General features: G+C 71.7%; 87 protein-coding genes and 3 pseudogenes (1 of these 90 running past the window's edge). 54 read left to right on the top strand and 36 right to left on the bottom strand.

The genetic code is table 11. The features are described 5' to 3' along the window. Positions 1–365: 365 nt before the first annotated feature. A complete protein-coding gene (locus tag ACTWQC_RS06975; RefSeq protein WP_443314652.1) occupies positions 366–1,145 on the top strand; it encodes a VOC family protein in 780 nt (259 codons plus the stop codon). 55 nt (positions 1,146–1,200) lie between these two features. On the opposite strand, the gene ACTWQC_RS06970 is transcribed toward ACTWQC_RS06975, so the two are convergent. The 4 genes and pseudogenes from ACTWQC_RS06970 to ACTWQC_RS06955 form a co-directional block, all read right to left on the bottom strand. Next, on the bottom strand, positions 1,201–2,340 hold the full coding sequence (locus tag ACTWQC_RS06970) for a winged helix DNA-binding domain-containing protein (RefSeq protein WP_443314651.1): 1,140 nt from the start codon (positions 2,338–2,340) through the stop codon (positions 1,201–1,203). Positions 2,341–2,391: 51 nt separating this feature from the next. Continuing rightward, on the bottom strand, positions 2,392–3,204 hold the full coding sequence (locus ACTWQC_RS06965) for a PP2C family protein-serine/threonine phosphatase (RefSeq protein ID WP_443314650.1): 813 nt from the start codon (positions 3,202–3,204) through the stop codon (positions 2,392–2,394). Continuing rightward, positions 3,186–3,590: pseudogene (locus ACTWQC_RS06960) on the bottom strand (hypothetical protein); the annotation flags it as partial. The gene ACTWQC_RS06965 and the pseudogene ACTWQC_RS06960, both read right to left, overlap by 19 nt. A gap of 201 nt (positions 3,591–3,791) precedes the next feature. Next, positions 3,792–4,799, bottom strand: a complete 1,008-nt coding sequence (locus ACTWQC_RS06955) for an SDR family NAD(P)-dependent oxidoreductase (protein ID WP_443314649.1) — start codon at positions 4,797–4,799, stop codon at positions 3,792–3,794. Positions 4,800–4,885: 86 nt separating this feature from the next. On the opposite strand from ACTWQC_RS06955, the gene ACTWQC_RS06950 reads away from it, so the two are divergent. From ACTWQC_RS06950 to ACTWQC_RS06940, 3 genes are all read left to right on the top strand, one after another. Next, a complete protein-coding gene (locus tag ACTWQC_RS06950; protein WP_443314648.1) occupies positions 4,886–6,085 on the top strand; it encodes a sensor histidine kinase in 1,200 nt (399 codons plus the stop codon). Further along, the gene (locus ACTWQC_RS06945) at positions 6,082–6,735 is read left to right on the top strand and encodes a response regulator (protein WP_443314647.1); all 654 of its coding nucleotides are present in this window, start codon (positions 6,082–6,084) and stop codon (positions 6,733–6,735) included. Before ACTWQC_RS06950 ends, ACTWQC_RS06945 begins: the two co-directional genes overlap by 4 nt. 318 nt (positions 6,736–7,053) lie before the next feature. Further along, the gene (locus ACTWQC_RS06940; RefSeq protein WP_443314646.1) at positions 7,054–8,955 is read left to right on the top strand and encodes an ATP-binding cassette domain-containing protein; all 1,902 of its coding nucleotides are present in this window, start codon (positions 7,054–7,056) and stop codon (positions 8,953–8,955) included. A gap of 205 nt (positions 8,956–9,160) precedes the next feature. Here ACTWQC_RS06940 and ACTWQC_RS06935 read toward each other — a convergent pair whose 3' ends face one another. Together ACTWQC_RS06935 and ACTWQC_RS06930 are read right to left on the bottom strand one after the other, a co-directional pair. Then, positions 9,161–9,868, bottom strand: a complete 708-nt coding sequence (locus ACTWQC_RS06935) for a hypothetical protein (protein WP_443314664.1) — start codon at positions 9,866–9,868, stop codon at positions 9,161–9,163. A 422-nt stretch (positions 9,869–10,290) separates the two neighbouring features. After that, the gene (locus ACTWQC_RS06930; RefSeq protein WP_443314645.1) at positions 10,291–12,024 is read right to left on the bottom strand and encodes a PucR family transcriptional regulator; all 1,734 of its coding nucleotides are present in this window, start codon (positions 12,022–12,024) and stop codon (positions 10,291–10,293) included. A 303-nt stretch (positions 12,025–12,327) separates the two neighbouring features. Here ACTWQC_RS06930 and ACTWQC_RS06925 point away from each other — a divergent pair, with 303 nt between their 5' ends. The 6 genes and pseudogenes from ACTWQC_RS06925 to ACTWQC_RS06900 form a co-directional block, all read left to right on the top strand. Continuing rightward, positions 12,328–13,215, top strand: coding sequence for an FAD binding domain-containing protein (locus ACTWQC_RS06925; RefSeq protein WP_443314644.1), 888 nt, complete (start codon positions 12,328–12,330; stop codon positions 13,213–13,215). Next, positions 13,206–13,814 (top strand): (2Fe-2S)-binding protein, encoded by a 609-nt coding sequence (locus tag ACTWQC_RS06920; protein ID WP_443314643.1) that lies wholly within the window; start codon positions 13,206–13,208, stop codon positions 13,812–13,814. The genes ACTWQC_RS06925 and ACTWQC_RS06920 overlap by 10 nt, the downstream gene beginning before the upstream one ends. A gap of 5 nt (positions 13,815–13,819) precedes the next feature. Next, positions 13,820–16,204 (top strand): xanthine dehydrogenase family protein molybdopterin-binding subunit, encoded by a 2,385-nt coding sequence (locus ACTWQC_RS06915; protein ID WP_443314642.1) that lies wholly within the window; start codon positions 13,820–13,822, stop codon positions 16,202–16,204. Between the two features lie 214 nt (positions 16,205–16,418). Further along, positions 16,419–17,879, top strand: coding sequence for an NCS2 family permease (locus tag ACTWQC_RS06910; protein WP_443314641.1), 1,461 nt, complete (start codon positions 16,419–16,421; stop codon positions 17,877–17,879). A gap of 43 nt (positions 17,880–17,922) precedes the next feature. Beyond that, a complete protein-coding gene (locus tag ACTWQC_RS06905) occupies positions 17,923–19,101 on the top strand; it encodes an XdhC family protein (RefSeq protein WP_443314663.1) in 1,179 nt (392 codons plus the stop codon). A gap of 136 nt (positions 19,102–19,237) precedes the next feature. Further along, positions 19,238–19,759, top strand: a pseudogene (locus ACTWQC_RS06900) (AraC family transcriptional regulator); the annotation flags it as partial. 177 nt (positions 19,760–19,936) lie between these two features. Here ACTWQC_RS06900 and ACTWQC_RS06895 read toward each other — a convergent pair. Beyond that, entirely contained in the window at positions 19,937–20,746 is an 810-nt protein-coding gene (locus ACTWQC_RS06895) for a GntR family transcriptional regulator (protein WP_443314662.1), read from the bottom strand. 715 nt (positions 20,747–21,461) lie between these two features. Here ACTWQC_RS06895 and ACTWQC_RS06890 point away from each other — a divergent pair. After that, the gene (locus ACTWQC_RS06890; protein ID WP_443314640.1) at positions 21,462–22,295 is read left to right on the top strand and encodes a (2Fe-2S)-binding protein; all 834 of its coding nucleotides are present in this window, start codon (positions 21,462–21,464) and stop codon (positions 22,293–22,295) included. A 222-nt stretch (positions 22,296–22,517) separates the two neighbouring features. Then, the gene (locus ACTWQC_RS06885) at positions 22,518–23,606 is read left to right on the top strand and encodes a DUF2637 domain-containing protein (protein WP_443314639.1); all 1,089 of its coding nucleotides are present in this window, start codon (positions 22,518–22,520) and stop codon (positions 23,604–23,606) included. Between the two features lie 40 nt (positions 23,607–23,646). Here the strand turns inward: ACTWQC_RS06885 and ACTWQC_RS06880 are convergent, their stop codons facing one another. The 3 genes from ACTWQC_RS06880 to ACTWQC_RS06870 all read right to left on the bottom strand — a co-directional run bounded on the left by ACTWQC_RS06880 (position 23,647) and on the right by ACTWQC_RS06870 (position 27,869). Continuing rightward, positions 23,647–24,111 (bottom strand): ATP-binding protein, encoded by a 465-nt coding sequence (locus ACTWQC_RS06880; protein WP_443314638.1) that lies wholly within the window; start codon positions 24,109–24,111, stop codon positions 23,647–23,649. 259 nt (positions 24,112–24,370) lie between these two features. Next, a complete protein-coding gene (locus tag ACTWQC_RS06875) occupies positions 24,371–26,113 on the bottom strand; it encodes a pyruvate dehydrogenase (RefSeq protein ID WP_443314637.1) in 1,743 nt (580 codons plus the stop codon). 100 nt (positions 26,114–26,213) lie between these two features. Continuing rightward, positions 26,214–27,869 (bottom strand): protein phosphatase 2C domain-containing protein, encoded by a 1,656-nt coding sequence (locus tag ACTWQC_RS06870; RefSeq protein ID WP_443314636.1) that lies wholly within the window; start codon positions 27,867–27,869, stop codon positions 26,214–26,216. A 335-nt stretch (positions 27,870–28,204) separates the two neighbouring features. Here ACTWQC_RS06870 and ACTWQC_RS06865 point away from each other — a divergent pair, with 335 nt between their 5' ends. The 3 genes from ACTWQC_RS06865 (at position 28,205) to ACTWQC_RS06855 (ending at position 30,303) form a co-directional block, all read left to right on the top strand. Next, a complete protein-coding gene (locus tag ACTWQC_RS06865; RefSeq protein WP_443314635.1) occupies positions 28,205–29,209 on the top strand; it encodes a helix-turn-helix domain-containing protein in 1,005 nt (334 codons plus the stop codon). Positions 29,210–29,299: 90 nt separating this feature from the next. After that, positions 29,300–29,782: a DUF456 domain-containing protein gene (locus ACTWQC_RS06860; protein WP_443314634.1), complete on the top strand. Its 483-nt coding sequence runs from the start codon at positions 29,300–29,302 to the stop codon at positions 29,780–29,782. 152 nt (positions 29,783–29,934) lie between these two features. Then, positions 29,935–30,303 (top strand): PPOX class F420-dependent oxidoreductase, encoded by a 369-nt coding sequence (locus ACTWQC_RS06855; RefSeq protein ID WP_443314633.1) that lies wholly within the window; start codon positions 29,935–29,937, stop codon positions 30,301–30,303. A gap of 64 nt (positions 30,304–30,367) precedes the next feature. Here the strand turns inward: ACTWQC_RS06855 and rsgA are convergent, their stop codons facing one another. Next, the gene (rsgA, locus tag ACTWQC_RS06850) at positions 30,368–31,495 is read right to left on the bottom strand and encodes a ribosome small subunit-dependent GTPase A (protein ID WP_443314632.1); all 1,128 of its coding nucleotides are present in this window, start codon (positions 31,493–31,495) and stop codon (positions 30,368–30,370) included. A gap of 678 nt (positions 31,496–32,173) precedes the next feature. Here rsgA and ACTWQC_RS06845 point away from each other — a divergent pair. The 3 genes from ACTWQC_RS06845 to ACTWQC_RS06835 all read left to right on the top strand — a co-directional run bounded on the left by ACTWQC_RS06845 (position 32,174) and on the right by ACTWQC_RS06835 (position 35,635). Further along, on the top strand, positions 32,174–33,769 hold the full coding sequence (locus ACTWQC_RS06845; RefSeq protein ID WP_443314631.1) for an ABC transporter substrate-binding protein: 1,596 nt from the start codon (positions 32,174–32,176) through the stop codon (positions 33,767–33,769). A gap of 124 nt (positions 33,770–33,893) precedes the next feature. Beyond that, a complete protein-coding gene (locus ACTWQC_RS06840; protein WP_443314630.1) occupies positions 33,894–34,667 on the top strand; it encodes an MBL fold metallo-hydrolase in 774 nt (257 codons plus the stop codon). A gap of 107 nt (positions 34,668–34,774) precedes the next feature. Then, positions 34,775–35,635 carry a YhjD/YihY/BrkB family envelope integrity protein gene (locus ACTWQC_RS06835; protein WP_443314629.1) on the top strand — a complete coding sequence of 287 codons (861 nt, stop codon included), beginning with the start codon at positions 34,775–34,777 and terminating at the stop codon, positions 35,633–35,635. Between the two features lie 3 nt (positions 35,636–35,638). Here ACTWQC_RS06835 and ACTWQC_RS06830 read toward each other — a convergent pair whose 3' ends face one another. Further along, positions 35,639–36,790 carry a YihY/virulence factor BrkB family protein gene (locus tag ACTWQC_RS06830; protein WP_443314628.1) on the bottom strand — a complete coding sequence of 384 codons (1,152 nt, stop codon included), beginning with the start codon at positions 36,788–36,790 and terminating at the stop codon, positions 35,639–35,641. 18 nt (positions 36,791–36,808) lie between these two features. Between ACTWQC_RS06830 and ACTWQC_RS06825 the strand changes: the two genes are divergently transcribed. Next, positions 36,809–38,461: an acyl-CoA dehydrogenase family protein gene (locus ACTWQC_RS06825; protein WP_443314627.1), complete on the top strand. Its 1,653-nt coding sequence runs from the start codon at positions 36,809–36,811 to the stop codon at positions 38,459–38,461. A 292-nt stretch (positions 38,462–38,753) separates the two neighbouring features. Continuing rightward, complete coding sequence (locus ACTWQC_RS06820) at positions 38,754–40,052, top strand: GAF domain-containing protein (protein ID WP_443314626.1); 1,299 nt, start codon at positions 38,754–38,756, stop codon at positions 40,050–40,052. Between the two features lie 19 nt (positions 40,053–40,071). Here ACTWQC_RS06820 and ACTWQC_RS06815 read toward each other — a convergent pair whose 3' ends face one another. Then, entirely contained in the window at positions 40,072–40,848 is a 777-nt protein-coding gene (locus tag ACTWQC_RS06815) for a hypothetical protein (protein WP_443314625.1), read from the bottom strand. Between the two features lie 189 nt (positions 40,849–41,037). On the opposite strand from ACTWQC_RS06815, the gene ACTWQC_RS06810 reads away from it, so the two are divergent. From ACTWQC_RS06810 to ACTWQC_RS06750, 13 genes are all read left to right on the top strand, one after another. Further along, complete coding sequence (locus tag ACTWQC_RS06810; protein WP_443314624.1) at positions 41,038–41,721, top strand: class F sortase; 684 nt, start codon at positions 41,038–41,040, stop codon at positions 41,719–41,721. Between the two features lie 84 nt (positions 41,722–41,805). Further along, a complete protein-coding gene (locus tag ACTWQC_RS06805; protein WP_443314623.1) occupies positions 41,806–42,372 on the top strand; it encodes a GNAT family N-acetyltransferase in 567 nt (188 codons plus the stop codon). Between the two features lie 92 nt (positions 42,373–42,464). Next, a complete protein-coding gene (locus ACTWQC_RS06800; RefSeq protein WP_309471194.1) occupies positions 42,465–42,548 on the top strand; it encodes a putative leader peptide in 84 nt (27 codons plus the stop codon). 180 nt (positions 42,549–42,728) lie between these two features. Then, on the top strand, positions 42,729–44,426 hold the full coding sequence (locus ACTWQC_RS06795) for a nitrite/sulfite reductase (RefSeq protein WP_443314622.1): 1,698 nt from the start codon (positions 42,729–42,731) through the stop codon (positions 44,424–44,426). Between the two features lie 112 nt (positions 44,427–44,538). Then, positions 44,539–44,721, top strand: coding sequence for a hypothetical protein (locus ACTWQC_RS06790; protein ID WP_443314621.1), 183 nt, complete (start codon positions 44,539–44,541; stop codon positions 44,719–44,721). Beyond that, positions 44,718–45,425, top strand: a complete 708-nt coding sequence (locus ACTWQC_RS06785) for a phosphoadenylyl-sulfate reductase (protein WP_443314620.1) — start codon at positions 44,718–44,720, stop codon at positions 45,423–45,425. The genes ACTWQC_RS06790 and ACTWQC_RS06785 overlap by 4 nt, the downstream gene beginning before the upstream one ends. Before the next feature lie 92 nt (positions 45,426–45,517). Continuing rightward, a complete protein-coding gene (gene cysC / locus ACTWQC_RS06780) occupies positions 45,518–46,051 on the top strand; it encodes an adenylyl-sulfate kinase (RefSeq protein ID WP_443314661.1) in 534 nt (177 codons plus the stop codon). A 139-nt stretch (positions 46,052–46,190) separates the two neighbouring features. Beyond that, positions 46,191–47,126, top strand: coding sequence for a sulfate adenylyltransferase subunit CysD (gene cysD, locus ACTWQC_RS06775; protein ID WP_443314619.1), 936 nt, complete (start codon positions 46,191–46,193; stop codon positions 47,124–47,126). Between the two features lie 2 nt (positions 47,127–47,128). Continuing rightward, positions 47,129–48,484 carry a sulfate adenylyltransferase subunit 1 gene (locus ACTWQC_RS06770; protein ID WP_443314618.1) on the top strand — a complete coding sequence of 452 codons (1,356 nt, stop codon included), beginning with the start codon at positions 47,129–47,131 and terminating at the stop codon, positions 48,482–48,484. Between the two features lie 203 nt (positions 48,485–48,687). Beyond that, complete coding sequence (locus ACTWQC_RS06765) at positions 48,688–49,818, top strand: ABC transporter substrate-binding protein (RefSeq protein ID WP_443314617.1); 1,131 nt, start codon at positions 48,688–48,690, stop codon at positions 49,816–49,818. A 33-nt stretch (positions 49,819–49,851) separates the two neighbouring features. Continuing rightward, positions 49,852–50,643, top strand: coding sequence for an ABC transporter ATP-binding protein (locus ACTWQC_RS06760; protein WP_443314616.1), 792 nt, complete (start codon positions 49,852–49,854; stop codon positions 50,641–50,643). Beyond that, a complete protein-coding gene (locus ACTWQC_RS06755; protein ID WP_443314615.1) occupies positions 50,630–51,538 on the top strand; it encodes an ABC transporter permease in 909 nt (302 codons plus the stop codon). The genes ACTWQC_RS06760 and ACTWQC_RS06755 overlap by 14 nt, the downstream gene beginning before the upstream one ends. A gap of 14 nt (positions 51,539–51,552) precedes the next feature. Then, entirely contained in the window at positions 51,553–52,332 is a 780-nt protein-coding gene (locus tag ACTWQC_RS06750; RefSeq protein WP_443314614.1) for a sirohydrochlorin chelatase, read from the top strand. A 182-nt stretch (positions 52,333–52,514) separates the two neighbouring features. Here ACTWQC_RS06750 and ACTWQC_RS06745 read toward each other — a convergent pair whose 3' ends face one another. Then, positions 52,515–53,438 (bottom strand): arginase family protein, encoded by a 924-nt coding sequence (locus ACTWQC_RS06745; protein ID WP_443314613.1) that lies wholly within the window; start codon positions 53,436–53,438, stop codon positions 52,515–52,517. Between the two features lie 180 nt (positions 53,439–53,618). On the opposite strand from ACTWQC_RS06745, the gene ACTWQC_RS06740 reads away from it, so the two are divergent. Next, on the top strand, positions 53,619–53,825 hold the full coding sequence (locus tag ACTWQC_RS06740; RefSeq protein ID WP_443314612.1) for a DUF4236 domain-containing protein: 207 nt from the start codon (positions 53,619–53,621) through the stop codon (positions 53,823–53,825). A 7-nt stretch (positions 53,826–53,832) separates the two neighbouring features. Here ACTWQC_RS06740 and ACTWQC_RS06735 read toward each other — a convergent pair whose 3' ends face one another. From ACTWQC_RS06735 to ACTWQC_RS06725, 3 genes are all read right to left on the bottom strand, one after another. Further along, the gene (locus tag ACTWQC_RS06735; RefSeq protein ID WP_443314611.1) at positions 53,833–54,372 is read right to left on the bottom strand and encodes a DUF1697 domain-containing protein; all 540 of its coding nucleotides are present in this window, start codon (positions 54,370–54,372) and stop codon (positions 53,833–53,835) included. 27 nt (positions 54,373–54,399) lie between these two features. Next, positions 54,400–55,473: a glycosyltransferase family 2 protein gene (locus ACTWQC_RS06730; RefSeq protein ID WP_443314610.1), complete on the bottom strand. Its 1,074-nt coding sequence runs from the start codon at positions 55,471–55,473 to the stop codon at positions 54,400–54,402. 378 nt (positions 55,474–55,851) lie between these two features. After that, positions 55,852–57,048 carry a S8 family serine peptidase gene (locus ACTWQC_RS06725; RefSeq protein WP_443314609.1) on the bottom strand — a complete coding sequence of 399 codons (1,197 nt, stop codon included), beginning with the start codon at positions 57,046–57,048 and terminating at the stop codon, positions 55,852–55,854. 385 nt (positions 57,049–57,433) lie between these two features. On the opposite strand from ACTWQC_RS06725, the gene ACTWQC_RS06720 reads away from it, so the two are divergent. Then, the gene (locus ACTWQC_RS06720; protein ID WP_443314608.1) at positions 57,434–59,746 is read left to right on the top strand and encodes an MMPL family transporter; all 2,313 of its coding nucleotides are present in this window, start codon (positions 57,434–57,436) and stop codon (positions 59,744–59,746) included. Positions 59,747–59,897: 151 nt separating this feature from the next. On the opposite strand, the gene ACTWQC_RS06715 is transcribed toward ACTWQC_RS06720, so the two are convergent. Next, positions 59,898–60,845 (bottom strand): CDP-alcohol phosphatidyltransferase family protein, encoded by a 948-nt coding sequence (locus ACTWQC_RS06715; RefSeq protein WP_443314607.1) that lies wholly within the window; start codon positions 60,843–60,845, stop codon positions 59,898–59,900. A gap of 256 nt (positions 60,846–61,101) precedes the next feature. Here ACTWQC_RS06715 and ACTWQC_RS06710 point away from each other — a divergent pair, with 256 nt between their 5' ends. Further along, positions 61,102–61,989, top strand: coding sequence for a phosphotransferase enzyme family protein (locus ACTWQC_RS06710; RefSeq protein WP_443314660.1), 888 nt, complete (start codon positions 61,102–61,104; stop codon positions 61,987–61,989). 138 nt (positions 61,990–62,127) lie between these two features. Here ACTWQC_RS06710 and ACTWQC_RS06705 read toward each other — a convergent pair. After that, positions 62,128–62,388, bottom strand: a pseudogene (locus tag ACTWQC_RS06705) (GNAT family N-acetyltransferase); the annotation flags it as partial. On the opposite strand from ACTWQC_RS06705, the gene ACTWQC_RS06700 reads away from it, so the two are divergent. Next, the gene (locus tag ACTWQC_RS06700; protein ID WP_443314606.1) at positions 62,387–62,698 is read left to right on the top strand and encodes a hypothetical protein; all 312 of its coding nucleotides are present in this window, start codon (positions 62,387–62,389) and stop codon (positions 62,696–62,698) included. The pseudogene ACTWQC_RS06705 and the gene ACTWQC_RS06700 sit on opposite strands and share 2 nt — an antisense overlap. Positions 62,699–62,747: 49 nt before the next feature. Here the strand turns inward: ACTWQC_RS06700 and ACTWQC_RS06695 are convergent, their stop codons facing one another. The 5 genes from ACTWQC_RS06695 to ACTWQC_RS06675 all read right to left on the bottom strand — a co-directional run bounded on the left by ACTWQC_RS06695 (position 62,748) and on the right by ACTWQC_RS06675 (position 68,837). Then, complete coding sequence (locus ACTWQC_RS06695; RefSeq protein ID WP_443314605.1) at positions 62,748–63,512, bottom strand: hypothetical protein; 765 nt, start codon at positions 63,510–63,512, stop codon at positions 62,748–62,750. Positions 63,513–64,342: 830 nt separating this feature from the next. Beyond that, positions 64,343–65,053 carry a 3'-5' exonuclease gene (locus tag ACTWQC_RS06690; RefSeq protein WP_443314604.1) on the bottom strand — a complete coding sequence of 237 codons (711 nt, stop codon included), beginning with the start codon at positions 65,051–65,053 and terminating at the stop codon, positions 64,343–64,345. A gap of 199 nt (positions 65,054–65,252) precedes the next feature. Further along, complete coding sequence (locus ACTWQC_RS06685) at positions 65,253–66,491, bottom strand: SAV2148 family HEPN domain-containing protein (protein ID WP_443314603.1); 1,239 nt, start codon at positions 66,489–66,491, stop codon at positions 65,253–65,255. 99 nt (positions 66,492–66,590) lie between these two features. Further along, a complete protein-coding gene (locus ACTWQC_RS06680) occupies positions 66,591–67,895 on the bottom strand; it encodes a copper amine oxidase (RefSeq protein ID WP_443314602.1) in 1,305 nt (434 codons plus the stop codon). A 120-nt stretch (positions 67,896–68,015) separates the two neighbouring features. Continuing rightward, positions 68,016–68,837: a Tat pathway signal sequence domain protein gene (locus ACTWQC_RS06675; RefSeq protein ID WP_443314601.1), complete on the bottom strand. Its 822-nt coding sequence runs from the start codon at positions 68,835–68,837 to the stop codon at positions 68,016–68,018. A 222-nt stretch (positions 68,838–69,059) separates the two neighbouring features. Here ACTWQC_RS06675 and glgX point away from each other — a divergent pair, with 222 nt between their 5' ends. The 3 genes from glgX (at position 69,060) to ACTWQC_RS06660 (ending at position 74,528) form a co-directional block, all read left to right on the top strand. Further along, positions 69,060–71,174, top strand: coding sequence for a glycogen debranching protein GlgX (glgX, locus tag ACTWQC_RS06670; protein WP_443314600.1), 2,115 nt, complete (start codon positions 69,060–69,062; stop codon positions 71,172–71,174). Positions 71,175–71,190: 16 nt separating this feature from the next. After that, complete coding sequence (gene treY / locus ACTWQC_RS06665; RefSeq protein ID WP_443314599.1) at positions 71,191–73,674, top strand: malto-oligosyltrehalose synthase; 2,484 nt, start codon at positions 71,191–71,193, stop codon at positions 73,672–73,674. Positions 73,675–73,832: 158 nt separating this feature from the next. Continuing rightward, positions 73,833–74,528: a helix-turn-helix domain-containing protein gene (locus ACTWQC_RS06660; RefSeq protein WP_443314598.1), complete on the top strand. Its 696-nt coding sequence runs from the start codon at positions 73,833–73,835 to the stop codon at positions 74,526–74,528. A 122-nt stretch (positions 74,529–74,650) separates the two neighbouring features. On the opposite strand, the gene ACTWQC_RS06655 is transcribed toward ACTWQC_RS06660, so the two are convergent. Both ACTWQC_RS06655 and ACTWQC_RS06650 read right to left on the bottom strand, forming a co-directional pair. Further along, positions 74,651–75,019, bottom strand: a complete 369-nt coding sequence (locus tag ACTWQC_RS06655; protein WP_443314597.1) for a hypothetical protein — start codon at positions 75,017–75,019, stop codon at positions 74,651–74,653. 125 nt (positions 75,020–75,144) lie between these two features. Continuing rightward, a complete protein-coding gene (locus ACTWQC_RS06650; protein ID WP_443314596.1) occupies positions 75,145–75,717 on the bottom strand; it encodes an FHA domain-containing protein in 573 nt (190 codons plus the stop codon). A 253-nt stretch (positions 75,718–75,970) separates the two neighbouring features. Here ACTWQC_RS06650 and ACTWQC_RS06645 point away from each other — a divergent pair, with 253 nt between their 5' ends. The 3 genes from ACTWQC_RS06645 (at position 75,971) to treZ (ending at position 81,625) form a co-directional block, all read left to right on the top strand. Beyond that, positions 75,971–78,169 (top strand): hypothetical protein, encoded by a 2,199-nt coding sequence (locus ACTWQC_RS06645; protein WP_443314595.1) that lies wholly within the window; start codon positions 75,971–75,973, stop codon positions 78,167–78,169. Between the two features lie 62 nt (positions 78,170–78,231). Beyond that, positions 78,232–79,794, top strand: a complete 1,563-nt coding sequence (locus tag ACTWQC_RS06640; protein WP_443314594.1) for an ABC transporter substrate-binding protein — start codon at positions 78,232–78,234, stop codon at positions 79,792–79,794. 85 nt (positions 79,795–79,879) lie between these two features. Then, on the top strand, positions 79,880–81,625 hold the full coding sequence (gene treZ, locus ACTWQC_RS06635; protein WP_443314593.1) for a malto-oligosyltrehalose trehalohydrolase: 1,746 nt from the start codon (positions 79,880–79,882) through the stop codon (positions 81,623–81,625). A 68-nt stretch (positions 81,626–81,693) separates the two neighbouring features. Here the strand turns inward: treZ and ACTWQC_RS06630 are convergent, their stop codons facing one another. Continuing rightward, positions 81,694–82,818, bottom strand: a complete 1,125-nt coding sequence (locus tag ACTWQC_RS06630) for a M24 family metallopeptidase (protein ID WP_443314592.1) — start codon at positions 82,816–82,818, stop codon at positions 81,694–81,696. Between the two features lie 104 nt (positions 82,819–82,922). Between ACTWQC_RS06630 and ACTWQC_RS06625 the strand changes: the two genes are divergently transcribed. Continuing rightward, positions 82,923–83,216, top strand: a complete 294-nt coding sequence (locus ACTWQC_RS06625) for a DUF3303 family protein (protein WP_443314591.1) — start codon at positions 82,923–82,925, stop codon at positions 83,214–83,216. A 69-nt stretch (positions 83,217–83,285) separates the two neighbouring features. On the opposite strand, the gene ACTWQC_RS06620 is transcribed toward ACTWQC_RS06625, so the two are convergent. Next, the gene (locus ACTWQC_RS06620; protein WP_443314590.1) at positions 83,286–83,912 is read right to left on the bottom strand and encodes a LysE family translocator; all 627 of its coding nucleotides are present in this window, start codon (positions 83,910–83,912) and stop codon (positions 83,286–83,288) included. A gap of 250 nt (positions 83,913–84,162) precedes the next feature. Here ACTWQC_RS06620 and ACTWQC_RS06615 point away from each other — a divergent pair, with 250 nt between their 5' ends. Beyond that, positions 84,163–84,999: an alpha/beta fold hydrolase gene (locus ACTWQC_RS06615; protein ID WP_443314589.1), complete on the top strand. Its 837-nt coding sequence runs from the start codon at positions 84,163–84,165 to the stop codon at positions 84,997–84,999. Between the two features lie 6 nt (positions 85,000–85,005). Here the strand turns inward: ACTWQC_RS06615 and ACTWQC_RS06610 are convergent, their stop codons facing one another. After that, a complete protein-coding gene (locus tag ACTWQC_RS06610; RefSeq protein ID WP_443314588.1) occupies positions 85,006–85,449 on the bottom strand; it encodes an ATP-binding protein in 444 nt (147 codons plus the stop codon). A gap of 148 nt (positions 85,450–85,597) precedes the next feature. On the opposite strand from ACTWQC_RS06610, the gene ACTWQC_RS06605 reads away from it, so the two are divergent. Beyond that, positions 85,598–86,419, top strand: a complete 822-nt coding sequence (locus ACTWQC_RS06605) for a helix-turn-helix domain-containing protein (RefSeq protein WP_443314587.1) — start codon at positions 85,598–85,600, stop codon at positions 86,417–86,419. Continuing rightward, positions 86,416–86,667 carry a DUF397 domain-containing protein gene (locus ACTWQC_RS06600; RefSeq protein WP_443314586.1) on the top strand — a complete coding sequence of 84 codons (252 nt, stop codon included), beginning with the start codon at positions 86,416–86,418 and terminating at the stop codon, positions 86,665–86,667. The genes ACTWQC_RS06605 and ACTWQC_RS06600 overlap by 4 nt, the downstream gene beginning before the upstream one ends. Before the next feature lie 10 nt (positions 86,668–86,677). Here the strand turns inward: ACTWQC_RS06600 and ACTWQC_RS06595 are convergent, their stop codons facing one another. Both ACTWQC_RS06595 and ACTWQC_RS06590 read right to left on the bottom strand, forming a co-directional pair. Continuing rightward, a complete protein-coding gene (locus ACTWQC_RS06595; protein WP_443314585.1) occupies positions 86,678–87,124 on the bottom strand; it encodes a DUF6224 family protein in 447 nt (148 codons plus the stop codon). Between the two features lie 143 nt (positions 87,125–87,267). Further along, positions 87,268–87,729, bottom strand: a complete 462-nt coding sequence (locus tag ACTWQC_RS06590) for a MarR family winged helix-turn-helix transcriptional regulator (RefSeq protein WP_443314584.1) — start codon at positions 87,727–87,729, stop codon at positions 87,268–87,270. An 81-nt stretch (positions 87,730–87,810) separates the two neighbouring features. On the opposite strand from ACTWQC_RS06590, the gene ACTWQC_RS06585 reads away from it, so the two are divergent. From ACTWQC_RS06585 to ACTWQC_RS06575, 3 genes are all read left to right on the top strand, one after another. Then, positions 87,811–88,182 carry a VOC family protein gene (locus ACTWQC_RS06585; RefSeq protein WP_443314583.1) on the top strand — a complete coding sequence of 124 codons (372 nt, stop codon included), beginning with the start codon at positions 87,811–87,813 and terminating at the stop codon, positions 88,180–88,182. Positions 88,183–88,184: 2 nt separating this feature from the next. Next, a complete protein-coding gene (locus ACTWQC_RS06580) occupies positions 88,185–89,165 on the top strand; it encodes a DNA-3-methyladenine glycosylase family protein (protein WP_443314582.1) in 981 nt (326 codons plus the stop codon). Positions 89,166–89,344: 179 nt separating this feature from the next. Next, positions 89,345–90,544, top strand: a complete 1,200-nt coding sequence (locus ACTWQC_RS06575; protein WP_443314581.1) for a low temperature requirement protein A — start codon at positions 89,345–89,347, stop codon at positions 90,542–90,544. Between the two features lie 54 nt (positions 90,545–90,598). On the opposite strand, the gene ACTWQC_RS06570 is transcribed toward ACTWQC_RS06575, so the two are convergent. Further along, a complete protein-coding gene (locus ACTWQC_RS06570; RefSeq protein ID WP_443314580.1) occupies positions 90,599–90,958 on the bottom strand; it encodes a UBP-type zinc finger domain-containing protein in 360 nt (119 codons plus the stop codon). Positions 90,959–91,184: 226 nt separating this feature from the next. Between ACTWQC_RS06570 and ACTWQC_RS06565 the strand changes: the two genes are divergently transcribed. From ACTWQC_RS06565 to ACTWQC_RS06550, 4 genes are all read left to right on the top strand, one after another. Next, positions 91,185–92,273 carry an NAD-dependent epimerase/dehydratase family protein gene (locus tag ACTWQC_RS06565; protein WP_443314579.1) on the top strand — a complete coding sequence of 363 codons (1,089 nt, stop codon included), beginning with the start codon at positions 91,185–91,187 and terminating at the stop codon, positions 92,271–92,273. Positions 92,274–92,373: 100 nt separating this feature from the next. Continuing rightward, entirely contained in the window at positions 92,374–93,537 is a 1,164-nt protein-coding gene (locus ACTWQC_RS06560) for a M24 family metallopeptidase (protein WP_443314578.1), read from the top strand. A gap of 206 nt (positions 93,538–93,743) precedes the next feature. Beyond that, positions 93,744–94,280: a hypothetical protein gene (locus tag ACTWQC_RS06555; protein WP_443314577.1), complete on the top strand. Its 537-nt coding sequence runs from the start codon at positions 93,744–93,746 to the stop codon at positions 94,278–94,280. 165 nt (positions 94,281–94,445) lie between these two features. Next, positions 94,446–94,967: a hypothetical protein gene (locus tag ACTWQC_RS06550; RefSeq protein ID WP_443314576.1), complete on the top strand. Its 522-nt coding sequence runs from the start codon at positions 94,446–94,448 to the stop codon at positions 94,965–94,967. 37 nt (positions 94,968–95,004) lie between these two features. Here the strand turns inward: ACTWQC_RS06550 and ACTWQC_RS06545 are convergent, their stop codons facing one another. The 4 genes from ACTWQC_RS06545 to ACTWQC_RS06530 form a co-directional block, all read right to left on the bottom strand. After that, positions 95,005–95,568 carry a hemerythrin domain-containing protein gene (locus tag ACTWQC_RS06545; RefSeq protein ID WP_443314575.1) on the bottom strand — a complete coding sequence of 188 codons (564 nt, stop codon included), beginning with the start codon at positions 95,566–95,568 and terminating at the stop codon, positions 95,005–95,007. A gap of 117 nt (positions 95,569–95,685) precedes the next feature. After that, a complete protein-coding gene (locus ACTWQC_RS06540) occupies positions 95,686–96,870 on the bottom strand; it encodes a zinc-dependent alcohol dehydrogenase (protein ID WP_443314574.1) in 1,185 nt (394 codons plus the stop codon). Positions 96,871–97,098: 228 nt separating this feature from the next. Beyond that, positions 97,099–98,082 carry a streptomycin biosynthesis protein gene (locus ACTWQC_RS06535; protein WP_443314573.1) on the bottom strand — a complete coding sequence of 328 codons (984 nt, stop codon included), beginning with the start codon at positions 98,080–98,082 and terminating at the stop codon, positions 97,099–97,101. 561 nt (positions 98,083–98,643) lie between these two features. Then, positions 98,644–100,610 carry the 3' portion of an AAA family ATPase gene (locus ACTWQC_RS06530; RefSeq protein ID WP_443314572.1) on the bottom strand. 913 nt of this gene lie beyond the right edge of the window, so only the last 1,967 of its 2,880 coding nucleotides appear in the window; its start codon lies off the right edge, out of view; it ends in the stop codon at positions 98,644–98,646.

The raw sequence follows: 100,610 nt of genomic DNA, 5'->3' as shown, positions 1-100,610 counted from the left end.
AGGCCCTCCTCCGCCTCGCCCGCCACCGCATCAGCGTGCTGTTCGCCATGCTCCGCGACGGCACCTTCTACGAACCCAGAACCCCACGCCTCGCTTGACCACAGACATAGAGGCACCCCCCCCGGCCGGGGCGGGGCCAGTCCGCCCGCGCCCGCCTCCCGCTCCGCCTCCGCGCGCTGTGCGCCCGCCGTCCGCGCTGGATGGGCCGACCGTCTGCGAGTACTTCGACGCGGCCTGTAACCATGGCGCGCGGATGGCGGGCGCGCAGCCCGGGACACAGGGCGTGCGGTGCCGCCGGGCCGGGGCCAGGCTGGAGGTGAAGGGCAGTCCACCCGTAACGGGCCACGTCGACGTAAGGATCCACCATGCTCAGCACGCAGTTCGTGCCCGGCGCGCCCAACTGGATCGATCTCGGCACCCCCGACTTGGAGGCCGTCTCCGCCTTCTACGGTGGCCTCTTCGGCTGGCGCGCCGAGTCGTACGGGCCGGAGGCGGGCGGTTACGGGGCCTTCCGGCTCGACGGGAAGTCCGTCGCCGGGGTCGGCCCGCTCACCGAGGAGGGTGCCGAGACCGCCTGGACGGTGTACTTCCACACCCCCGACGCCGACGCCACCGCGAAGTCCGTCGAGCAGGCGGGCGGCACAGTGCGCTTCCCGCCGATGGACGTCTTCAGCGAGGGCCGGATGGCCGGGTTCACCGACCCCGGCGGGGCCCAGTTCGCCGCCTGGCAGCCGCGCGAGCACCCCGGGCTGCAGCTGGTCAACGACCCCGGGAGCCTGTGCTGGACCGAGCTGCACACCCCGGAGCCGGACAGCTCGCGGGACTTCTACAGGACGGTGTTCGGCTGGCAGGCCGAGGACATGCCGTTCGCCGGGACCACGTACACCGTGCTGCGCCTGGCGGGTGGCGGGCAGGAGGCGTCGTTCGGCGGGATCATGCCGCTCGCGCCCCCGGCCGGGGTACGGGCGCACTGGCTGCCGTACTTCGAGGTGGAGGACTGCGACACGACGGCCACCAGGAGCGAGGCGCTGGGCGGCTCGATCGCGCTGCATCCGGTGGAGGCGGAGGGCGTGGGCCGCTTCGCCCGGCTCACCGACCCGTGCGGCGCGGACTTCGCGGTGATCACGAGCGCACCACGCTCCTGACCGGACGTCCTGACCCTCATCCTCCTGACCGGACGTCCCGGCCAGGGCGCCTGGCTCAGCTCTCCGCGATGCGCAGATCGTGCGGGGCGGCCGGGGCGGCGAAGTCCAGCAGGCGGGCGCCCTCCGTCTCGATCTCCGAGCACTCCGCGCGCGACAGCCGCTCGAAGGGCTCGACGACGAGCGTGGCCGCCGCACCGGCCCGCGCCTGCTCAACGCGCCAGATGCCCCGGATGAACCCGTCGGCGAGGAAGACGCTGAAGGCCTGGTTGCCCTTCCAGGTACGGTCGCGGAACCTGTTCTCGATCACCCGGGACCGGTCCTGGTGCGAGAGGAAGAGATTGTCGAACTCCGGCAGGAAGCGGACCGGGGCGGGCGTCTCCGGGTCCGGCAGCGGACCGTCCGGCACGTCGTACAGCTCCACCCCGTGCTCGTCGCGGAAGGTGCGCAGCCGCGGCCGTATCCGGTCCACGACCTCCCGCAGCCGCGTCAGCCCCGACCACACCTGAATGTCCCGCACGGACGCCGGGCCGAAGGCCGCCAAGTAGCGCAGCAGCATCCGCTCCAGGCCCTCCGCCGTCGGCTCCTCCGGCTCCTGCCCGAGCCACTGCTGGACGGTGGTGTGCCTGGCCAAGCCGCTCTGCCCCCACAGAGCCCTCGGGGTCACCTGCACCAGGGGCAGTACGGTCCGCGCGGCCATCGACAGCGCCAGCGGGTCCCGGTCCGGCCAGAGCTCGGCGAGCGCCTTGCCGAGGTCGTTGAACATCAGCGGCCGCTCCTCCACGAGCGTCCGGGACACCTCCCCGAGCCGCGCCATGTCCACGCCCTCTATCCGCTTGCCGAAGGTCCCGCGGAAGCGCCGCTCCTGCATCTCCTGGAGCAGCGGCCGCAGGCTGAGGCAGTCGCGGGCAGTGACCAGGTGGAGGGTCGACCGCTGGAGCGCCATCCGTACGGTCCGGCGGGAGGTGAGGAGATCGGAGAGCTCCTCGGGGCGGAAGTCGGCGAGGCGCGCCCAGAGCGCGTAGTACGGGACCTTGGGGACCTGAGCGTGGATGCCGACGAGGTACTCGACGGCGTCGGCGGCCGGCATCCGGGAGCGGCGGAGCAGCAGCTGACGGTCGAGGAAAGCCCGGTTCAGCGCCTGGGTGGTCAGCGTGGTGGGTGCGGGGGCCGTGGCGGTGCCGGTGCGCTTTGTCATGACGACCACGCTAGGCCGGGTAGCGGACAGCTTCTGTCCTCATCGCGCGGGCTACTCGCCGATCCGGACGACGGCGAGCGTGATGTTGTCGGGACCGCCCGCGTCCATGGCGGCCTTCCACATCTCGAACGCGGCCCTGCCGTCCGCGTGCTCCCGCAGCACGCGGTCGAGATCGTCGTCCGGAACCGGGTCGGTCAGGCCGTCCGTGCAGACCAGGTGGCGGACGCCGGCGGACAGCGCCGAGCTGGACACATGCGGGTCGACGGGGCTGAAGTCCGGGGTGCCGCCGAGGGTCTGCGTGACGACGGGCGTCGTGCGCTGCCCGGGGGCGAGCGGCGGGTTGTCGTCCACGCTCAGCTCCCGCAGGCGCAGCCCGCCCTCGCCTTCGCCTTTCTCGACGCCTTCACCGCCCTCACCGCCCTCACCGCCCTCACCGCCCTCACCGCCGTCCAGGGCGTAGACCCGGCTGTCCCCGACGTTGAAGGTGAACACCGTCTCCTCGGTCACGACGACGCCCGCGACCGTCGTGCCCATCATGATCAGGTCGGGGTCGTCGTCCGCGGCCGCGTACACCGCCCGGTTGCAGCCCTCCAGGGCGTCGCGTACGGCCTCCTCGCTGTCCAGGTCGGGCCCGATCCGCGACAGCCGGCGTACGACCATGGCGCTGGCCACCTCGCCCGCCGGATGCCCGCCGAGCCCGTCGGCGACGGCGACGACCAGCGGTGTGCCGAGCGGGAACAGCAGCGTCTGGGGACTCTCGGTGACGGTGCTGCACAGCGTCCACGGCCCGACGACGAGGCTGTCCTCGTTGCGGTCGCGCAGCAGCCCGGTGTGACTCAGGGCGCTCACGACGATGTAGGCCATGGCAAGTCATCGCCTTCCGAACGGGCCAGGCACCCCCTTCCCCTCCATTGTGCGGCGCGAACGAGCGAGCTGCTGCCACGAGCGGCAGATCGCGTGCGTGCGAACGCGGGCGGACAAACCCGGCTCTCTCGTCGCTCGTCGCCGTCCGGAGCGCTCAGAGGGCTCCGCACGCCCTTGCCGTGGTCGGCGCGGGTGTGCAGCGGACCGCGGTACGTCCACGCCGCCAGGTCCTCGGACTCGTACAGCAGCGCCGCGCCGCGCCCGTCGCGCAGCCCGGCGCCGACGAGCATCCGCCAGCGCTCGCCACGGCGCCAGACGTACGGATCCCGGTAGGTGGTCACCCTCTCCGGAGGCTCGGGTACGAGCAGGGAAGGACGCTTGGTGAAGACCGTTCCCGAGGGGTCGGAGTCGGCGGCCGCGACCGGCTGGAATCAGCGGTCGGCGCGGTGCGCGGAGTAGAAGGCGGTGATCCGAGAGTCGCCCCGGCCGGGACGAGCGCCCGTCAGCCGCCGCCGTCGGCGAGGACGTCCGGCCCATCCGCACCCCCGTGGCGGATGAGCCGGGGCTCTCCCTCGCCCCGGAGAGGCTTATGTTCCGGGAGGTCTGGTCATCTTTCGTCCAGCCGTGGCACCGCCGTCGACGACGACCGACGAGCCCGTCATATACGGGAAATCGTCGGACGCGAGTCCCAGCACCGCACTTGCTATCTCCTCCGGTTCTGCCATCCGTTCGAGACCGTCGATGTTCAGGGGCCCGAATGCCTTCTTGAACCGCTCCCAGTCCGCATCCGGAATTCCAGGTGGACGGACGAAGGGAGTATCAGTTGTGCCGGGCAGAATGGCGTTGAGACGTATGCCCTTCGGGCCGTACGCGATCGCCGCGGCCTTTACGATGCCCTGCACCGCCCGCTTGCTCGCGGTGTACGCGGCGCCATCGGGTCGCGCCTGCTCCGCCGCCGACGACGAGGTGCAGATGATCACGCCGCGACCGGCCTTGAGCATGTACGGGATCTCGTACTTGATTGCCAGGAAGACGCCACGCGCATTGGTGTTGTTGACGTCGTCCCACTCCTCGACGCTCATCTCGTGGGGGAGCTTGTTCCCTCCGATACCAGCGTTGTTGAACGCCACATCGATGGCGCCGTAGCGTGAGGCCACCCGGTCCACGAACCGCTCGACCTGGTCCGGGATGCGCACATCGGCCTGAATGTACGCGGCCTCGCCCCCCGCCTCACGTATTTCCCGCTCGACTTGGCGCCCCAATGTGGCACGCCGGCCGCAGAAACCGACGTTGGCGCCTTCCGCCGCGAATGCCTTCGCCGCCGCCCGACCGATGCCGGACGTCGCTCCCGTGATGAGCACGGCCCGGCCCTCGAAGCGACGCCTTCCGCCCTCCTGCGCCCGGGACGACGCCGCGGCCCGAGCCGAGGGTCCCAGAGCCGAGGCCGCCACGCCGGCCAGGCCGACCGTCGCCGCGCCGCGGATGATCGAGCGACGCGGACTGAGCGGGACATCGTGGGCGCCCGTTGACACACCATCGTTTGTGTTCATGGCTGTCAGACTCGCGGCGGCAACGCCCCGGCCGTCACCGTCCATCGGCCGGATACAGCGGCCGAGGGGATGAGTGCGCCTCCTCCCACGGCAGGACCCCCAGGCGATGCAGGCGGCCTATCGTGGGCGGAGTGAACCCGCCTTGGATTGAGCTCGCGTTCGACCGGAGGTTCGCCGTCATCCGGGCGTGGGCGGTCTCAGCCATCCTGGTCGGTGATCTCCTTCTGGTCCAACACCCTTCCGGCCCCAAGGACTGGGCCCTCGCCCTCGCGGGGTTCGTGTTGTGCCTGGCGGTGAGTCGGTGGACGTTCACCGCGGCCCTGGCGCTGGCCGGCCTGCTCGTCGTCGCCCACTGGCTCCGCTCGGACGTCGTCCTCGCGTTGAAGGTCCTCGCAAGCGTCTCCGTGTTCGAACTGGCCGTTCAGCGTTCCGGTCGGCGCCTTGCCGTCGGATCCGCCGCAGTCGCCATCGCGGTAGCCGTGAACCGGCTCGGCGACCTGCCCGGCGAGTTCCTCTCGGTCCTGTACAAGATGGGGATCGTGGCGGGTCTGCCGCTGCTGATGGGGGCTTACGTCCGGGAGATCCGCGAGGCCGCGCGGCAGGCCCGCGAGCACGCCGCTCAAGAGGCGCGCCGCGCCGAGCAGAAGCTGGCGGCCGCTCGCGCCACCGAACGCACCGCCATCGCCCGCGAGTTGCACGACCTGGTGGCCCACCACGTCTCCTCCATGGTGCTGCGCGTCGGCGTCGCCCGTCATGTTCTCCGGGCCACCGACCCGCGCGTGAGTGAGATATTCGACGATCTCCACGCGAGCGGCAGCGCCGCCCTGACCGACCTGCGGCGTCTGGTGGCCGTGCTGCGCGATCCGGACAACGACGATCCGGGCACCTCGCTGGTCGATCCCGCGACTCTGCCGACTGCTCTGCGGGCCGTGGTCGAACGGAGTCAGGACGCGGGCCTGGTCGTGGAGGCGTCCGTCGATCCCGGCGTCTCCCGTCTCGACGCCGTACGCGGCCTCGCCGTGCTCCGCCTGGCGCAGGAGGGACTCGCCAACGCCGCCAAGCACGCCGGAGCAGGGGCACAGGTCCGGATGACCGTGCAACTGGCCGACGACGCCGTACGCCTGTCGATTCGCGACGACGGCGGTACCCACCACAACTCCGCTGCCGCGCGATCGACTGCCGGGCAGCCGCCTGCCGGGCACGGACTGATCGGCATGCACGAGCGCGTGGAGCTGCTCGGAGGACGCCTGGACGTCGGACCGGACGGGCATGGCTGGCAGCTTTCCGCGGAGTTGCCGGCCGCCGCACAGCGACTGGAGCTACAGCCGTGATCCGTCTCCTCCTCGTCGACGACCAGCATCTCGTCCGCATGGGCTTGCGCATGCTCTTCGAACCCGCAGCGGACATCGAGGTCCTCGGGGAGGCGGATAGCGGGGCCGAGGCCATCCGGCTGGCCGACCGGCTCGTCCCGGACGTCGTGCTGATGGACCTGCGCATGCCCGGAGTCGACGGCATCACCGCCGCCCAGAGGATCCTCGCGTCACGGCCCTCAGCCCGTGTCATCGCCTTGACCACGTTCGACGACGATGACCACCTCTATCCCGCCCTGGAGGCCGGGGCCTGCGGGTTCCTCGTCAAGGACACCCCGCCGGGCGAACTGGTCGCCGCCGTCCGCAGGGCTGCTGAAGGAGAGTCGCCCTTCAGCCGGGACGTACTGCGCCGCCTCGTCGAGCAGGCGGTCCAGACCCGCCCCCCGAACGGCGACCGACCGAACGGCCCGGCGCTCAACGTCACGCCACGGGAACGCGAGGTGCTCAGCCTCATCGGCTGCGGACTCAGCAACAAGGAGATCGCCGACCGATTGCACCTCGGCGTCACCACGGTCAAAACCCATGTGGCGAGCCTCATGACGAAGACCGGTGAGCCGAACCGCATACGGCTGGCCGTCCTCGCCGTCCAGTCCGGCATCACTCCCCGCTGACCTCCAAGCCTCGCCGACCGTCCCGCCATCCGGGCGAGCGGACGGGCGGACGGACGGACGGACGGACGGGCGGACGGACGGACGGGCGATTGAGCGGAGTTACCGCCGGGGCCTCCGATGACCGGTCCTGCATGAGCGATGCCATCAGAGCGGCCGAAGAGGGCCGTTTCCTCCTCCCAGCCGGGCCGTTGGCCCTATTGCTGGCCGACCGGTACCACACGCACACCGCGGAGCATCACGTCGCGCCTTCATAGCCGCCCTGGGTGCTCTCGCCGAACACGTCGAGTTCGCGACCACGAGCATCCAGGAGGTCTTCAGTTGACCATCACCGACTCGAGCGACGAGAGCGACGCGAGCACCGGCACTCCCCCACCTCCCCCGCCCCCTGTCCAGATCACGTTCCACGGGCACTTCGGGAGGAACCCACTGGGTGAGGCCTCCTTCCGGCACATGTGCTCCCGCCTGCCCTCCGTGCTGCGGCAGACGGGCCGGATGGCGTGGGACATCGACCGCCCGGCCGTCATCCTGCTCATCGCCTGCCAAGTGCTCGCCGGCCTGGCCTCCGCGCTGCTGCTCACCGCCACCGCCCGCGCGATGAGCCCGATCCTGAGCGCCGCTCCCGTGTCCGACCGGCTCCACGCCGCATTACCCGCTTTCCTGGTCGTCGCCGGTGCCGCCGCTGTCACCCGGATCTCCACTGCGCTCGTCTCCTACGCCGACGGGCGGATCACCCCCCGCCTGCTCACCGCCGCCGACACGGCGATGGTCGAAGCGGTATGCCGCGTGGAGGCGGCCGCGTACGGGGAGGCGGGGTTCGCCGACCGGCAGGAAGCCGCGGAAGTGGGCGTGACCCGCACCAACATGATGGTGAAGGACGCGCAGCGGTTCATGTCGGCCCTGGTCCGCATGATCGCGGCAGCGGGCGTGCTCACCGTCCTTCATCCGCTGATGCTCCTGCTACTCTTCCTCGCCGTGCTCCCGGCCGGAGTCGGCGCGGTCATGTCGGCCAAGGTCGACTACGAGACCCACTACGCCAATGTCGGTGACCGCAACGTCCGCGGAATGATGCGCTGGTGGGCCACCACCCCGAAGCTGGGCGACGAGGTGCGGGCGAACGGCATGACCGACTACCTGGTGTTCTGGTACCGCTCGCTGTCCGAGCGCATCGACCAACGCACGCTCACGATGGCACCGCGGATGCTGCGCATCGCCCTGGCCACCTCGGCGATCGGCGGCATGTTCCTCATCGGCACCTGGGGGACGCTGGCCTGGCTGGCCGTCACCGGCCGCGTCAACCTGGCCGTCGCCGCGACCGCCGTCGTCGCTGTGCAGACCTCGCTGGCCGCACTGTCGCAGGTGGTCATCAACGGCGCGGCGTTGTTCCACACCAGCCTCTACCTCGCCGACATGCGGTCCTTCCTCGACCTCGCCGCCGAACGCGCACCCAAGCGCGGCCCGCTGACCGTACCGGAACAGCCGGAGGAGATCCGGCTGGACGAGGTGGTCTACCGGTATCCCAACAAGGAGACGCCGGCCGTGGACCGCGTATCGCTGACGCTGCGCCGGGGCGAGGTCATCGCGATCGTCGGCGAGAACGGCTCGGGCAAATCCACCCTGACCCGCCTGATCACCGGACTCTTCCTCGCTGACAAGGGGCGCGTGACATGGGACGGCGTCGACCTCGCTGCCGCCGATCCGAACACGGTGTGGGCACGCACCGGGCTCGTGCCCCAGTTCTTCGGCCAGTGGCCGCTGGCGGTGAGGGAGAACGTCACGCTCGGCCAGCCCCGCACCCGCCACGACGGTCCCGTGTGGGACGCCATCGACGCCGTCGGCATGCGCGAGACGGTCGAGGAACTGCCCAAGGGCCTGGATACGCTGCTGGCCCGCGAGCTGTGGGGAGGACGCGAACTGTCCGGCGGGCAATGGCAGCGCCTCGCCTGCTCCCGGGCGCTCTACCGGCAGCCACCGGTGCTGATCCTGGACGAACCGACCTCCGAGATGGACGCCCGCGGCGAACACCACATGTTCGCGGCCCTCAAGACCATCGCCCCTTCCAGGATCACGATCGTCGTCACCCACCGGATCGAGAACACGAAGATGGCGGACCGGATCATCGTCATGGAGCACGGCCGGATCACCGAGCAGGGCCGATACCAGGACCTGATCAACGCGGGAGGCGTCTTCAGCGAACTCCACGCCCTCTCTCAAGACCGATGAGGTGTCGAGGGCAAGCGAGTCTCAGCGTGCCCAGGCGATGTGCCGACGTCGATCGCGCCGCGGCCCCACCGCCTCAGCCGTGGCTCAGTGACGTGTGCCGTGGGGTCGGAGGGGAGGCAAGGGTCATGACCCATCCCTGGTTCCCTTTTCGAGGGCCTCTGCGTTCCGTTGACCTGTGCGTCCTGTCCCGGGCGACCCTGCGGCCCTACGCCGCCGCCTCCGGGCTCAACTGGTCCGCCAGCCACGTCGGTACGCCCCCCAGCAAGCGGAAGAGGCGGCCCGCCTCCGCTCGTAGCCGGGAGGCATCCGGCTCCGGCTCGGCCTCCGCGAGGGCCGCGAGGGCCGGGGCCGTGCCGATCAGATAGCCCAGCTCCTCACGGATGCGGAGGGATTCCGCGAAACCGTGCCGCGCCTCGGCGAGTTCGCCGTCGCGCAGGGCGAGACCCCCCAGGTGCCGCCAGGTGAAGGAGCACAGCAGCTGGTCGTCCTGCGCGGTGGCGCCTTCGTGGGCGCGGCGGTAGGCGGCACGGGCGGACTGCGGGCTGTCCGCGAGGTGTTCGGCGACCAGGCCGCGCCGGAAGTCGAGCAGCGGGCGGCCCGCGGCCGAAGGGGCGAGCAGCGCGGCGGCCCGCCCGAGCGCCGCCCGGGCCTCGTCGGCGCGGTCCCGTACGCCGAGGACCGTCGCCGCGTACGCCAGGTGCCCGCGCTCGCAGGCCGCCGCGCCCCGCTCGTCGTCCGAGCTCGCCAGGGCTTCCGCGGCGCGCAGCGCGTCCTCCGCCTCGGACCACCCGACCGCCGTGAACAGGCAGCGCTCGCCGAGCAGGGCGGCGCGCTGCAGCGCCACCGCGGCGTCGTCGGCGGCGTGCGGGGCGAGCAGCGCCGCCGCGTCGTCCCAGCAGCCGCGCGAGCGCAGCCGCCATACGGCGACGCTGCGCGGGTGCTGCGGGTCGTTCCGCCCGGCTGGCTCTGGCTTCCCCGCAGATCCCGGTCCCGCTGATCCCGTAGATCCCGGTCCCGCAGGCCCCGCAGATCCCGCAGATCCCGCAGGCCCCCCATACCCCCCAGGTCCCGCAGATCCTGAAGACCCCGAACGTGACATGGCGGTATCCGCCACATTCCCTCCCCAAGCGCGCCGTCGAGCCGGAAGCCGTGGGCGCATCTCAGCACGGAATCCGCAGCCGAGGCTAGGGGGTGGGTGAATCCGTTCACAATCAGCCGGGACAGTGCGGTTGTTCAGCCTCTTCGCGGCGCACGGTCCTCGTCCCGCCCGCAGGGCACGCCATCACCGCAGACCATCACCGCACGCCATCACCCGCGCACCATCACCGCACGCCGTCAGCTCATCCGCAGCGCAAGGAAGAAGTCCAGCTTGTCCTCGAGCCGCGACAGGTCACGCCCCGTCAGCTGCTCGATCCTCCCCACCCGGTACCGCAGCGTGTTCACGTGCAGATGCAGCCGCGACGCGCACCGCGTCCACGACCCGTCGCTGTCCAGGAAGGCCTCCAGCGTCGGGACCAGCTCCGCCCGGTGCCGCCGGTCGTAGTCCCGCAGCGGGTCGAGCAGCCGCGCGGTGAAGGCGCGGCGCACGTCGTCCGGTACGAACGGCAGCAGCAGAACATGCGAGGCCAGCTCCTGGTGGCCCGCCGCGCACACCCGGCCCGGGCGCGCCGCCGCGACCCGGCGCGCGTGCCTGGCCTCCTCCAGCGCGCCGCGCAGCCCCTCCGCCGACTGCACCACCGCGCTGACCCCGATCGTCAGCCGTCCGTCCCCGTCCAGGCCGCGGGCCAGCGGCTCGCCGACCGCGGCCAGCAGTTCCTCGGCCTCCAGGCCCCGCCCCGGGCTCCGGTGCGGCCCCTCTTCGTCGGCGGGCAGCGACGGCAGCGGCACCAGCGCGATGGCCTCCTTGCCGTTGTGCGCCACGGCGATACGGTCCGGCGGCTCGGAGTCGTCCGTCCCCTGGCCGACGAGGATCTCCTCCAGCAGCGACTGGGTGATCGGACCGCCGTCGAGGTCGCCGCCCTCCCACTCGACGCGGGCCACCACCACCTGCCAGTGCGGCGCGGCGCCGAGGCCCGGCAGCAGCACCGGCGCGGCCACCCGCAGGCGGGCCGCGACCTCGGCGGGCGGCGCCCCGGCCTGGACCAGCTCCAGCACCTCCTGCGCCAGCCGCCGCCGTACCGTACGGGCCGCGTCACGGCGGTCCCGCTCCACCGCGATCAGCTGCGTGACGCCCTGGAGCAGGTCGAGCCGCTCGGCGGACCACTCCCCGGCGTCCGCCTCGACGGCCAGCAGCCAGTCCGAGAGCACGGTCTCGCGTACGTCACGCGAAGCGGGCGCATGCGCCTCGGGCGCCGCCCGCCCTCCCCCGGCTGCCGCTGGATGATGCCCCCAGCTGCGGATCGGGAACAGCGAGTACGTGCCGGCCTGGGTGGCGAGCCGGTACGGGCCGCGGCGCCCGCTGCGCGTCGCCGCGAGGTGCTCGCCGGCCAGGGTCGAGCACACCGGCGCGGGCAGCTCGGGACCCGCGCCCGCCAGGCTCGATCCGGCGATCCGGCGGCCGGTCGGCGAGAGCACCCAGGCCCGCAGGTCGAGGTCGCTGCCGAGCAGGTCGAGGACGACCTCGGGGCCGCCGCCCGCGGGCCCGGACGTCATCAGCCGACGGTGCCGGTCCACCACCGCCGCCAGGTCCCCGGCGCGCTCGCTGGACACCTGGCGTACGACGTGCTCGGTGATCGCGGCGAAGGCGACGTCCTCGTCCACCGCGAACAGCGGCAGCCGGTTGCGGGAGCAGGCCGCCACCAGGTCGTCCGGGATGGCGCCGAGCTCGGCCTCGCCCGCCGCGAGCCCCGCTACCCCGGCCTGGGTCAGGATCCGTACGAACCGCTCGGAGTCCTCCGGCTTACGGCGCCACGCCAGGCCGGTCAGCACCAGCTCGCCGCCCGACAGATAGCGGCTCGGATCGCGCAGGTCGGTGGTCATCACGCCGCGCACGGTACGGTCCAGCTCGTCCTCGCCGCCGAGCAGCCGCAGGCCGAGGGTGTCCGTCTCCAGCAGTGCGCGCAGCCTCATCTCTCGTCGCCGCCGATCGCTTCGTGTCGCGTCTTGTCGTGTCTTGTGTTGCCAGGCTTATGCCGTGAGGTTTCCCGCCCCCGTCTTTCGTTCGAATCTACAAGACCGGACCTATGGCCAGCCAAGTGCTTCATGGTTTCGGTGACTGCACCCGGGGGGTCGTGGCTCGGTGTACTGACCCCACGCCGCGTGAACAGGACATGAATAAACCAGCGAGGGCCCGTCGTGAGGATCCTCCCTCAGGTCCTCCGCAGGACCTCCCCGCCGGTTTCCGAACGACCGATCCCCAGAAGAGAGCCACTGATGGACTTCCTTCGCCCCGCCAGCTGGGAGGAGGCGCTCGCCGCGAAGGCCGAGCACCCAACGGCTGTGCCCATCGCGGGTGGCACCGACGTCATGGTCGAGATCAACTTCGACCACCGCAGGCCGGAGTACCTGCTCGACCTGAACCGGATCCCGGAGCTGCGCGAGTGGGAGGTCGGCGAGGAGAACGTACGGCTCGGCGCCTCCGTGCCGTACACCCGGATCATGGAGAACCTGCGTGGCGAGCTCCCGGGCCTCGCGCTCGCGTCGCACACCGTGGCCTCCCCGCAGATCCGCAACCGCGGCGGCGTCGGCGGCAACCTCGGCACCGCATCCCCGGCCGGTGACGCCCACCCCGCCCTGCTCGCCGCGGGCGCCGAGGTCGAGGTCGCGTCCGTGCGCGGCACCCGCTTCATCCCGATCGACGACTTCTTCACCGGCGTGAAGCGCAACGCCCTCGAGTCGGACGAGCTGATCAGGTGCGTCCACATCAAGAAGGCCGAGGGCCCGCAGCAGTTCTCGAAGGTCGGCACGCGGAACGCGATGGTCATCGCGGTATGCGCCTTCGGTCTGGCGCTGCACCCCGGGACCCGGACCGTCCGCACCGGCATCGGCTCCGCCGCCCCCACCCCCGTCCGCGCCCGCGAGGCCGAGGAGTTCCTGGCCGCGGCGCTGGAGGAGGGCGGCTTCTGGGAGAGCGGCCAGGCGATCACCCCGTCGGTCGCCAGGCAGTTCGCGGAGCTGTGCTCCGGCGCCTGCAGCCCCATCGACGACGTGCGCGGCAGCGCGAAGTACCGGCGCCACGCGGTCGCCGTCATGGCCCGCCGCACCCTCGGCTGGACCTGGGACGAGTACCGCGGCAAGGAGAGGATCGAACGATGCGCGTGAACTTCCGCGTCAACGGCCGCCCTTATGAGGCGGACGACGTGTGGGAGGGCGAGAGCCTGCTGTACGTCCTGCGCGAGCGCATGGGGCTTCCCGGCTCGAAGAACGCCTGTGAGCAGGGCGAGTGCGGCTCCTGCACGGTCCGCCTCGACGGGGTGCCGGTCTGCTCCTGCCTGGTCGCCGCGGGCCAGGTCGAGGGCCGCGAGGTCGTCACGGTCGAGGGCCTGGCGGACTACGCAAAGCAGCGCGCGGAGGGCGGCTGCGCCTCCGGCGCCTGCGGCACGAGCACCGACGCCGCTCAGCGCTGGGAGGCCAGGCCCTCGGACTCGCATACCGGTGAGGCCGCCGATCTCTCCCCCATCCAGCAGGCGTTCATCGACGCCGGCGCGGTCCAGTGCGGCTTCTGCACCCCGGGCCTCCTCGTCGCCGCAGACGAGCTGCTGGAGCGCAACGCCCAGCCGACCGACGCCGACATCCGCGAGGCCCTGTCCGGCAATCTGTGCCGCTGCACGGGCTACGAGAAGATCCTCGACGCGGTCCGCCTCGCGGCCGCCCGCGGCGAGGGCGAGAGCGCGGAGACGACCGCGGGAACGGGGGCCTGACCACCATGGGCGTCACGCGCACACCCACCCATCTCACCCAGGGAAGCCGGACCAGGGGGGTCATCGGCGAGTCCACGCTCCGCCCCGACGGCACCCTGAAGGTCACCGGCGAGTTCGCGTACTCCTCCGACCTCTGGCACGAGGACATGCTGTGGGGCTTCACCCTCCGCAGCCCGCACGCGCACGCCGAGATCGTCTCCATCGACATCTCCGAGGCGCTCGCCCAGGCCGGTGTCCACACGGTCCTCAGCTACGACGACCTGCCGGCCGCGACGAAGAACTACGGCCTGGAGATCCAGGACACCCCGGTGCTGGCCCACGGCCGGGTGCGCCACCACGGCGAGCCGGTGGCCATCGTCGCCGCCGACCACCCGGAGACCGCCCGCCGCGCCGCCGCGAAGATCAAGGTCGAGTACGCCGAACTGCCCGTCGTCACGGACGAGGCCTCCGCGACCGCCCCCGACGCCCCGCTGCTGCACCCGGGCCGCAACGACCACCACGCACGTCACGTCCCCCATCCGAACATCGTCCACCGCCAGCCGATCGTCCGCGGCAACGCCGCCGAAGCGGCCGAGCGCGCCGACGTGATCGTGCGCGGCGAGTACGAGGTCGGCATGCAGGACCAGGCCTTCCTCGGCCCGGAGTCCGGCCTCGCCGTACCCGCCGAGGACGGCGGCGTCGACCTCTACGTCGCCACCCAGTGGCTGCACTCCGACCTCCGCCAGATCGCCCCGGTCCTCGGCCTGCCCGAAGAGAAGGTGCGGATGACGCTGTCCGGCGTCGGCGGCGCCTTCGGCGGCCGCGAGGACCTGTCGATGCAGATCCACGCCTGCCTTCTGGCGCTGCGCACCGGCAAGCCGGTCAAAATCGTCTACAACCGGTTCGAGTCCTTCTTCGGCCACGTCCACCGGCACCCGGCCAAGCTCTGGTACGAGCACGGCGCCACCAGGGACGGCAAGATCACGCACATGAGGTGCCGGATCGTGCTGGACGGCGGCGCGTACGCCTCCGCCTCCCCGGCCGTCGTCGGCAACGCCTCCTCCCTTTCCGTCGGCCCATACGTGATCGACGACGTCGACATCGAGGCGATCGCGCTCTACACCAACAACCCGCCCTGTGGCGCCATGCGCGGCTTCGGCGCGGTCCAGGCCTGCTTCGCGTACGAGGCGCAGATGGACCGGCTCGCGGCGGAACTGGGCATGGACCCGGTCGAGTTCCGGCAGCTCAACGCCATGTCACAGGGGACGATCATGCCGACAGGGCAGCCCGTCGACTCCCCGGCCCCGGTCGCCGAACTGCTGCGCCGCGTCAAGGCCATGCCGATGCCGCCCGAGAAGCAGTGGGAGAGCGCGGGCGAGACCGCCGACGTCCGCGCCCTGCCCGGCGGTCTGTCCAACACCACGCACGGCGAAGGCGTCGTACGGGGCGTGGGCTACGCGGTCGGCATCAAGAACGTCGGATTCTCCGAGGGCTTCGACGACTACTCCACCGCGCGCGTGCGCCTGGAGGTCGCCGGCGGCGAGCCGGTCGCCGTCGTGCACACCGCGATGGCCGAGGTCGGCCAGGGCGGTGTCACCGTGCACGCCCAGATCGCCCGCACCGAACTCGGCGTCACCCAGGTCACCATCCACCCCGCCGACACCCGGGTCGGCTCCGCGGGCTCCACCTCCGCCTCCCGCCAGACGTACGTCACCGGCGGCGCGGTGAGGAACACCTGCGAGGCCGTACGGGGGAAGGTCCTGGAGATCGGCCGCCGCAAGTTCGGCACGTACCACCCGGCGTGGGCCACCGCGGAACTGCTGCTGGAGGGCGGCAAGGTCGTCACCGACGGCGGTGAGGTCCTCGCGAACCTGGTGGACGTGCTGGAGGGCGAGGCGGTCGACATCGAGCTCGAGTGGCGGCACCGCCCCACCGAGGCGTTCGACCTGCACACCGGGCAGGGCCGGGGCCACGTCCAGTACTCCTTCGCCGCGCACCGCGCGGTCGTCGAGGTCGACACCGAACTGGGCCTGGTCAAGGTGATCGAACTGGCCTGCGCCCAGGACGTCGGCAAGGCGCTCAACCCGCTGTCCGTGGTCGGCCAGATCCAGGGCGGTACGACCCAGGGCCTCGGCCTCGCGGTCATGGAGGAGATCCTCGTGGACCCGAAGACCTCGAAGGTCCGCAACCCGTCCTTTACGGACTACCTGATTCCCACGATCCTCGACACGCCGGTCATCCCGGTCGACGTGCTCGAACTGGCCGACGAGCACGCGCCGTACGGCCTGCGCGGCGTCGGCGAGGCGCCGACGCTGTCCTCCACCCCGGCTGTCGTCGCCGCCATCCGCGCGGCGACGGGGCTGGCTCTCCACCGCGTACCGGTGCGCCCGGAGCACATCACCGGCACGTAAGTCCTCCGGGCGGCGCGGCCGGGAAAACCCTCCTCCGGCCTTCGGTATGGAGAACCCCACTCGCGGCGCCGCCCGGAGCCTCCACACGTACCGCACCGCTCGCGGTACCCCGTTCGTCTCGGGCCGTTCCCCCGGGTCGTGCAGCCAACTCAACATCCCAAACCCCGCGGACAGCCCCCCGCGGGTGCCCCTATGAACCTTGGGAGCAGGCATCATGACCCAGTCGTCAGTACAGCCGAGGACATCGGCGGAGGAGGCGGGCCCAGGCTCGCGTCCGCCCGCCGGCCGGTCCTGGCTCGACCGGTACTTCCACATCTCCGACAGAGGAACCACGGTCGCGCGTGAGGTGCGCGGCGGCATCACCACCTTCATGGCGATGGCGTACATCCTTCTGCTCAACCCGCTGCTGCTGGGCGGTGAGGACGTCGCGGGCAACACCCTCAGCCGCACCGGTCTGATCACGGCCACCGCGCTCGCCGCCGCTTTCACTACGCTGCTCATGGGCTTCGTCGGCAAGGTGCCGCTCGCCCTCGCCGCCGGGCTCAGCGTTTCCGGCGTGATCTCCTCGCAGGTCGCGCCCAACATGACGTGGCCGCAGGCCATGGGCATGTGCGTGATCTACGGCGTCGTCATCATGCTCCTGGTGGTGACCGGGCTCCGCGAGCTCATCATGAACGCGATCCCGCTGGCGCTGAAGCACGCGATCACCATCGGCATCGGCATGTTCATCGCGCTGATCGGCCTGGTGAAGGCCGGCTTTGTGCAGATGAACAACGAGTCGGCGCCCGTGATCCTCGGAGCGGGCGGCGAGCTGGCGGGCTGGCCCGTGCTGATCTTCTGCGTCACGCTGCTGCTGATCTTCGTGATGCAGGCCCGCAACATCCCCGGCGCGATCCTCATCGGCATCGCCATCGGCACGGTCATCGCGGTCGTGGTCAACGCGGTCGGCGGTCTCGGCGCGAAGGCGTGGGGCGGCGCGCCGCCGGAGCTCGACGGCGGTGCCGTGTCCAGCCCCGACTTCTCCCTCTTCGGGCAGGTCGAGTTCGGCGGCTGGGGCTCGATCGGCGCGATGACCGTCGGCATGATCGTCTTCACGCTCGTGCTGGCCGGGTTCTTCGACGCGATGGCCACCATCATCGGCGTCGGCACCGAGGCCGAACTGGCGGACTCCCAGGGGCGGATGCCCGGCCTCAGCAAGGCGCTGTTCATCGACGGCGCGGGCGGTGCGGTCGGCGGCCTCTCGGGCGCCTCGGGCCAGACCGTGTTCATCGAGTCGGCGACCGGCGTCGGCGAGGGCGCCCGTACGGGTCTGTCGAGCGTGGTCACCGGGCTGTTCTTCGCGGCCTGCCTGTTCTTCACCCCGCTCACCCAGATCGTGCCAGGTCAGGTCGCGGCCGCCGCGCTGGTCGTCATCGGCGCGATGATGATGCAGAACGCCAAGCACGTGGACTGGAGCGACCGCTCCGTGGCCATCCCGGTCTTCCTGACCGTGGCCCTGATGCCGTTCACGTACTCCATCACCGCCGGGGTCGGCGCGGGCGTCATCGCCTACACCGCCATCAAGGCGGCCCAGGGCAGGTGGCGCGAGCCCGGCGCCTTCATGTGGGTGCTGACCGGCGTCTTCCTCGTCTACTTCGCCCTCAACCCGATCGAGCACCTGCTGGGCGTCAAGTAGCGCCCCCGTGCTCTCCACGCACACTGAAGGAGAGGTGATCGCCGTGCTGGACATCGCGGATGAGCTGCACCGGTGGTGCGAGCAGGGACGTGACTTCGCCGTGGCCACCGTGGTGGCGACGAGCGGCAGCGCGCCCCGGCAGCCCGGTGCCGCCCTGGCGGTCGACAGCGACGGCACGGCGATCGGCTCCGTCTCCGGCGGGTGCGTGGAGGGCGCGGTCTACGAGCTGTGCCGGAGCGCCCTCGAGACCGGCGACCGCGTCCTCGAACGCTTCGGCTACAGCGACGAGGACGCCTTCGCCGTCGGTCTGACCTGCGGCGGCGTCATCGACATCCTCGTCACCCCGGTACGGAACGGGGAACGGGCGGACGGCTCCCCGGTGGACGGCACCGACCGGGAGACGCTCGCCGCCGCCGCGGCAGCCGCCGCCCGCGGGGAACCGGCGGCGGTCGCGCGCATCGTCGAGGGCCCGGCCGAACTGCTGGGCCGCGCCCTGCTCGTACGGCCCGACGGGTCGTACGCGGGTTCGCTGGGCGGCCACCCCGAGCTGGACCGTACGGCGGCAGGCGAGGCACGCGCGCTGCTGGACGCCGGTCGCACGGAGACCGTCGGGATCGGCGCCGAGGGCAGCCGCTGCGGGCAGCCGGTCGTGCTGCTCGTCGAATCGTCCGTTCCGCCACCCCGCATGATCGTCTTCGGGGCGATCGACTTCGCCTCGGCCCTGGTCCGGGTCGGCAAGTTCCTGGGCCACCACGTCACGGTCTGCGACGCCCGCCCCGTCTTCGCCACCGCGCGCCGCTTCCCCGAGGCCGACGAGATCGTCGTCGACTGGCCCCACCGCTACCTCGAATCCCAGGAGCTGGACGGCCGTACGGTGCTGTGCGTCCTCACGCACGACGCGAAGTTCGACGTCCCGCTGCTGGAACGCGCCCTGAAGCTCCCGGTCGCCTACGTCGGAGCCATGGGCTCCCGCCGCACCCACCTCGACCGGCTCCAGCGCCTCCGCGACGCCGGCGTCACCGAGCTCGAACTGGCCCGGCTGCGCTCCCCGATCGGCCTCGACCTCGGCGCGCGTACGCCCGAGGAGACGGCTCTGTCGATCGCCGCCGAGATCGTCGCCGACCGCCGCGGCGGCACCGGCGTGCCCCTGACGGGCGCCCACACCCCGATCCACCACGACACGGCGGGGACGCCTGCGGGGCGGATCGGGTCGGTGGCGTGACGGGGGCACGGGACTGTCGCGGGCCTGCCGACGCCTGACAACGAGAGCGATCCCGGTGGCATGAACCACTGCGTGGCCTGGCCCTTGGTCTTGGCGACCGTGTCAAAGTCACGGTCGCAGTGGAGGAGTATGAGCTCGGCTGCTGGATGCGCTGCCCGCGCTGCTCGTCCTCCCTGGTGACGTCTGGGACTGCCCGCTCATCCCGCTGCGCGGCGACGAAATCGCCAAGGACGAGCCGGGCCAAGAGACCGTACGCGACCGGCTGCTCGACCTGCTGCTGATCTCCGTACCGCGGGCCTGGTTCGCCCGCCCGGAGGCCGAGGCGCCCGGCTGGTACGCGGCGCGCGGCGACGCCGTCGTGGGGCGGGCTCCGCGGCTGCTGGAGAGCAACCCGGCCCACCCCTGGACGGTCGCCTCGCTGGCCGCAAGACCGGCGTCTCCCGCGCGGCACTGGCCCCCGCTTCACCGAACTGATCGGCGAGCCGCCCATGGCCTACCTCGCGGGCCGGCGGCCGGCCCTGGCCGCCGATCTGCTGCGCGAACGGACGCGACGATCGGCGCGGTGGCCCGGCAGGTGGGATACGGGAGCTCCTTCGCGCTCAGCACCGCGTTCAAGCGGGTACGCGGCGTCAGCCCGCAGCAGTACCGGGCCGCTGCAGGCCGATCACTCCCGGCACCGGCACCCCGGCGACGCTCATCCCCTGCCGCCATCCGGGACGGGAATGGCCCGACCGGCCCACGGCTGCGGGCAGTTGTGGACCGTGCTGGTGCCACGGCGCACACGTTTCCCGCCATCGGCAGGTTGCAGACGTCGCGGTGATCCGCCGGTCGCGCCCTAGCCGGTGCGGCCGACGCCGGCGAAGTGCTCGCGTACGAGCTGCTCGACGACCACCAGGTCCTGCGCGGCAAGGGCGTCGAGCAGGGCGTTGTGCTCGGCGGCGTCGGCGAGCAGGTCGGCGGCTCGCACGATCGTCCCGTCGCCGACGGGACCTTGCGCGCGCCGGTGCAAGTCGTCGCCGAGGAGTGAGAGTTGGCGGTTGCCCGCGAGTGCGAGGAGGGCGTGGTGGAAGGCTCGGTCGACCTCCGCGTACGCGGCGCGGTCGCCGTGGGCGGCGGCCGCGACGGTGTCCGCGGCGAGCGGGCGGAGCTCGTCCCAGCGCTCACGCGGCACGGTGCAGGCCAGTCCGACCATCACGGGCACCTCGATCAGCGCCCGGATCTCGGCCAGTTCGGCGAGGTCGCGCGCGGTGCGGCGGGCGACCCGGAAGCCGCGGTTGGGTACGACCTCGACGGCGCCCTCGCAGGCGAGTTGCTGCATCGCCTCGCGCACGGGGGTCGGGGAGACGCCGAACCGCTGGGCGAGCGCGGGCGCGGAGTACACCTCGCCCGCAGCCAGCTCCCCGCTGACGAGCGAGCAGCGCAGCGCGTCGAGTACCTGGCCGCGTACGGAGTGCCGCCGCGGAAGCCGGCGCGCAGCGGGCGGCTCCCCATCGGTCGCCGCGGCGGCCCGCCGCGGCCGCGCCGTGGGATCACTCCCAGCGGCCCCCTCCGGCGCACTGTGACCATGCTCACTCCGCACGGCGTCACGCGGCCGGACGCCATCGGGCGCGGCAGAACTCCGCCGCGAGCCGTCGGCCCCGTCCAGGCGAGCGCTGCCCGGCGCCCCGGCGCTCGCCCGCAGGCGCTCGGCTCCGGCCGCGGACCGGGAAGCGGTCCCTCCGGGCCCGTCCGCCCCGGCGTCGTCCCGCCGACGCCCCTCGGACGCGGCCGTGGCCTGCCGGGAGACTTCCGGCACGGAGGCCCCCCGCGCAGCCTCCGGCCGAAGGCCGGGGGACGCGAAAGAGATCCGTCGAGACCCCGCAGCCGCGGAGGCGCCGGGGCCGGACTCGGCAGCCGCCCCCTCCGCCACCGCACCCGACCCGGCTGGGGAGCGCACCGCGGGAGCGGTGACACCAGGACCCGACTCGGCAGCCACCGCCTCCGCCCCTGCCTTCGACCCGGCCGGGGGCCGCACCGCCGGAGCGGTGGCACCAGGACGCGACTGGCCAGCCGCCGCCCGCGTCGATGCCTCGGGTGCCTCGTACGGGCGCGCGGGTGCCTCGTACGGGCGCGCGGGCCCACCCTGTGCGGGGGCGGGCGTGCCGCGCGTTCGTGCGGGCGTGGAGGGCGGCGGCTGTGCGGGCACGCGCGTTGGCGGACGCGGCGCAGCCGCGTCCGCCTCCGCTCCGGCCTGCTCCATGCGTGCCCTCCCTGAAGGTTCCCCAGAACGATAGGGGCCCCCTGCCGCAGATCAAACCTCGATCGCATTCGGGTAAGGTAAGGCTTACCTGCAAACGATCGCGTGATTCGGTGGTCCCTGCATGTCCCTCGCACCGGCCGTACCGGCCCTTGCCTCCTCGCCCGTCGCCGCGGCCTACGCCCGGCTGGCCGAGGTGTTCCCCGGACTGCGCGTGACCGAGGAGCCCCCGCGCTTCGGCGGCGGCTGGGTCGCGGCGACCGAACTCGCCGCCGGGGGCCCGGCCCTCGACACGTTCCTGGCCTGGGACAACGCGCAGGTGCTGCGGGACTACGGGCAGCAGGCCCGCCCCGATGTCATCGCCAGCTTCGGACTGCACCGCTACGCCTGGCCCGCCTGCCTGCTGATCACCGTCCCGTGGTTCCTGCTGCGCCGTGTGCCTCGGATCCCGGTCGGCCAGGTGTCCTTCCAGCGCACCCTGGGCCGCATGACCGTGCGGATACGGGAGTTCGCATGTCTGCCGGACGATCCGGCGGCCGCGCTCCCGTACGCCCGTGCCGTACCGGACGAACGGGCCCTGCGGGCCGAGGTGCGCGAGGCCGTGGCCGAGCACCTCGGCCCCGTTCTCGAGGGCTTCCGGCCGCGGATGCGGCGCGGCCCGCGCGCCCTGTGGGGCATGGCGACGGACGAGATCGTCGAAGGCCTGTGGTACGTCGGCCATCTGCTCGGCGAGGAGCGGCGCGCGGTGGCCGAACTGCAGCGCCTGCTGCCGGGCTCCACCACGCCGTACGTCGGCGGTTCGGCGTTCCGCGAACTGACGGGCCCTGACGGCGAGGCGCTGCCGACCCGCGACCGGGCGAGCTGCTGCCTCTTCTACACGCTGCGTCCCGAGGACACCTGCGTGACCTGCCCGCGCACCTGCGACGCGGACCGCATCACACGGCTCACCGCAAGCTGATTCCACCCGAACCACCCGGCCGAGTGGTGCGATCCGAACACAACTCCCTTTGCCGACACGGGAGTTCGACTTCTTTCACCCTATTCGAATGCCCCTCGCCGGTGTTGGGCCGAAACCCCTTGGGGCAAGGCTGGTTTCCGCCAAGATGACGGCCGTCGAGTGGCGCGCGGCGTCCGCACTCGACACCGCAAGAGCGTGACGGAAGCGAGGCAAGGGGCCCAGATGAGACTTACCGAGATATCGCTGAACTGGCTGCTTCCGGGCATGGTGCTGCTCGTCGGCATGCTGGTGGCGGTGGTGGTCCTCACCCGCGGCCGCCGCGCCGGGGAGGACGCCGCTGCCGCGGACTCCTGGGAGCGCAGCGAGGAGCGCAGACGGCGCAAGGAAGCCGTCTACGGCTCCGCCTCCTACGTGCTGCTGTTCTGCTGCGCGGCCGTCGCCGCCGCCCTCTCCTTCCACGGACTCGTCGGCTTCGGACAGCAGAACCTCAACCTCTCCGGGGGCTGGGAGTACCTGGTCCCCTTCGGCCTCGACGGTGCGGCGATGTTCTGCTCCGTGCTGGCGGTCCGCGAGGCGAGCCACGGTGACGCCGCGCTCGGCTCGCGCCTGCTGGTATGGACGTTCGCGGGCGCGGCGGCCTGGTTCAACTGGGTGCACGCGCCGCGCGGCCTCGACCACGCGGGCGCCCCGCACTTCTTCGCCGGCATGTCCCTCTCCGCCGCGGTGCTGTTCGACCGGGCGCTGAAGCAGACCCGCAGGGCGGCGCTGCGCGAGCAGGGGCTCGTACCCCGGCCGCTGCCGCAGATCCGCGTCGTCCGCTGGCTGCGGGCGCCCCGCGAGACCTTCGCGGCGTGGTCGCTGATGCTGCTCGAGGGCGTACGGAGTCTGGACGAGGCGGTGGACGAGGTGCGCGAGGACCGGCGGCAGAAGGAGCAGAGCCGGATGCGCAGGCGCGACCAGGAGAGGCTGGAGCGGGCGCAGATCAGGGCGCTCAACCGGCAGCACCGGATGTGGGGCCGCCGGTTCGGCCGCCAGGTGGACGCCGCGGGCCTTCCGGTGGCCTCCGCGACGCAGGTCGGCGGGGAACCCGCCGCAGCGGAGCAGGGAGGACCGCTGCCCGTACGCTCCCGCCCGGCGCTGGAGGCCGCGGGCGCGAACAGCGGTGACCCCGACTCGGGCGGTGGCAGACGGGACCGGTCGCAGGAGCGGCCGCTGACCGTCGACCTCACCGCCGAGGACGACACCCTGACGATCCCCCGGCTCGACTCGCTCGAGCGGAAGCTCAAGGACCTGGAGCAGCAGTTCGGCTGAGCGCGGGGACGGCGGACCGGCCCCGTCGTACCGGCGCAGGTCAGGCCGGTCCGCCGCCCAGCTCGAACCACACGACTTTCCCCGCCCCCAGCGGCCGTACGCCCCAGGCGTCGGCCAGCGACTGAACGAGCATCAGGCCCCTGCCACCGGTCCCCTCTCCGTCCGGCCTCCGCAACACCGGCCGGCGGGCGACGGAGTCCCTGACCTCCACCCGGAGCCGGTACGCGGACGGCACGCGCGAAGGGGCCTGGGCGACCGCGCCCCGGCCGCCGGACCCGCGCCCACCGACCAGGGTCGCCGTCACCTCCGCGTCCCGGTCGGTGTGGATCAGTGCGTTGGTGACCAGCTCGCTGGTGAGCAGCTCGGCTATGTCGGCCTGGTCACCCCCGCCCCATGAGCGCCTGCTGAGCAGGTCTCTCAGCGCCTCTCGCACATCGGCGACCGCTGTCAGATCCGCCTTCCGCAGGCGCTTGTTCAATACGGAATCCCCGCGCTGCGCAGCCATCTCCCCCGCCCCCGTAAGCCATCCTGGTCGATCTGTTCGTACTGGCTCACGCTGATGCATGCCCAGGGCCGCGCACGGCAAAGCCCGGCACCGCCGGGAGAACGGTGCCGGGCCTCAGGGGAGGACGGTCGCGCGGGTCACCCGCTGCACAACAGTCGACAATCGGAACATCCCGCGCAGAGCCGGCGGGCATGCCACGCGCGCGTGCCTTCCACTCGTACGGCGCAGCCCGCCGCGTTCCCCCGCAGTCGGCGGACCGTCACGGCCGCGGCACATTCCGCAGGTTGGAGCGGGCCATCTGGACCATCCGGCCGACGCCGCCGTCCAGCACGATCTTGCTCGCGGAGAGCGCGAAGCCCGTCACCATCTCCGCCCTGATCTTCGGCGGGATGGACAGCGCGTTGGGGTCGGTGACGACGTCCACCAGCGCCGGGCCCTTGTGCTTGAAGGCGTCCCGCAGCGCGCCCTGCAGCTCCTTCGGCTTCTCCACCCGCACCCCGTACGCCCCGGCCGCCCCCGCGATCGCCGCGAAGTCCGGGTTTTGGTTGGTCGTGCCGTACGAGGGGAGGCCGGAGACCATCATCTCCAGCTCGACCATGCCCATCGCCGAGTTGTTGAAGACCACGACCTTCACCGGCAGCTCGTACTGCACCAGGGTCAGGAACTCGCCCAGGAGCATGGTGAGGCCACCGTCCCCGGACATCGCGACGACCTGGCGCTTCCGGTCGAGGAACTGCGCCCCGATCGCCTGCGGGAGCGCGTTCGCCATCGAGCCGTGGGTGAAGGAACCGATGACGCGGCGGCGGCCGTTGGGGGTGAGGTAGCGGGCCGCCCAGACGTTGTTCATCCCGGTGTCGACCGTGAACACGGCGTCCGGGTCCGCCTCCTCGTCCAGCACGGAGGCCACGTACTCGGGGTGGATCGGGGTGTGCTTCTCGACCTTGCGGGTGTAGGCCCTGACGACCCCTTCGAGCGCGTCCGCGTGCTTCTTCAGCATCGTGTCGAGGAACCGCCGGTCCGTCTTGATCCGCACCTTCGGGGTCAGGCAGCGCAGCGTCTCCCGGACGTCGCCCCACACCGCGAGGTCGAGCTTGGAGCGCCGTCCGAGGTGCTCGGGCCGCACGTCCACCTGAACGATCTTCACGTCGTCCGGCAGGAAGGCGCCGTACGGGAAGTCGGTGCCCAGCAGCATCAGCAGATCGCACTCGTTGGTCGCCTCGTACGCGGCGCCGTACCCGAGCAGGCCGCTCATCCCGACGTCGTAGGGGTTGTCGAACTGGATCCACTCCTTGCCGCGCAGCGCGTGGCCCACCGGGGACTTCACGCGCTCGGCGAACGCCATGACCTCGTCGTGCGCGCCCGCCGTACCGCTTCCGCAGAAGAGCGTGACCCGCTCCGCCTCGTCCACCATCCGTGCGAGCTCGTCGATCTCAGCGTCGCCCGGCCGTACGGTCGGGCGCGAGGTCACCAGCGCGTGCTCCTCGGCCCGCTCCGGCGCGGGCTGGGCTGCGATGTCGCCGGGCAGGGCGACGACGCTGACGCCGCCGCGGCCCACGGCGTGCTGCACGGCCGTCTGCAACACCCTCGGCATCTGGCGAGGGCTGGAGATCAGCTCGCAGTAGTGGCTGCACTCCCGGAACAGCTGGTCGGGGTGGGTCTCCTGGAAGTAGCCGGAGCCGATCTCGCTGCTGGGGATGTGCGAGGCGAGGGCGAGCACCGGGGCCATCGAACGGTGCGCGTCGTACAGGCCGTTGATGAGGTGCAGGTTGCCCGGGCCGCACGATCCGGCGCAGGCCGCGAGCCGACCGGTGAGCTGCGCCTCGGCCCCGGCCGCGAAGGCCGCACACTCCTCGTGGCGGACCTGGATCCAGTCGATGGCGGAGTTCCGGCGGATGGCGTCCACGATGGGGTTGAGGCTGTCGCCGACGACGCCGTAGAGCCGCCGCACACCGGCTCGTACGAGGATGTCGACGAACTGCTCCGCCACGCTCTGCTTGGCCATGGGTGCGCGCCCCTTCGGGGTCGAGGTCAGTCGGGCTTCCCTCCCCTCCCGACCATCAACCCACGGTCCGGGCGCTCCCGCCTCCTGGCCGCGGTCCTGATTACGCCTCCCAGACGGCGGCGGCCGTACGGTCGTCGGCGTATCCGGTGACGCGCAGCTGCACGTCGGCAAGGAAGGCCGCGAGGCCGGGCGGAGCGGCGCAGGCCCACCGGCCGGCGAGGATCCCGGCGAGCTCGGGCTCGTCGCGCAGCGGTTCCGCGAGGCCCGCGCTGCAGAGCAGCAGGGTGTCACCGGGGCGGGCGACGGAGGCCCGGAACAGGAAGCGTTCAGCGGACGGCTCGGGGCCCGGCTCGGGACTCTGCGCGGCGGCGGAGGATGGCGCGGCGAGGGCTTCGGGCGCACCGGGGGGCCGTACGCCGAGGCCGACGGTGAGCGCGTCGCCGGTGTACCGGTCGGCGGTGTGCCGGTCGGCGGCCGGGGGCGCGGCGCCGTAGCCGACGACGGGCGCGCCGCAGCCCGGCTCGGTGGCGGCGGGCTCGAGGTCCTGCCAGACCCCGTCCCGTAGCCGGAAGAGGCCGCCCCCGCCGACACCGAAGAAGACGCGCGTACGGCACCCGGGGTCGGCCGGGAGCAGCAGGCAGCGGAGGGCGGCGGTGTACTCGGCGGGGTCCAGGCCGAGTTCGGTCGCGCGGGCGCGCAGGCGCCCGTAGGCGCGGTCGGTGAGCCGGTGCAGGCCGGACTTGAGCGCGCCGCGTCGGCCGGCGCGGATGTCCTCGGCGAGGCGGGCGTGGCTGTGGCCTGCGGCTGCGCCGACCCAGCGGCAGATTTCGGCCGCGGCGCGGCGCGCGCCGTGGCCGGCGGCCCGGGCCCCGCAGGCCACGGCGACCAGCAGCAGCGCGTCGTCGCCGGTCCCGAACCGTGCGGTGACCAGCGCGTCCCGGCGCGGCTCGCCGCGGTAGCGCCCCGAGTCGCCGCGCAGCGACGCGGCGCGCAGCACGAGTGATCCGTACCGGGCGCCGTCGAGAACGGTGTCCGGCGCGAGGTCGCCGATGTCGTCGGGGTCGGCGAGCGGCAACGCGATCGGCTCGGCCTCGTACGTCGGCGCCCGCCGCCCGACGAACTCCGCCTCCGCGGGAGGCCGGGGGCCGTCACTCACGACCCCGCCGGTCCGCTCCGCGTCGGCATCGCCGGGGCCGGGCCCGCTGTCATCGCGCGGGAGCGTGCGGGGGTCGTCGTTACGCTCGCCCGGCGCCGGGGGCGCCTCCCAGGGTGCACGCGCGCGTGGCACGGACCGCGGGGCGGGTGTCGGTTCCTCGGCCGGGGCTCGATCCGCGCCCGGCTCGGGATCCAGGCCCGACCGACCATCGCCCGGGACCGGCGTGCGCGGGGCCGGCGGGCGCAGGACCGGCGGGCGCGGGGCCGGGCGGCCACGGGGTGGCCAGGTGGGCTCGGGCCATTCCTCGGGGGCCGGGTCCGGTGGGGAGGAGTCGAGGGTGGGGGGTGCGCTCTGCCACCACTCGCCCTCCTCCGCGGCTCGTTGCGGCAGATCCGGCGCGGTACGGCCGGGCGGCGACCCGCCCGGCGACGACCCTCCCGGCGACGACCGGCCCGCCGAAGCGACCGCCCGGGACGCCGAGTCGAAGCGGTCGTCCAGGGAGTCCGCGGCGCCCGCAGGCCCCGTGTCCGGCTTCTCCTCGTCGTACAACTCCCGCCACCAGTCGTCCTCGTGGCCGCGCCGCGCCCCCTGCTGACTCATGCCCTTATTGTCCACCTCTCCGCCCTTCCGGAAACGCGCAAGGCAAGGCTGGAACGGAAGAGTCGGAGCGGAGGAGCTGGAAGGAGGATCCGGAACGGAGGAGCCGCTGAGTGACAGGCCGTCAGCTCCTTGGGCGGCGCCTCAAGCGCTTCGGGGCATTGGCCTGTACCACGGTGCCGACACCTTGGCAGAGTGGCAGGTCGTGCCGGGATGATGTCCGGCGGCGGGTTTGCGCCGTGGCTCATATCCGCCACCGCCGGTCGCCACCGCAGCGGCGTCGTCGCGTGACGAGGCGCCGGGGGAACCAGGGGAGCCAGGGGAGTCAGGGGAGTCGGATGCTGAGCGCGATCGGTCTTGACGAGGTTCAGGAGTCTGCGTACCGCACGCTGGTCGGGCTCGGCGCAGCCGAGGTCTCCGACCTCGCGCACCGCCTGACGCTGCGCGAGGAGGAGGCCGTACGCACCCTGCGCCGGCTCGAACGGCGCGGCCTGGCCGCCCAGTCCTCCGCCCGCCCGGGCCGCTGGGTGGCGGCCCCGCCCGCCGTGGCGCTCGGCGCGCTGCTGACCCAGCAGCGCCACGAGCTGGAGCAGGCGGAGCTCGCGGCGGCGCTGCTCGCCCAGGAGTACCAGGCCGAGGCCGCCGAGCCCGCCGTGCACGACCTGGTCGAGGTCGTGACGGGCTCGAGCGCCGTCGCGCACCGCTTCCTCCAGCTGCAGCTCGGCGCGTCCCGGGAGGTCTGCGCCCTGGTCACGGGCAGCCCGACCACGGTCACGGGGGCGGAGAACGACGCCGAGGAGCGGGCCGCGACCCGCGGTGTCCGCTACCGCGTGGTGATCGAGCGCGACGTGCTGTCCGGACCCTCCGGGATCACCGAGCTGACGGCGGCGCTCGGCCGTGACGAGCAGGTGCGGGTGGTCGACCGGGTACCGACGAAGCTCGTGGTCGCGGACAGCACGCTCGCGATGGTCCCGCTGACGCGCAGGACCTCGGAGCCCGCCGCCTTGGTCGTGCACGCCAGCGGGCTGCTGGAGTCGCTGATGGGCCTGTTCGAGAGCGTGTGGCGGGACGCGCTGCCGCTGCGCCTGGGCACGGGCGGCGCACCGTACGAGGACAGGCCCGAAGGACCGGACGGCACCGACCTGGAGATCCTGTCGCTGCTGCTGGCCGGGCTGACCGACGCGAGCGTCGCCAAGCAGCTCGACCTCGGGCTGCGCACGGTGCAGCGCAGGGTGAAGCGGCTGATGGATCTGACCGGGGTGTCGACGCGGCTGCAGCTGGGCTGGCACGCGTACGAGCTGGGCTGGGTCGCCCGGGAGGACCGCAGAGCCGGGCGGCTCTGACCCCGCGGCCCCGCCCAGGCCGTACCGACCCTGTCCCGCCCCGCCCGGCGCCGGGAAGCGCGGCCCGTCACCTTCCGGCACGCTGGGCCCATGGGGACCTGGCAACTGGTCGCGGTCGGACTGGTCATGCTGCTCGGCCTCTTCGGCGTGCTGGTCCCCGGCGTGCCGGGGCCGCCGGTCGTCTGGTCGGGGGTGCTGTGGTGGGCGCTCACCGAGAAGTCCGGGCTCGCCTGGTGGGTGCTGATGGGGTCGACGGCCGTCCTGCTGCTCAACCAAGCGCTCAAGTGGCTGCTTCCTGCCCGCCGGATGAAGGAGGCCGGGATCCCCTGGCAGACCCTCTACATCGGCGGTGCGGCCGGGGTCGCGGGGTTCTTTCTGGTGCCGGTGGTGGGCGCGGTCATCGGCTTCGTGGGGGGCCTCTACGGCGCCGAGCGGGTGCGGCTCGGCAGCCACGACAACGCCTGGGGGTCGACGCGGACGGCGATGCGGGCGGTCGGCCTCGCTGTGCTGATCGAGCTCTTCGCGTGCCTGCTCGTGGTGGGGGCGTGGGCCGGTGCGGTGCTCGCGCGGTGACCTCGGGGTGACGGTTGCCGAGTGACGGCCAAGTCCCTGCACCACGGATCGAAAGGACGCGGCCTTTCGGCCGTCCGTAGGCCCTCCGGCCCAGGCCCGAACCAGGCCGCACCTCCGATGCGGAGGAGCGGTCCCGGTGTGATGCTGGCGGCATGACGGAATTCAGCGAAGCCGAGCGCGCGTACCTGAAGAGCCAGCCCTTGGGACGGATGGCCACCGTGGATCCGCAGGGGCAGCCTCAGGCCAACCCGGTCGGATTCTTCCCGCAGGACGACGGGACGATCCTGGTCGGCGGCATGGCGCTGGCCCAGTCCAAGAAGTGGCGCAATCTGCAGCAGAACCCGAAGGTCGCGCTGGTCGTCGACGACGTCGCGAGCGTCAAGCCGTGGGTCGTGCGCGGAGTGGACATCCGCGGTGAGGCGGAGCTGCTGCCCACCCGGCACGACCTCGGCACGTTCGTCAGCGAGCAGGTCATCCGCATCCACCCGCGGAAGATCATCAGCTGGGGCCTGGAGGAGTAGCTCCCCCCTCCCCCCGGCAGCAGGCCGGGCCGGAAGGACCGCGGCCCGAGCCCGCCGGACCGTCTCAGCGCCGCGTTCCCCGCTTGCGCTCGCCCATGTGCCGCCCCAGCGCCTGCTTCTGCTTCCAGTCCCGGCGGAGTTCCGCGCGCAGCCGGGCGTCCGTACGGGCGGCGAGCCGCTCGTTCTCGCGCAGCAGCTTGCGGTAGCTCTCCAGCCGGCGCTCCGGCAGCTCGCCGCTCTCGACCGCCCCGAGCACGCCGCACCCGGGCTCGACGGTGTGCGAGCAGTCGTGGAAGCGGCACCGCTGCGCCAGCTCCTCGATCTCGGCGAAGACCTGGGTGACGCCGCTCTCGGCGTCCCACAGCCCGACGCCGCGCAGGCCCGGCGTATCGATCAGCACGCCGCCTCCGGGCAGCGGCAGCAGATCGCGGGTGGTCGTCGTGTGCCGTCCCTTGCCGTCGCTGTCGCGGGTGGCTCGGACTGCCTGGACCTCGGCGCCCAACAGGGCATTGGCGAGGGTGGACTTGCCCGCTCCCGACTGGCCCAGCAGCACGGCCGTACCCCCGCCGAGGACTCCGGCGAGCACGTCCATGCCCTGCCCGCTCTCCGCGCTGACCGCCAGCACATCGACGCCGGGCGCGGCCGCCTCCGTATCCGCGACGAGATACGAGAGTCCGGCCGGGTCCGGTACGAGATCGGCCTTGGTGAGGACGATCATCGGCCGCGCTCCGCTCTCCCAGGCCAGGGCCAGGAAGCGCTCGACGCGGCCGAGGTCGAGCTCGGCCGCGAGCGAGACGGCGATGACGGCGTGGTCGACGTTGGCGGCGAGGACCTGGCCCTCGGACCGCTTGGAGGAGGTGGACCGGACGAACGCGGTACGGCGCGGCAGCAGCGCCCGCACGACCCGCCGGCCGGGGTCGAGCGCCACCCAGTCGCCGGTGCACGCGATCTGCATGGGGTCGGGGGACCACACGGGCGCGGCGTCCGCCTGCACGGTCACGGTGCCCTGGCTGTCCGTGCCGCCGCCGTCCGTTCCCTGGGTACTGGCCGTGACGACATCGCAACGGCCGCGGTCGACCCGCACGATCCGGCCGGGCAGCAGGCCCGCGGCGGCGTGCGGAGTGAAGTCTGCGTCGAACCCGTCGTCCCAGCCGTAGGGGGCGAGTGAGTGCGAAGCGGTGAGGTCGTTCAACGGGATGGACCCTTCAAGGGGGTGGTCCCGGGGTGACGAGAGCCGTCGGCCGGCGAGCCGTAGACGGAAGACGCCGCCCGCAGAAGGAAGACGTCGGTCAGCCGGAGACCACGGGGATGGGAATGATGGACTTCTGGATGCGGGCAGCGCCCATCGCAACGACAGTCATCGGTCCTCACCTCCCGCTCTCACTCGCGCGGCCGCGCGCCCCATACGGCGCCCGGCGCCCTGAACGGCGCTCACCTTAGCCGCCGGTCATCCGCAGCCGCCAACGTTTTTCCCGGCCGCCCCCGATGCCCCGCGCGCGGCACCTGCGGTTGCCTGGTCTATGACCTGCGTCACATCACGCTGCCACGTCTCCTCGTCGACATCCGGCGCAGCAGCCGCGCCGGCCACGGGCTGGACCATCGGCGCGGCGCTCCCCGTGCCGGGGGCCGAGCCCAGTGCGCCGGTACAGAGGAGGCGCCGTCGGTCCACACGTCGCCCCACCCGGCTGTACGTCGGGTCAGTACGGCGTCTACGGTATGGGCTCGGATCCGCACTCCTCAGAGGATCCGAGGAGCAGCTTCCCCAACTTCCTCCCCAAAACGGGAAATTGGCGGCGGCGAAGCGGGCGCCCACTCCCCCCACGGTGCCGACCGCACCGGCAGGCGAACGGAAAGTGTGAAGAACGTGCAGTTGAGGATACGTCGCCAGTGGCTGGCAGGCTCGATCGGAGCAGGCGTCGTCGCCGGGCTGCTCACGGGGTGCGGTGCGGGTGACGGCGAGGCCGACGGCTCGGGAGCTTCCGTGGTCCTGGGGACGACCGACCAGGTACAGGCCCTCGACCCGGCGTCGGGCTACAACATCGGCTCCTGGCTGGTGTTCAACAACGTCTTCCAGACGCTGATCAGCTTTCCGCACGGCGCGAACACCCCCCGGCCGGAGGCCGCCAAGAGCTGTTCCTTCACGGACGGCAACAGCACCGTCTACCGCTGCGTGCTGAAGGACGGGCTGAAGTTCAGCAACGGCAACGACTTCACGTCCGAGGACGTGGCGTACTCCTTCAAGCGCACGCTCAGGATCAACGACCCCAAGGGTCCGTCGTATCTCCTGCAGTCCATCAAGGACGTCACGACCCCGGACGAGAAGACCGTCGTCTTCCGCCTCAAGACCTCCGACGCCACCTTCCCCATGAAGATCGCCTCGAGCGCGGGCGCGATCGTCGACCACCGTGAGTACCCCGAGAACAAGCTGCGCACGGACGGCGAGGTCGTCGGCTCCGGCGTGTACCGGCTGGACTCGATCGACGGCAACGAGGCGGTCTTCTCCGTCAACGAGGAGTACCGGGGCGAGGCCGACGTCCAGAACTCCGGCATGACGATGAAGTTCTTCAAGGGCGACCCGGCTGCTCTCAAGAGGGCTGTGCAGAAGGGCACCGTGGATCTCGCCTACCGCGGACTCGCGGCGGAGGACATCGAGGAGCTGGAGGCCGCGACGACCGCCGACCGGCGGGGCGTGGAGGTCGTCGACGGCGCCAGCGCCGAGGTGATGCACATGGTGTTCAACATGCGCGACCCGATGGCCGGGAAGCTCGGGGTGCGCAAGGCCATCGCATATCTCGTCGACCGCCAGGCCCTGGTGCGCGATGTGTACCGGCGTACGGCCAAGCCGCTGTACTCGGTGATCCCCGCCGGGATCACCGGCCACAAAACGCCCTTCTTCGACAAGTACGGCGACCGGCCGCAGCGCGACAAGGCGAAGGCGGCGCTCCGCGAGGAGGGCATCTCCGGCAAGGTCCGGCTGACGCTGTGGGCCACCCCCATCCGCTTCGGGCCCGGCACCGTGCCGGCGGTCAAGGAGCTCGCCCAGCAGCTCAACGCCAGCGGGCTCTTCGACGCCCAGGTCAAGAGCGTGAGCCTCGACGAGTACGAGAAGGGCATCGCCTCCGGGAGCTACGGCGTCTACGTCAAGGGCTGGGTGCCCGACTACCCGGACCCGGACATCTTCATCTCGCCGTTCTTCAGCAGGAACAACGTCATCTCCAACAACTACGTGTCGAAGCGCATCGTCGACAAGCTCATCCCGGCGACCGTGGCCCAGCCCGACCGGCTGGTGACCGCCGGGGAGTTCGCGGAGATCCAGTCCATCGTCGCCGACGACCTGCCGGTGCTGCCGCTGTGGCAGGGCAAGCAGTACGCGGTGGCCCGGGACAACGTCTTCGGGATCGCGTGGAGCCTCGACGCCTCGACGGTCCCCCGCTTCTGGGAGATCAGCAAGTCCCAGGAGGACTGACGGGGCCGCCGGGGACCATTCGGCCTGGACGGACGGAGGGACGGACGGCCGGCCGGAGGGCGGTGGCGCGGCTGCGGTGTGAGACTGGTGAGGGAGAGGCCTTCCGCGCACCCGGGAGCAGGCCATGAACGGACAGCTCGCCGTCACCAGGATCACCCACAGCTGCCACCTGATCGAGATCGGCGGCTGGACGCTGCTCACGGACCCGTGGTTCAGCGAGAGGCCCGCCCATCACCCCGGGGAGCCCATCGCCTCCTCGGTGGCGGACCTTCCGGACCTCGACGCCGTCCTCATCAGCCACCATCACTACGACCACTGCGACCTCGAGGCCTTCGCGTCCTACCGTGACAAGGACGTGCCGATGATCGTCGCGGCCCCCGTCGTCGAGCGCGCCAGGAAGGCCGGATTCCGCCACGTCCGCGCCCTCTACCCCTGGGAGAGCACGCGCCTCGACGACCGGGCCGGCCGCGGCGAACTGACCGTCACCGCCATCCCGGCCAGGCACAAGGTCTACGAGGTCACGTTCGTCGTACAAGGCGGCGGGCAGACCGTCTACTTCGCGGGCGACACCCTGCTGCTCCCCGAGCTCAAGGAGCTGGCCGGCCGCTTCCCCGACATCGACCTGCTGCTCGTACCGACCAACGGGCTGCGGCTGCGCCCGCTGTTCAACCGCCAGGTGGTGATGAGCGCCCAGGACGCCGCCACGCTCACCTCCTGGCTGAAGCCGCGGGTCGCGGTGCCGCACCACTACGCGTACACCAGTGGGCGGCTCGGCGACCGGCTGATCACCAAGTCCGACCGCGACCCCCAGAACTTCGTCCGCGCCGTGCACGTCACGGCCCCCGGGACGGACGTCCGGGTGATCGCACCCGGTGAGCGGCTGAAAGTCGGCGGCTGACGGTCGGGCGGCTGACGGCTGAGCTGACGGCTGACGGTCTGAGCCATTCCGGGGTCTCTCCGTGCGCCGTCGCACCGCGATGACCCCGATCGGGTAGGCGAGATTCCATGCGCGAGAAGTCTTCCGGCGCCGAGGGCGATGCGTCGGCGTGGCGGAGGCTGTACCGCGGGCTCGGCCGCTCCACTGCCGCGCGCGGCTGGCGGCGGGGCAGCGAGCTGGAGCTGATGCACCGCTCGATGGGCTTCGCGGCGCTCGGGTTCCTCACACTGGTGCCGCTGCTGATCGTGGTCGCGGCGGTCGACCCGGCGAACGGCCAGGGGTTCGCCGAGTGGCTCAGCGAGGGCCTGGGGGTGTCGATGGGTGCCCAGCAGGAGGTCAAGGAGCTGTTCTCCGAGCCCAGGAAGGCGCTCGAGGCCACGACCGCGTACGGCCTCGCCGCCCTCTGCGTCTTCGGCCTGACGTTCGGCTCGGCCGTGCAGACCGGCTACGAGAAGGTGTGGGAGCTGCCCTCGGCCCGCTGGCACACCATGTGGCGGCACGCGCTGTGGCTCGCCGCGCTGATCGGCTACCTCTTCGTGTCGGCCCAGATCACCCAGGACCGCCAGCCGGCCGGGAACGCCTTCGTGACCTCTCTCTGGCACTTCCTCAGCGCGGCGGCGAGTGCCGTGCTGTTCTTCTGGTGGTCGCAGCGGCTGCTGCTCGTGGGCCGGGTCGGCTGGGCCGCCCTGCTGCCCGGCGCTGTGGCGACGGTGATCGGCCTCATCGGCCTGCGGGTGTTCTCCCGGCTGGTGTTCTCGCCACTGATCGCGTCCAATGCCGTCACCTACGGCCCGTTCGGCACCGTGCTCGTCGTCCAGTCCTGGCTGGTGGGCGTCGGGTTCGTGGTCTTCGGCGGGGCCCTCGTCGGCCGCCTGCTGCACGAGGAGTACCCCCGCGTGGCCCAGCTGCTGCCGCGCCACCGCAGGTGAGGCTCACTCCTCCCGCTTGGCGTGCAGCCGCGCGCGGACGTCCTCCGGCGGCAGGAACTGCGCCCACCTTTCGGGGAATTCGGAGGGCGGCTCGGCGTCGGGGCCGTCCTCGGACTCGTCCCAGTCCTCGTCCGGCCCGTCCGCGCCCGCGCGGGCCGCGCGCTGGGCCGCCGCCCGCGCGATCAGCTCCGCTGCCGCCGCCTCCCGTGCACGCTCGTTCGCCTCGCGCGCCGCGGCCGTCGCGACCGAGGGCCACACCCGGTCGATCGCCGCGTTGACCGCCGCGCCGACCAGCACGGCGAAGGCCGAGACGCCGATCCACAGCAGGACGGCCACGGGCGCGGCCAGCGACCCGTAGATGGTCGGGCCCTCGACCGTGTTGGTGAGGTAGATGCGCAGCAGGAAGCTGCCGAGCACCCACATCGCCAGCGCCACCAACGCGCCCGGAATGTCCTCCTCCCAGGGCGAGCGGACCGGTACGGACACGTGGTACAGCGTGGTGAGGAAGGCCACCGACAGGACGAGGACCACCGGCCAGTACAGGACGCGTACGACCGCCTCGCTCCACGGCACGATGTCCATGACCGCGTCGGGGCCCGCCACCATCAGCGGCAGCGCCACGGCCCCCACTCCCAGGGCGATCAGATACAGCAGGAAGGCGAGCAGCCGGGTCTTGACGATGCCCCGCACGCCGTCGAGCCCGTACATCACGGTGATCGTGTCGATGAAGACGTTGACCGCCCGCGACCCGGACCACAGGGCGAGGGCGAAGCCGAGCGAGATGATGTCCGGCCGCCCGCCACGGGTGACGTCGTTCAGCAGCGGCCGGGCGATCTCCTCCACGCCGCGCTCGGACAGCACGGTCCCCGACGCGGTGAGGATGTTCTGCCGGATGCTCTCGATCGTCTCGGTGCCGGTCCAGGCGTCGAGGTAGCCGAGCAGCCCGATGAGGCCGAGCAGCAGCGGCGGCAGCGACAGCAGGGTGAAGAAGGCCGCCTCGGCGGCCAGGCCGAGGATCCGGTACTCGATGCACGAGTTGACCGTGTCCTTGAGCAGCAGCCACCCCACGTTACGCTTGGACAGATGCGGATAAAGGGCGCGTGCCCTGCGCCAGCGGCTCGTGGACCGCCTGGGGGATGACTCTGCTGCTCGCACCTCCTTAACGTATCTGGCATGGGAGCCTCGACTCACACCGTGACCAATCAAGCTCCGCCGCTGACCGGCTACGACGTCTTCGCCACCGACGCCGCCCTCACCGAGGGCGTCGCCCGGCACGCCGCGCCCGGGCGCCTGGCGGAGGTACGTGCCGAGCTGGGCGAGCTGGGGCGGGCCGCGGGCTCCGCCCAGGCGCAGGAGTGGGGCGCCCAGGCCAACGACCAACCGCCCGTCCTGCGCACCCACGACCGCTACGGCCACCGCATCGACGAGGTCGAGTTCCACCCGGCCTGGCACCGCCTGCTGCGCAAGGCCGTCTCCTCCGGGCTCACCGACGCCTGGCCGCGCCCCGACGGGCACCTGCGGCGGACGGCCGGCTTCCTGGTGTGGACGCAGACCGACGCGGGCCACGGCTGCCCGGTGTCCATGACCCACGCGGCGGTCCCGGCCCTGCGCACCGACCCAGAGCTGGCAGCCGAGTGGGAGCCGCGGCTCACCTCGCGGATCTACGTGCCCGACCTGCTGCCCACCGCCGAGAAGCCGGGCGCCCTGCTGGGGATGGGCATGACGGAGAAACAGGGCGGTTCCGACGTACGGGCCAACACCACGCGCGCCGAGCCCCTGGCCGCCGCGGGCGAGTACGTCCTCACCGGTCACAAGTGGTTCTGCTCCGCCCCCATGTCGGACGGCTTCCTCGTACTGGCCCAGGCGCCCGGAGGCCTGACCTGCTTCCTGCTCCCCCGCGTCCTGCCGGACGGCACACGCAACACCTTCCGGATCCAGCGGCTCAAGGACAAGCTGGGCAACCGCTCCAACGCCTCGGTCGAGGTGGAGTTCGACGGGACGACCTGGGCGCGCCGGGTCGGCGAGGAGGGCCGCGGCGTCGCCACCATCATCGGCATGGTCGCGGCGACCCGGCTGGACTGCGTGACCGGCGCGGCCGCGGTCATGCGGCAGGCGGTCGCGCAGGCGGTGCACCACACCGCGTACCGCAGCGCCTTCGGCGGCCCGCTGATCGACAAGCCGCTGATGCGTAACGTCCTGGCCGACCTGGCGCTGGAGTCGGAGGCGGCGACGACGGTGGCGCTGCGGCTGGCGGCGGCGTACGACGCGGCTGCGGACACAGAGGGTGGCGAGGCGGAGCGGCAGCTGCTGCGCCTCGCGGTCCCGGCCGCCAAGTACTGGGTGACCAAGCGCTGCACGCCGTTGGCGGCCGAGGCCCTCGAGTGCCTGGGCGGCAACGGCTACGTCGAGGAGTCGGGCATGCCGCGGCTGCTGCGCGAGTCCCCGCTCAACTCCATCTGGGAGGGCTCGGGCAACATCCAGGCCCTCGATGTGCTGCGTGCCCTCCAGCGCGAGCCCGCCGCCCTCGACGCGTTCCTCACCGAGCTCGGCCGGGCCCGCGGCGCGGACCACCGCCTGGACGGCGCGATCAAGGACATGCTCACCGAACTCGCCGATCTGAGCGGGATCGAGGCACGGGCGCGGCGGCTGGTGGAGCGGATGGCGCTCGCGCTGCAGGGCTCGCTGCTCGTACGCTTCGCGCCGCCCGAGGTCGCCGACGCCTTCTGCGCCTCGCGGCTCGGCCGCGACTGGGGCGGGGCGTTCGGCACGCTCCCGCACACCCTGGACCTGGCGTCGATCGTGGACCGTGCGCGGGTGCAGGTCTGAGGGTCCGCGGGAGCTGCCCGTCCGCCGGAACCGGGTGATGCCGCGCCGACACGGCACCACCCCGTCCGCGTACGCCCCCACTCTTGCCCTGCGGGGCGGCGAGGCACAAACGTTGCGGAGGGTTGCAGGAATTACGCCAAGTGCCCTCCCCGTCACGGTCACCGGCGGCACCATAGGAAGGCGCGGCCGACCGGGCCCGCCTCCCGGCCCCTTCGTCCTTCGGTACCTCCCGGGCCGCTAGGCCCAGGGGGACTACCGCTGGGAGGCCCAGTCCACTTCGGAGACCGGATCCGTGAACGACGAACCGCTGGACATGCCCCGGATGTCGGCCGTGGGCCCCCGCCACGCCACCCGCCTCCTCAGCGGCTTACGGGCGGCCGCGCTGGACGGCAGGGCGCCGCGGTTCACCCACCGCAAAGTGATCGACGAGTCGTGGCACCGGGTCCTGCGGCACGGCGTCGACCCCGACCGGGGCACCCACTCGGGCCTGCTCGGACTCGACGAGGTCGAGCACCGGCGCCGGTCGACACCGCTGGCGACGGTCCTGCCGACCCTGCGCGAGGGCCTGATGGCGGCGGCCGACGAGGCCTGGCACATCATGGTGATCACCGACGCCGAGGGCCGGCTGCTGTGGCGCGACGGCAACATGACCGTCCAGAAGAAGGCCGACCAGCTCGGCTTCTGCGTCGGCGCGAGCTGGGCCGAGGAAGTGGCGGGCACCAACGCCATCGGCACATCGCTGGTCTCCCGCGGCCCGCTCCAGGTGCACTCCGCCGAGCACTTCGTCCGCGCCTTCCACGCGCTGTCCTGCGCGGCCGCGCCCGTACGCGACCCGCGCGATGGGCGCCTGCTGGGCGTGGCCAATGTGACAGGGCCGGCCGCCGCCATCCATCCCGCCACCCTCGCCCTGGTCACCGCGGTCGCCAGGGTCGCCGAGGGCGAGATACGGGAGCGGCACCGGGAGGCGGTCGACCGGCTCCGCTCGGTGGCCGCGCCGGTCCTGGCCCGGGTGGGCGGCCGGGCGCTGGCCGTGGACCGCAACGGCTGGACGGCCGGAGTCACCGGCATGCTGCCGCCGGACCGGGTGTCGCTGCCCAAGTCCCTCCGGGCCGGGCAGGTCTGGATCCCCTCGCTCGGCATGTGCAGCGCGGAGCCGCTGCCGGACGGCTGGCTGCTGCGGGTCGACGGCGAGGGGCCGGGTGGCGAGGGACGCGGCACTCAGCCCGGCCGGGTCGTGCTGGACCTGCGGCGGGCCGGGCAGCCCTCGCTGTCCGTGACGGGGGCGGCGGGCAGCTGGAGCCAGGAACTGACCCCGCGCCATGCGGAGTTGCTGTACGTCCTCGCCCGGCACCGCGAGGGCCGTACGGCGTCGCAGCTGGCCGCGGATCTGTTCGGCGATCCGGCGCGTACGGTGACCGTGCGGGCCGAGCTGTCCCGGGTCCGGCGGACGCTCGGCGGGCTGCTGGACCACCGGCCGTACCGCTTCGCCGACGGGATGCGGGTCGAGCTGCTCACCCCGGCCGACGCCTCGGACCTGCTGCCGCACTCGACGGCGCCCGCTCTGCTCGCGGCGCGGTCCGCCCCGGGCTGACTCGGGGAGACTGCCGGCGTCAGCCGAAGTCGGCCGGGCGGCGGCGGATGAGGTAGTAGCCCCCGGCCGCCAGCGAGCCCGCGACGAGCCCGATGCCGAGGGCGACGGTGACCGGGGGTACGTGCGAGCCGCCGCCGCCGAAACCGGCCCTCACCGGGCGCCGCGGGATCGCCGGGGCGCTGTGGACCGGGGGCGGTGCCGCGGTGGCGACACCGTGCGGCGGGACGACGGTCCCGCCGGAGGCGCGGGCTGTGTCCTCGTCCACGGTCCCGGCGGCGGCCGGTCTCTTCTTGCGGGCCTCAGCGGCCTCGTCGGCTTTATGGGCCTTGCGGTCCTTGTGGGCCTTGTCTGCCGTGCCGGCGCTGTCTGCCGTGCGGGCGTTGCCCGCGGTCGCGGTCCCCTCCTCCGCCCGCCGACCGGCTTCGCGCGCTACGACGCGAAAGCGCCCGCCCGTGACCGTCCAGCCGCCGCAGGTGGCGGAGACGGTGTGCGTGCCGGGCTCCACGGCGCCGAAGACCTTGGGCCTGGCGACCGATGAGGACGTGCCGGGCTGCCCCCTGAGCCGGGTGCGCGGAAAGGCGTTGGATTCGACGATCGGGTCGTAGGCACGGCCCGTGCCGCGGCAGCTGCGGCCGTCGACGGTGATCGTCAGGGTGCCGCCCTGTTTCACCGTCACCGGTGTGACGACGATGTCGCTCGGGCCCTCGCGGCCGGGGTCCGCGGCGGCGAGCGGAGCGAGCAGGCCGAGAGCCGCCACGGCGAGCGCGGCGGCAACGAGGGTCCGGGAGGCGTGCATGCTCCTACGCTCGCCCGGCCGGGCGGGACGCGCATGCCGCGCTGCTCCGGCCGGGTGGGGACCGGCGGCCCCCTTGCGCCCCACCACCCGTTCGCCCGCCTGCTGTCGCCGCCCCAACCGCCCGGTCCTAACGTGCCGTTAGAACCAGGTGCGGACGCGACCGCGCCCGCAGGGCCCGAGGGGTGAGAGATGCGTGCGAAGGACAGCCCGGGCCGGGGCGGCTACACGCCGGTACGGACGAAGCGCTCGCCCTGGGGGTTCATAATCCTGGTCCTTCTCATCGGGGTCGCCCTCATAAGGAACGGGTCGCACGAGGAGTCGGGTCCGCCGCAGCCGACCTCCGATTCCGCGGCCGAGCACCGGTCCGAGGCCGCGCACAAGACCTCGGCACCCGCGAGCCCGCTGCCCCGGCCGCTGCCCGCGTCCACCCCGAGCCGGGTGGTGATCCCCGCCATCAGGATCGACGCCCCGCTGATGCCGGTGGGCCTCGACCCCGAAGGCTGGGTCGACGCGCCCCCGGCGACGGAGAAGAACCTGGCCGGATGGTTCAAGGACGCCGTCTCCCCCGGCCAGAGCGGGACGTCGGTCATCGTGGGGCACGTGGACAACCAGACCGGGCCCGTCGTGTTCTACAACCTCGGCGCCCTCAGGAAGGGGCACCGGGTGGAGGTGGTCCGGGAGGACGGCCGTACCGCGGTGTTCGAGATCTACGGCATCGAGGTGTTCGAGAAGCGGAACTTCCCCGCGGACCGGGTCTACGGCGACACCGGGCGGCCGGAGCTCCGGGTCATAACGTGCGGCGGCGGCTTCTCGAAGACCAACGGCTACTCGGGCAACGTCGTCGTCTTCGCCAGGATGACCGACGTGCGATGAGTCACAGCGGACGTCACAGGAGGAGCCGCCCCGGCGGCTGCTCCGCCGGTGAGGGTGTCCGGCGCGCGTGGTTGGCTGTCAGGTATGAGCATCACCGTGACCACCTGGTCCCTGGAGCAGACCTCGCCCGCCGACCTCGCGCCCGCCACCCCGCCGGACGCGGGCAGCGGCATACGGATCGTCCGGTCCGAGGTGCTCTCACCCGAGTTCAGCCGCTTCCTCTACACCGCCGTCGGCGGCGACGTGACGTGGACCGACCGGCTCGGCTGGCCGTACGAGCGGTGGCAGGCGTTCCTGGACCGGCCCGGCGTCGAGACCTGGGTCGCCTACGTCCGCGGGACCCCCGCCGGGTACATCGAGCTGGAGGCCCAGGACGAGGGGGTCGTGGAGATCTCGTACTTCGGGCTGATCCCCGCCTTCCGGGGGCGGCGTGTCGGCGGGTACCTGCTGAGCGAGGGCACAGCCCGTGCCTGGGACCTCGCCGAGCGCTGGCCGGGGCTCACCCCGACCAAGCGGGTGTGGGTGCACACCTGCAGCAAGGACGGTCCGTACGCCCTCGACAACTACCGGCGCCGCGGCTTCCGGCTCTTCGGGACGAAGACCGAGGAGGAACCGGAGGTGCCCGCACCTGGCCCCTGGCCGGGTGCGTGACCCGCACCACATCATCTCACGGAACGGGACATTGCTGTCCACATGATGGATACCGGTGGACGCTCCCGAGACCCCCGTGACACGCTTTCGTCATGTCTCGAGCTGGAATTGCCTTGGTGAGTCGGCGGCACGTCGACCTCGGCCGCATGTCCAGCGCCATCTGTCCGGCGGGCTGATAGTCACAGCACTGCCGCACCCACCGCCGTCCCCATTGTCGCGGACGAGCTGACGCCCCCAGTCCCCCACTGCTGCACGCGCCTCCGCGCTGTGCCGGGGACACCTGCATATCGGCAGGTCAGAGAGGGTGCCGCCAGCCCGGTCCGCCCCCTTGAGCCGCCCCGAAGGACATCACACCCATGGCCGCCACCCCAGAACGCGCTACGGCTGCAACGACCCGCCGCAAGGCCGGACGCCACCGCGGCGAGGGCCAGTGGGCCAAGGGCCACTTCACCCCGCTCAACGCCAACGAGCAGACCAAGAAGGACGACGACGGTCTCAATGTGCGGACGCGCATTGAGACGATCTACGCCCACCGCGGCTTCGACTCGATCGACGGTGCCGACCTGCGCGGGCGTATGCGCTGGTGGGGCCTCTACACCCAGCGCAAGCCCGGCATCGACGGCGGCAAGACCGCGATCCTCGAGCCGGAGGAGCTGGACGACGAGTACTTCATGATGCGGGTCCGCATCGACGGCGGGCGGCTGACGACCGAGCAGCTGCGGGTCATCGGCGAGATCTCCCAGGAGTTCGCCCGCGGCACGGCCGACATCACCGACCGGCAGAACGTCCAGTACCACTGGATCCGGATCGAGGACGTGCCCGAGATCTGGCGCCGCCTGGAGGCCGTCGGCCTGTCGACCACGGAGGCGTGCGGCGACACCCCGCGCGTCATCCTCGGCTCCCCGGTCGCCGGGATCGCCGAGGACGAGGTCATCGACGGCACCCCGGCCATCGAGGAGATCCACCGCCGCATCATCGGCAACCCGGCCTTCTCCAACCTGCCGCGGAAGTTCAAGTCGGCGATCTCCGGCTCCCCGCTGCTGGATGTCGCGCACGAGATCAACGACGTCGCATTCGTCGGCGTCAACCACCCCGAGCACGGCCCCGGTTTCGACCTGTGGGTCGGCGGCGGCCTGTCGACGAACCCCAAGATCGGTGTCCGGCTCGGCGCCTGGGTCCCGCTCGACGAGGTGCCCGAGGTCTACGAGGGCGTCGTCTCGATCTTCCGCGACTACGGCTACCGCAGGCTGCGCACCCGCGCCCGGCTGAAGTTCCTGGTCGCCGACTGGGGCGCCGAGCGGTTCCGCGAGGTGCTCGAGGACGAGTACCTGAAGCGCAAGCTGGTCGACGGGCCCGCCCCCGACCAGCCCGTCCAGCAGTGGCGCGACCATGTCGGCGTCCACCGCCAGAAGGACGGCCGCTTCTACGTCGGCTTCGCCCCGCGCGTCGGCCGGGTCGACGGCACCGTCCTCACCAAGATCGCCGAGCTGGCCGAGGCACACGGCTCGGGCCGCCTCCGTACCACCGTCGAACAGAAGATGCTCGTGCTCGACGTCGAGGAGTCGCAGGTCGAGTCGCTGGTCGCCGGTCTCGAGGCGCTGGACCTGCAGGTCAAGCCGTCGGCCTTCCGCCGCGGCACCATGGCCTGCACCGGCATCGAGTTCTGCAAGCTCGCCATCGTCGAGACGAAGGCGCGCGGCGCCTCGCTCGTCGACGAGCTCGAGCGCCGGCTGCCGGACTTCGACGAGCCGATCACCATCAACGTCAACGGCTGCCCCAACGCCTGCGCCCGTATCCAGGTCGCGGACATCGGTCTCAAGGGCCAGCTGGTCCTGGACAAGGACGGCAACCAGGTCGAGGGCTTCCAGGTGCACCTGGGCGGCGCGCTGGGCCTCGAGCCCGGCTTCGGCCGCAAGGTCCGCGGCCTGAAGGTCACCTCCGCCGAACTGACCGACTACGTCGAGCGGGTGCTCAAGCGCTTCCAGAAGGAGCGCGCGGACGGCGAGCGGTTCGCCCAGTGGGCGGCGCGTGCGTCCGAGGAGGCGCTGTCGTGAGCGACGCACGCGCGGCCGCCGGGCTGCCCACAACCACGATGGCCGCACCTCTGCGCCGCGCGGGCGGCAGCGACACGAGCCGCCGGCGCGGCGGGGCGAACCGGGAGGCGCTGTGAGCGAGCGAGCGGCGCCGTTCTACTGCCCGTACTGCGGTGATGAGGACCTGCGGCCCTCCGAGGAGGGCCACGGAGCTTGGGAATGCGCGTCCTGCAACCGCGCGTTCCGCCTGTCGTTCCTCGGGCTGCTGGCCAAGGGTCTGCAGCGCGACCGCAGCGAAGGGGGCAACACCGCATGACAACCGCACAGCAGCGCACGGCAGTTGAACTCCAGGAGCTGGCCGGGCAGGCGGGCCGCGACCTGGAGGACGCGTCCGCGCTCGACATCCTGCGCTGGGCCACCGACACCTTCGGCGGCCGCTTCTGCGTGACCTCCTCCATGGAGGACGCCGTGGTGGCACACCTCGCCTCGCGCGCCCGCCCGGGCGTCGACGTGGTGTTCCTCGACACCGGCTACCACTTCCCGGAGACCATCGGCACCCGCGACGCGGTCGAGGCCGTGATGGACGTCAACGTCATCTCCCTCACCCCCCGCCAGACAGTCGCCGAGCAGGACGCCGAGTACGGGCCGAAGCTGCACGACCGGAACCCGGACCTGTGCTGCGCCCTGCGCAAGGTCAAGCCGCTCGAGGAGGGCCTGACCGGGTACGACGCGTGGGCGACGGGCCTGCGCCGCGACGAGTCCCCGACCCGGGCGGACACCCCGGTCGTCGGCTGGGACGCCAAGCGGCAGAAGGTCAAGGTCTCCCCGATCGCCCGCTGGACGCAGGGAGACGTGGACGCGTACGTCGCCGAGCACGGCGTGCTCACCAACCCGCTGCTGATGGACGGTTACGCCTCCGTCGGCTGCGCGCCGTGCACCCGCCGGGTGCTGGAGGGCGAGGACGCGCGCGCCGGCCGCTGGGCGGGCCGCAACAAGACCGAGTGCGGGCTGCACGGCTGATGACGGAACGAATACGCGAAGGACGGGACATGAGCGTGACAGGCCACGGCGCGCGAGACACCGGGTCTGAGCGCCCGGAGGCGAGCGCGCCCATGTTGGGCGCCACGGTGTGGCTCACCGGTCTGCCGAGCGCGGGCAAGACGACGATCGCCTACGCGCTGGCGGAGCGGCTGCGCGGCGAGGGCCACCGGGCGGAGGTGCTGGACGGGGACGAGATCCGCGAGTTCCTCTCCGCCGGTCTCGGCTTCTCCCGCGAGGACCGCCACACCAACGTGCAGCGCATCGGCTTCGTCGCCGAGCTGCTGGCGAGCAACGGCGTGAAGGCGCTCGTCCCGGTCATCGCGCCTTACGCGGACTCCCGCGAGGCGGTGCGCAAGCGCCACCAGACCGAGGGCACCGCGTACGTCGAGGTGCATGTCGCGACCCCCGTCGAGGTGTGCTCCGTGCGCGACGTGAAGGGTCTCTACGCCAAGCAGGCGGCCGGCGAGATCTCCGGGCTCACCGGGGTCGACGACCCGTACGAGGAGCCGGAGGCGCCCGACCTGCGGATCGAGTCGCAGAACCAGACCGTGCAGGAGTCCGCCGCCGCGCTGCATGCGCTGCTGATTGAGAGGGGATTGGCGTGAGCGACGCACGCGCGGCCGCCGGGCCGCAGCCGGCTGGGGGCACCCCCGGCCGGAGGTTGGGGGAGGCCGCACCTCTGCGCCGCGCGGGCGGCAGTGACACGAGCCGCTGGCGCGGCGGGGCGAACGAGAGGGGTGCAGCGTGACGACGGCCGCGATCGTGAGCGAGGGCACCGACAACCCGTACGCCCTGACACACCTGGACGCGCTCGAGTCCGAGGCGGTGCACATCTTCCGCGAGGTGGCGGGCGAGTTCGAGCGGCCGGTGATCCTCTTCTCCGGCGGCAAGGACTCGATCGTCATGCTGCACCTGGCGCTGAAGGCGTTCGCCCCTGCGGCGATCCCCTTCTCCCTGCTGCATGTGGACACCGGGCACAACTTCCCCGAGGTCATCGACTACCGGGACCGTACGGTCGCCCGGCACGGACTGCGGCTGCACGTCGCCTCCGTCCAGGAGTTCATCGACCGCGGCGAGCTGCGCGAGCGCCCCGACGGCACCCGCAACCCGCTGCAGACCGTCCCCCTTCTGGACGCCATCGACAAGAACCGCTTCGACGCGGTCTTCGGCGGCGGGCGGCGGGACGAGGAGAAGGCCCGCGCCAAGGAGCGGGTGTTCTCGCTGCGGGACGAGTTCGGCGGCTGGGACCCGCGGCGCCAGCGCCCCGAGCTGTGGCAGCTCTACAACGGCCGCCACTCCCCCGGCGAGCACGTCCGGGTCTTCCCGCTGTCGAACTGGACCGAGCTTGACGTGTGGCAGTACATCGCCCGGGAGAAGATCGAACTCCCGGAGATCTACTACGCCCACGACCGCGAGGTCTTCCAGCGCAGCGGCATGTGGCTGGCCCCCGGCGAGTGGGGCGGCCCGAAGGACGGTGAGCGGGTCGAGACCCGGCTGGTGCGCTACCGCACGGTCGGCGACATGTCCTGCACCGGCGCCGTGGACTCCGACGCGACCACGATCGAGGCCGTGATCGCGGAGATCGCCGCGTCGCGGCTGACCGAGCGGGGCGCGACCCGCGCCGACGACAAGCTGTCCGAGGCCGCGATGGAAGACCGTAAGCGCGAGGGGTACTTCTAGCCATGACCAGCACGAGCTCGACCACGAGCGCGATCGTCGAGGAGGCCGCGGCCACCTCGCTGCTGCGCTTCGCCACCGCGGGATCCGTCGACGACGGCAAGTCCACGCTGGTCGGCCGGCTGCTGCACGACTCCAAGTCGGTGCTGGCGGACCAGCTCGAGGCCGTGGAGCACGCCTCGCGCAGCCGCGGCCAGGAGGCGCCGGACCTGGCGCTGCTGACCGACGGGCTGCGCGCGGAGCGGGAGCAGGGCATCACCATCGATGTCGCGTACCGCTACTTCGCCACGCCCCGGCGGCGGTTCATCCTGGCCGACACCCCCGGGCACGTGCAGTACACCCGGAACATGGTCACCGGTGCGTCCACCGCGGAGCTCGCCGTGGTCCTGGTCGACGCGCGCAACGGCGTGGTCGAGCAGACCCGCCGGCACGCCGCCGTGGCCGCGCTCCTCCGGGTGCCCCACGTGGTCCTTGCGGTCAACAAGATGGACCTCGTCGACTACGCCGAGCCCGTCTTCGCCGCCATCGCCGAGGAGTTCACGCAGTACGCCGCCTCCCTCGGCGTCCCGGACATCACCGCCATCCCGATCTCCGCACTGGCCGGGGACAACGTGGTGACGGCGTCGGCGAACATGGACTGGTACGGCGGCCCGACCGTGCTGGAGCACCTGGAGACGGTGCCGGTGGGCACCGACGCATCGCAGGAGCCCGCCCGCTTCCCGGTCCAGTACGTGATCCGCCCCCAGACCGCCGAGCACCCCGACTACCGCGGCTACGCGGGCCAGATCGCCTCCGGCGTGCTGCGCACCGGCGACGAGGTCACCGTCCTGCCGTCGGGCCTCACCAGCACGATCGAGGGCATCGACGCGCTGGGCGACTCCGTGGACGTGGCCTGGGCCCCGCAGTCCGTCACCGTCCGGCTGGCCGACGACCTGGACATCTCCCGCGGCGACATCATCGTCCCGACCGCCTCGGCGCCCGCCACGACGCAGGACATCGAGGCGACCGTCTGCCACCTCCACGACCGTCCGCTGAAGCCCGGCGCGCGCGTGCTGCTCAAGCACACCACCCGCACGGTGAAGGCGATCGTCAAGGAGATCCCCTCCCGGCTGACCCTGGACGATCTGTCCCAGCACCCGGCGCCGGGCGAGCTGGCGGCCAACGACATCGGCCGGGTCGTCGTACGCACCGCGGAGCCCCTCGCCCTGGACGCGTACGCCGACTCCCGCCGCACCGGGTCCTTCCTGCTGATCGACCCGGCGGACGGCACGACCCTGACGGCCGGCATGGTCGGCACCGCGTTCGGCGCCTCCGCGACGGCGGACGAGGCGGCCGCGGACGACGAGGGATGGGACTTCTGAGCATGGTTGTCGACGTCTTCTCGACCTTCGCCAAGGAGGGCGGCCGCATAGGCAGCGGTGTCCTCGGCAGCGGTCAGGGCGGGACCGGGCGATGTGTGCGCTCATGAGCCGCATCCCCAGCCCTCACCCCCCGCGCCGAAGACCGACCGACCTGCCGGGCGTCCCCTGACCGGACGCCGGCCTCTACGAGAGGAAGACCTCCCGTGTCTGCCGATCGCACGACCTCCGCTCGACCATCCCGCCGCGGCCGCCTCCTCGCCGCGGCCGCCGTCCTCCCGCTTCTGGCCGGCGCCCTCGGCGCCTGCGGCTACGGCTCGCAGGCCAAGGAGGGGGACAACACCAGCTCGCCGGCTCCCAAGGGCAAGAAGCTCTCCGTCGACGAGGTGAAGATCGGCTACTTCCCGAACCTCACCCACGCCACGGCGCTGGTGGGCGACCAGGAGGGCATCCTCCAGAAGGAGCTGGGCGGCACCAAGCTCACCTCCGCCACCTTCAACGCCGGACCGTCCGAGATCGAGGCGCTCAACTCCCGCTCCATCGACATCGGCTGGATCGGCCCCTCCCCCGCGATCAACGGCTACACCAAGTCCAAGGGCCAGAGCCTGCGGATCATCGGCGGTTCCGCCTCGGGCGGCGTGAAGCTGGTCGTCAACCCGAAGAAGATCAAGACTCTCGACGACGTCAAGGGCAAGAAGATCGCCACCCCGCAGCTGGGCAACACGCAGGACGTGGCGTTCCTCCACTGGATCGCCGAGCAGGGCTGGAAGGTCGACGCCGAGAGCGGCAAGGGCGATGTGTCCGTCGTCCGCACGGACAACAAGGTGACGCCGGACGCCTACAAGTCCGGTTCCATCGACGGCGCGTGGGTGCCCGAGCCGACGGCCTCCAAGCTCGTCGCGGAGGGTGGGAAGGTCCTCCTCGACGAGGGCACGCTGTGGCCCGACAAGAAGTTCGTGATCACGAACCTCATCGTGTCGCAGAGCTTCCTCGACGAGCACCCGGACGTCGTCGAGGCCGTGCTGCGCGGCTCGGTGAAGACCAACCAGTGGATCAAGGACAACCCGGACAAGGCCAAGGCCTCCGCCAACGCCGCGCTCAAGAAGCTGTCCGGCAAGGCCCTGCCGCCCGAGGTGCTCGACCCGGCGTGGAAGAGCATCGAGATCACAGATGACCCGCTGGCCGCCACGCTCAACACCGAGGCCGAGCACGCGGTCAAGGCCGGACTGCTGGAGGAGCCGGACCTGAAGGGCATCTACGACCTCGGCCCGCTGAACAAGGTGCTGAAGGCCGAGGGCAAGCCCGAGGTCGACGACGCCGGTCTCAGCGCCAAGTAATTGCACGCCGGACCTTTCCAGGAGGTGACACCCATGTCCGCCACGCTCACCAAGGCTGCCGACGCCGACATCGCAGCGTCCTACGCCGCCCGCATCGCGCACGTCTCGAAGTCCTTCGGCCGACCCGGTGCGCAGCAGCTCGTACTGGACGACATCACCATCGATGTGGCTCCGGGTGAGTTCGTCACGCTCCTGGGAGCGTCCGGCTGCGGCAAATCCACCCTGCTCAACCTGGTCGCAGGGCTCGACCGGCCGTCCGCCGGGGGCATCGAAGTCCCCGGCGGCCGGCCGGCCCTGATGTTCCAGGAGCACGCCCTCTTCCCGTGGCTGACCGCGGGCAAGAACATCGAGCTCGCACTGAAACTGCGCGGAGTGCCGCGCGGCGAGCGTCGCGAGGAGGCCGAGCGCCTGCTGGAGCTCGTACGGCTCACCGGCGCGTACCGCAAGCGGGTGCACGAGCTGTCCGGCGGAATGCGGCAGCGCGTGGCACTGGCCCGCGCGCTCGCCCAGGACAGCCGGCTGCTGCTGATGGACGAGCCGTTCGCCGCGCTCGACGCGATCACGCGCGACGTGCTGCACGACGAGCTGACCCGTATCTGGCGGGAGACGGACGTCTCCATCCTGTTCGTCACGCACAACGTGCGGGAGGCGGTACGGCTCGCCCAGCGCGTCGTGCTGCTGTCCTCGCGGCCGGGCCGGGTCGCCCGTGAATGGAAGGTGGACATCCCGCAGCCGCGCCGCATCGAGGACGCCGCGGTGGCGGAGCTGTCCGTCGAGATCACCGAGGAACTGCGTGGGGAGATCCGCCGTCATGGCCAGCACTGAGACCAAGGACGCGGTGCTGCCGCAGAAGACCGAGGACGCGAACGACCTGGCCGGGCTCGAGGCGGGCCTGGACGCCCTGGACACGGTGCAGGTGCGGCGCACCCCGCTGCGCCAGGCCCTGGTACAGAAGGTGTTCCCGCCGCTGCTGGCCGTCGCCCTGGTGATGGTCGTCTGGCAGCTGCTGGTCTGGGCGAAGGTCACCGAGGAGTACAAGCTCCCTGCGCCGTCCGCGGTGTGGGAGAGCGTGACCGATCTGTGGCTCCAGGGTGAGCTGCACGAGGTCATCTGGACCAGCGTCTCCCGGGGACTGCTGGGATTCCTGCTGGCGCTCGCCATCGGCACCCCCCTCGGCCTGCTGGTCGCCCGGGTGAGGTTCGTGCGCGCGGCCATCGGCCCGATCCTGTCCGGCCTCCAGTCGCTGCCGTCGGTGGCCTGGGTGCCGCCGGCCGTGCTCTGGCTCGGGCTCAACGACAAGATGATGTACGCCGTGATCCTGCTCGGCGCGGTGCCCTCGATCGCCAACGGCCTGGTCTCCGGCGTCGACCAGGTGCCGCCGCTGTTTCTGCGCGCCGGACGCACTCTGGGCGCCACCGGACTCCGCGGCACCCGGCACATCGTCATGCCGGCCGCGCTGCCCGGCTACCTGGCGGGGCTGAAGCAGGGCTGGGCCTTCTCGTGGCGCTCGCTGATGGCCGCGGAGATCATCGCCTCGTCTCCCGAACTGGGCCTGGGCCTGGGCCAGCTGCTGGAGAACGGGCGCAACAACGCGGACATGCCCGGCATCTTCCTCGCCATCCTCCTGATCCTCCTCGTCGGAATCGCGATCGACCTGCTGATCTTCAGCCCGCTGGAGCGGTGGGTGCTGAAGAACCGCGGTCTCCTCGTCAAGAGCTGAATGCGCTGAAGCCCATGCACGCCCCTGCGCCCTCGCCCGTACTCCTCGTCGTCGCCCACGGCAGCCGCGACCCGCGGCACGCGGCGACCGTCACCGCGCTCACCGAGCGGGTGCGGTCGCTGCGGCCCGGGCTGCGCGTCGAGACCGGCTTTCTCGAGTTCAACGCGCCGAGCGTGCCGCAGGTCTTGGAAAAACTCAGCCTGGAACGGCCGGGCGCCGGGGCTGTGCGGGACGTCATAGCCCTGCCGCTGCTGCTCACCCGTGCCTTCCACGCCAAGTCGGACATCCCGACCGTCCTGCGCGAGGCGTCTGCCCGCCTCCCCCGGCTCACCCTCCGGCAGGCGGACGTACTCGGCCCGTCCCCGCTCCTCACGGCCACCCTGGAGCGGCGGCTGTACGAAGCCGGGGTGCGCCCCGGCGACCGGCGCTCGACCGGGGTCGTGCTGGCCTCGGCGGGCTCATCGGACCCGGAGGCGATCGCAGTGATCGCTGAAATCGCGCGGGAGTGGCGGCACACCGGCTGGTGCGCCGTGCGACCTGCGTTCGCCTCCGCATCACTTCCCCGCACCGAGGACGCGGTGCGGCAGCTGCGCGCCGAGGGCGCGCGGCGGGTGGCCGTCGCGCCGTACGTCATCGCTCCCGGCTTCCTGCCGGACCGCATCGCCGCGGGCGCGCGGGAGGCCGGCGCCGACGCGCTGGCCGGTGTCCTCGGCCCGTCCCCCGAACTGGCACGGCTCCTGCTCCAGCGCTACGACGAGTCCCGCGTACCGCGGATCGCGGCACTGACGGCCTGATGGAGCCGGGGGCTGCTCCCGGCCGGGAAGGTTCGGGCCTGTTGGGCTGCTGGGGCGGAGCAAGGCCCCCAGGTACGCATGCGCGTGAGGCGGTACGCATACGCGTGAGGCGCGGCGGGCCCGTCTCGGTCTCGCCGGTCCTCGCCCGGATCCGGCGCATGATGGCCGGAGAGCGGCCATGGTTACGAGCGCGCCAGCAGATCTCCGAGCAGCCCGACCAGCGCTTCGGCTCCGGAACCGTCCGGGTCCTTGGCCGGGTTGTAGCAGCCGATCGACAGGCCCGCCAGGCGGCCGCGGTCAGCGGTCAGCGGCTGCATCAGGTCGTGGAGTTCGGCGGTGGTCAGGCCGCCCGGCATCAGGTAGTCGGTGGCCGGGAAGGCCTGCTCGTCCAGGACGTCGACGTCGAGGTGCACCCAGTGGCGGCCGTCCGGCGTACCGGCGGCCAGGCGGTCCCGCGCATCCGCCCCGGCCTCGCGCATACCGCGGGAACGCAGGTCCGCGGGGCTGAGTTCGGGCCGCAGTCCGACTTCCTCCGGCAGGACCGAGGCCAGCCCCGCGGCCTCCTCGCGGTCCCGCGGTCCGAGGAGGGCGAGCCGGTCGGCAGAGACGATGGGGGCGGCCACCTCGTCACACCACGCGGCTGGACCGGCGCCGGTCACCACGGCCACCGGCATGTCCGCGGGCTCGCCCGTGGTCGACGTCCGGCCGTCGTAGAGATCGAGGTGCCCGTCCAGGTAGGCCAGGCCCACAGTGCCGAGGGCGTCGTGCGCGCCCGCCAGCGCTCCGGGAAGCAGGGTGCAGTCGCCCCCGAGCACGAGCGGCACTGTGCCCTCGCGCACGATGTCGGCGAGCCGGGCCCGCAGCGCCCCCGTGGCGGCGCGCACGGACGGCCATCCCTGGACACCGGTTCTGGCGTCCCTGGCCGGGCCGACGAGCCGTACGTCGAGATCACCGAGGTCGGACGCGGCTGCGACGGCGTCCGCCAGGCCTGCGGCCCGCAGGGCCGCCGGGGCCAGCTCAGTGCCGGTGGGCGGGTCGCCCGGCTCGGGCATGCCCACGCAGTGGATGGGCACGCCGACCAGTACGACCTGGTACGGACGGCTCACACGCCCAGTCTCGGCCCCCGGGACACGACCGGCAATCCGACATCATGGGAAGAAAATCATCGACCCTGTAGATCCGTCGACCCCGTTGGCCCCGTTGACCCATCGATACGTCGACCCCGTTGCCCCGTTGACCCGTCGATTCGCCGATCCATCGATCCATCGATCCGAGCGAGGCGCCCGATGCCGATCCACTACCACAAGCGCGTGACGATCGTCCCCAAGCTCGTCCACCTCAACCTGAGCCCGCACGGTTGGTCCGTATCGTTCGGTCCGCGTCAGGCTCACATCACCTGGCACCGCCACGGCCGACGTACGACGACGGTGCGGCTGCCCGGCGGCTTCTCCTGGCGGCGGCACAGCCGTGGTCACGGCGGAGACCACCACTGACGGAGGGTCAGCCGTCCGTCATCCCCAGCAGTTTGGTGACGGTGTTCCAGTTCCGGGCGGTGGCGGTGACGCCGAGCTTGGCGTTCGCCAGGACCTCGGCGAGCTTGCTTCTGCCGATGCCGTTCGGGCAGTGCAGAAAGATCTCGCGCTCGCCGAGCCGGAACTCGTCCGGCAGGTACGCTTCCGGGTCGATGCCGCTCAGCCGCCCCGGATCGACGGGTCCCGACAGGAAGGTCACCAGGAACTTCGCGGGTTCGAAGGACGAGGGCGGAAAGGGATTCCGTTCGACCACGGCACGCAGCTCGGCCGCGCTGAGGACGACGCACGCCACCTCGAACCCGAAGCGGTCCGCCAGGGCCCGCTCGAGCTCGGCCGCGACCCGGCCCGGGTCCTGCTCGTCGCGGCTGAAGACCGCGTTCCCGCTCTGCAGAAGCGTGCGGACGTCGCCGTAACCGAGCCCGCCGAGCAGTTCCCGCAGGGCCGCCATCGGCACCTTCTTGTGGCCGCCCACATTGATCCCGCGCAGCAGCGCCACATACGTCGTCACGCCTGCACCCTACGCGAGCCCCGGTGCTCACCCTGCCGGACAGGGGGTCGAAGCGCGGCCCTTCTCGTACACGGTGAGTCCCCGGGACAGCCGGAGCGGGACCAGGAGGAGTTCGACGGCGAGGGCCTTCCAGGCGTAGTAGAGGTTGACGACCTTGTTCGGGTAGACGCAGGGGATGTTCAGGAGCACGCCGAGGAGGGGGAGTCTGCGGCGGTGGGCCGCGTAGACGAGGGGTGGTGCGGTGAGGAGGACTTCCGCGGCGACCCACCACGCCAGGGCCGATGCCAGGGACTGTTCCGTCGTCGCCGCGAGGACGAAGGGCGTGGCCCACCACAGCGGTGCCGTGAGGATCTCCACCAGCGCGAGGAGGATCCAGAGGGCGAGCAGGGGCTTCCTGGTCACGAGCGGTCCCAGGTGCAGGCGCACGTTCTGGCAGAAGCCCGCCATCCAGCGCCACACCTGCTTGCGCAGATATCTGAGGGTCTCGGGGTCGGCCGCCCACGCCACCGCGTCGCCGACGTAGACGGCTCTGCGGCCCTCGATCTGCCGGGACCAGGTGAAGTCCATGTCCTCGACGATCGTGCGCTCGGGGAAGCCTCCGGACGCCACGAGGACGTCGCGCCGGAATGCCGAGCAGCAACCCGAGCAGACCATGGGGCTGTTGGCGCGGTTCTGGATCGGCCGCTGCCAGTGAAAGCCGAAGAGGTACTCGACCGATCGCCCGCGCTCCCAGACCGTCCGCGTGAAGCGCGTCTGCACATTGCCCGCCGCCACGACCACACCGGGGTCGTCGAAGGCCGGTCCGATCCGCTCGATGTAGTCGGGGGCGAGCACGGTGTCGGCGTCGACCGCGAGCACGAGATCGGTGTCGCAGTGCGGCAGCGCGTAGTTCTGCGCCTTCGCCTTGCTGCCGAGGTTGCGCGGCGGCCGCAGCACCGTCACGCCGTGGCCCGCCGCCACCTCTCCCGTACGGTCGGTCGAGCCGTCGTCGACGACGATGACCTCGTCCGCCCGGACCGTTTGCCGGGTGAGGGACTCAAGCGTGGCAGGAAGGCCCTCCTCTTCGTTGTGAGCCGGGACGATGACCGTGACGCTCCGCATAGCTGATTCCCCCCGAGTTTCAGAACTCCGCTGCCCACGACCGTGGCCAGCCCGATGACGCCGTAGACGATGGTGCTGAGGCCGATGAACGGCAGACCCCCGTGCATCCCGTACCCCCGTTTCGCTGCTGCCCCGTGACGTGGCGTCGGTCCATCACGCCGTTTACGTCACTGACAGTAGCCGTACTCGCCGAATCATGCCTCCGGCGATCGCATCCTGTGGATAACTCGGGCCGGAAGCCAGAAAGCCGGGAGTCCGGAAGTCCGGAAGCCCAGAATGCCGGAAGCCCGGAATGCCGGGAAACACGGAACCGGCCGCCGCGCCCCGTGGGGGAGGGCGCGGCGGCCGGCGACTGAGAGCGGCGCGACGGCGGGAGGGTTACTCCACGACCTTCAGCAGCTTGTTCGGGGTGCCTTCGCTCGGGTTGGAGATCTTGTCCGGCGTGGCGCCCTCGGTCAGCGCGGTCGCCACCGCGTCAGGCGCGGCGTCCGTGTGGTTGCCGAGGTAGAGGGCGGCGGCACCGACGACGTGCGGCGTGGCCATCGAGGTACCGGAGATGGTCTTCGTACCCGTGTCGCTGTCGTTCCAGGCGGAGGTGATCTCCGAGCCCGGGGCGTAGATGTCCACCACGCTGCCGAAGTTGGAGAAGTCCGACTGCTCGTCGTTCTCGGTGCTGGAAGCGACGGTGATCGCCTCCTTCACCCGGGCCGGGGAGCCCTCGCCCGCGTCGGCGGACTCGTTGCCCGCCGCGACACCGAAGGTCACGCCGGAGGCGATCGCCTTCTGCACAGCCGCGTCCAGGGCCTCGTCGGCGCCACCGCCGAGGCTCATGTTGGCGACGGACGGACCCTGGTGGTTCTCCGTCACCCAGTCGATGCCCGCGACGACCTGCTCGGTGGTGCCGGAGCCCTGGTCGTCCAGGACGCGGACGGCGACGATCTTGGCCTTCTTGGCGACGCCGTGGTTGGTACCGGCGATGGTGCCCGCGACGTGCGTGCCGTGGCCGTTGCCGTCGTCCGCCGAGTCGTCGCCGTCGACGGCGTCGAAGCCGTGCGACGCCCGGCCCTCGAAGTCCTCGTGGCTGATCCGCACACCGGTGTCGATGACGTACGCGGTGACGCCCTCGCCGGCGCCGTCCGGGTAGGTGTACTTCTTGTCGCCCTCGGTGTCGGCCTGGTCGATCCGGTCCAGGCCCCAGGACGGCGGGTTCTCCTGGGTGGCGTTGATGCTGAACTTCTTGTTCTGCACGACCTTGCCGACGGCCGGGTCGGCGGCGAGCCGCTTGGCCTCGGTCTCGCTGAGCCCGTTGGCGGAGAAGCCGTTGATGGCGGAGGAGTAGTTGCGCTTGAGCTTGCCGCCGTACTCCTGGGCCAGGTCCTTCTTGTCGGCCTTCTTGTCCAGCATGACGATGTAGCTGCCGTCGACGGCGCCCTTGGCATCGGCGCCGTAGATCTTGCCTTCCGCGGGCGCGGCGCCCGCGGGGAGCGTCAGCAGGGTTCCTCCGGCGATTGCGGCGACCGCGGCGGATATCGCCACCGTGAGCCGTCGCTTGCTGGAACGCTTGTGTGTAGCCATGAAGAGAGATCTCCTCGTGTGCTGTGTGGGGGGTTGAAAGCGTTGTTGCCAACGCCCCGGCACGCAGCAAGATCTGCGCCCGGGTGGCTCGAAACCCTGTCTGATTGACGCGCTCAAATCAATGGCGGCTCGCAGGTGTGACGTGCGCAACAACCCCTCGAGCTTCAGAAATCGCCACAGAATGGACGAAGTTGAAGCTGATCGCCTCAATTCCCTTTACGTGTAAGGGGTCATGGTCCCCCGTAGTGGGGAGAGCCCCACTCCAAATGGTGGAGGCCGCGTTCCAGGAGATCACCGGGCAGCAGGATGAGGCGACGCCACGCGCACCCTAGCGTCATAGCGAAGGTGGCGGCATGGTGCCGCCGCCGCGCCCGAGGGGGGAAACGTGGCGAGCCACACACCAGGGACGGACGACCCGAGATCAAGGACGGATGCCCGGCACGGGCCGCGCGGCTTCGCGGCCCGCGCCGGGAGCTGGAGCGCACGGCACCGGTGGACGGCCGTCGGCGCCTGGCTGGTCTTCGTCGTACTCGCGCTGTTCATCGGGTCCATGGCGGGCCGGGTGGACGTGTCGGAGACCGAGCAGGTGCCCGGTGAGTACGGCAGCGCGGTGAAGATCCTCGACGAGGCGGGCATCGAGGACCCGGCGGGCGAGATGGTGCTCGTCCAGGCGGCCGAGGCCAAGGGCGGTCCCAAAGCGACCGACACCGTCTTCCGCGACGCCGTGGACGACGTCGTCTCCGCGGTGCGGAAGACGGGCGAGGCCGCCGCCGTGACCTCCCCGTACGACTCCAAGTCCGTTTCGAAGGACGGCCGTTCCGCGCTGGTCCGGTTCCAGATCCGCGGCGACCCGGACACCGCGGCCGACCGGGTCCAGCCGGTCGTCGACGCGGTGGCGAAGGTCGCGGACGCGCACGAAGAACGGGGCCTGCGGGTCGAGCAGTTCGGCAGTGCCAGCTCCGAGAAGGTCTTCAACGACGCGTTCGGCGACGACTTCCAGCAGGCCGAGTTCTCCGCGCTGCCCATCGCGCTCGGCATCCTGCTCATCGCGTTCGGCGCGCTCGTCGCGGCCCTGCTGCCGGTCGCGCTCGCGATGACCGCGTTCCTGGCCACCACGGGTCTGGTGGCCGTCGTCAGCCACGCCGTGCACATGAGCGACACCGCCAACTCCGTGATGCTGCTGGTCGGTCTGGCCGTCGGCGTCGACTACTGCCTGTTCTACCTGCGCCGCGAGCGCGAGGAGCGGGCGGCGGGGCACGACGCGCAGACCGCGCTGCGGATCGCGGCGGCGACCAGCGGCCGGGCGATCCTCGTCTCCGGAGTCACCGTGATCGTGGCCATGGCCGGAATGCTCTTCACCGGCATCGCCGAGTTCCAGGCGATGGGTCTGGCGACCCTCATGGTGGTCGCGGTCGCGATGGTCGGCTCGGTGACGGTGCTGCCCGCGCTGCTGTCGCTGCTCGGCGAGCGGGTGGAGAAGGGCAGGGTGCCGTTCCTGCACAGGATCAAGCGGGGCGGCGGCAACGGCGAGAGCCGGTTCTGGCGGAAGGTCCTCGGCGGCGTGCTGCGCAGGCCGCGGCTGTCCGTCGTGGCGGCGGGCGGCGCGCTGGTGGCGCTGGCGCTCCCGGCGATCGGGATGAACACCGCGAACCTCACCCTCGACCAGGAGCTCGGCGACGACCTGCCGATCGTCCGCGCGTACCAGCACATGAACGAGGCCTTCCCCGGCGGCCCCGACCCCGCCAAGGTCGTCGTCAAGGCCGAGGACATCACCGCGGCCCCGGTACGCGCCGCCCTCGGCGACTTCCGCAACCGGGCGGTCTCCTCGGGCGCCTCCACGGGCCCCGTCGAGGTGACCGTGCACGAGAAGCAGGACGTCGCGGTCCTCGAAGTGCCCCTCTCCGGCGGCACCGACGAGGCGGAGAGCGAGCGGAGCCTGCGCACCCTGCGTGAGGACATACGGCCCGCGACGTTCGGTGAAGTGCCGGGCGTCAGCGCCCCGATCGGCGGCCAGACCGCGGCCTCGATGGACTTCAACGACAAGCTCGGCTCGAGCGTGGCCCCGGTCTTCGCCTTCGTCGTCGTCTTCGCCTTCATCCTGATGCTGCTGTGCTTCAGGTCGCTGACGATCGCGGTGACGTCGATCGTGCTCAACCTGCTGTCGGTGGGCGCGGCGTACGGCATCCTCACCGCCGTCTTCCAGCACGGCTGGGGGGCGGGCCTGGTCGGCGCGGAGGGCGTGGGCGCGATCGTGTCCTGGCTGCCGCTCTTCCTGTTCGTGATCCTGTTCGGGCTGAGCATGGACTACCACGTGTTCGTGGTGTCCCGGATCCGCGAGGCCCGGGTGCGCGGGCTGACCACGCGCGGTGCGATCACGCACGGCATCACCACGACGGCGGGCGTGGTGACCAGCGCGGCGGTCATCATGGTCGCGGTCTTCGCGATCTTCGGCACGCTGTCCATGCAGAGCATGAAGCAGATGGGGGTGGGGCTCGCGGCGGCGGTGCTCATCGACGCCACCGTCATCCGGGGCGTCCTGCTCCCGGCGGTGATGGCGCTGCTGGGCGAGCGCAACTGGTACCTGCCGAGGTGGCTGCGCCGCCTGCCCGACCTGTCGCACGACGAGTCGGCGCTCGCCGCCCAGCCGAGGACCACCGCCTTGGAGGGCGGTGACGAGCCGGAGCGGGTGAAGGTCTGACTCCGGCACGGGGGTACGTACGGGCCCGGGGCGCGCGCCCCGGGCCCGTACGCCTGCCGCTCGCCGCAGGGGCTCGGCGCTCCGCGCCCGCGGGCGCGGCAGGGGCCGGGGCCAGGGCCGGGGCGGGGCCGGACCGGAGCGGGGCCGGACCTCAGGCCGTCTTCTGGAAGGCCTCGATCGTGCGGGTGAAGTCGCGGGTGGACAGCAGCAGTTTGTAGATGATGGCCAGTTCGAAGACGAGCAGCAGCGCGCCCGCCCCGACGGTCACCGGTGCCACCGCGTCGACCGCGGGTCCGATGATGAACACGGCCATCTGGAACTCGATGCCGCTGACGAGGTGCGTACGGATACGGTGGCGGAGCAGCAGCGTCCGGAAGCGCGCGTACCAGGGGAAGCGGTGCCGGAACTCCTGGTGCAGATCGACGACTTGGAGCCGCGGCCGGTCCTGGTCCTCCGTGGCCTGAACGGGCGGGTCGTCATCGGCCAGCGTCCTGTCCTGCTCGAGGTCGGCGGTCGGATTGTTCTCCAGCAGGTCCTCCATGAAGGCGAGTTCACGCTCGTTCTCGGCCCGGCGGGCCTCCCGTACCCGGGCCTTGATCTGCTTGCGCATGCCGTGCCGGATCTTGAAGATCTGCAGCGCGTCGACATAGCGCAGCATGTCGAGGAAGACCACCGCGAGGGCGAGCCACAGGTAGATGGCCTCGCCGCTACGGGCGAACTGCCCGCCCATCAGCGCCACCGCACAGGCCAGCACCCGGACCCGGTCGAAGACGTAGTCGAGCCAGGCGCCGAAGACCGAGCCGGTGCCGGTGAGCCGGGCGAGTTTGCCGTCCATGCAGTCGAGTACGAAGCTCAGGTGGTACAGCCCGGCACCGGCCAGCAGCCAGCCCCAGCTGCCGACCGCGAAGCAGGCGGCGGCGCCGAGACCGAGGAACAGCGCGAACCAGGTGATCTGGTTCGGGCTGATCCGGGTCCACATGGCTGTCCAGCGGACGAGCGGGGTGGCGACCGGGTCCACGAGCAGCACGGTCCACCAGGCGTCGCGCTTCTTCTCGGTGGTGCGGCGCACCTCGTCGAGGGTCGGTATGTCTCGGGGCATGGCCAACTTCCGTGGGCGGCGGCAGTGATTCGTTCTCTTGACGTGAGGAACCAGGAATTGGGTTCACCTGACGTTAGGAATGCCGTCATCCGAGAGACAAGATCCGCCCGTTACAACCTTTTGCCCGGGGTAACCGTCTCAGTGGTTGCCCGAGTCGATGGCCATGTCAGGCTCGGAGCCCCCGGCCCGAACGAAACCGGCCACAGGTTCATGGGCAGACTGGTGTGGTCGGATCAGCGGGAGGCGGAGGGTGAGGATGGCGCTCGGGGCGGGGTTTACCGAGGGGCGAGCACGGGAGGTGCTCGCCGCCGCCGGGTACGCGTCGGGCGAAGCCCGGCTCCTCGCCCTCGGCGAGAACGCGGTGTTCGCCCTCGCCCAGAGCGCCCACGACGCCCCCGTCGTCCGCATCGGCCGCAGCGCCGAACTGCTCGACCGGATGCGGCGCGAGCTGCGCACCGCGGCCTGGCTCGGCGAGCAGGGCGTCCCCGCCGTACGCCCCGCCGAGCCCGAGGCCCGGCTGGTCGAAGGCCACCCCGTATCGGTGTGGCGCCGCATCCCCGACCGCGTACGCCCGGCCGGCGCGGCCGACCTGGCCGCCCTGCTCCGGCTCGTGCACCGGCTGCCCGCCCCGCCGTTCCCCCTTCCGCGGCGCGACCTGCTCGGCGGCGTCGAGCGGTGGCTGCGGCTCGGCGGGCGGGCGATCGACCCGGCGGACGCCGCCTTCCTGCGCGAGCGCCGCGACCGTTTCACCGCCGCCGCGGCGGACCTCGTACCGCGACTGACGCCCGGTCCCATCCACGGCGACGCGCTGCCGCGCAATGTGCACGTCGGCCCGGAAGGCCCGGTGCTCGTGGACCTGGAGACCTTCTCCGGCGATCTGCGCGAGCACGACCTGGTGGTCATGGCGCTGAGCCTGGACCGCTACGGGCTCGACCCTGCCGAGTACGCCACCTTCACCACCGCGTACGGCTGGGACGTGCGGGAGTGGGAGGGCTGTGCCGTGCTGCGCGGCGCCCGCGAGACCGCGAGCTGCGCGTGGGTGGCCCAGCACGCCCCGGGGAATCCAGCGGCGCTTGCCGAGTTCCGCCGCCGGGTCGCGTCGCTGCGCGAAGGCGAACGATCAGTCCGCTGGCACACGTTCTAGTCGTTTCCAGACGCTCCAACGCCTGCCAGAACTGCCCCGTGCGGAACCGGTTCCGCCCCTTCCCACGCACGTAAGGGACGGTCGACGCCGCATGACTGGTCGCTACCGTCCTACGCGCGCGAAGCCCCTGCTGCGCGCTCAGCGGAGGTCGAGCAGCATCACGTCATGGAGGTCCGCGCCCGTCCACGGTCGCGCCTCGCCGATCTTGCGGTACCCCCACGCCCGATACGCGGCCGACGCTGCCTTGCTGTCCGGGTAGACGTTGAGCAGCACACGCTCGGCCTCGACGCCGTCGAGCAAGGTCTCGTGCAGACGGCGCGCGATGCCTAGTCCGCGCCACGATCCGCGCACCGCAAGTTCCATGATCCCGAAGGTGCGGCACCCGTCCTCGTGCCGCATGAACACCGCGACCAACCCAGACTCCCGCTGGCTCTTCCCCGGCCGTCGTGCCAGCCAGCCGCTACACCCCAACGGTCTCTCCGGCCAGCTCAACGACCTCGGCATCCCCACGACCGCCGCCCGGACCGCAGCGATCCGTCAGCAGGTCGTGGAGATACCCGCCCCCGTCGTCGCCGATGCCCTCGGCTACCACCACGTCACCATGACCCGCCTCGCGTCCGAGGCCGGAGGAACCTGGAGCCGATACGCCGCCGGCGACCACACACGGTCACCAGCAGGCTGGACTCCACGGGGAACTGGTGACAGTTGAATAGGAGAGCCCACCAGTAGGATGACCGGCGACCGGCCCCGCGCACGGGTCAGCGCAGCAGTGCACCGCGCAGGGTGAGCCCGTGATGGCGGCGCAGCCGGTGCGCCTCCCACCAAGACAGCGCGGTCACTGAAACGGGGGCGCCTAGGATGAAGCCCACCCGGATGAGCAGCGGGACGTCGGCGTATGACCCGGTGATGTAGCCCAGCTGGTTGAGCAGCGGGACGTCGGCGTATGACCCGGTGATCAGGTCCAGGATCGCCATCTCCCATACCAAGATGGGGGCGAGCGTCGGCGGTACCAGCTCATGGATGTCGGCGGTACGGAAGACGTGGACGAGTGCCAGCACCATGCCGTACAGGACGAAGCCCATCGCCCACAGGAGCACCACCGCGCTGATGAGCTTGCCAGGGAGACCGACGAAGTGCTGGATCCCCAATGACGCCCCGATGACGAGGCCGCCCGCACCGTTCACCGCCAGCAATGCGCCGAGAGGTCGCAGGGCCCGGCGCAGATAGACCCGGCGCAGGCTGCCTCGGGTGGCGAACACGAACGCCCCGACCACGACCGGGAATGTGCAACTCAGCGCCAGGGTGCTGAACCAGGCCTGGTTGAAGCGCTCGTGGGCGGCGACCTTGATGTCGTCCGCGTTGTTGATGGTGCTATAGGCGACCGTCAGCGATACCCACGCGGCGACGCCCAACACCGTCCGCCATACCTGGAGCTTCTTGACCGTCGGGTCCTCGATCCGGTCCGGGCGGGACGGCTGGAACACCAACTTGGCCGCGTAGAACGGGCTTAAGACGATATGCAACAACCCTCGTGGTCCTGTTCTGGATCAAGCGCCCAGGGGAGCCTACCCGGGTGGAGGCGTCGCCGTCGGCGAACTTGGTGGTAACCGTCCAGCCCCTCGACGGCACCCGAACGCCCCGGCGATCCCGGCACAGCGCAAGGCCCGCCGCGAGTACGAGAACCGCGTCAACGCCCTCGGCATCCCCACCACCGCCAGCCGGGCTGCGGCGATCCGTCAGCCAGTCCTGGAGATGCCAGCCCCCGTCGTCGCCGATGCGCTCGGCTACCACCGCGTCACCACGACCCGGCTCGCCTCCGAGGCTGGAGGAACCTGGAGCCGATACGCCCCTGGCGACCACACACGGTCACCAGCAGGGTGGGTTCCACGGAGAACTGGCGACAGTTGAATAGGCGAGCCCACCAGTATCAACCCCCTACATCCGAGCTGATCAGTTGCAACCGAAGTTGGCTCAAGGCGCCTGTGCCACAGGCGAGTTGAGGCGCCGTTACGGCAACGCGGATGGACTGGGGCAGATCGAACCCGTTGCGCCGGCTGCCGGGCATGGACGGGCACGAGTGAAGTCGACCGCGCGACTGACGCTGCGAACCGCGCCATGCAGGCCCTGCGCTGACCAGACCGGCCATTCCGGCGCTGCGACCCCGCGACCCCTACCGCGCCTCGGCGGCCTCGCAAGGCGAGCGCCCCGACTCGTGTCTCCCGGCGAGCCAGAGCGCTCGCTTTGTCGGGGTTCAAATCCTTGCCGGGCGCGCTGTTTGCCCAGGTGAGAGGGGCGCGCTAAGTGAGCCCGGACGTCTCCTCACGGCCCGCCCGCAATCCGCCCGCACCCACCCTCAGAACGGCAGTGCCCGCAGCGGCCAGCTGCCGTCCACGACGGCCTCCGGGTCCCGCTGTCGCAGCCACTTCTGATATCCGGCGGCCCAGCGCGCGTACCAGCTCACCTGGCTGCGGTGCAGCGCCCACGGCTCCAGCTCCGCCACCCGCGCGTGCCGCTCGGCCAGCGCGCAGGCCACCCGCACCGCCGCGACCGCGTCCGCGCTCGCCTGATGCGCCGCCGACAGCACCACGCCGTACTCCCCGCAGGTCGCCACCAGCGTCCGCTTGCCCTTGCGGTAGCGGTCCACGGCACGGTCGATGGTGTACGGGTCGACGATCGGGCCGACCTCTCCCCCGCCCAGCCGCTGGGGCAGCGACGGCAGCCCGTGCCGCCGCAGCTCCGCGGCGAGCATCGTCAGGTCGAAGGCCGCGTTGTACGCGACGACCGGCACCCCGGCCTTCCAGTAGCCGATCAGCGCGGCCGCTATCTCCTCCACCACCTCGCGCGCCGGGCGCCCCTCGGCGGCGGCCCGCTCGGTCGTCACGCCGTGGATCGCCGCCGCCTCCTCCGGGATGTCGACGCCCGGGTCGGCCAGCCACTCGCGGTGGCGTATCGGCTCCCCGCCCTCGACCTCCACGACCGCGGCCGTGACGATCCGCGCCTCGCGCGGGTCGGTCCCCGTCGTCTCCAGGTCGAAGCCGATCAGCAGCTCCCGGTGCCAGCCCATGCCCGCGGCCCCCCTCTGTTGTCCTGCTCCCCCAGTTGGTTCCACCCTCCCACGCACCACTGACAGTCCGGCCGACCGGACCTGGCGGCCCCTCAGGACATCCTCAGAACGCCTCGGGGACGCCTCGGGACCCCTCGGGCCTCGGGACCCCTCGGGACGCCTCGGGACGCCTCGGGACAGCTTCAGGGCAAGAAGGCATTCAGGACACCGGGCGCGAGTCCGTCCAGACGCTCTCGAACTCCTCGCGGTAGGTCTGGAAGAGCCCGGTCTCCTCGTTCGTGCCGCTCTCCTGCACGAGATTGCGCCCGCCGCCGCGCAGCACCAGCACCGGCGCCTCCATCCCCCGCGCCTTCCGCAGATACGACTGGACGACCGCCAGCCCGTCGGAACCATCCCCGTTGACCACGTACGCGGTGAAGCGGGGCGTCTCGTCGAAGACGCGGATCTCGAAGCCGCCGGTGTCCCGCAGCCGGGCCCGCACCCGCCGCATGTGCATGATGTTCATCTCGACCGAACGGCTCAACTCGCCTTTCTTGAGCCCCAGTTCACGCTCCCTGCGCCGCACCGCGCTGCTCGCCGGGTTGAGGAACAGCAGCCGCGTACGGCACCCCGCCTCGGCCAGCCGCACCAGCCGCCGGCCCGAGTAGTTCTGCACCAGCAGATTCAGGCCTATGCCGATGGCGTCGAGCCGCCGCGCGCCCCCGAAGAGGTCCTCGGCGGGCAGCTGCCGCTGCAGCCGCACCCGGTCCGTGTGCACCCCCACCACGTCCGCGTACCGCTCGCCGACCAGGTCTTCCACGGCGTCGACCGGCAGCCGGTCCGCCGAGGGCGCGCCCGCCCCGCTGCCCAGGATGTCCAGCAGCCGCGCGGAGGCCCGTTCGGCCTGGGCGAGGACCGTCGCGGACAGGGCACGGTTGCGGGAGACGACGTTGCGCGCGACCTCCAGCTCGTCGAGGGCGAGCTCGAGGTCGCGCCGGTCGTCGAGGTACGGCTCGAAGCACGGCCAGTGCTGCACCATCAGCTCGCGCAGCTGGGGCAGCGTGAGGAAGCTGAGGACGTTGTCGTCGGCGGGGTCGAGCAGATAGCCCTTGCGCCGGCTCACTTCGCGTACGGCGACGGCCCGCTGCACCCACTCGTGTCCGGCGGGCCCGGCCGCCGCGACCACCCACTCCTCGCCGTGCACCGGTTCGTAGATGGGGCGCAGCACCGCGGCGACGACCGCCCGCAGGCGCTGTTCGACGAGATTCAGCCAGATGTAGGCCCGGCCCGCCCGCCGGGCGCGTACGCGTACTTCGGTCCAGGCGTCGGCGCCCCAGTCCAGTTCTGCTCCGATCTCCATCGGGTGCGCCACGGACACCGCGCCCGGGGTGACGCAGCCCGGACCGCCCTGCTGGCCTCCATCGCCAGGGGGCAGTTCCAGCCCGCCGCCCGAGCTCACCAGTGCACCGCCTTCCGCCCCCCGATCCACGATCAAGGAAGAGTACTGCGTGGGCGGAGGGCGGTGCACCTCATCAGTTCACACGTCCACCAACTCTCCTCAGGGCTCGGACGGTTGGCCGTTCTGGTCGGCGAGACCGGCCGGTGTGAGCGGACTCATGGCCGTCACGTCACGCGGTGCGAGCTGGAAACCCTGCCAGTGGACGGGCATCGGGGTCTGGTCCTCGTCGCGCGCCACGTGGTGGAAACCGACGTTCACCCAAACGACGGGGTGCTTGAGGGGCTGTCCGTTGACCCAGGTGTCCACGCTGGTGCCGGGGCACCTGCGATTGTGGCTGGCGAACTGCTGGCACTTGTCGTACTCGGTGAAGTAGACGTCGTTCCTCGTGTACGGGCGGCCGGGGTACTTGTTGTTGTGCCCGAGCACGATCTCGTACGACCGCGGGTGATTGTCCTTGTTCTTCCCCGCCGTGCTGACGACGCGCCACCAGCGCTGCTCGCCGCTCTTGCCCGCCAGCTCCTTGGTGATGTCGGTGCGCTTGGTCTTGGTCGTCGGGGTCCGCCCGGCGTGCGGCGTGGTCGTGGCGTCGAACTGCTGGACCTTGGCGTTGGGCGAGCCGTCGAGGCCGAAGTTGAGCCGCCAGAAGATGTTGTGGCTGTGGCTGGTGGCGTAGTCCTTCGCGCCCTTGCCGATGGGCCAGCCTCGGCCGTCGGAGGCGTCGTAGTCCATCGGGGAGAGGTTGCCGGTCGCGCCGACCTGGGTGGAGATGGTGCCGTCGTCGGAGAACCGCCACTCGGTGATGTACTCGTACCAGCCGACCTTGTTGACGGTGTAGACGAGCAGGTCCTTGCCCTGGGCGGACCAGACCTTGTTGCTGGTGTCCGAGGCCGCGCGGTACGCGTGCCCGCGGGCGCGCGTGGTGGTGCACAGGCCGTTGACCGCGTCCGCGTGCGGCAGCTTGACCTTCTTCAGGGTGCCGCCCGGGCACTCCTGGGCTCCGAGGTTCTGCACGCCCTCGCCGAAGCCGTAGCCGGTGAGGTCGTCGAACTCGCTCGAGCCGTTGTCGTACGGCACATGGATCTGGCCGAGCTTGGCGGTGGTGAGGACGGGTATCGGGCGGGCCTCGCCCCTGGGCTGGTAGGTCACCTTGTCCAGCACAAGACCGGCCTTGGACTCGTAGTGCCAGCACATCCGCCAGGTCGTGCCGCCCGCGAGCTTCTGCTCGATCCGGGAGGCGGCGCCGCAGCTGGGCGCAGCGGCTGGTGCCTCGGGTGCCTGAGGCGCCTGGGGCGTCCTCGGTGCGGCCTGGGCGGGGGCGGCCGCGAGGGCCGCGCCGCCGATCAGGGCCGCCGCGGCGACTGCCGACACCCGCGCGCGGGCACGGTCGATTCTTCTGTCATGCATGAATGGGTGACTCCGCTTTGCTCGTGATCAACGAATTGCGGTCAGGTAGTGCAGTCGAGGAACTGCGGTCGAGGCGTTGCGGCCGGTGGTCTTCCGGCCGGGCCTCGGGACGTCATTCGGTCAGCCGACGCGGCCGACGCGGCGCTCGCTGAGGTCGATGACGAGGTTCCGGGTGTCGATCCAGGGCCCGTTCCTGGCCTTGGTGAACAGCCGTACGCAGCGGTGGCTGCCGCATTCGCGCAGCCCCGCCGGCCCGTCGTTCTCCTCGTCCACGCGGTAGACCATGCCGGTCGTCTCCAGCTGGTCCGGCGCCGTGAGCTCCTTGCCCGTGGCGTCCTTGTAGTCCTTCTTCAACTCCGCGCCCAGCGGGTCGGACAGCAGCACCTTCACGGCCTCCGCCGCCTCCGCCCGGGTCGGCGGCGGCTGCTCGCCCCGCCGCGTGTCCGTGTCCTCGACCTTGCCCGTCGTCAGGTTGACCGTCCTGAGGACGAGCGTGTCGTCCTTGTAGTCGTAGTACGAGATCTCGGCGCGGCGGGGCGGTGCGGCGGCGCCGACCTCCGCGGGCTTCAGCTCGGCGAGGTCCGTGCTGAGCCACTGCGGGCCCGCGGCCCCTTTCACGTCCTCGCTCGTCGAGCGCAGCCCCTGGGGCCCCTGCCCCAGTGCGAGCCGCTCGGCCAGCTTCAGCTCGCCGTCGGTGAGCGCGTCCCGTCCGGTGCCCTTCTCGCCGGTGGCCGGCTGCTCCTCGACCACGCCCGGCTGCTGTCCCCCGCCCTGGTCCTGGGCCTCGTCCTGGGTGGCGGCCGAGCCGCGCGCGTCCCCCGGCCCGTCCTCCGCGCCCGCGCTCCCGGGCAGCGTCACCCCGACCATCACCGCGGTGCCGGTCACCGCGATGGCCGCACCCGCCACCAGCTTTGCCAGGTGGCGGTGCATCAACCTGTGCACACGTTCCCCCCTCTTCTCCAGCCCCCTGCTGAGTCCCGCATACGAATGCAGCGGTCACCCGGTAGGACGAGCCGTTGTCGTAGGAGGTTGCCCTCCTTTCGAGGAAGATCTGACCAAAGTGCCCCACAAGTCCGTTGATTGGGCAAGGATTTCTGTTCGGCTGTCCGGACAGGGGGTTCGCCGTCTCGCGGAGCCCGGAGCAGAAGTGGAAGAGTCGACATCATGCAGGTCTGGCCGGGACAGGCGTACCCCCTCGGCGCGACGTACGACGGCGCCGGAACCAATTTCGCGGTGTTCTCCGAGGCCGCCCACAGAATCGAGCTCTGCCTGCTGCACGACGACGGTTCCGAGACCGCGGTGGAGCTCCGCGAGTCCGACGCCTTCGTGCGCCATGCCTATCTGCCGGGCATCATGCCGGGCCAGCGGTACGGCTTTCGCGTCCACGGCCCGTACGAGCCCTCCCGCGGCCACCGCTGCAACTCGGCGAAGCTGCTGCTCGACCCGTACGCCCGGGCGATAAGCGGCGAGATCGACTGGGACGAGGCCGTCTACGGCTACCACTTCGGCAGGCCGACCGACCGCAACGACCTCGACTCCGCGCCGCACACGATGGCCTCCGTCGTGGTCAACCCCTACTTCGACTGGGGCGACGACCGGCCGCCGCGGACCGACTACCACCGCACGGTGCTGTACGAGGCCCATGTGAAGGGCCTGACGATGCGCCACCCGGCTCTGCCCGAGGAGCTGCGGGGCACGTACGCGGCGCTCGCCCACCCCGCCGTCATCGAGCACCTCACCGAGCTCGGCGTGACGGCGCTCGAGCTGATGCCCGTACACCAGTTCGTGCACGACAACCGGCTGGTGGACGCGGGCCTGGCGAACTACTGGGGCTACAACACCATCGGCTTCTTCGCGCCGCACAACGCCTACGCCTCCTGGGGCGACCGCGGCCAGCAGGTGCTGGAGTTCAAGTCCGCGGTGCGGGCGCTGCACCAGGCGGGCATCGAGGTCATCCTCGACGTGGTCTACAACCACACGGCCGAGGGGAACCACCTCGGTCCGACGCTGTCCTTCCGCGGCCTGGACAACGCCTCGTACTACCGGCTGGCCGAGGACCAGCGCTACTACATGGACACCACGGGGACCGGGAACTCCCTCCTCATGCGCAGCCCGCACGTGCTGCAGCTGATCATGGACTCGCTGCGCTACTGGGTGACCGAGATGCATGTGGACGGCTTCCGCTTCGACCTGGCGGCGACCCTGGCCCGGCAGTTCCACGAGGTGGACCGCCTCTCGTCCTTCTTCGACCTGGTGCAGCAGGACCCGGTGGTCAGCCAGGTGAAGCTGATCGCCGAGCCCTGGGACGTCGGCGAGGGCGGCTACCAGGTGGGCAACTTCCCGCCCCTGTGGTCGGAGTGGAACGGCATGTACCGGGACACGGTCCGCGACCTGTGGCGGGGCGAGCCGCGCACCCTGGCCGAGTTCGCCTCCCGGCTCACCGGCTCCTCGGACCTCTACCAGAGCGACGGGCGGCGGCCGATCGCCTCCGTCAACTTCGTGACCTGCCACGACGGCTTCACCCTGCGCGACCTGGTGTCGTACGACCAGAAGCACAACGAGGCCAACGGGGAGAACAACCGGGACGGCGAGAGCCACAACCGGTCGTGGAACTGCGGGGCGGAGGGGGAGACGGGCGACCCGGGCGTGCTCTCGCTGCGCGCCCGGCAGCAGCGGAACTTCATCGCGACGCTCATGCTGTCCCAGGGCGTGCCGATGCTCAGCCACGGCGACGAGTTCGGGCGCACGCAGGGCGGCAACAACAACGCGTACTGCCAGGACAACGAGCTGTCGTGGGTGCGCTGGCCGGGACCCGGCGACGACCGGGGGCTGCTGGAGTTCACACGTTCGATGGTGTGGCTGCGCCGCGACCACCCGGTCTTCCGGCGCCGCCGCTTCTTCCACGGCAGGCCGGTGGAGGGCACGCACGACGAGCTGTCGGACATCGCGTGGTTCACGCCGGAGGGCGAGGAGATGCGGCAGCGCGACTGGCAGGCGGCGTCCGCGCGGTCGCTCAGCGTCTTCCTCAACGGCCACGCGATCTCCGAGCCGGGCCCGCGCGGGGAGCGGATCAGGGACGACTCCTTCCTGTTGATGTTCAACGCGAGCTCCGAACCGCTGGACTTCGTGGTGCCGGTCAACCACGGGAAGCAGTGGCAGGTCGTGGTCGACACCGCCCGTGCGGAGGGCGTGGAGCCGGGCAGCGGCCCCAAGGTGAAGGCAGGTGACCGGATCACGCTGCTGGACCGGAGCCTGACGGTGCTGCAGCGCCCGGCATAGCGGGTACGGGTCTGCCATGACGCCTGAGCCTGATGCGGCGGCTCCCGGTCCGCCGCCACCTCCCACCGCCACCTACCGGCTCCAGCTCCAGCCGGGCTTCCCGTTCTCCGACGCCGCCGGGGCCGTGCCCTACCTCGCCTCGCTCGGCGTCTCGCATCTGCACCTCTCGCCGGTGCTCGAGGCGGTGCCGGGCTCGACGCACGGCTACGACGTGGTGGACCACACCGCCGTACGGGCCGAGCTGGGCGGCGAGGAGGGCCTGCGGGCGCTGTCCCGCACGGCGCGCGAGCACGGGCTCGGCCTGGTGCTCGACATCGTGCCGAACCATATGGCGGTTCCCGTGCCGGAGCGGCTGAACCGGCCGCTGTGGGAGGTGCTGCGGGACGGTCCCGACTCGTCGTACGCGCGCTGGTTCGACATCGACTGGGACGCACACGGGGGACCGCACGGCGGTCGCGTCCTGATGCCCGTGCTGGGGCGGCGGCTCGGCGACGAGCTGGAGCACATCCGGCTCGACGGGGACGTGATCCGCTACGACGACCATGAGTTCCCGGTGCGGCCCGGCACCGCGCACCTGCCGCTGCCGGAGCTGCTGGACGCCCAGTGGTACCGGCTCGGCTGGTGGCGGCTGGCCCGCACCGAGCTGAACTACCGGCGGTTCTTCACCATCTCCTCGCTGATCGGCGTGCGGGTGCAGGACCCTGAGGTGTTTCAGGCCACGCACGGCAAGGTGCTGCAGCTGCTGCGCGAGGGCGTGGTTGACGGGCTGCGCATCGACCATCCCGACGGGCTCGCGGATCCCGGGGCATATCTGCGGCGGCTCGATACGGCGACCGGCGGCCGCTGGACCGTCGTCGAGAAGATCCTCACGGGCGAGGAGCGGCTGCCTGCGGACTGGCCGGTCGCGGGCACCACCGGCTACGACGCGCTGCACCGCGTCGACGGGCTCTTCGTCGACGCGGCGGGAGCCACCGAACTCACCGGCGTCTACCGCGGCTTCACGGCCCAGCCCGAGGACCGGGGCGGCGAGTGGGCCGCCACCGTGCGCCGCGCCGGGTACCAGGTGGTCACCCACGAGCTGGCCGCCGAGGTCTCCTGTCTGGCCGGGCTCGCGGCCCGGATCTGCGAGGCGAGCCCGAAGCTGCGCGACCACGCGCCCTGGGCGCTGCGCACCGCGATCCGGGAACTGCTGGTCCGGGTGCCGGTGTACCGGCCGTACGCGGTCGCGGGCGAACGGGTGCCGGAGAGCGACGCGGAGATGGTCCGGGCCGCGGCCGAGGGGGCGCGCGCCGCGTTCACCGTGCCCGAGGAGGCGGACACGGTGGATCTCGTACGGGATCTGGCGCTCGGGCTGCTCGGCGCGACGCCGGACCACGCCGCCTTCTGCGCGCGCTTCGCCCAGGCCTCGTCCGCACTGCGTGCCAAGTCCGTGGAGGACAAGGCGTTCTACCGCTATGCGCCCTTGCTGTCGGCCGCGGAGGTCGGCGGCGACCCGGGCAGCCCGGCCGTGTCACCCGAGGCCTTCCATGCGTTCTGCGCCCGGCTGCAGCGCGATTGGCCGCTGAGCGCGACAGTGCTGTCCACGCACGACACCAAGCGCAGCGCGGATGTGCGCGCCTGGATCGCGCTGCTGACGGAGGTCCCGGGCGAGTGGGCGGAGCTGCTGGAACGCCTGACGAAGGAGACGACGCGGGCGGGCGGCGCCCGCGCCCCCGACCGGCACGTCGCCTGGACGGCCTGGCAGAGCGCCTTCGGACTCGGCTTCCCGCGCTGTGACCGAGCACAACCGGACCGACTGGTTCCGGCGGTGCTGAAGTCGGTGCGCGAGGCGGGACTGCGGACGTCCTGGACCGAGGCCGACCCGGTGTACGAGGCGGCGGTGGAGGCTTTCACGGAGGCGGGGCCGTGCGGTCCGCCACGGCAATCGACGGCTCTCTTCCGCCGCTCGCTCGACGAGTCCGCCCGCGCGAACATCCTCGGCGCGGCCCTGCTGCACCTGACGATGCCGGGGGTGCCCGACGTCTACCAGGGCACGGAGCTGGAGTACGCCGCGCTCGTCGACCCGGACAACCGGCACCGGCCCCACTTCCGGCCACAGCTGCTGTCCGCCCTGGACGAGGGCCGCGAGCCCCACGACCTCTCGGAGGAGAAACTCCGCCTCACCGCCACCGCCCTGCGGCTGCGCCGCGAACACCCGCACTGGTTCGGCGAGTCGGGCTCGTACGAGCCCCTGACCGCCCACGGTCCGGCGGCCCGCCACTGCGTGGCCTTCGCCCGCGGCGACGCGTCGATCACGGCGATCACCCGCCTCTCCCGCCGCCTGACGGACACGGGCGGCTGGCGCAACACGGAGCTGCCCCTCCCCGAGGGCGCCTGGACGGACCTGCTGTCGGGAGCTGGGGTACGGGGAGGCCGGGTCCCCTTGACGGACCTCTTCGCTGCGTGGCCGGTGGCCCTGCTGGTGCGAAACGAGCACGCGAAGGGAGGGCGGGGGCGATAGCCGCCCGATCAAGGACGGATCTCAGGGCGAACCTTCTGCTGTAAAGAACGAAGGGCGCGAACCGCTGGACACGATCCCGGGGTGTCCCTACGTTGTGGTCTCCCGCGACATGGTCTGACCAAGTCCGAAGGATGCAGCGACACGACGGAGGGGGACACATGCATCCGTACAGGGCCACTGACCCGGCAAGGCCCTCGTTCAACCCCGACGCAGCGCGCCGGGCCCGCCAGGCCATCGGGCTGGGGCCCGAAGAGGTCTCCCGCGCCATGCGGGCGGCGTACGGTGCGGCCGTCGCACCGATCACGGTCCTGAGCTGGGAGTCGGGCGACGAGACGCCGACCGAGGCGGAACTGAGGGCCCTGGCCGGTGCACTGTGGTGCTCGATCGGCGATCTGATGGGCACCCCGACCACGGTGCACCAGCACCGGCTCGCCCGCCGGGTTTCCGCATGGGACGTGGCGGTACGCCTCGGCGTGGCACCCGAGACGTACGAGACCATGGAGCGGACCGGACGGTGGATGCTGACCGAACGTCAGACAGGGCTGCTGGCCGAGATGCTGGAGCTGCCGATGTCCGCGTACCTCGAAGTGTGCGGACAGACAGCCGCACTCGACGACTTGCTGCGCAAGGCCGTGACCACCCGCTGGCAGGCGTACATCCAGCCGGTCTGCAGGCTGCTGCCGCTGCCGCGCGCCCGGGTGGAGGGTGTCCTGCACTACCTGCACGCCGAGTACCAGTCGGTCGTCGGCACCCTCGACTGGGGCGGGGGGACGATATCCCGGGAGCCCAATGGCGAGGGCCGAGCCTTCCTGGGGCGCATCGTGGAGCTGTTCTGCGAACGGCTGGATCTGTGACCCGCGCCCGACCGGCGCGGGTCGGAGGCGAGGCTGCGCGGGCGCGCTGGGCGCGGTCGGCTACGAGCCGGACACAGGCGGTCACAACCGTCCGTCCCCGGGCGATTCGCCCCGGGCGGCGCTCAGACCTCGTCGATGACCAGCCAGCTGCCGTCGGCCGCCTGCCAGTGGGAGAGCCGGGACAGGTCGTCGGTCCACGGGGTCCGCCCGCGCCACTCCAGGCCCGGTGACCCCTCGCCCGCCGAGCGACCCCCGCCGGGGTCGACGACCAGCTGGACCTCGGAGATCCGCTGTGCGCGGGCCCTGCCGGGGGAGAGTTCCTCCGCCGGCCGTACGTACACCCTGCCGTCGGGTGCCACCCAGAATTCGCCGTAGCTCCCCTGGAACAGCTCGGGCGCCTCGACCGGCACCTCGCCCCGCTCCAGGGCCTCCCGGACGGCCGCCAGCGCGGCCCGCCGGGCCTTGCTACCGACGGAACCTTTCCTCGCCATACGTCCATGGTCCCTCCGCGCCGCGCCGTATGCACCCGTCTGCTTCGCCCGGTCCGCCCGCCCCTGTGAAGGGCCGCGGGGAGAGCGCTACGGCCGCCCGCACCGGCCGCACCGCCGGCCGCGCGTCAGCGGGCCGCGAGGTGAAAAGCGATGCGGCCGAAGGTCACCTGGTCGCCCGGCTGGACCGGCGCCCGGCCGGTCACGCGGCGGCCGTTGACCCACGTGCCGTTTGTGGAGCCGAGGTCGCGGAGCACCCAGATGCCGCCCTCGCGGGACAGCTCGGCGTGGACGCGGGAGACGGTGTCGTCGTTCAACCGCAGCCCGTTCGCCGGGTCGCGGCCGATCCGCAGCGGATACGGCCCGGGCTCGGGGAACATCAACTTGGGCAGCCGCTCGACGCGCCACGCCCGGCGCAACCGGATCGAGAACGACGAGACCTTGGCGACCGTCCCGAAGACGAACCGGGACAGCCGCCCCTCCTGGGGCAGATCCGCGGTCAGCGCGTCCAGCTCGGCGTGGCCGCGGGCCGCGAAGGCCAGCTCCATCCGGCGCAGGAAGGTGTCCTGGGACAGCCGCCCCTGGGCGGCCCCCTCGCGGAGGACGGCGATGACACGGTCCCGGTCGGCGTCCGACAGCCGGGCCGGCAGCGGCAGCGCGGGAGGCCGAGGCGTCGGCGTCGGGATGTCATGGAACGTCACGGCCGTGATTGTCCGGCGCGGGGGCGTGAAGTGTCCAGTACGAGTCGCTCCCGTCCCGTACGCGGCAGAAGTTCATGCGCGCGTCCGCGAAGCGTCGCCCGAGCCGCGGCCCACCCCAGCCGCCCCTCCCAAAGGGGGTGGGCGACTGGGGTCAACTTCCGTGTTTCCTCCGTCACTTCGTGACACCATGCTGAACCGCGATCACGCGCCATCCGTGTCAGCACGGCGCCTCGCGTGCCGGAAGGGGGGATCCATGCCGCAGGCTGCACAGGCGCCGCACGTGCCGCCCGCCGGGCTGGCCGAGGTGGACAGGCTGGTGCACGAGTGCTGGCTGCGGCCCCAGGCCGGGCACACCGCGCACTCCACGTACTCCGGGCACACCGGAGACCCCGCGCACACCCTGCACACCGCGCGCACAGGCCCGGACCGCCCGCTCCCCGTGATCGTGCTGCTCGGCCGCCCCGGCAGCGGCAAGACGTACGCGCTCGACCACTTCGAGGCCGTCACCGAGGGCGCCCCGGTCGCCCGTATCGACTTCGCCGCGGTCGCCGACCAGCGCCCGCACGAGGTGGCGTTGCACCTCGCCTTCCTCCTGGCACGCAAGCACCGCGGCAGCAAGCCCCTGCGCTTCCCGCGGCTGCTGCTCGGCCTGCTCGCCGTGCAGCCGCAGCTGTCGCTGACCGACCGCGCCCAGGCCACCCGCGAGCTGCGCCGCGCGCTGCGCCGGGCGCGCAACCGCGGTGCCGCGGCGGACGCGGGCGAGGGCATCGCCGGGCTCGTCGAGACGCTGGGTCTGTCCCCCGTGCCCGGCGTCGACCTGATCCTGGGCGTGCTGCTGCGCAGCTTCGAGTACATGCCGGCGGGCACGTTCCTCAACAGGGCCCTCGCCTCGTACGGTTCCTCGGGCCCGGCCAGCGCGCTGGAGGAGCTGGTCGAGCTCAACCGGCGCAACCGCACCGGCATCCCCGCCGACGCGGAGTTCGTGGACCGCCGGCTGTGCCTGGCGTTCCTCGACGACCTCACCGCCGCGTACGCCCGCGGCCGCCGCGCCCACAACTGCCTCGCCCTGCTGGACGACATCGACCACAACACCGGTGGCACCCGCTTCCTCGACGTGCTGCTGCGGCTGCGCACCGAGCGGGCCAGAGCCGAGGTGTACGACCCGCTGCTCACCGTCGCGAGCAGCGCCACCACGCAGGCCGTGCCCGGCCCCTGCGACGGCGGCCCCGACGATCCGCACACCGCCCACCCCGCCGACGCCTCGTACGCCGCCTGGCGGGCCGGGGCCGGGACGCCGCTGTACGACTGGTGGTACCCGGTGCGGCTGCGTGACCTCGACGAGGTCGAAGTGGCGCTGGAGGCCTCCCGGTTCGAGGCGGAGTCCGCCCGCGGCAACGGCAGGCCGGAGTCCGGGCTGCTGCCCCGCGCCACTCCCCTGGTGCACCGCCTCACCTACGGGCACCCGTGGAGCGTTGCGCAGCTCCACGCCGCCATCGACCGGCTGCTCGAACACACCCCGGAGGATCTGCGCGGCCTGCTGGACACGCCCGTCCAAGGACAGGAAGGAGCCGCCCCGCGCGGACCTCAGCTCGCCGCGGCCGTGCGCGGCCATCTGCTGGCCGGGCTCACCGAGGGCCAGCGGGCGGCCGCGACAAGGATCGCCGCCGCCCGCACCCCGAAGGCGGCCGTCAACTCGGGCCTGCTGAACGGCCAGCCCGAGCACGCCAGGGACACGGTGATGCGCGAGCTGCGCATCCGGCTGTGGCTGTCCCGGCCGGTGCCGGAGGACGCCAACACCCGGGGCGGCAGGGGCCCTTCGGGCTATCTGCGGAACCCGGCGGGGCTGCCCCCGGCCGGGCTTCCGGGCGTGCTGCCCGGCAGCGGCGGCGATGTGCCCGACACCACGTACGACGGCCGCCCGGTCCTGCACCCGTGGCTGCGGCTGCTGCTGCTCGACGAGCTGTCAGGCCCGCCGACCGGCACGGAGGAGGAGTGGCGGACGATCCACGGCACGCTCGCCGACTGGCACCACCGGCACGGCCAGCCGCTGGACTCGCTCTACCACCGGCTGGCACTGAACGGCTTGGAGGAAGTGGTCCGTTACTTCATCACCGGGCTCACCGCGAACGACCTGCGGCCCTGGCTGCGGGAGCTGTACCACGTCACCGCTGCCCCCGTGTACCGGGCGCAGCTGTCGGACGCACCCCCGCCCCGCCGCGCGGGCGAACTGGCCCGCGAACACGCCCCCGAGGCGTACGAGGACCGGGCCCTGGGCCGGCCGCTCGCCGAGCTGTGCGCCGCCCTGTGGCTCGCCGGGGACCCGCGCAACCGGCTGCCGCCCGGCAATCCCGAGCTCAACTACAAGATCGGTGCGATGTTCCGGCAGCTGGCGATGGCGGCGGACGCGGACGCGGACACGCTGCTGGACGAGGCCGCCCGGTACGCCGACTGACCCCCACGAACACAGGCCCCCCGCACCGACCGACTCGCCGAGCCGACGACGGAAGGACCCTCATGTCGCATGGAACCTGGGTGCCCGACCGCCCCCTGTGGGCCCGCTGGCCCTGGAACGCCGTGTCGGCGGTCGCCCTGCTCGCCCTCGTCGCGGGCGCGGCCGTGTGGCTGCTGCGCCCGGAGGACACCTCCTGCGCGCCGGGCGTCGACCGCGTCGGCGCCCCGGAGCAGTGCGTCGGCGTGTCCGACGGCTCGTACTCCTTCAGCGACGGCACCCAGAAGACCGGCGACAACCTCGCCCAGGTGTCCCGGCTGATACGCGAGGAGAACGAGCGGGTCGTCGCGGAGAGCAAGAAGGAGAACGGCCCGAGCTACGTCAGCGTCGTCTATCTCATGCCGATGATCCCCAGGCCCGGGGACACGAACACCCCCGACTCCGTACGCCATGAGCTGCAGGGGGCCTACACCGCGCAGTACGAGGCCAACAACAAGGACAAGTACGGCGACGCCCCCAAGATCAGGCTGCTGCTCGCCAACAGCGGCGTCAGCGACGAGCAGCGCTCCACGGCGCTGCGGCGGATCCGCGAGCGCATCGCCGGCGACCACATCGTCGCCGTCGCCGGCCTGGGCACCAGCACCGACGCAACGGAGAAGATGGTCCGCACGATCACGGCGGACCGGGAGGCCGGCGGCCTCGAGCTCGGCGCCACCGGCTCCGTCCTCACCGCGGACACCCTCAGCAAGGTCAAGGGCCTGGTGCGGGTGGCCCCGACCAACTCCGACGAGGCGGCCGCCGCCGCGGCCCTCCTCAAGCGCAAGCCGTACGCGGGCAAGCGGGTGCTGGTGATACAGGACTCCCGCCCCGACGACCAGTACACCCGCACCCTCGGCGAGGCCTTCCTGCACGCCTTCCCCCAGGACCGGCTCGCCGGGGGAATCGAGGAGTACGACTCGTCGCAGGAGGGCGTGGCCACCGCCTTCAAGACCCGTATGTCCCAGCTGTGCGCGGCGAAGCCGGACGTCGTGTTCTTCGCGGGCCGCGGGATCGACCTGCCCCGCTTCCTCGCCCCGCTGAAGGACCGCCCGTGCACCGACCGCGAGCTGGTCGTCCTCTCCGGGGACGACGTCTCGCAGTCCGCGCAGGCCGCGGGGTTCGACCAGATCAAGGAGACGCTGCGCAGCGGAAACGTACGGCTGCTCTACACCGGCCTCGCGCACCCGGGGGCGTGGGACAAGCGGCCCACTGCCTTCCCCGGGTGGGCCGTCCAGTCGTTCGGGGAGCAGGGCCGGTACCGTTCGGCGTTCTCCGAGGAGACACTCGACGACGGCCAGGCCATCATGGGCCATGACGCCGTGATCACCGCGGTGTCCGGGGTGCGGCTCGCGGCCCGCGCCTCGGAGGCCAGCGGCCGGGTGACCGGCTCGCAGACCATCCAGATCTGGAAGTCACTGCACGGAGTCGAGTCGGTGAAGGGCGCCAGCGGGCTGATCTCGCTGAGCAACGACGGCTCGCCCGAGCGCAAGGCCGTGCCGGTCATCGAGATAGCGCCGAGCGGCACCGTGCGCACCCTGGACGTCTCGGCGAGCTCGGGCACCCCGATGACCGAGCAGGACCTCAGCTGACCGTTGACTGTTGACCGTTGACTGTTGACCGTACGGAACCGCGACCGGCACCGCTGACCGGCGCGCGACGACCGAGGAGCCGTCAATGCTGTTCGAGGTGTGGGCCCCGGAGGCCGGGCGGGTGGAGCTGCACGCGGACGGCGGTACGCACCCCATGGAGCGCGACCCGGTACGCGAAGGCTGGTGGCAGGTGCACGCGCGCGGGGACCACGGCACCCGCTACGGCTTCTCGCTCGACGGCGGCCCCGCCCTGCCCGACCCGCGCTCCCGCCGCCAGCCGGACGGACCCGACGGGCTCAGCGCGGTCGTCGACCACTCCCGCTTCGCATGGCGGCACGCCTGGCACGGCAGGCCGCTGCCCGGCGCGGTGCTGTACGAGCTGCACGTGGGCACGTACACCCGCGAGGGCACCTTCGACGCGGCGGCCCAACGGCTGGACCACCTGGCCGAGTTGGGGATCACGCACATCGAGCTGATGCCGGTGTGCTCGTTCCCCGGCACGCACGGCTGGGGCTACGAGGGCGTGTCGCTGTGGGCGGTGCACGAGCCGTACGGCGGGCCCGACGGGCTGAAGCGCTTTGTCGACGCGGCGCACGCGCACGGGCTGGGCGTGGTGCTGGACGTGGTGCACAATCACTTCGGCCCGTCCGGCAACCACCTCCCCGCCTTCGGCCCGTACTTCACCGAGACCCACCACACGCCGTGGGGCGCGGCCGTGAATCTCGACGCGCCCGGCTCCGACGACGTGCGCGCGTATCTGCTGGGCAGCGCGTTGGCCTGGCTGTGCGACTACCGGCTCGACGGCCTCCGGCTCGACGCGGTCCACGCCCTGCGCGACACCCGGGCCCTGCCCTTCCTGGCCGAGCTGTCCGCCGCCGTGGACGCGCTGGCCGCGGAGACCGGGCGCCCGCTGTTCCTCGTCGCGGAGTCCGACCTCAACGACCCGCGCACCACCGCCCCGCGCGAGGCGGGCGGCCTCGGTCTGCACGCCCAGTGGAACGACGACTTCCACCATGCCCTGCACACCGCCCTCACCGGCGAGTCCCAGGGCTACTACGCCGACTTCGCGCGCGACGCCCCCGCCGCCCTCGCCAAGACCCTGACCAGCGGCTTCTTCCACGACGGCACGTACTCCAGCTTCCGCGGCCGCTCCCACGGGCGACCGCTCGACCGCCGTACGACGCCCGCGCACCGGCTGCTGGCCCACGCGCAGACGCACGACCAGATCGGCAACCGGGCGCTGGGCGACCGGCTGTCCGCGCACCTCTCCCCCGGGCTGCTCGCCTGTGCCGCGGCCCTCGTCCTCACCTCCCCCTTCACCCCCATGCTCTTCATGGGCGAGGAGTGGGGCGCGGGCACGCCCTGGCAGTTCTTCACCGACCACACGGACCCGGAGCTGGCGGAGGCCATAAGGACCGGCCGCAGACGGGAGTTCGCGGCCCACGGCTGGGCAGAGTCGGCCATACCCGACCCCCAGGACCCGGCGACCCGCGACCGGTCCTGCCTGGACTGGTCGGAGCCGGGGCGCGAACCGCACGCCCGGCTGCTGGCCTGGCACCGCGAGCTGATCGCACTCCGCCGCGCACGCGCGGAACTGAGCGACCCGGACCTGTCCGCGGTCCGGGTCGCGTACGGGGAGCGGGAGCGGTGGCTGGTGTTCGGGCGGGGCGCGGTCCGGACCGCGGTGAACCTGTCCGCGGAGGACGAGGCGAAGGTCCCGGTGGGACCAGGCCGGGCGCAGGTCCTCGCCGCGTGGACCCCGTGCGACCCCGTAACGGACGGCCTCCTCCGCCTCCCCCCGGAGTCAGCGGCGGTGGTCACGGTCACCTAGATGTGGGCATTCGTTCCGCGGGGCTGGGAGGTGCCCCCAGCCCCGCGGAACGAATGCCCACAAACCGGTCACTCGACAACGGCCAGCTCCCGCGAGGTGTTGTTGAGCCGCCGCCCGCCGCCCTCCGTGACGGTCACGATGTCCTCGATCCGTACGCCGAACCGCCCCGGGAGATAGATCCCCGGCTCAACGGAGAAGCACATGCCGGGCACGAGCGGCCGCTCCTCCCCCTCGACCATGTACGGCGGCTCGTGCGTGGTCACCCCGATGCCGTGCCCGGTGCGGTGGATGAACCGCTCCCCGTACCCCGCCTCCGTGATCACGGCCCGCGCCACCCGGTCCACCTCCTGGCAGGCGATGCCGGGCCGTACCGCCTCGACGGCGGCCTGCTGCGCCCGCCGCACGACGTCGTGCACGGCCTGCTCCTCAGCGCTGGGCTCGCCGACGTGGACGGTCCGCGACGTGTCGGAGCCGTAGCCGTGCTTGAGGCCGCCGAAGTCGAGGACGACCATGTCGCCCTGCCTCATGACCCGGTCGCCCGCCTCGTGGTGCGGATCGGCGCCGTTCGGCCCCGAGCCGACGACCGTGAAGTCGACCTGCGAGTGGCCGAGTTGGGTCAGCAGATGGGCCAGCTCGGTGGCGATGTCGGACTCCCGCCGGCCGGTGAAGCGGACCCGGAGGATCTCCTCGTACGCGGCGTCGGCCGCGGCCCCGGCCGCAGCGAGCCGCTCGAGCTCGGCGGCGTCCTTGACCGCGCGCAGCATGGGCAGGCAGTCGGTGAGCGCGGCGTACGAGGTGCCAGGCAGGGCGTCCTGGAGGCCGAGCAGATGCAGGGCCCAGGTGTTGTCGCTGACGCCGTAGCGGCCCGCCGGGTCCAGCAGCGGGGCTGCGACGCCGTACGGGTCCTTGCCGTCGGTCCAGTCACGGAGGGTGAGCGCGGCCGCCCCAGCCGCCTGCTCCGCGTCACCGCGCTCCAGTGTGGGCACGACGAGCACCGGGTCCCGGTCCGCGGCGAGGACGAGCAGGGTGAGCCGCTCGGTGGCCGCGATCGGCTGGTAGCCGGTGAGGTGGACGAGGTCGGGGCCGGGTGCGACGAGCAGGCCCGCAAGCCCGGCCTCGTCGGCGGCCCGGACGGCGCGGGCCATCCGGGCTGCGTAGTCCTCGGTCGTGAAGGGGGCGGGCGCGGCGTCCATGGGGTCAGTCTCGCAGGCCGGCGGGCCGCAGTCAGGAGATGTTGCGGCTGCGAAACCGCAGGCAGAGCCTGGAAGAGGAAGGATTCCCGGAAGGAGTGAGTGCGATGCGCATGATGTTCAAGGCCCGCCTGGACACCCCCGCCTCGAACGAAGCAGTCAAGAGCGGCACCCTGCCGCAGGTCATCCAGTCGACCATCGACCGTCTGCACCCGGAGGCGGCCTACTTCCTGCCCGAGGAGGGCCACCGGTCCTGCGTCATGGTCTTCGACTTGGAGGACCCGTCGCAGATTCCCTCGATCGCCGAGCCGTTCTTCACGGAGTTCGACGCGGAGGTGGACTTCCAGCCGGTGATGAACCTCGAGGACCTGCAGAAGGGCCTGGCCGCACTGAAGCGGTAGGGCCTGAGTCCGTTATAGCCGCGCGAGCGCCATGCCTGGCCGCGTGGTACGGGGCCGCTCGGCGGCGGCTCAGCCGTCGAGCGCCATCCGTACGCCGAGGGCCACCAGCACACCGCCCGAGATCCGCTCCATCCGGCGCCGCACCACCGCCCGGTCGAAGAGCCTCTTCATCCGGCCGACGAACCATACGTACCCGCCGTAGTAACCGACCTCGAAGACCGCCCAGAGCGCCGCGAGTCCGACCATCGCGGGCAGTTCGGGGGCGCCCGCGGGCACGAACTGCGGGAGGAAGGACATCGCGAAGAACGCGGCCTTCGGGTTGGCCAGGTTCATCAGCAGCCCGGCCCGGTACGAGCGCCAGGACGAGGTCCGCACCTGCCGCTCGGGCGCGCGGGCTGCCGCGTCCTGGCCGTGCCGCCGCGCGGACCGGATCCCCTGCACCCCGAACCAGACCAGCACCACCGCGCCGACGATGCGCATCACGTCGTACGCGACCTGGGACGCGGCGAGCAGCGCGGTGAGCCCGAGGGCGGCGACCACGCCCCAGATGAAGACCCCGGTCTCATTGCCGAGCACCGTGAAGAACCCGGCGCGCTTGCTCTGCAGCGAATGCCGGATGATCAATACGGTGCTCGGCCCGGGCGAGGCGGCGATCAGCAGGCAGGCGCCGAGGAAGGCGAGCAGGGTGCTCAGCATTGCGCCATGTTCGCCGCCGCAGGCCTCCCGCGCCAGCGAATTAGCCTGCCGAGGGCCTTCTCCCCCACCCGCGCGAACCCCCCGCCCGCGGTCGCGGCGCGTGCCCCCGCCCCCGGGGTCCGGGGCGGAGCCCGGCCTCCTGGGCGAAGGGGTGATCGCTGATGTACGGCGGCTGATCCGGATCGCGTCGCCCTCCCGGGCTCCCGGCTCCCGGCAGGCGCGAGCCGCTGCCCCGGCTTACGGTGCGAATATGGCGTTGCTGATGGTCGGCACCGAGAACGACACCCCGATCGAGCTCTACTACGAGGACCACGGGCAGGGCCCGCCCGTGGTCCTCATCCACGGCTGGCCGCTGAGCGGACGCACCTGGGAGTACCAGACCGGCCCCCTCGTCGACGCCGGACACCGGGTGATCACCTACGACCGCCGCGGCTTCGGCAAGTCCTCCCAGCCCTGGGGCGGCTACGACTACCCCACCTTCGCCGCCGACCTCCACGCCCTGATCGAGTACCTCGACCTGCGCAGGGCCACCCTGGTCGGCTTCTCCATGGGCGGCGGCGAGGTGGCCCGCTACATCTCCTCGTACGGCACCCGTCGGGTCGCCAAGGCCGTCTTCGCCGCAGCCGTGACGCCGTATCTCCACAAGTCCGCCGAGAACCCCGAAGGCGCGATGGACGACGCCACCATCGCCGCGTTCGAGGATGGGGTGCGCCGCGACCGGATCGCGCTCGTGGACCTTTTCACCACCACCTTCTTCGCCGCGGGCGACCAGCACGACCTGATCAGCGAGGTCCAGCGCGCGTACTACCGCGACATCGCCGCGGCCGCCTCGCCGAAGGGCACCCTGGACTGCATCGGCGCCCTGGCCCGCACCGACTTCCGCGCCGACCTCGGCAAGTTCGACCTGCCCACGCTCGTGATCCACGGCGGCTCGGACGCGCTCGTCCCGTTCGAGGCGAGCGGCAAACGGACGCACGAGGCGGTCGCGAACAGCCGCCTCGTCCTCATCGAGGGCGGCCCGCACGGCGTCAACACCACCCACCCCGAGCAGTTCAACGAGGCATTGCTGGACTTCCTGGACAGCTGACGCCGCTCAGGCGCGGTCGAGCTCCGCCCGCACGGTCTTGCCGACGGGAACGCGGTCGATGACCTCCCATCGGGAGGCGATGGCGTCGACGAGTACGAGCCCCCGCCCGGTCTCCGAGTCGCACGGCGGCAGCACCACGTCTCCGGGAACCGGCGGCCGCCGCTCCGTACGGGTGTCGCTCACCTCGATCCGCAGCGCCGCGGGGAGCAGATCGAGGCGCACTTCGAAGTCCCGCCCCGGAACCCGGCCATGGGTGACCGCATTCGCGGCGAGCTCGGCCACGATCAGGGCGGCGGAGTCGGAGAGCGCGCTGCCGTAGGGAATTCCCCAGTCGTCGAGGCGGAGCAGCACGAGATGCCGGGCGAGGCGGGCGCCGAGACGCGTAGCGCTGAAGCGGTACCTGAACACACGTACGGTGACGGGGCCTTGGGGGCGGGCGTGGACTGACATGCCGTAACCGTGGCCGCGGCGCGGGCGGGACGGCCAGGTCAGCGACTCGTACGGAGGGTCAGCGTACGGGCACTCAGGGTGGACAGTACGCGTAACGCACCGTGACCATAGGTGAGTTGGCGAGTTGGGCTCTCGGAGGGAATGGGACATGTCGAGCAACAACGAGCCGGAATCGTCGGACAGCCTCAAGGCGTTCGGGGCGGTGGCGAAGGTCTTCCGCGAGCGAGCGGGCCTCACCCAGGAGGAACTGGCCCCCCTGGTGCGGTACTCCCCGGAAACGGTCGCCTCGATCGAACAGGGCCGCCGCTTTCCGCAACGGGAGTTCATCGACCGGGCGGAGGAGGCGCTCGATGCGTTCGGGACGTTACGGGCGGCGGCGCGGCACTTGGCCCGGAGGCCGGGGCTGGCGTCGTGGTTCCGCCAGTGGGCGGGGCTTGAGGAAGAGGCGATCAGCCTGTGCATGTACGAATGCCGGGCGGTACCGGGTCTGTTGCAGAGCAATGCGTACGCACGGGCCGTGTTCCACAGCCGGGTGCCGCTGCTGACCGACGCACAGATCGACTCCCAGCTCACCGCACGCCTGGACCGACAGCGCCTGCTACACGACAGGCCGAACACGGCGTTCAGCTTCATCGTCGAAGAGGCGCTGATCCTGCGGCGGACTGGAGGTGTGAACGTCACCCGCGAGCTCATCGACCACTTACTGGAATGTGCGGAACTCCGGAACGTTGAGATCCAGATCATGCCGCTGGTACGAGAAGACCACGCCGGGCTCGAGGGGCCCATCAGGCTGCTCGAGACGCCGGATCACGAGTGGTTCGGCTATTCGGAAGGCCAACGCAGCGGCCAATTGATCTCTGACCGGAAAGAGGTCAGCGTGCTCCATATGCGGTATGCGAAACTGCGTTCACAGGCTCTCACCCCCGATGACTCCGTGAGCCTGCTGAAGCAGATGCGAGGAGCGCTATGAGCACCAGCGAGCTGGCCTGGTTCAAGAGCAGCTACAGCGGGGGCGACGGCGACGAGTGCGTCGAAGTTGCCCTCTCCTGGCACAAGTCCAGCCACAGCAGCGGCGACGGAGACTGCTGCGTCGAGGTCGCCACCTGCCCCGACACCATCCACGTCCGGGACTCCAAGGACCAGCAGGGCCCCCAACTCGCCTTCTCCCCCGACGCCTGGTCAGCCTTCATCACGTACGTCGCCACGTCCAGGATGTAACCGACCCCGCTCAGGACGCCATGGACCGCAGCGTCCGCTCCCGCACGGTGTCGAGGAAGGCGGGCACGTCTTCCATTTTCGTCCCGACGCACTGCACGATCAGGCCCATCACGTCGCCTGCCGACAAGGCGCCCACCACGGGTGAGGTGTGGGCGAGTTCGACGCGTTCCTTGATGCGCTCGACCATGAGGATGGCCAGGTTGAGTTCAGGAACGTCCGTCGTGCTCTTGAAGTCGAGGCCCTCCTTGATGACCCACATCTCCGGGATGACCAGCCCGTAGACGATGAGATGAGCGAGCGCGAACATCGACCGGGCGGTCTCCCTCGCCTTCTCCCCGTCCCCGTCGTCACCGTGCAGGACGTCCAAGGCGGCCGCGTCGTCCGCGAGGTGCGCCTGGATGAGCGCCACGCCGTGCAGCACTTCTTCCTTGGTGTACGGCCGCGGGTGTCGGTTCATCTGACCCAACTCCTGCTCACTGTCCGCTTATTTCAGAGCACTCAGTGTGTCAGGCCCGACGCGGCCGGTCATGCCGTTCACGACATGTCGGCCAGGCTGTCGCCACCCGGCGCGGCGCAGCGCGGCCGCGGCGGGTCGGCGGGTCATCCGCCGAGGGCCGCCGCCATGCGGTCGAGGTCGGCGAGGAGGGCTGCCAGGCGCCGCTGCGGGATCGCCTCGACCATCTGCCGTTCGATGGCATAGACGGCCGACCGGGCCGCGTCGAGACGGCTGCGGCCTTCTGCGGTGAGGTGGGCGGGAAGGGCGCGGCCGTGGTCGGTGGTGAGCGGCCGGGAGATCAACCCCGCGTCCTGGAGGCCGCGGAGGACGACGTTCATGGACTGCCGTGTGACGAATGCGCCGCGGGCGAGTTCGGCGTTGGACAGGCCGGGTTGCTGGTCGAGAAGTTCGAGGCATGCGTACTGCGGAACCGTCAGGCCGTGCTCGCGCAGCGCTTTGTCCATAGCGCCGCGCAGCGCCGCAGCGGAGCGTTTGAGGCGGTATCCCACATGCTCGGTGACGTCCTGAGCGGGATGGGGCGGTTCCACGGGCTTCCGGTCTTCCATGTCAGGATTTTGACATAGGCGGGTGCTGTGAGTACAGTCCTTGATGTCAAAGTCCTGACATCAAGGAATCGAGGAGGACCCATGACTGTCACCGTCGACGGCCCTGACTTCATCGCTCTGCAGGTGCGCGATGTCGAGGCAGCGGCCGCCTTCTGCGAAAAGCACCTTGGGCTGCGGAGGGCGCCTGCCTCGCCTCCCGGTGCAGTGGTGTTCACCACCGAGCCGATCCCGTTCGCCGTCCGCGAGCCGCTCCCGGGAGTGGATCTCGACGAGGTCGCCCGGCCTGGTCTTGGAGCAGCCCTGTGGTTCCGCACCACTGACGCCCAGGAGCTGCACGACCAGCTCGCTGCCGCCGGGGTGCCCATCATCAGCCCGCCGCAGGACAGTCCCTTCGGCCGCATGTTCACCTTCACCGGCCCCGAGGGCTACGCCATCACGGCGCACGGAGGCTGACCATGACCGCCGTCGCCATCGCCCCACGCGGCCCCTTCTCGCTCGCGGCGAGTGTGCGGTTCCTGGAAGGCTTCACCCCCGCGAGCTATCACCAGGCGGCGGACGGGATGCTCCGCCTGGCCTTCCCCTCCGACGACGGCCACTCGACGGTCGCCGCCGCGGTGCGACAGGAGGAGACGGCAGACGGCACCGCGGGCAGGGTACGGGCCGAGTTCACCGTCCACCCCGGCGACGCGGACCACCCCCCGGCGGACCCCGCATCCGCCGGGTCCGGGCCCGGCAAGGCCGTCCGGGCCCAGCTCGCCCGCATCCTCTCGCTCGATGTCGACGGCAGCGGCTTCCCCGAACTCGCCGCCGCCGATCCCGTGGTGTCCAGTCTCATCGCGGATTATCCGGGGCTTCGGCCGGTGTGCTTCTACTCGCCTTACGAAGCCGCCGCGTGGGCGGTCATCGGTCACCGCATCCGCATGACTCAGGCCGCCGCCGTCAAGGCTCGCCTCGCCGAGCAGCACGGACAGTGCGTCCAGATTGCGGGCCAGACCCTGCACGCCTTCCCTGCCCCTCCAGCCCTGCGCACGACCACCCGCGTCCCCGGCCTGACCGACGTGAAGGTCGAGCGGCTGCATGCACTGGCCGAAGCAGCCACCGCCGGCGAGCTCGACGCCGCACGCCTGCGCGCGATGCCGGCGGACGACGCCCTCGCGACGCTGCGCACCCTGCCCGGCATCGGGCCCTTCTCCGCGGAACTCATCCTCATCCGCGGCGCCGGACACCCCGACGTCTTCCCCCGACACGAACGACGCCTGCGCGCGTCCATGGCCGACGCATACGACCTCGGCGAGACCGGCTCCGACGACGTGCGCCGGCTGGCCGAGATCGCCGACCGATGGAAGCCCTACCGCAGTTGGATCGCACTCCTGCTACGCGTCCGCGCCGAGCGCATGCCCCAAGCAGGCTCGTGCAAGGGCAGCCAGGCGTTGTAGCCACACGGTCCGGACCGCGCCCGACGGCGGTCTTGGGGTGAGCCTTCGTGCTGATCCCGAGCGCGAGTTTCACCGGCCCCAAGACCGCCGTCGGAGGTGAGGTCGGGAGGAACCGCGACACGCACGCGCTCGTCCGTCTCCCGCGCGGCTGGACGAGTCTCCGTCCCTAACCTCGGATCATGATCGGCCTCTTCGCCCGGTTCGCGCAGCGATTCACCGCCATGCCCGCACGCGACCCCGACGAGGGTTACCGGACGGCCACGGTGCTGGAGCTCTTCTTCGATCTGGTCTTCGTCGTCGCCCTGGCCCAGGGGGCGGACGGTCTGCACCACGCGATCGTCGAAGGGCACCCGGGCACGGGAACGCTCGGATACGTGGCGGTGTTCTTCGCCATCTGGTGGGCGTGGGTCAACTGGACGTGGTTCGCCTCCGCCTTCGACTGCGACGACGCCCTCTACCGCATCGCCACCTTTGCGCAGATGTTCGGCGCGCTGTGGCTGGCCGCGGGAGTGCCGGAGGCGTACGAGGGCCATTTCGCCATCGTGGTGACGGGGTACGTCATCATGCGGCTGGCCCTGGTCAGCCAGTGGCTGCGGGCGGCGGCGGCGAACCCCGGCATGCGGCCTGCAGCGCTGCGCTTCGCCATCGGGATCACGGCCGTTCAGGTCTGCTGGGTGGCGCGGCTCGCGCTGCCGCAGGCCTGGGCCGTCCCCACCTTCGCGCTCCTGTGGATGGTGGAGATGGCCATTCCCTGGTGGGCCGAGCACCACCAGGCCACGCCCTGGCATCCGGAGCACATCGCGGAGCGCTATGTGCTCTTCACCATGATCGTCCTCGGCGAATCGGTGCTCGCCGCGACGCTGGCCATCAAGTCGGCTGTGGCGGAGCACGCGTCGACCAGCACTCTGGTCGGGGTGGCGATCAGCGGATTCGCGATCGTCTGCTCGATGTGGTGGCTGTACAACTCCCGGCCCGCCGGACCCTTCCTGCGCGACCGCAGCCGCGCCTTTCCCTGGGGCTACGGCCACTACGCGATCTTCGGCGCCATCGCGGCGGTGGGCACCGGGATCTCGGTGATGATCGACCACAGGGCCGGCAAGGCATCCGAAGCCGTGCTCAGCACGGCCTCGGCCGGAGCGACGGTGGCGATTCCCACGGCGATCTTCCTGTTCAGCGTCTGGTGCGTCCACATCAAACCCCACCGGCCCGGCCGGATCAGCGACGGGGCGTACCTCCTCGGCACCGCCCTCGTACTGCTCACTCCGCTGACACCCGCACCGCTCGAACTGACCGCCGCCACCCTGGTCGCGGTCACCCTCGCCACGGAGCACAGCAAGGCTGCGGGGGTACGACCCGAAGGGCCGGCCTCCCCCGCGTAGTGCGGAGGATGCGGGACGGGCCCCGGGGCGCGCGCGGGCTTCGGGGCCCGTGCTTCAGTGCAGCTGAAGCTGCCAGTCGGCGGGTACGCGACCGCTGGGGCCCGGTGTCGGCTGGGAGGACGGATGCGCGGTCGGCCCGGCCAGCTGCGGCCCGTCGTAGTACTCGTGGGTGTCGATGTTCCAGTACCAGTCCTCACCGGGTTCGAAGCTGGTCAGGAAGGGGTGTCCCGCCTGGCGTGCGTGCTGGGTGCCGTGCTGGGAGGGGGAGGAGTCGCAGCAGCCGATGTGGCCGCAGGCGGCGCAGCGCCGCAGATGCAGCCACCAGCCCGGCCCGTCGCCCGCCAGGCACTCGACGCATCCCTCTCCGCTGGGCTCGACGGTCGGGTCGATACCGGGGATCTGTTCCTGTGACATGACGCGCCTCCTCGATCGGGACGGGCGGCCCGCCGGCCTCCGACCGGCACTTTCCAGCGTTACCGAATCACACGAGCGGTGCATCCGCTGGGTGGCGAGGCGACCCAAGGTGATCCGCACCCGGCGCGTGGGGCGCGTTTCGAGGGGAGGCGGTCGGGCACCCGTCGCGCGTTGGCACCCGAGGTGTGTGCTCGGACACGAGGAACCGCCCTAGGAGGAGGCTGACATGACCAGGGGCGAATCAGGCGGTCAGGGCCTGCGGGTCGTGGTCGTCGGAGCCACCGGCAACGTCGGTACGAGCGTGCTCCAGGCGCTCGGCGACGACCCTCGGATCACGTCCGTGCTGGGGCTCGCCCGCAGGGTCCCCGACTGGACTCCGCCCAAGACGACCTGGGCGAGCACCGACGTCGGGGACGAGGCGGCAGGAGCCGATCTCGCCGGGCATTTCAGGGGCGCGGACGCGGTGATCCATCTCGCCTGGCTGTTCCAGCCCACGCACGATCCCGTCACCACCTGGCGGACCAACGTCCTCGGCAGCGTCAGGGTCTTCGAGGCGGCGGCCCAGGCGGAGGTGCCCGCCCTCGTGTACGCGTCGTCGGTGGGTGCCTACTCACCGGGCCCGAAGGACCGGCCGGTCGGCGAATCCTGGCCCACGCACGGCTGGCCCGAGGCTGCCTACACCCGCGAGAAGGCCTACCTCGAGCGGACCCTGGACGCCTTCGAGAGCACACACCCCTCGATGCGGGTGGTACGGCTACGGCCCGCTTTCATCTTCAAGCGGGAGTCGGCCAGCGAGCAGCGCAGGCTGTTCGCGGGGCCACTGGTCCCCGGAAGCCTGGTGCGCCCCTCGCTGCTGCCCGTCGTACCGGACCTCCCCGGGCTGCGGTTCCAGGCACTGCACGCCGCCGACGCGGCCGAGGCCTACCGGCTCGCGGCCACCCAGCAGGTCCGCGGCGCCTTCAACCTGGCCGCCGAGCCCGAGGTCGACGCCCGGCTGCTGGCCGAGCTGCTCAGCGCCAAGGTCGTACGCGTGCCGGCCGCGCCGGTACGCGCCGGCCTCGCCGCCGCCTGGCGGCTCCACCTCGTCCCCGCCTCGCCGAACCTCTTCGACGCCGTGCTCCGACTGCCGATCATGGACGCCTCGCGGGCCCGCGAGGAACTGGGCTGGCAGCCCCGGTACACGGCGGAGGAGGCCCTGCGGGAGTTCCTGTCCGGCCTCCGCGAGGGAGCGGGCGCGCCGACGGCCCCCCTGACGCCGCGCACCCGGGGCGGGCGCTTCGGCGAACTCGCCACGGGAGTCGGCAGGCGGGCCTGACGGGTGCTTCGTACGGCTCCGGAGCCCCTGACGTGGGTGGTTCGTGCGGCTCCGGGGCCCTGACGTGGGTGGTTCGTGCGGCCCCGGAGGTGTGCATCCCATGCCCGAGGACGTATCGGCCACCTGCCCCGCCTTCCCGCCCGAAGAGTTCCAGCAGCGCCGGCGGAACCTCACCGCCGGCATGGCGGAACGCGGGCTGCCGGTGCTTGTCGTCACCGCCCCGGAGGACATCTACTACCTGACCGGCTACAACAACCAAGGTCACTTCGCCTTCACCGCTCTCGTGGCAGGTGTCGCCGGCGGACCGATTCTTGTGGCCCGCACCATGGAGGCGCCCACCGCGGCGGCTCAGGTTCCCGACTGCGCCTTCGCGGGCTATGACGATGACGCCGACCCTGCGGCGGTTCTCGCCGACACGATCAGGCACGTCGGCGCCGCCCCGGAATCAATCGGCCACCAGCCGAACTCGATGACCTTCCCCATCGCCGTCTGGAACCGGACCCGCCGCATCCTGGCCTCAGCAGCGTGGGCGGACGCCACCGACCTGCTCATCGGCCTGCGCGCGGTGCACTCGGACCGGGAGATCGCCTGCATCAGAGCAGCGGCGAGCCTGTCGGACCGCGGCATGCGGTCTGCGCTCGACGCCCTCGGAGACGGAGTGTCCGAGGCGGAGGTGGCCGCGGCCATCCAGCACACGATCACCGGCGGGGGCAGCGACTATCCGGGGTTCGCGCCGCTCGTACGGCACATCGACCGCGTGGACCATGAACACTTCGCGTGGTCCACGCGTCGGCTGCACGCTGGGGACACCGTGTTCATCGAGATGTCTGCCGCCGTCGCGCGCTACCACGCGCCGCTCACCCGCACCGTTCCCGTCGGAGGACAGCTCCGGGACCTCCGGGGCCACGCGGCTGCCGACGTCGCCCTCGCAGGACATGGCGCGATGCGCGCCGCGATCCGGCCCGGCCGCACCGCCGAGGACGTCTACCGCGCCTGGCGCAGCAGCGTCGATGCCGAACTCGGGGTGCCCAACGATCGCCACCACTGCGGCTATCTCATCGGCATCGGTTTTCCTCCCGCCTGGGTGGGCGGAAGTACCGTGATCGGGCTGCGCCCGGGCAACGTGATGGTGCTTCGCCCGGGCATGACGTTCTACATCCAGTCCTGGGTGATCAGGCAGAAGGTCGGAAGCCATGTGGTGTGCGACACCGTGCTCGTCACCGAGGACGGCTGCGAACTGCTCACCGCGACGGCCCGCCGCTGAGCCGGGCGGGCAGGGCCTTCACCGTGCTGCGGTCGAGGGAAGTCGAGGGAAGGGGACACCGAATCCGCTCGGGTCCGATTTGCCCGCTTGTGCGTATTCGCAGCCAGCATCCCGGGTACCCGAGAGGATCAGTCCGGAACGCCGGCACCGGCCGCTCCGGAACTCCGGCACGGGCCGCTCCGGTTCCTGCGCTCGGAAGGATGATGATGGGTTCGGCAACTCCACGGCCGAGCAGCGCCGACGCCGCCGGCCAGATGCTGGGGATCTACCTCAATGATCACTTGGCGGGTGCTACGGCCGGCGTCGAGCTCTCGCGGCGCATGGCTCGGGCACACCGCCGCTCCGGGCGCAGTGACGATGTGAAGAGACTCGCCACGGAGATCGCGTCGGACCGGTGGTCGCTGATCCGCCTCATGGAGGACCTCGACGTTCCCGTCCGCCGGTACAAGTTCTACGGCGCCTGGGCGGGCGAGAAGGTCGGGCGGCTCAAACTCAACGGCCGCCTGATACGACAGTCCGGACTGAGCGTGCTCCTCGAGTTGGAGACCCTTCGGATCGGAGTCGAGGGCAAGGCTCTGCTCTGGAGCGCCCTGCTCGCCGCAGCAGCTGACGATCCGCGCCTGGACGCCGACCGGATCCGCGAACTACGGGACCGGGCCGGGCAGCAGATGGACATCCTGGAGTCTCTGCACGCGGACGCTGCCTCGACGCTCTTTCGGCGCTCCGAGCAAGCGGTCGCGTGAGAAGACCGGATTGCGGCGGCGCAGGGGCCGAAGTGGTGATGTGCGTCATTTGTACGGACCGGCTCGCTAGGTACCGTGGCGGGGCGTTCGGCTCGTACCAGTGCCGTGCCGGCGCACGGGTTGCACAGCCGTACAGCGCCCACCGGCCAAGAGGAGATCGCCGCCGTGCCAGTCGACTTCCCGTCCGTGATAGCCGCCAGTACTCGGTGGCTGATCCGTGCCTACCCAGCCGCCGGCGGAACGATGAACGCGGTTCTCGCCGAAGCACAAGCACGTCAGGCGGCCACGGTGGCCGCCTGGCTGCGCTACCCGACTTCGGTGGATGCCGGTCTGCTCTCCCTGGTGGGGCCGGGCGGTTCCGCACGGCTGGACTGGGTCGTCGGAGCCGACACCTCGGATCTCGAGGACGAGGAGTACGCGTGGCGTACGTGGGTGGACGAGGTCGTGGTGAGCTGGGCGGCAGCTCTGCTGGTGGTTCCCGCACTCGCGGCGGCGGCGGTGTCGGCGCTGTCCGGCTCCGAACACGCCGCCACGCCTGTCGATTTCCGCCGCCTCACGTCCCCCGGCGAGAATGATCGCAGGGCAGCACCCCTGCTGCGGCATCCGGATTTCCTGCGTCCAGTGGTCGAACTGCACAAGCGGGAGCTCCTGGTACGGCTTCGGTCCCGGCCCATATCCACCGAGTGACAAGGGGCGTGCCCAGCTCATCCGCTTCGGGCTTGTCTCAGGGCTGCTTTCCACGGCCGGAGAACGCATCGCGCAGCCGGTCGACGAGCCCTGTGCCCGGGGCGAGCAATTTGTTCGCCGGAGGGGTGTCGGGAGCGGACGGGTGGGGCCGTGTCGGGGCGGCCTTCTTCGCCCTTCGCACCTTCTCCCCCAGATCGTCCAGGACTTCGGCGGAGCAGGCATCACGCAGCTGAGGGAAGAGACGGTTCTCTTCGTCGTCGACGTGCGCACGGATCTCCTGCATGAGCCGACCGACCAGCCGATCGAACTCAGGATCGTCCGCCTCCCGGCTTTCGAGGTCCTTCATGATCTGTTCGGCGGCGGCATGGTCCTCCAGCTCCTTGTCGGCGACGGAGTCGCCGAGCCGAACGTGCTCCCGCACGGCGGGGTAGAGGTAGGCCTCCTCGGCGACAGAGTGTCGTACAAGCTCGATCGTCACCTGATCCGCATAGACCTTGCGCTGCTTCGTTCCCGGCGGCAGCGCCGTGATCTTGCCGAAGAGGTCTTCGACCTCCCGGTGATCCGCGGTGAGCTCCGCGATGACATTTCCTTCGTGTCCCATGTCGGCCTCCTGTCGGGTTGCGATGGCCGGCTCGTCTGCCTCCTTCGACGTGGGAGCCGCCGTACGCAGTTCCCGCTGACGGCGGCCTCTAACGCGGTTGGAGGACCACGTCCCGTTTCACGGCTCGAGGAGGACCTTCACCATGCCGTCGTCCTTGGCCTGGAAGGTCTTGTACGCCCAAGGCGCGTCCTCCAGAGGCACCTTGTGCGTCGCGAAGCCCTCCGCGCCCAGCGGATCGCCGTCGGTGAGCAGCGGCATGAGGTCGTCCACCCAGTGCCTGACGTTCGCCTGGCCCATGCGCAACTGGATCTGCTTGTCGAACATGGTCATCAGCGGGAGCGGATCGGTCATGCCGCCGTAGACCCCGCTCAGCGAGATGGTGCCGCCGCGGCGTACGACATCGATGGCGGTGAGGAGCGCGGCCATGCGGTCCACGCCTGCCCGGCCCATCAGCTTCTCCGCGATGGTGCCGGGCAGCATGCCGGCGAGCTGCTGGGCGATCCTGGCCGCCGGTGCGCCGTGGGCCTCCATGCCGACCGCGTCGACGACCGCGTCGGGGCCGCGGCCGTCGGTCATCCCGCGGATGACGTCACCGACGTCGGACTCGTGCTCGCGCAGGTCCACCACGTCCACTCCGCGCTCCCTGGCCCGGTCCAGCCGTTCCGGGACGAGGTCGACGCCGATGACCTGCCCAGCGCCGCGGTGCAGCGCCACGCGGCACGCCATGTCGCCGATGGGCCCGAGGCCGAGCACGGCCACGCTGCCGCCGGGCGGGACCGCCGCGTACTCCACGGCCTGCCAGGCGGTGGGCAGCACATCGGAGAGGTAGACGAACCGCTCGTCCGGCGGCCCGTCGGGAACCTTGATCGGCAGGGTGTCGGCGAAGGGCACCCGCAGATACTCGGCCTGACCGCCGGGGACCTCTCCGTAGAGCTTGGTGTAGCCGAACAGGGACGCGCCCATGCCGCGCTCGCGGACCTGAGTGGTCTCGCACTGGGACTGCAGGCCTGCCTCGCACATGAAGCACGTGCCGCAGGCGATGTTGAACGGGACCACGACGCGGTCCCCGGCGGACAGCGAGGTCACCTCGGAGCCGACCTCCTGCACGACACCCATGGGCTCGTGTCCGAGGATGTCGCCCTCCTCGAGGAACGGCCCGAGCACCTCGTAAAGGTGCAGGTCGGAGCCGCAGATTCCGCTGGAGGTGATCCGTACGATCGCGTCCGCCGGCTTCTCGATCCGCGGATCGGGCACCGTGTCCACGCGCACATCGCGCTTTCCGTGCCAGGTCAGAGCCCTCATGACGCCCTCCTTCCGAGGCCGGTCTGCAGACCTCTTCCGAAGTGTCCGGGTGCACCCGGACCTCGCGGCCCAAACCCAGCCGGCAGCAGCGCGTCGACGCGCTCGTGAGGGCGGCTACCGTCGCTGCGACGAACGGGCCTCCACGCAACCCTGCGAGGGCGCCGAGCTGCTCCACGACCCCGCCGTCCAACCGGGCGATTGGTCACTTGGACGTCCGGGGGCGGTCGTCTAGGCAGTCTCGGCGACCTTGCGCTGGACCCTCAGCGCGAACTCAGCCCATGTCCCCGCGCACTCGCTCGCCAGATGGGACACGATGCCACCGCAGTGCGGGGGGACCTTCTCAATGAGCTTGTCCAGTTCCTCCATGCTGATCGTGTGGATGGTGAGCAGCCGCAGCAGTGTGCGCCCGGTGTCGCTGAATCGCAACGCCGGGTCCGCCTTGAGCCGTTCCACGACCGCGGCGCGGTCCTGGACCGAGGTCCGGTCGGGCACCGCCACAGGGCCGAAGTTGCTGCGCGGGACGACGGAGCGCTCGCCGTTCGCTTGTTTCCTGCGCGGCTGCGGCAGCGGATCCTCTCCGCGCAGCATCCGGTTCCGCACGTCGCGCACCGTTTCCGGGGATATGGAGGCCGCCCGGGCGACCTGACGCAGTGACAGGCCGGGGTTCGCGGCGATGAGTTCGCTGGCCCGCCTGCGTCCCTCGGCGCCATTGACCGGGCGGACCCGGCCGTCCTGGCCGATCCTGCTCACTTCGGCGACCGGGCCACCCGGTGTCCGTCCGCGGATCTCCGCGACCGTTCCGGGGGCGATGCCGGTGACCGAAGCGATCATCCGGTCCGACCACTGCGGGTGTGAGGCGATGATGCGCCCGGCCGCGCGTTTCCTGTCCGCCGTCGTCAGCGGCAGGCCGTGGGTGATGTTGGATTCGACGGCCAGAACAAAGGCGTCGGCCTCGTCTCCGTCGAAGAACCTGACTGCGATCTTGCTGTGCCCCCGGAGTTCGGCGGCTCGTAGTCGGTGCAGACCGTCGATGATGCGCATCGTCGAGCGGTGCACGGTGATGGGCGGCAGCGGGGCTTGCACCGCCGCCAGGGCCTCCACGTGTTCCGGATCGGCTCCGGAGGTTCGCGGCGAGTCGGCCGTCGACAGCGAGCTGATCTCGACTTCGACGACCATAAGTTGGTCGATCTGCGCATGCCCGGGTATTGCCAACTCAACTCCCCCTAGTGATCTGCTCTCACCCGTGCGCGCGTGCGCCGGCACGCAGAACGGCTCACGCCACGCCGCGGGGCCACCTCCCGCCGTCGACGACCGCCCCAAGCGTCATCGTCCCGGCCCCTCAGACATCGATCCCCGGTTCCCGGCGAACTCCGGCATGGTGCGCCGCAGCTGCGTGGGCTGGTCGGCCGCTGCGGGTGACGCGGCGGCCGTGGACAGCACGGCCCGGCCCGCGAGGAGACGGATCGTCGAAGTTCAGATCTCTACCTGCACTCGGTGCCACTGCCCCTCCCCCGGGAGGCCGTTCCCCACCCCACATAAAAAGGAACTTTCCCTCCAGCCCGACACGTTCACCCTAACAATGCACTTTCCGGCCTGGTACCCCTCATCAACAGCGCGTCTCTGCGGCCGGACACCCCTACTCACCCCTATCGGGGCTCCCGTGGCACCCCAGTGGTGTCGCCCGGCATGGAGCCGTTCGGCTGAGCCGCCATATCCGTTCGGCGTGGCCGCCCCGTGCCATGTTCACTTCGCCTGCACCGCCCGAAGACGGCCCTACACCACCCGGAGTCGGTCGCCCGTGCCGCCGCTCCCGTGCCCCTTGCGTCTGCCCGGGCCCGCGGCGGGGCTGAGTTTCGCCGCAAGGTCCGCGCGACGCTGGACGTCGAGCTTCCGGTACGCACGGGTCAGATGCTGCTCGACGGTGCTGACGGTGATGAACAGCTTGTCGGCGATCTGCCGGTTGGTGTGCCCGTAGGCGGCGAGCGTCGCCACGCGCAGCTCCGCGTCGCTGAGCTCGACGGGCTGTCGGCGGGTGCCGGGCGACCAGGGCCGATCGGGGGGAAGGGAGCTCCCGGTGTCCGCCGTCGGCGGGACGCTGGGGGCGGGGACGCCGCACTCTCTCGCCAACTGCTGCGCCCTGCGCGCCAGTGCCCGCGCCTGGCCGCTGTCACCGAGCTCGCGATGGGCACCCGCCAATTCGCCCGTAGCACGGGCCAGTTCCAGCCTGTGGCCGCGCTCCCGCAGGATCTCGACGGCCTCGCCGAGGAGCGGCAGCCGGTGCTTGGGGGCGAGGGCGCTCGCGAGCACGCGCAGCGAGACGCCGCGCGTCCAGGCGTGCCCGGGGCCGACCAGGGCCAGCTGCTCCTCCGCCAGGGTCCGGGCGCTGCCGTGGTCACCCAGCGACAGCTGGGCCTGGGCGGCATCGGTCCGCCACGGCACCAGTGCGGGCAGGTCGAGCTCCCACCGGGTCATGAGGTCTCCGCACGTGTGGAAGTCGTCGAGCGCGGCGTAGGGACGTCCGGCGGCCAGGTAGTAGTGACCACGCGCCCGGAGATAGAGCAGTCCGTCGGGGGTGTGGAACGCCATGTCGGGTACGGGGATGGTCAGTTGAGCGGCCGCGTCGTCGAGCCGGCCCATGGCGGTCTTGGTGTAGACCGAGGTGGCGACCGGCGCCGCGACGGCCACTCCCCATCCCTCGGGAGGGACAAGGGTGATCGCCGAGTGGGCCGACTCCTCCGCGGCTGCCAGCCTCCCCAGTCGGACGTCGATGCGCGCCTTGGCCGACGCGAGCAGAGCCTGCCACATGGGGGCACGGCGCCCGGTTGCCTCTGTGAACAGGGCCTCGCACCAGAAGGCCGCCTTGTCCAGCCAGTCGGCGGCGATGAGGGAGTTCAGGGCGACGATGAGCGCTGTCAGGGTGCGGTCGTCCAACCGGGTGCCCTGAAGGATCTGCTCCGCCCGGACCACCACATCGCCGGCCGCCCCCTCCAGCAGCGCCTGCATCAAGGTCGCCGCTCGCACATGGGTGCTCCGCGCCGGAGTCGGGGCCTGCTTCGGGACGCCGGGACGGGCCCGGGCGGGGCCGGGCAGTCCGGGATATCTGTAGGCCATCCAGAGCCGTACGTAGTCGAGTCCGTCCCTCGCTCCGGCCTCTGCCTGCCCGGAGACCTCGGCACCGCTTTTCTCTGCGGCGCGGAGTACGTCCAGAGCTTGGTTCACCTGGCCGAACCAGAGCAGGTGTCCGACAAGCTCGTCGGCATGCCGGGGCCCGAGGCGGCCCTCGATCGCGGCGGCAGTGAGCTCGGGCAGGTGCTGGGCAGCGGCGGACGGGTTGACCCGCCATCCGGCCCGGGTCAGCGCGGCTCTGATCGACAGGGACTGCCGCTCGTCGGTGCAGGTGTCGCGGGCGACGCGCAGGCAGGCGAGGGCCAGGCCGACCTCATCGTCGGCCAGCGCCCGCTCGGCTGCCTCAAGGAGTGTGGGCAGCGCCCAAGGAGCGTCGATGGGCCCCGCCACGATCATGTGCTGCACGACCACGGTCGCAGCCGCGCCGTGCTCGTGCAGCACCTGGGCGACGCGGGCCTCGAGGCGAGCGCGGTCCGAGGGCTCCATGCTCTTCAGCACGGCGGAGCGGCCGGCCTCGTGGCGGAACCAACCGGAGCTGAGGAGTCCAGCCTCGTTCAGCGCGCTGAGGCTGCGGTGGGCCGACTCGCGGGTGGTCCCCAGCACCTCCGCCAGCT

Source organism: Streptomyces sp. 8N616, assembly GCF_052246385.1.
Lineage (GTDB): Bacteria > Actinomycetota > Actinomycetes > Streptomycetales > Streptomycetaceae > Streptomyces.
This window is presented reverse-complemented; position numbering and strand designations above follow the sequence as displayed.

Excerpts from the sequence above, each read along its gene's own strand:
- ACTWQC_RS06975 (WP_443314652.1), top strand. The coding sequence starts at position 366 with ATGCTCAGCACGCAGTTCGTGCCCGGCGCGCCCAACTGGATCGATCTC.
- ACTWQC_RS06970 (WP_443314651.1), bottom strand. The coding sequence starts at position 2,340 with ATGACAAAGCGCACCGGCACCGCCACGGCCCCCGCACCCACCACGCTG.
- ACTWQC_RS06965 (WP_443314650.1), bottom strand. The coding sequence starts at position 3,204 with ATGGCCTACATCGTCGTGAGCGCCCTGAGTCACACCGGGCTGCTGCGC.
- ACTWQC_RS06955 (WP_443314649.1), bottom strand. The coding sequence starts at position 4,799 with ATGGACGGTGACGGCCGGGGCGTTGCCGCCGCGAGTCTGACAGCCATG.
- ACTWQC_RS06930 (WP_443314645.1), bottom strand. The coding sequence starts at position 12,024 with ATGAGGCTGCGCGCACTGCTGGAGACGGACACCCTCGGCCTGCGGCTG.
- ACTWQC_RS06925 (WP_443314644.1), top strand. The coding sequence starts at position 12,328 with ATGGACTTCCTTCGCCCCGCCAGCTGGGAGGAGGCGCTCGCCGCGAAG.
- ACTWQC_RS06920 (WP_443314643.1), top strand. The coding sequence starts at position 13,206 with ATGCGCGTGAACTTCCGCGTCAACGGCCGCCCTTATGAGGCGGACGAC.
- ACTWQC_RS06915 (WP_443314642.1), top strand. The coding sequence starts at position 13,820 with ATGGGCGTCACGCGCACACCCACCCATCTCACCCAGGGAAGCCGGACC.
- ACTWQC_RS06910 (WP_443314641.1), top strand. The coding sequence starts at position 16,419 with ATGACCCAGTCGTCAGTACAGCCGAGGACATCGGCGGAGGAGGCGGGC.
- ACTWQC_RS06890 (WP_443314640.1), top strand. The coding sequence starts at position 21,462 with ATGTCCCTCGCACCGGCCGTACCGGCCCTTGCCTCCTCGCCCGTCGCC.
- ACTWQC_RS06885 (WP_443314639.1), top strand. The coding sequence starts at position 22,518 with ATGAGACTTACCGAGATATCGCTGAACTGGCTGCTTCCGGGCATGGTG.
- ACTWQC_RS06880 (WP_443314638.1), bottom strand. The coding sequence starts at position 24,111 with ATGGCTGCGCAGCGCGGGGATTCCGTATTGAACAAGCGCCTGCGGAAG.
- ACTWQC_RS06875 (WP_443314637.1), bottom strand. The coding sequence starts at position 26,113 with ATGGCCAAGCAGAGCGTGGCGGAGCAGTTCGTCGACATCCTCGTACGA.
- ACTWQC_RS06870 (WP_443314636.1), bottom strand. The coding sequence starts at position 27,869 with ATGAGTCAGCAGGGGGCGCGGCGCGGCCACGAGGACGACTGGTGGCGG.
- ACTWQC_RS06865 (WP_443314635.1), top strand. The coding sequence starts at position 28,205 with ATGCTGAGCGCGATCGGTCTTGACGAGGTTCAGGAGTCTGCGTACCGC.
- ACTWQC_RS06860 (WP_443314634.1), top strand. The coding sequence starts at position 29,300 with ATGGGGACCTGGCAACTGGTCGCGGTCGGACTGGTCATGCTGCTCGGC.
- ACTWQC_RS06855 (WP_443314633.1), top strand. The coding sequence starts at position 29,935 with ATGACGGAATTCAGCGAAGCCGAGCGCGCGTACCTGAAGAGCCAGCCC.
- ACTWQC_RS06840 (WP_443314630.1), top strand. The coding sequence starts at position 33,894 with ATGAACGGACAGCTCGCCGTCACCAGGATCACCCACAGCTGCCACCTG.
- ACTWQC_RS06835 (WP_443314629.1), top strand. The coding sequence starts at position 34,775 with ATGCGCGAGAAGTCTTCCGGCGCCGAGGGCGATGCGTCGGCGTGGCGG.
- ACTWQC_RS06825 (WP_443314627.1), top strand. The coding sequence starts at position 36,809 with ATGGGAGCCTCGACTCACACCGTGACCAATCAAGCTCCGCCGCTGACC.
- ACTWQC_RS06815 (WP_443314625.1), bottom strand. The coding sequence starts at position 40,848 with ATGCACGCCTCCCGGACCCTCGTTGCCGCCGCGCTCGCCGTGGCGGCT.
- ACTWQC_RS06810 (WP_443314624.1), top strand. The coding sequence starts at position 41,038 with ATGCGTGCGAAGGACAGCCCGGGCCGGGGCGGCTACACGCCGGTACGG.
- ACTWQC_RS06805 (WP_443314623.1), top strand. The coding sequence starts at position 41,806 with ATGAGCATCACCGTGACCACCTGGTCCCTGGAGCAGACCTCGCCCGCC.
- ACTWQC_RS06800 (WP_309471194.1), top strand. The coding sequence starts at position 42,465 with ATGTCTCGAGCTGGAATTGCCTTGGTGAGTCGGCGGCACGTCGACCTC.
- ACTWQC_RS06795 (WP_443314622.1), top strand. The coding sequence starts at position 42,729 with ATGGCCGCCACCCCAGAACGCGCTACGGCTGCAACGACCCGCCGCAAG.
- ACTWQC_RS06785 (WP_443314620.1), top strand. The coding sequence starts at position 44,718 with ATGACAACCGCACAGCAGCGCACGGCAGTTGAACTCCAGGAGCTGGCC.
- cysC (WP_443314661.1), top strand. The coding sequence starts at position 45,518 with ATGTTGGGCGCCACGGTGTGGCTCACCGGTCTGCCGAGCGCGGGCAAG.
- ACTWQC_RS06770 (WP_443314618.1), top strand. The coding sequence starts at position 47,129 with ATGACCAGCACGAGCTCGACCACGAGCGCGATCGTCGAGGAGGCCGCG.
- ACTWQC_RS06760 (WP_443314616.1), top strand. The coding sequence starts at position 49,852 with ATGTCCGCCACGCTCACCAAGGCTGCCGACGCCGACATCGCAGCGTCC.
- ACTWQC_RS06755 (WP_443314615.1), top strand. The coding sequence starts at position 50,630 with ATGGCCAGCACTGAGACCAAGGACGCGGTGCTGCCGCAGAAGACCGAG.
- ACTWQC_RS06750 (WP_443314614.1), top strand. The coding sequence starts at position 51,553 with ATGCACGCCCCTGCGCCCTCGCCCGTACTCCTCGTCGTCGCCCACGGC.
- ACTWQC_RS06740 (WP_443314612.1), top strand. The coding sequence starts at position 53,619 with ATGCCGATCCACTACCACAAGCGCGTGACGATCGTCCCCAAGCTCGTC.
- ACTWQC_RS06730 (WP_443314610.1), bottom strand. The coding sequence starts at position 55,473 with ATGCGGAGCGTCACGGTCATCGTCCCGGCTCACAACGAAGAGGAGGGC.
- ACTWQC_RS06725 (WP_443314609.1), bottom strand. The coding sequence starts at position 57,048 with ATGGCTACACACAAGCGTTCCAGCAAGCGACGGCTCACGGTGGCGATA.
- ACTWQC_RS06715 (WP_443314607.1), bottom strand. The coding sequence starts at position 60,845 with ATGCCCCGAGACATACCGACCCTCGACGAGGTGCGCCGCACCACCGAG.
- ACTWQC_RS06710 (WP_443314660.1), top strand. The coding sequence starts at position 61,102 with ATGGCGCTCGGGGCGGGGTTTACCGAGGGGCGAGCACGGGAGGTGCTC.
- ACTWQC_RS06700 (WP_443314606.1), top strand. The coding sequence starts at position 62,387 with ATGAACACCGCGACCAACCCAGACTCCCGCTGGCTCTTCCCCGGCCGT.
- ACTWQC_RS06690 (WP_443314604.1), bottom strand. The coding sequence starts at position 65,053 with ATGGGCTGGCACCGGGAGCTGCTGATCGGCTTCGACCTGGAGACGACG.
- ACTWQC_RS06680 (WP_443314602.1), bottom strand. The coding sequence starts at position 67,895 with ATGCATGACAGAAGAATCGACCGTGCCCGCGCGCGGGTGTCGGCAGTC.
- glgX (WP_443314600.1), top strand. The coding sequence starts at position 69,060 with ATGCAGGTCTGGCCGGGACAGGCGTACCCCCTCGGCGCGACGTACGAC.
- treY (WP_443314599.1), top strand. The coding sequence starts at position 71,191 with ATGACGCCTGAGCCTGATGCGGCGGCTCCCGGTCCGCCGCCACCTCCC.
- ACTWQC_RS06660 (WP_443314598.1), top strand. The coding sequence starts at position 73,833 with ATGCATCCGTACAGGGCCACTGACCCGGCAAGGCCCTCGTTCAACCCC.
- ACTWQC_RS06655 (WP_443314597.1), bottom strand. The coding sequence starts at position 75,019 with ATGGCGAGGAAAGGTTCCGTCGGTAGCAAGGCCCGGCGGGCCGCGCTG.
- ACTWQC_RS06645 (WP_443314595.1), top strand. The coding sequence starts at position 75,971 with ATGCCGCAGGCTGCACAGGCGCCGCACGTGCCGCCCGCCGGGCTGGCC.
- ACTWQC_RS06640 (WP_443314594.1), top strand. The coding sequence starts at position 78,232 with ATGTCGCATGGAACCTGGGTGCCCGACCGCCCCCTGTGGGCCCGCTGG.
- treZ (WP_443314593.1), top strand. The coding sequence starts at position 79,880 with ATGCTGTTCGAGGTGTGGGCCCCGGAGGCCGGGCGGGTGGAGCTGCAC.
- ACTWQC_RS06630 (WP_443314592.1), bottom strand. The coding sequence starts at position 82,818 with ATGGACGCCGCGCCCGCCCCCTTCACGACCGAGGACTACGCAGCCCGG.
- ACTWQC_RS06625 (WP_443314591.1), top strand. The coding sequence starts at position 82,923 with ATGCGCATGATGTTCAAGGCCCGCCTGGACACCCCCGCCTCGAACGAA.
- ACTWQC_RS06620 (WP_443314590.1), bottom strand. The coding sequence starts at position 83,912 with ATGCTGAGCACCCTGCTCGCCTTCCTCGGCGCCTGCCTGCTGATCGCC.
- ACTWQC_RS06615 (WP_443314589.1), top strand. The coding sequence starts at position 84,163 with ATGGCGTTGCTGATGGTCGGCACCGAGAACGACACCCCGATCGAGCTC.
- ACTWQC_RS06610 (WP_443314588.1), bottom strand. The coding sequence starts at position 85,449 with ATGTCAGTCCACGCCCGCCCCCAAGGCCCCGTCACCGTACGTGTGTTC.
- ACTWQC_RS06605 (WP_443314587.1), top strand. The coding sequence starts at position 85,598 with ATGTCGAGCAACAACGAGCCGGAATCGTCGGACAGCCTCAAGGCGTTC.
- ACTWQC_RS06600 (WP_443314586.1), top strand. The coding sequence starts at position 86,416 with ATGAGCACCAGCGAGCTGGCCTGGTTCAAGAGCAGCTACAGCGGGGGC.
- ACTWQC_RS06595 (WP_443314585.1), bottom strand. The coding sequence starts at position 87,124 with ATGAACCGACACCCGCGGCCGTACACCAAGGAAGAAGTGCTGCACGGC.
- ACTWQC_RS06590 (WP_443314584.1), bottom strand. The coding sequence starts at position 87,729 with ATGGAAGACCGGAAGCCCGTGGAACCGCCCCATCCCGCTCAGGACGTC.
- ACTWQC_RS06585 (WP_443314583.1), top strand. The coding sequence starts at position 87,811 with ATGACTGTCACCGTCGACGGCCCTGACTTCATCGCTCTGCAGGTGCGC.
- ACTWQC_RS06580 (WP_443314582.1), top strand. The coding sequence starts at position 88,185 with ATGACCGCCGTCGCCATCGCCCCACGCGGCCCCTTCTCGCTCGCGGCG.
- ACTWQC_RS06575 (WP_443314581.1), top strand. The coding sequence starts at position 89,345 with ATGATCGGCCTCTTCGCCCGGTTCGCGCAGCGATTCACCGCCATGCCC.
- ACTWQC_RS06570 (WP_443314580.1), bottom strand. The coding sequence starts at position 90,958 with ATGTCACAGGAACAGATCCCCGGTATCGACCCGACCGTCGAGCCCAGC.
- ACTWQC_RS06565 (WP_443314579.1), top strand. The coding sequence starts at position 91,185 with ATGACCAGGGGCGAATCAGGCGGTCAGGGCCTGCGGGTCGTGGTCGTC.
- ACTWQC_RS06560 (WP_443314578.1), top strand. The coding sequence starts at position 92,374 with ATGCCCGAGGACGTATCGGCCACCTGCCCCGCCTTCCCGCCCGAAGAG.
- ACTWQC_RS06555 (WP_443314577.1), top strand. The coding sequence starts at position 93,744 with ATGGGTTCGGCAACTCCACGGCCGAGCAGCGCCGACGCCGCCGGCCAG.
- ACTWQC_RS06545 (WP_443314575.1), bottom strand. The coding sequence starts at position 95,568 with ATGGGACACGAAGGAAATGTCATCGCGGAGCTCACCGCGGATCACCGG.
- ACTWQC_RS06540 (WP_443314574.1), bottom strand. The coding sequence starts at position 96,870 with ATGAGGGCTCTGACCTGGCACGGAAAGCGCGATGTGCGCGTGGACACG.